This is a genomic window from Acidocella sp. MX-AZ03, assembly GCF_027626035.1.
GTDB lineage: Bacteria > Pseudomonadota > Alphaproteobacteria > Acetobacterales > Acetobacteraceae > Acidocella > Acidocella facilis.
The window spans coordinates 3,251,222-3,364,194 of the sequence record NZ_CP110774.1; the positions used below are offsets into that span (position 1 = coordinate 3,251,222).

General features: G+C 58.6%; 109 protein-coding genes, 3 tRNA genes, 3 rRNA genes and 17 pseudogenes (2 of these 132 running past the window's edge). 65 read left to right on the top strand and 67 right to left on the bottom strand.

Annotation, left to right across the window (positions count from 1 at the left end):
• The 10 genes from clpB to GT370_RS18005 all read left to right on the top strand — a co-directional run.
• On the top strand, window positions 1-266 hold the 3' portion of the coding sequence (gene clpB, locus GT370_RS17960; protein ID WP_008495247.1) for an ATP-dependent chaperone ClpB. It extends 2,314 nt beyond the left edge of the window; only the last 266 of its 2,580 coding nucleotides appear in the window; its start codon lies beyond the left edge, outside the window; it ends in the stop codon at window positions 264-266.
• A 41-nt stretch (window positions 267-307) separates the two neighbouring features.
• Window positions 308-898 carry a cysteine hydrolase family protein gene (locus GT370_RS17965; protein WP_008495248.1) on the top strand — a complete coding sequence of 197 codons (591 nt, stop codon included), beginning with the start codon at window positions 308-310 and terminating at the stop codon, window positions 896-898.
• A 529-nt stretch (window positions 899-1,427) separates the two neighbouring features.
• Window positions 1,428-2,912: ribosomal RNA gene (locus tag GT370_RS17970) — 16S ribosomal RNA — on the top strand.
• A 198-nt stretch (window positions 2,913-3,110) separates the two neighbouring features.
• A tRNA-Ile gene (locus GT370_RS17975) sits at window positions 3,111-3,187 on the top strand.
• 93 nt (window positions 3,188-3,280) lie between these two features.
• A tRNA-Ala gene (locus GT370_RS17980) sits at window positions 3,281-3,356 on the top strand.
• Window positions 3,357-3,870: 514 nt separating this feature from the next.
• Window positions 3,871-6,603, top strand: a 23S ribosomal RNA gene (locus tag GT370_RS17985).
• Between the two features lie 119 nt (window positions 6,604-6,722).
• Window positions 6,723-6,837: ribosomal RNA gene (gene rrf / locus GT370_RS17990) — 5S ribosomal RNA — on the top strand.
• Together the 16S, 23S and 5S rRNA genes with 3 tRNA genes alongside form the textbook arrangement of a ribosomal RNA operon.
• Window positions 6,838-6,907: 70 nt before the next feature.
• Window positions 6,908-6,984, top strand: a tRNA-Met gene (locus tag GT370_RS17995).
• A 171-nt stretch (window positions 6,985-7,155) separates the two neighbouring features.
• A complete protein-coding gene (locus tag GT370_RS18000) occupies window positions 7,156-7,920 on the top strand; it encodes a hypothetical protein (protein WP_270183493.1) in 765 nt (254 codons plus the stop codon).
• Window positions 7,863-8,501 carry a site-specific integrase gene (locus tag GT370_RS18005; RefSeq protein ID WP_270183494.1) on the top strand — a complete coding sequence of 213 codons (639 nt, stop codon included), beginning with the start codon at window positions 7,863-7,865 and terminating at the stop codon, window positions 8,499-8,501. Before GT370_RS18000 ends, GT370_RS18005 begins: the two co-directional genes overlap by 58 nt.
• A gap of 174 nt (window positions 8,502-8,675) precedes the next feature.
• Here the strand turns inward: GT370_RS18005 and GT370_RS21030 are convergent, their stop codons facing one another.
• Both GT370_RS21030 and GT370_RS18015 read right to left on the bottom strand, forming a co-directional pair.
• Window positions 8,676-9,125, bottom strand: coding sequence for a DUF4113 domain-containing protein (locus tag GT370_RS21030; protein ID WP_083878804.1), 450 nt, complete (start codon window positions 9,123-9,125; stop codon window positions 8,676-8,678).
• Entirely contained in the window at window positions 9,046-9,312 is a 267-nt protein-coding gene (locus tag GT370_RS18015; RefSeq protein ID WP_168118432.1) for a hypothetical protein, read from the bottom strand. Before GT370_RS18015 ends, GT370_RS21030 begins: the two co-directional genes overlap by 80 nt.
• A gap of 68 nt (window positions 9,313-9,380) precedes the next feature.
• Between GT370_RS18015 and GT370_RS18020 the strand changes: the two genes are divergently transcribed.
• The 5 genes and pseudogenes from GT370_RS18020 (at window position 9,381) to GT370_RS18040 (ending at window position 12,976) form a co-directional block, all read left to right on the top strand.
• On the top strand, window positions 9,381-9,686 hold the full coding sequence (locus GT370_RS18020) for a tyrosine-type recombinase/integrase (RefSeq protein WP_442865458.1): 306 nt from the start codon (window positions 9,381-9,383) through the stop codon (window positions 9,684-9,686).
• Window positions 9,687-10,033: 347 nt separating this feature from the next.
• A pseudogene (locus tag GT370_RS18025) lies at window positions 10,034-10,464 on the top strand (DJ-1/PfpI family protein); the annotation flags it as partial.
• A gap of 9 nt (window positions 10,465-10,473) precedes the next feature.
• On the top strand, window positions 10,474-10,743 hold the full coding sequence (locus tag GT370_RS18030) for a hypothetical protein (protein WP_270184444.1): 270 nt from the start codon (window positions 10,474-10,476) through the stop codon (window positions 10,741-10,743).
• Window positions 10,744-10,800: 57 nt separating this feature from the next.
• The gene (locus GT370_RS18035; RefSeq protein WP_008495253.1) at window positions 10,801-11,766 is read left to right on the top strand and encodes an NAD-dependent epimerase/dehydratase family protein; all 966 of its coding nucleotides are present in this window, start codon (window positions 10,801-10,803) and stop codon (window positions 11,764-11,766) included.
• 263 nt (window positions 11,767-12,029) lie between these two features.
• A pseudogene (locus GT370_RS18040) lies at window positions 12,030-12,976 on the top strand (GlxA family transcriptional regulator).
• A 76-nt stretch (window positions 12,977-13,052) separates the two neighbouring features.
• On the opposite strand, the gene GT370_RS18045 reads toward GT370_RS18040, so the two are convergent.
• Window positions 13,053-13,859, bottom strand: a complete 807-nt coding sequence (locus tag GT370_RS18045; RefSeq protein ID WP_008495255.1) for a DJ-1/PfpI family protein — start codon at window positions 13,857-13,859, stop codon at window positions 13,053-13,055.
• Between the two features lie 243 nt (window positions 13,860-14,102).
• Between GT370_RS18045 and GT370_RS18050 the strand changes: the two genes are divergently transcribed.
• The 8 genes and pseudogenes from GT370_RS18050 (at window position 14,103) to GT370_RS18085 (ending at window position 22,808) form a co-directional block, all read left to right on the top strand.
• Window positions 14,103-14,849 carry an SDR family oxidoreductase gene (locus GT370_RS18050; protein ID WP_008495256.1) on the top strand — a complete coding sequence of 249 codons (747 nt, stop codon included), beginning with the start codon at window positions 14,103-14,105 and terminating at the stop codon, window positions 14,847-14,849.
• 87 nt (window positions 14,850-14,936) lie between these two features.
• Complete coding sequence (locus tag GT370_RS18055) at window positions 14,937-15,374, top strand: YybH family protein (RefSeq protein ID WP_168118447.1); 438 nt, start codon at window positions 14,937-14,939, stop codon at window positions 15,372-15,374.
• Between the two features lie 355 nt (window positions 15,375-15,729).
• Window positions 15,730-16,808 (top strand): annotated as a pseudogene (locus GT370_RS18060) (IS5 family transposase).
• An 880-nt stretch (window positions 16,809-17,688) separates the two neighbouring features.
• Window positions 17,689-18,905, top strand: a pseudogene (locus GT370_RS18065) (DUF932 domain-containing protein).
• A gap of 174 nt (window positions 18,906-19,079) precedes the next feature.
• Window positions 19,080-21,247: pseudogene (locus GT370_RS18070) on the top strand (ParB/RepB/Spo0J family partition protein).
• 107 nt (window positions 21,248-21,354) lie between these two features.
• Window positions 21,355-21,852 (top strand): DUF6878 family protein, encoded by a 498-nt coding sequence (locus tag GT370_RS18075; RefSeq protein WP_039885430.1) that lies wholly within the window; start codon window positions 21,355-21,357, stop codon window positions 21,850-21,852.
• A gap of 10 nt (window positions 21,853-21,862) precedes the next feature.
• Complete coding sequence (locus GT370_RS18080; protein WP_008495261.1) at window positions 21,863-22,228, top strand: DUF6915 family protein; 366 nt, start codon at window positions 21,863-21,865, stop codon at window positions 22,226-22,228.
• Window positions 22,229-22,304: 76 nt separating this feature from the next.
• Window positions 22,305-22,808 carry a hypothetical protein gene (locus tag GT370_RS18085; RefSeq protein WP_008495262.1) on the top strand — a complete coding sequence of 168 codons (504 nt, stop codon included), beginning with the start codon at window positions 22,305-22,307 and terminating at the stop codon, window positions 22,806-22,808.
• Between the two features lie 94 nt (window positions 22,809-22,902).
• On the opposite strand, the gene GT370_RS18090 is transcribed toward GT370_RS18085, so the two are convergent.
• Both GT370_RS18090 and GT370_RS18095 read right to left on the bottom strand, forming a co-directional pair.
• Window positions 22,903-23,328 carry a type II toxin-antitoxin system VapC family toxin gene (locus tag GT370_RS18090; RefSeq protein ID WP_008495263.1) on the bottom strand — a complete coding sequence of 142 codons (426 nt, stop codon included), beginning with the start codon at window positions 23,326-23,328 and terminating at the stop codon, window positions 22,903-22,905.
• Window positions 23,325-23,567: a type II toxin-antitoxin system Phd/YefM family antitoxin gene (locus GT370_RS18095; protein WP_008495264.1), complete on the bottom strand. Its 243-nt coding sequence runs from the start codon at window positions 23,565-23,567 to the stop codon at window positions 23,325-23,327. The genes GT370_RS18090 and GT370_RS18095 overlap by 4 nt, the downstream gene beginning before the upstream one ends.
• Before the next feature lie 221 nt (window positions 23,568-23,788).
• Here GT370_RS18095 and GT370_RS18100 point away from each other — a divergent pair.
• Window positions 23,789-23,966: pseudogene (locus GT370_RS18100) on the top strand (DNA primase); the annotation flags it as partial.
• A 100-nt stretch (window positions 23,967-24,066) separates the two neighbouring features.
• Here GT370_RS18100 and GT370_RS18105 read toward each other — a convergent pair.
• Genes GT370_RS18105 through GT370_RS18115 form a run of 4 tightly spaced genes read right to left on the bottom strand, consistent with a single transcriptional unit; the run spans window position 24,067 to window position 27,251 of the window.
• Entirely contained in the window at window positions 24,067-25,080 is a 1,014-nt protein-coding gene (locus GT370_RS18105; RefSeq protein ID WP_008495808.1) for a tyrosine-type recombinase/integrase, read from the bottom strand.
• Window positions 25,055-26,005 carry a tyrosine-type recombinase/integrase gene (locus GT370_RS18110; protein WP_008495807.1) on the bottom strand — a complete coding sequence of 317 codons (951 nt, stop codon included), beginning with the start codon at window positions 26,003-26,005 and terminating at the stop codon, window positions 25,055-25,057. The genes GT370_RS18105 and GT370_RS18110 overlap by 26 nt, the downstream gene beginning before the upstream one ends.
• Window positions 26,002-26,238: a tyrosine-type recombinase/integrase gene (locus tag GT370_RS21685; protein ID WP_442865538.1), complete on the bottom strand. Its 237-nt coding sequence runs from the start codon at window positions 26,236-26,238 to the stop codon at window positions 26,002-26,004. The genes GT370_RS18110 and GT370_RS21685 overlap by 4 nt, the downstream gene beginning before the upstream one ends.
• The gene (locus GT370_RS18115; RefSeq protein WP_270183040.1) at window positions 26,136-27,251 is read right to left on the bottom strand and encodes a tyrosine-type recombinase/integrase; all 1,116 of its coding nucleotides are present in this window, start codon (window positions 27,249-27,251) and stop codon (window positions 26,136-26,138) included. Before GT370_RS18115 ends, GT370_RS21685 begins: the two co-directional genes overlap by 103 nt.
• Window positions 27,252-27,447: 196 nt before the next feature.
• Between GT370_RS18115 and GT370_RS18120 the strand changes: the two genes are divergently transcribed.
• Together GT370_RS18120 and GT370_RS18125 are read left to right on the top strand one after the other, a co-directional pair.
• Window positions 27,448-28,401: a DUF7146 domain-containing protein gene (locus GT370_RS18120; RefSeq protein ID WP_270183495.1), complete on the top strand. Its 954-nt coding sequence runs from the start codon at window positions 27,448-27,450 to the stop codon at window positions 28,399-28,401.
• Between the two features lie 404 nt (window positions 28,402-28,805).
• Window positions 28,806-29,744, top strand: coding sequence for a DUF2493 domain-containing protein (locus tag GT370_RS18125; protein WP_039885774.1), 939 nt, complete (start codon window positions 28,806-28,808; stop codon window positions 29,742-29,744).
• Between the two features lie 99 nt (window positions 29,745-29,843).
• Here the strand turns inward: GT370_RS18125 and GT370_RS18130 are convergent, their stop codons facing one another.
• The gene (locus tag GT370_RS18130; protein ID WP_083878906.1) at window positions 29,844-30,077 is read right to left on the bottom strand and encodes a GDCCVxC domain-containing (seleno)protein; all 234 of its coding nucleotides are present in this window, start codon (window positions 30,075-30,077) and stop codon (window positions 29,844-29,846) included.
• Between the two features lie 466 nt (window positions 30,078-30,543).
• Here GT370_RS18130 and GT370_RS18135 point away from each other — a divergent pair, with 466 nt between their 5' ends.
• Both GT370_RS18135 and GT370_RS18140 read left to right on the top strand, forming a co-directional pair.
• Entirely contained in the window at window positions 30,544-30,954 is a 411-nt protein-coding gene (locus GT370_RS18135; RefSeq protein ID WP_442865459.1) for a MerR family transcriptional regulator, read from the top strand.
• Between the two features lie 609 nt (window positions 30,955-31,563).
• Entirely contained in the window at window positions 31,564-31,887 is a 324-nt protein-coding gene (locus GT370_RS18140; protein ID WP_008495803.1) for a DUF736 domain-containing protein, read from the top strand.
• A gap of 428 nt (window positions 31,888-32,315) precedes the next feature.
• On the opposite strand, the gene GT370_RS18145 is transcribed toward GT370_RS18140, so the two are convergent.
• From GT370_RS18145 to GT370_RS18160, 5 genes and pseudogenes are all read right to left on the bottom strand, one after another.
• Entirely contained in the window at window positions 32,316-34,232 is a 1,917-nt protein-coding gene (locus GT370_RS18145; protein ID WP_008495804.1) for an ATP-dependent helicase, read from the bottom strand.
• Window positions 34,232-34,573: a hypothetical protein gene (locus GT370_RS18150; protein ID WP_270183496.1), complete on the bottom strand. Its 342-nt coding sequence runs from the start codon at window positions 34,571-34,573 to the stop codon at window positions 34,232-34,234. Before GT370_RS18150 ends, GT370_RS18145 begins: the two co-directional genes overlap by 1 nt.
• Window positions 34,574-34,642: 69 nt before the next feature.
• A pseudogene (locus tag GT370_RS21690) lies at window positions 34,643-34,729 on the bottom strand (hypothetical protein); the annotation flags it as partial.
• Between the two features lie 65 nt (window positions 34,730-34,794).
• Window positions 34,795-35,232, bottom strand: a pseudogene (locus GT370_RS18155) (ATP-dependent nuclease); the annotation flags it as partial.
• A gap of 176 nt (window positions 35,233-35,408) precedes the next feature.
• Window positions 35,409-36,488, bottom strand: a complete 1,080-nt coding sequence (locus tag GT370_RS18160) for an IS5 family transposase (protein WP_083878918.1) — start codon at window positions 36,486-36,488, stop codon at window positions 35,409-35,411.
• 254 nt (window positions 36,489-36,742) lie between these two features.
• Here GT370_RS18160 and GT370_RS18165 point away from each other — a divergent pair, with 254 nt between their 5' ends.
• The 3 genes from GT370_RS18165 (at window position 36,743) to istB (GT370_RS18175) (ending at window position 39,866) form a co-directional block, all read left to right on the top strand.
• A complete protein-coding gene (locus GT370_RS18165) occupies window positions 36,743-37,462 on the top strand; it encodes an ATP-binding protein (RefSeq protein ID WP_270183498.1) in 720 nt (239 codons plus the stop codon).
• Between the two features lie 90 nt (window positions 37,463-37,552).
• Complete coding sequence (gene istA / locus GT370_RS18170; protein WP_270183499.1) at window positions 37,553-39,082, top strand: IS21 family transposase; 1,530 nt, start codon at window positions 37,553-37,555, stop codon at window positions 39,080-39,082.
• The gene (istB, locus tag GT370_RS18175; protein WP_270183500.1) at window positions 39,072-39,866 is read left to right on the top strand and encodes an IS21-like element helper ATPase IstB; all 795 of its coding nucleotides are present in this window, start codon (window positions 39,072-39,074) and stop codon (window positions 39,864-39,866) included. Before istA (GT370_RS18170) ends, istB (GT370_RS18175) begins: the two co-directional genes overlap by 11 nt.
• A 194-nt stretch (window positions 39,867-40,060) precedes the next feature.
• Here the strand turns inward: istB (GT370_RS18175) and GT370_RS18180 are convergent, their stop codons facing one another.
• Window positions 40,061-40,903, bottom strand: coding sequence for a hypothetical protein (locus GT370_RS18180; RefSeq protein WP_008495819.1), 843 nt, complete (start codon window positions 40,901-40,903; stop codon window positions 40,061-40,063).
• A gap of 397 nt (window positions 40,904-41,300) precedes the next feature.
• Window positions 41,301-41,768: a hypothetical protein gene (locus tag GT370_RS18185; protein ID WP_270183501.1), complete on the bottom strand. Its 468-nt coding sequence runs from the start codon at window positions 41,766-41,768 to the stop codon at window positions 41,301-41,303.
• Between the two features lie 360 nt (window positions 41,769-42,128).
• Between GT370_RS18185 and GT370_RS18190 the strand changes: the two genes are divergently transcribed.
• The gene (locus GT370_RS18190) at window positions 42,129-43,208 is read left to right on the top strand and encodes an IS5 family transposase (protein ID WP_083878918.1); all 1,080 of its coding nucleotides are present in this window, start codon (window positions 42,129-42,131) and stop codon (window positions 43,206-43,208) included.
• A gap of 318 nt (window positions 43,209-43,526) precedes the next feature.
• Here the strand turns inward: GT370_RS18190 and GT370_RS18195 are convergent, their stop codons facing one another.
• The 8 genes from GT370_RS18195 to GT370_RS18230 form a co-directional block, all read right to left on the bottom strand.
• Window positions 43,527-43,778: a hypothetical protein gene (locus GT370_RS18195; protein WP_270183502.1), complete on the bottom strand. Its 252-nt coding sequence runs from the start codon at window positions 43,776-43,778 to the stop codon at window positions 43,527-43,529.
• A gap of 398 nt (window positions 43,779-44,176) precedes the next feature.
• On the bottom strand, window positions 44,177-44,824 hold the full coding sequence (locus GT370_RS18200) for a UPF0149 family protein (RefSeq protein ID WP_144052887.1): 648 nt from the start codon (window positions 44,822-44,824) through the stop codon (window positions 44,177-44,179).
• Window positions 44,779-46,326 carry an IS66 family transposase gene (gene tnpC / locus GT370_RS18205; protein WP_008495811.1) on the bottom strand — a complete coding sequence of 516 codons (1,548 nt, stop codon included), beginning with the start codon at window positions 46,324-46,326 and terminating at the stop codon, window positions 44,779-44,781. Before tnpC ends, GT370_RS18200 begins: the two co-directional genes overlap by 46 nt.
• 41 nt (window positions 46,327-46,367) lie before the next feature.
• Window positions 46,368-46,757: an IS66 family insertion sequence element accessory protein TnpB gene (tnpB, locus tag GT370_RS18210; protein ID WP_144052888.1), complete on the bottom strand. Its 390-nt coding sequence runs from the start codon at window positions 46,755-46,757 to the stop codon at window positions 46,368-46,370.
• On the bottom strand, window positions 46,754-47,194 hold the full coding sequence (tnpA, locus tag GT370_RS18215) for an IS66-like element accessory protein TnpA (protein ID WP_083878915.1): 441 nt from the start codon (window positions 47,192-47,194) through the stop codon (window positions 46,754-46,756). The genes tnpB and tnpA overlap by 4 nt, the downstream gene beginning before the upstream one ends.
• A gap of 416 nt (window positions 47,195-47,610) precedes the next feature.
• The gene (locus GT370_RS18220; RefSeq protein WP_270183503.1) at window positions 47,611-47,982 is read right to left on the bottom strand and encodes a hypothetical protein; all 372 of its coding nucleotides are present in this window, start codon (window positions 47,980-47,982) and stop codon (window positions 47,611-47,613) included.
• A 74-nt stretch (window positions 47,983-48,056) separates the two neighbouring features.
• Complete coding sequence (locus GT370_RS18225; protein ID WP_270183504.1) at window positions 48,057-48,341, bottom strand: hypothetical protein; 285 nt, start codon at window positions 48,339-48,341, stop codon at window positions 48,057-48,059.
• A 12-nt stretch (window positions 48,342-48,353) separates the two neighbouring features.
• On the bottom strand, window positions 48,354-49,829 hold the full coding sequence (locus GT370_RS18230) for a hypothetical protein (protein WP_144052875.1): 1,476 nt from the start codon (window positions 49,827-49,829) through the stop codon (window positions 48,354-48,356).
• A 421-nt stretch (window positions 49,830-50,250) separates the two neighbouring features.
• On the opposite strand from GT370_RS18230, the gene GT370_RS18235 reads away from it, so the two are divergent.
• Window positions 50,251-50,460: a hypothetical protein gene (locus GT370_RS18235; RefSeq protein ID WP_144052876.1), complete on the top strand. Its 210-nt coding sequence runs from the start codon at window positions 50,251-50,253 to the stop codon at window positions 50,458-50,460.
• Between the two features lie 158 nt (window positions 50,461-50,618).
• On the opposite strand, the gene GT370_RS18240 is transcribed toward GT370_RS18235, so the two are convergent.
• The 9 genes and pseudogenes from GT370_RS18240 to GT370_RS18280 all read right to left on the bottom strand — a co-directional run bounded on the left by GT370_RS18240 (window position 50,619) and on the right by GT370_RS18280 (window position 59,723).
• Window positions 50,619-51,536, bottom strand: a complete 918-nt coding sequence (locus GT370_RS18240) for a polyprenyl synthetase family protein (protein ID WP_442865460.1) — start codon at window positions 51,534-51,536, stop codon at window positions 50,619-50,621.
• 91 nt (window positions 51,537-51,627) lie between these two features.
• Complete coding sequence (istB, locus tag GT370_RS18245) at window positions 51,628-52,422, bottom strand: IS21-like element helper ATPase IstB (RefSeq protein ID WP_270183505.1); 795 nt, start codon at window positions 52,420-52,422, stop codon at window positions 51,628-51,630.
• Window positions 52,412-53,941 (bottom strand): IS21 family transposase, encoded by a 1,530-nt coding sequence (gene istA / locus GT370_RS18250; RefSeq protein ID WP_270183506.1) that lies wholly within the window; start codon window positions 53,939-53,941, stop codon window positions 52,412-52,414. The genes istB (GT370_RS18245) and istA (GT370_RS18250) overlap by 11 nt, the downstream gene beginning before the upstream one ends.
• A gap of 185 nt (window positions 53,942-54,126) precedes the next feature.
• Window positions 54,127-54,444, bottom strand: coding sequence for a hypothetical protein (locus GT370_RS18255; protein ID WP_270183507.1), 318 nt, complete (start codon window positions 54,442-54,444; stop codon window positions 54,127-54,129).
• 741 nt (window positions 54,445-55,185) lie between these two features.
• Window positions 55,186-56,536 (bottom strand): annotated as a pseudogene (locus GT370_RS18260) (IS3 family transposase).
• A 508-nt stretch (window positions 56,537-57,044) separates the two neighbouring features.
• On the bottom strand, window positions 57,045-57,827 hold the full coding sequence (locus GT370_RS18265; protein ID WP_008495749.1) for a GIY-YIG nuclease family protein: 783 nt from the start codon (window positions 57,825-57,827) through the stop codon (window positions 57,045-57,047).
• Window positions 57,824-58,981, bottom strand: a complete 1,158-nt coding sequence (locus tag GT370_RS18270) for a DNA cytosine methyltransferase (RefSeq protein WP_008495751.1) — start codon at window positions 58,979-58,981, stop codon at window positions 57,824-57,826. The genes GT370_RS18265 and GT370_RS18270 overlap by 4 nt, the downstream gene beginning before the upstream one ends.
• A complete protein-coding gene (locus GT370_RS18275) occupies window positions 58,978-59,415 on the bottom strand; it encodes a very short patch repair endonuclease (RefSeq protein WP_270183508.1) in 438 nt (145 codons plus the stop codon). The genes GT370_RS18270 and GT370_RS18275 overlap by 4 nt, the downstream gene beginning before the upstream one ends.
• On the bottom strand, window positions 59,412-59,723 hold the full coding sequence (locus tag GT370_RS18280; protein WP_008495753.1) for a HigA family addiction module antitoxin: 312 nt from the start codon (window positions 59,721-59,723) through the stop codon (window positions 59,412-59,414). Before GT370_RS18280 ends, GT370_RS18275 begins: the two co-directional genes overlap by 4 nt.
• Before the next feature lie 111 nt (window positions 59,724-59,834).
• Between GT370_RS18280 and GT370_RS18285 the strand changes: the two genes are divergently transcribed.
• Window positions 59,835-60,482 (top strand): hypothetical protein, encoded by a 648-nt coding sequence (locus tag GT370_RS18285; protein WP_008495754.1) that lies wholly within the window; start codon window positions 59,835-59,837, stop codon window positions 60,480-60,482.
• A 105-nt stretch (window positions 60,483-60,587) separates the two neighbouring features.
• On the opposite strand, the pseudogene GT370_RS18290 reads toward GT370_RS18285, so the two are convergent.
• Window positions 60,588-61,187, bottom strand: a pseudogene (locus tag GT370_RS18290) (transposase); the annotation flags it as partial.
• A gap of 159 nt (window positions 61,188-61,346) precedes the next feature.
• A complete protein-coding gene (locus tag GT370_RS18295; RefSeq protein ID WP_270183509.1) occupies window positions 61,347-61,808 on the bottom strand; it encodes a hypothetical protein in 462 nt (153 codons plus the stop codon).
• Window positions 61,809-62,041: 233 nt separating this feature from the next.
• On the opposite strand from GT370_RS18295, the pseudogene GT370_RS18300 reads away from it, so the two are divergent.
• Window positions 62,042-62,781, top strand: a pseudogene (locus GT370_RS18300) (IS5 family transposase).
• A gap of 21 nt (window positions 62,782-62,802) precedes the next feature.
• Here GT370_RS18300 and GT370_RS18305 read toward each other — a convergent pair.
• The 5 genes from GT370_RS18305 to GT370_RS18325 form a co-directional block, all read right to left on the bottom strand.
• Window positions 62,803-63,246, bottom strand: coding sequence for a hypothetical protein (locus GT370_RS18305; RefSeq protein WP_008495829.1), 444 nt, complete (start codon window positions 63,244-63,246; stop codon window positions 62,803-62,805).
• A gap of 22 nt (window positions 63,247-63,268) precedes the next feature.
• Window positions 63,269-63,901 (bottom strand): hypothetical protein, encoded by a 633-nt coding sequence (locus GT370_RS18310; protein WP_270183510.1) that lies wholly within the window; start codon window positions 63,899-63,901, stop codon window positions 63,269-63,271.
• Complete coding sequence (locus GT370_RS18315; protein WP_270183511.1) at window positions 63,901-64,800, bottom strand: DUF4123 domain-containing protein; 900 nt, start codon at window positions 64,798-64,800, stop codon at window positions 63,901-63,903. The genes GT370_RS18310 and GT370_RS18315 overlap by 1 nt, the downstream gene beginning before the upstream one ends.
• Window position 64,801: 1 nt before the next feature.
• Window positions 64,802-65,209, bottom strand: coding sequence for a PAAR domain-containing protein (locus tag GT370_RS18320; RefSeq protein ID WP_081822299.1), 408 nt, complete (start codon window positions 65,207-65,209; stop codon window positions 64,802-64,804).
• Window positions 65,210-65,554: 345 nt separating this feature from the next.
• A complete protein-coding gene (locus tag GT370_RS18325) occupies window positions 65,555-66,826 on the bottom strand; it encodes a dihydroorotate dehydrogenase (RefSeq protein ID WP_270183512.1) in 1,272 nt (423 codons plus the stop codon).
• A gap of 226 nt (window positions 66,827-67,052) precedes the next feature.
• On the opposite strand from GT370_RS18325, the gene GT370_RS18330 reads away from it, so the two are divergent.
• Together GT370_RS18330 and GT370_RS18335 are read left to right on the top strand one after the other, a co-directional pair.
• Window positions 67,053-67,175 carry an iron-containing alcohol dehydrogenase gene (locus GT370_RS18330; RefSeq protein WP_008495758.1) on the top strand — a complete coding sequence of 41 codons (123 nt, stop codon included), beginning with the start codon at window positions 67,053-67,055 and terminating at the stop codon, window positions 67,173-67,175.
• Between the two features lie 44 nt (window positions 67,176-67,219).
• On the top strand, window positions 67,220-68,290 hold the full coding sequence (locus GT370_RS18335) for an enoyl-CoA hydratase/isomerase family protein (RefSeq protein WP_008495759.1): 1,071 nt from the start codon (window positions 67,220-67,222) through the stop codon (window positions 68,288-68,290).
• 7 nt (window positions 68,291-68,297) lie between these two features.
• Here GT370_RS18335 and GT370_RS18340 read toward each other — a convergent pair whose 3' ends face one another.
• Complete coding sequence (locus GT370_RS18340) at window positions 68,298-68,759, bottom strand: acyl-CoA thioesterase (RefSeq protein WP_008495760.1); 462 nt, start codon at window positions 68,757-68,759, stop codon at window positions 68,298-68,300.
• Between the two features lie 306 nt (window positions 68,760-69,065).
• On the opposite strand from GT370_RS18340, the gene GT370_RS18345 reads away from it, so the two are divergent.
• The gene (locus GT370_RS18345; RefSeq protein ID WP_083878918.1) at window positions 69,066-70,145 is read left to right on the top strand and encodes an IS5 family transposase; all 1,080 of its coding nucleotides are present in this window, start codon (window positions 69,066-69,068) and stop codon (window positions 70,143-70,145) included.
• Between the two features lie 121 nt (window positions 70,146-70,266).
• Here the strand turns inward: GT370_RS18345 and GT370_RS18350 are convergent, their stop codons facing one another.
• The 4 genes from GT370_RS18350 to GT370_RS18365 all read right to left on the bottom strand — a co-directional run bounded on the left by GT370_RS18350 (window position 70,267) and on the right by GT370_RS18365 (window position 74,121).
• The gene (locus GT370_RS18350; protein ID WP_270183513.1) at window positions 70,267-70,791 is read right to left on the bottom strand and encodes an NAD(P)H-dependent oxidoreductase; all 525 of its coding nucleotides are present in this window, start codon (window positions 70,789-70,791) and stop codon (window positions 70,267-70,269) included.
• Window positions 70,792-70,811: 20 nt separating this feature from the next.
• Window positions 70,812-72,167 (bottom strand): carbohydrate porin, encoded by a 1,356-nt coding sequence (locus GT370_RS18355; protein ID WP_008495762.1) that lies wholly within the window; start codon window positions 72,165-72,167, stop codon window positions 70,812-70,814.
• A gap of 105 nt (window positions 72,168-72,272) precedes the next feature.
• Window positions 72,273-73,187: a hypothetical protein gene (locus GT370_RS18360; RefSeq protein ID WP_008495763.1), complete on the bottom strand. Its 915-nt coding sequence runs from the start codon at window positions 73,185-73,187 to the stop codon at window positions 72,273-72,275.
• Window positions 73,188-73,338: 151 nt separating this feature from the next.
• Complete coding sequence (locus tag GT370_RS18365; RefSeq protein WP_008495765.1) at window positions 73,339-74,121, bottom strand: IclR family transcriptional regulator; 783 nt, start codon at window positions 74,119-74,121, stop codon at window positions 73,339-73,341.
• A gap of 210 nt (window positions 74,122-74,331) precedes the next feature.
• Here GT370_RS18365 and GT370_RS18370 point away from each other — a divergent pair, with 210 nt between their 5' ends.
• The 5 genes from GT370_RS18370 to GT370_RS18390 all read left to right on the top strand — a co-directional run bounded on the left by GT370_RS18370 (window position 74,332) and on the right by GT370_RS18390 (window position 78,519).
• Window positions 74,332-75,153, top strand: coding sequence for an HpcH/HpaI aldolase family protein (locus tag GT370_RS18370; protein ID WP_008495766.1), 822 nt, complete (start codon window positions 74,332-74,334; stop codon window positions 75,151-75,153).
• 74 nt (window positions 75,154-75,227) lie between these two features.
• Complete coding sequence (locus GT370_RS18375; RefSeq protein WP_270183514.1) at window positions 75,228-75,932, top strand: MFS transporter; 705 nt, start codon at window positions 75,228-75,230, stop codon at window positions 75,930-75,932.
• Entirely contained in the window at window positions 75,887-76,582 is a 696-nt protein-coding gene (locus tag GT370_RS18380) for an MFS transporter (RefSeq protein ID WP_333490097.1), read from the top strand. Before GT370_RS18375 ends, GT370_RS18380 begins: the two co-directional genes overlap by 46 nt.
• Window positions 76,583-76,614: 32 nt before the next feature.
• The gene (locus GT370_RS18385) at window positions 76,615-77,547 is read left to right on the top strand and encodes a 3-keto-5-aminohexanoate cleavage protein (RefSeq protein WP_008495768.1); all 933 of its coding nucleotides are present in this window, start codon (window positions 76,615-76,617) and stop codon (window positions 77,545-77,547) included.
• 39 nt (window positions 77,548-77,586) lie between these two features.
• A complete protein-coding gene (locus tag GT370_RS18390) occupies window positions 77,587-78,519 on the top strand; it encodes a DUF6282 family protein (protein ID WP_008495769.1) in 933 nt (310 codons plus the stop codon).
• A gap of 447 nt (window positions 78,520-78,966) precedes the next feature.
• Here GT370_RS18390 and GT370_RS18395 read toward each other — a convergent pair.
• The 7 genes and pseudogenes from GT370_RS18395 to GT370_RS18425 all read right to left on the bottom strand — a co-directional run.
• A pseudogene (locus tag GT370_RS18395) lies at window positions 78,967-79,742 on the bottom strand (IS701 family transposase); the annotation flags it as partial.
• Window positions 79,743-80,093: 351 nt separating this feature from the next.
• Window positions 80,094-80,888 (bottom strand): IS21-like element helper ATPase IstB, encoded by a 795-nt coding sequence (gene istB, locus GT370_RS18400; protein WP_008495843.1) that lies wholly within the window; start codon window positions 80,886-80,888, stop codon window positions 80,094-80,096.
• Window positions 80,878-81,423, bottom strand: a pseudogene (locus tag GT370_RS18405) (Mu transposase domain-containing protein); the annotation flags it as partial. The pseudogene GT370_RS18405 and the gene istB (GT370_RS18400), both read right to left, overlap by 11 nt.
• A gap of 35 nt (window positions 81,424-81,458) precedes the next feature.
• A complete protein-coding gene (locus tag GT370_RS18410) occupies window positions 81,459-82,250 on the bottom strand; it encodes a hypothetical protein (RefSeq protein ID WP_270183516.1) in 792 nt (263 codons plus the stop codon).
• Window positions 82,222-82,635: a hypothetical protein gene (locus GT370_RS18415; protein ID WP_270183517.1), complete on the bottom strand. Its 414-nt coding sequence runs from the start codon at window positions 82,633-82,635 to the stop codon at window positions 82,222-82,224. The genes GT370_RS18410 and GT370_RS18415 overlap by 29 nt, the downstream gene beginning before the upstream one ends.
• Before the next feature lie 119 nt (window positions 82,636-82,754).
• On the bottom strand, window positions 82,755-83,159 hold the full coding sequence (locus tag GT370_RS18420; RefSeq protein ID WP_270183518.1) for a hypothetical protein: 405 nt from the start codon (window positions 83,157-83,159) through the stop codon (window positions 82,755-82,757).
• 153 nt (window positions 83,160-83,312) lie between these two features.
• Complete coding sequence (locus GT370_RS18425; RefSeq protein WP_270183519.1) at window positions 83,313-83,570, bottom strand: hypothetical protein; 258 nt, start codon at window positions 83,568-83,570, stop codon at window positions 83,313-83,315.
• A 555-nt stretch (window positions 83,571-84,125) separates the two neighbouring features.
• On the opposite strand from GT370_RS18425, the gene GT370_RS18430 reads away from it, so the two are divergent.
• From GT370_RS18430 to GT370_RS18485, 12 genes and pseudogenes are all read left to right on the top strand, one after another.
• Window positions 84,126-84,815: a response regulator transcription factor gene (locus tag GT370_RS18430; protein WP_008495821.1), complete on the top strand. Its 690-nt coding sequence runs from the start codon at window positions 84,126-84,128 to the stop codon at window positions 84,813-84,815.
• Entirely contained in the window at window positions 84,781-85,698 is a 918-nt protein-coding gene (locus GT370_RS18435) for a HAMP domain-containing protein (protein WP_270183520.1), read from the top strand. Before GT370_RS18430 ends, GT370_RS18435 begins: the two co-directional genes overlap by 35 nt.
• A 65-nt stretch (window positions 85,699-85,763) precedes the next feature.
• A pseudogene (locus GT370_RS18440) lies at window positions 85,764-86,842 on the top strand (IS5 family transposase).
• 212 nt (window positions 86,843-87,054) lie between these two features.
• A complete protein-coding gene (locus GT370_RS18445; protein ID WP_083878918.1) occupies window positions 87,055-88,134 on the top strand; it encodes an IS5 family transposase in 1,080 nt (359 codons plus the stop codon).
• Window positions 88,135-88,458: 324 nt separating this feature from the next.
• Entirely contained in the window at window positions 88,459-88,806 is a 348-nt protein-coding gene (locus tag GT370_RS18450) for a sensor histidine kinase (RefSeq protein ID WP_168118472.1), read from the top strand.
• Between the two features lie 421 nt (window positions 88,807-89,227).
• Entirely contained in the window at window positions 89,228-89,908 is a 681-nt protein-coding gene (locus GT370_RS18455; RefSeq protein WP_270183521.1) for a MotA/TolQ/ExbB proton channel family protein, read from the top strand.
• Window positions 89,909-89,923: 15 nt separating this feature from the next.
• Entirely contained in the window at window positions 89,924-90,325 is a 402-nt protein-coding gene (locus GT370_RS18460) for an ExbD/TolR family protein (RefSeq protein ID WP_008495860.1), read from the top strand.
• The gene (locus tag GT370_RS18465) at window positions 90,322-91,035 is read left to right on the top strand and encodes an energy transducer TonB (protein ID WP_270183522.1); all 714 of its coding nucleotides are present in this window, start codon (window positions 90,322-90,324) and stop codon (window positions 91,033-91,035) included. The genes GT370_RS18460 and GT370_RS18465 overlap by 4 nt, the downstream gene beginning before the upstream one ends.
• 229 nt (window positions 91,036-91,264) lie before the next feature.
• A complete protein-coding gene (locus GT370_RS18470; protein ID WP_270183523.1) occupies window positions 91,265-91,597 on the top strand; it encodes a TonB-dependent receptor plug domain-containing protein in 333 nt (110 codons plus the stop codon).
• The gene (locus GT370_RS18475) at window positions 91,594-92,310 is read left to right on the top strand and encodes a hypothetical protein (protein WP_270183524.1); all 717 of its coding nucleotides are present in this window, start codon (window positions 91,594-91,596) and stop codon (window positions 92,308-92,310) included. Before GT370_RS18470 ends, GT370_RS18475 begins: the two co-directional genes overlap by 4 nt.
• Window positions 92,307-92,945, top strand: a complete 639-nt coding sequence (locus GT370_RS18480; RefSeq protein WP_270183525.1) for a hypothetical protein — start codon at window positions 92,307-92,309, stop codon at window positions 92,943-92,945. Before GT370_RS18475 ends, GT370_RS18480 begins: the two co-directional genes overlap by 4 nt.
• Window positions 92,936-93,733, top strand: coding sequence for a TonB-dependent receptor domain-containing protein (locus tag GT370_RS18485; protein ID WP_270183526.1), 798 nt, complete (start codon window positions 92,936-92,938; stop codon window positions 93,731-93,733). The genes GT370_RS18480 and GT370_RS18485 overlap by 10 nt, the downstream gene beginning before the upstream one ends.
• A gap of 195 nt (window positions 93,734-93,928) precedes the next feature.
• On the opposite strand, the gene GT370_RS18490 is transcribed toward GT370_RS18485, so the two are convergent.
• The 4 genes from GT370_RS18490 to GT370_RS18505 form a co-directional block, all read right to left on the bottom strand.
• Complete coding sequence (locus tag GT370_RS18490; protein ID WP_008495791.1) at window positions 93,929-94,240, bottom strand: PepSY domain-containing protein; 312 nt, start codon at window positions 94,238-94,240, stop codon at window positions 93,929-93,931.
• 86 nt (window positions 94,241-94,326) lie between these two features.
• Window positions 94,327-95,388 carry a sensor histidine kinase gene (locus tag GT370_RS18495; RefSeq protein WP_270183527.1) on the bottom strand — a complete coding sequence of 354 codons (1,062 nt, stop codon included), beginning with the start codon at window positions 95,386-95,388 and terminating at the stop codon, window positions 94,327-94,329.
• Between the two features lie 23 nt (window positions 95,389-95,411).
• A complete protein-coding gene (locus GT370_RS18500) occupies window positions 95,412-95,639 on the bottom strand; it encodes a hypothetical protein (protein WP_270183528.1) in 228 nt (75 codons plus the stop codon).
• Window positions 95,636-96,292: a response regulator gene (locus tag GT370_RS18505; protein WP_008495793.1), complete on the bottom strand. Its 657-nt coding sequence runs from the start codon at window positions 96,290-96,292 to the stop codon at window positions 95,636-95,638. The genes GT370_RS18500 and GT370_RS18505 overlap by 4 nt, the downstream gene beginning before the upstream one ends.
• A 175-nt stretch (window positions 96,293-96,467) precedes the next feature.
• Here GT370_RS18505 and GT370_RS18510 point away from each other — a divergent pair, with 175 nt between their 5' ends.
• From GT370_RS18510 to GT370_RS18520, 3 genes and pseudogenes are all read left to right on the top strand, one after another.
• Window positions 96,468-96,881 carry an MbcA/ParS/Xre antitoxin family protein gene (locus GT370_RS18510; protein WP_008495794.1) on the top strand — a complete coding sequence of 138 codons (414 nt, stop codon included), beginning with the start codon at window positions 96,468-96,470 and terminating at the stop codon, window positions 96,879-96,881.
• The gene (locus tag GT370_RS18515; RefSeq protein ID WP_008495795.1) at window positions 96,878-97,597 is read left to right on the top strand and encodes an RES family NAD+ phosphorylase; all 720 of its coding nucleotides are present in this window, start codon (window positions 96,878-96,880) and stop codon (window positions 97,595-97,597) included. The genes GT370_RS18510 and GT370_RS18515 overlap by 4 nt, the downstream gene beginning before the upstream one ends.
• A 135-nt stretch (window positions 97,598-97,732) precedes the next feature.
• A pseudogene (locus tag GT370_RS18520) lies at window positions 97,733-98,819 on the top strand (IS3 family transposase).
• Between the two features lie 144 nt (window positions 98,820-98,963).
• Here the strand turns inward: GT370_RS18520 and GT370_RS18525 are convergent.
• From GT370_RS18525 to GT370_RS18535, 3 genes are all read right to left on the bottom strand, one after another.
• Window positions 98,964-100,568 carry a hypothetical protein gene (locus GT370_RS18525; protein ID WP_270183530.1) on the bottom strand — a complete coding sequence of 535 codons (1,605 nt, stop codon included), beginning with the start codon at window positions 100,566-100,568 and terminating at the stop codon, window positions 98,964-98,966.
• Between the two features lie 1,225 nt (window positions 100,569-101,793).
• The gene (locus GT370_RS18530; RefSeq protein ID WP_270183531.1) at window positions 101,794-102,408 is read right to left on the bottom strand and encodes a hypothetical protein; all 615 of its coding nucleotides are present in this window, start codon (window positions 102,406-102,408) and stop codon (window positions 101,794-101,796) included.
• The gene (locus GT370_RS18535) at window positions 102,405-102,584 is read right to left on the bottom strand and encodes a hypothetical protein (protein ID WP_270183532.1); all 180 of its coding nucleotides are present in this window, start codon (window positions 102,582-102,584) and stop codon (window positions 102,405-102,407) included. Before GT370_RS18535 ends, GT370_RS18530 begins: the two co-directional genes overlap by 4 nt.
• A 271-nt stretch (window positions 102,585-102,855) precedes the next feature.
• On the opposite strand from GT370_RS18535, the gene GT370_RS18540 reads away from it, so the two are divergent.
• The gene (locus GT370_RS18540; RefSeq protein WP_270183533.1) at window positions 102,856-103,023 is read left to right on the top strand and encodes a type II toxin-antitoxin system TacA family antitoxin; all 168 of its coding nucleotides are present in this window, start codon (window positions 102,856-102,858) and stop codon (window positions 103,021-103,023) included.
• Between the two features lie 41 nt (window positions 103,024-103,064).
• A complete protein-coding gene (locus GT370_RS18545) occupies window positions 103,065-103,583 on the top strand; it encodes a GNAT family N-acetyltransferase (protein ID WP_039885796.1) in 519 nt (172 codons plus the stop codon).
• Between the two features lie 55 nt (window positions 103,584-103,638).
• On the opposite strand, the gene GT370_RS18550 is transcribed toward GT370_RS18545, so the two are convergent.
• The 4 genes from GT370_RS18550 to GT370_RS18565 all read right to left on the bottom strand — a co-directional run bounded on the left by GT370_RS18550 (window position 103,639) and on the right by GT370_RS18565 (window position 105,678).
• On the bottom strand, window positions 103,639-104,343 hold the full coding sequence (locus GT370_RS18550; protein WP_270183534.1) for a hypothetical protein: 705 nt from the start codon (window positions 104,341-104,343) through the stop codon (window positions 103,639-103,641).
• Window positions 104,331-104,744, bottom strand: coding sequence for a hypothetical protein (locus tag GT370_RS18555; RefSeq protein ID WP_270183517.1), 414 nt, complete (start codon window positions 104,742-104,744; stop codon window positions 104,331-104,333). The genes GT370_RS18550 and GT370_RS18555 overlap by 13 nt, the downstream gene beginning before the upstream one ends.
• A gap of 119 nt (window positions 104,745-104,863) precedes the next feature.
• On the bottom strand, window positions 104,864-105,268 hold the full coding sequence (locus GT370_RS18560) for a hypothetical protein (RefSeq protein WP_270183518.1): 405 nt from the start codon (window positions 105,266-105,268) through the stop codon (window positions 104,864-104,866).
• Between the two features lie 152 nt (window positions 105,269-105,420).
• A complete protein-coding gene (locus tag GT370_RS18565; protein ID WP_270183519.1) occupies window positions 105,421-105,678 on the bottom strand; it encodes a hypothetical protein in 258 nt (85 codons plus the stop codon).
• Between the two features lie 493 nt (window positions 105,679-106,171).
• On the opposite strand from GT370_RS18565, the gene GT370_RS18570 reads away from it, so the two are divergent.
• From GT370_RS18570 to GT370_RS18585, 4 genes and pseudogenes are all read left to right on the top strand, one after another.
• Window positions 106,172-107,005, top strand: a complete 834-nt coding sequence (locus GT370_RS18570) for an IclR family transcriptional regulator (RefSeq protein WP_008495269.1) — start codon at window positions 106,172-106,174, stop codon at window positions 107,003-107,005.
• A 281-nt stretch (window positions 107,006-107,286) separates the two neighbouring features.
• Window positions 107,287-108,551 (top strand): annotated as a pseudogene (locus tag GT370_RS18575) (MFS transporter).
• A gap of 57 nt (window positions 108,552-108,608) precedes the next feature.
• A complete protein-coding gene (locus GT370_RS18580) occupies window positions 108,609-109,541 on the top strand; it encodes a carbohydrate porin (RefSeq protein ID WP_270183535.1) in 933 nt (310 codons plus the stop codon).
• Window positions 109,541-109,999, top strand: coding sequence for a carbohydrate porin (locus GT370_RS18585; RefSeq protein WP_270184426.1), 459 nt, complete (start codon window positions 109,541-109,543; stop codon window positions 109,997-109,999). The genes GT370_RS18580 and GT370_RS18585 overlap by 1 nt, the downstream gene beginning before the upstream one ends.
• Before the next feature lie 11 nt (window positions 110,000-110,010).
• On the opposite strand, the gene GT370_RS18590 is transcribed toward GT370_RS18585, so the two are convergent.
• Window positions 110,011-111,051: a LacI family DNA-binding transcriptional regulator gene (locus tag GT370_RS18590; RefSeq protein WP_008495272.1), complete on the bottom strand. Its 1,041-nt coding sequence runs from the start codon at window positions 111,049-111,051 to the stop codon at window positions 110,011-110,013.
• A gap of 169 nt (window positions 111,052-111,220) precedes the next feature.
• Between GT370_RS18590 and GT370_RS18595 the strand changes: the two genes are divergently transcribed.
• Complete coding sequence (locus tag GT370_RS18595; protein WP_008495273.1) at window positions 111,221-112,183, top strand: dihydrodipicolinate synthase family protein; 963 nt, start codon at window positions 111,221-111,223, stop codon at window positions 112,181-112,183.
• A gap of 141 nt (window positions 112,184-112,324) precedes the next feature.
• Here GT370_RS18595 and GT370_RS18600 read toward each other — a convergent pair.
• Window positions 112,325-112,898, bottom strand: a pseudogene (locus GT370_RS18600) (transposase); the annotation flags it as partial.
• Between the two features lie 45 nt (window positions 112,899-112,943).
• Window positions 112,944-112,973, bottom strand: the end of a protein-coding gene (locus GT370_RS18605) for an IS630 family transposase (RefSeq protein ID WP_270183536.1). 528 nt of this gene lie beyond the right edge of the window; only the last 30 of its 558 coding nucleotides appear in the window; its start codon lies off the right edge, out of view; it ends in the stop codon at window positions 112,944-112,946.

Here is a 112,973-nt window from a genome sequence, read left to right on the forward strand (position 1 = left end):
CGATCCAGCTGAAACGGCTGGAGGCGCTGCTGGCGGAGCGCAATATCCGGCTGGAGCTGGACCAGTCCGCGCGGGATTGGCTGGCCGAGGCGGGGTATGACCCGGTCTACGGTGCGCGACCGCTGAAGCGCGTGATCCAACGCAACCTGCAGAACCCGCTGGCCGGGCTGATCCTGGAAGGGGCGGTGAAGGATGGAGAGAGCGTGAAAGTGTCCGGCTCGCCGGATGGTTTAGTGATCGGCGGTCATCTCGCCGAAGCGGCTTAAGTGCTAGGCTCCCCGGAAGGTTATATTTCCGGGGAGTTTTTATGTCCGACACCGCGCTGCTCGTCATTGACGTTCAAAATATTTACGCCATGCCCGACTCGCCGCTCTGCGTGCCGGGCATCCAGGCGTCGCTGAGTCGGATCAACCAGCTGATCGAGGCATTCGGCGCGGCCGGCAAGCCGGTGATCTATGTACGCCATGTTCACCGCGCGGACGGGCGCGACGCTGGGCGGATGTTTGATTTCGGCGGTACAGCTGAGCCGGTAAGTTTCGTCGAAGATACACCCGAGGCCGATTATGTGGACGGGTTGAAGCAGTTGCCGGCGGCGCTGCATATCACCAAGCACCGCTATTCATGCTTCGAGGGCACCGCGCTGGAGGTAATTCTGCGCAGTCTGAACGCCGGCCGCGTGGCGATCTGTGGTTATATGACCAATTTCTGCTGTGAAACCACGGCCCGTGCCGCGCATGACAAGGATTACTTCGTGGATTTCATCGCCGATGCGACGGGGGCGCCGGACCTCGGGGCGGATTATCGCCAGGAGGCGATCATTCAGGCGGTGACCGCGACGCTGGGGGCGGGCTTTGCCCGGATTTTCACGACGCAGGACTATCTCCAAGCCATGCGTTGAACGCATAGCTATTTTTTTGAAAGATTTTCCGGGATTTATACCCCGGGTCGAGAGGGAGGTGAGGGAAAGCCTGGGATTTTCCCGGTTTTCTGGGCTGATGAATGTGCGTTGACAGTTGCGGTGTGTCGGCGTTAGAAGCCCCTCCACCGACGGGCGCTGCGGACTTGATCTGAGGCGCTTGGACGGGTAGATTGGATGGCCTTGCTACGAACCTTTTGGTTCGCAGGTTGAGATTTTCCTCTCTAGCTCTTTGACAATTGCATAGGCTGGGAAGGGATACGCTGGTGGCGTTTCTGGGGATTGGTTTACTGATCTCTGCTGGGTGATTTGGTTCATCTGGGTGATGATATGAGGGGCGGGATTAAGTTTCTGTTTTTGCCTCTGTCGTTATGGAAGCGTGGCTGGAGTATTTCTTTTGAAATTACGTACAGAAACGCTTCGAATATTCTTGGTCTTTGACTGAGAGACGACATGTTTGAGCAGGGCTTTTTTCATTTATATTTAGTGCCGGTTAGGCGCTGGGTAGGATGAACTTGAGAGTTTGATCCTGGCTCAGAGCGAACGCTGGCGGCATGCTTAACACATGCAAGTCGCGCGGTCAGCAATGGCAGCGGCGGACGGGTGAGTAACACGTAGGAATCTATCCCAGGGTGGGGGACAACAGCGGGAAACTGCTGCTAATACCGCATGATACCTGAGGGTCAAAGGCGCAAGTCGCCTTGGGAGGAGCCTGCGTCTGATTAGCTTGTTGGTGGGGTAAAGGCCTACCAAGGCGACGATCAGTAGCTGGTCTGAGAGGATGATCAGCCACATTGGGACTGAGACACGGCCCAAACTCCTACGGGAGGCAGCAGTGGGGAATATTGGACAATGGGCGCAAGCCTGATCCAGCAATGCCGCGTGTGTGAAGAAGGTCTTCGGATTGTAAAGCACTTTTGGCAGGGACGATGATGACGGTACCTGCAGAATAAGCCCCGGCTAACTTCGTGCCAGCAGCCGCGGTAATACGAAGGGGGCTAGCGTTGCTCGGAATGACTGGGCGTAAAGGGCGCGTAGGCGGCATGTACAGTCAGAAGTGAAATTCCTGGGCTCAACCTGGGGACTGCTTTTGATACGTGCAAGCTAGAGTGAGGAAGAGGGTTGTGGAATTTCCAGTGTAGAGGTGAAATTCGTAGATATTGGAAAGAACACCGGTGGCGAAGGCGGCAACCTGGTCCTTAACTGACGCTGAGGCGCGAAAGCGTGGGGAGCAAACAGGATTAGATACCCTGGTAGTCCACGCTGTAAACGATGTGTGCTGGATGTTGGGGAACTTAGTTTCTCAGTGTCGTAGCTAACGCGATAAGCACACCGCCTGGGGAGTACGGCCGCAAGGTTGAAACTCAAAGGAATTGACGGGGGCCCGCACAAGCGGTGGAGCATGTGGTTTAATTCGAAGCAACGCGCAGAACCTTACCAGGATTTGACATGGGGAGGACCGGTACAGAGATGTACTTTTCCCGCAAGGGACCTTCCGCACAGGTGCTGCATGGCTGTCGTCAGCTCGTGTCGTGAGATGTTGGGTTAAGTCCCGCAACGAGCGCAACCCTTGCCTTTAGTTGCCATCATTTAGTTGGGCACTCTAGAGGAACTGCCGGTGACAAGCCGGAGGAAGGTGGGGATGACGTCAAGTCCTCATGGCCCTTATGTCCTGGGCTACACACGTGCTACAATGGTGGTGACAGTGGGAAGCTAGGTAGTGATACCGTGCTGATCTCTAAAAGCCATCTCAGTTCAGATTGTACTCTGCAACTCGAGTACATGAAGGTGGAATCGCTAGTAATCGTGGATCAGCATGCCACGGTGAATACGTTCCCGGGCCTTGTACACACCGCCCGTCACACCATGGGATTTGGTTTGACCTTAAGTAGGTGCGCTAACCGCAAGGAGGTAGCCTACCACGGTCGGGTCAGAGACTGGGGTGAAGTCGTAACAAGGTAGCCGTAGGGGAACCTGCGGCTGGATCACCTCCTTTCAAGGATATGATCCTGAGCATTGGTTGGCTTTGGCTGACTGATTTGGGATTTTCCTGAAAAAAAGACCTGGATCGGATGATCTAGGCAACACATCCTGTCCGGATGTTGTCATGAAGCGCCATCAACGTATCCCTTTCCTGTAACAGCGGCGATGTCGGCCTTTGGGTCGATATCAACCGATGCGGACTTTAGATCTCGGGCTAGTAGCTCAGTTGGTTAGAGCACACGCTTGATAAGCGTGGGGTCGGAGGTTCAAGTCCTCCCTGGCCCACCATGATTGGTGGTGGTGTTCGTGAGGATGCCATGCCTGCCGATGACGAAGCAGCTTGCTGCGAAGTCTGAATCGGCCAGGCCAGTTTAACTTGCTGGGGATGTAGCTCAATTGGTAGAGCACCTGCTTTGCAAGCAGGGGGTCGTCGGTTCGATTCCGTCCATCTCCACCAGATTTTGGTTGGTTTTGGGTGTAGGGCCTTGAGTGGCCTTGCGCGGATGTCTGTTACAGGTAAGCACGAGTTTCGAGCTGATTTACCTTGTTCCTGAAAAGGTCAAGGCGAAGAGGCTTGGATGTTTGTTCCCAGCTGCAATGTCGGGAACGAATTTGTTCTTTGTCATGGTGAATAGGTTTTGGTGCATCTGGATGCGCGCATTGGTTTTTGGGGCTTTGGCCTTGAGGATCGGTCCGGGCTTCTTGTGTTGGGTTGTCTGACCCGTGGACGGTGAAAGCCGGAAGCGAGACACAAGATGGTTCGAGTGTTCAGTGCATGTGTGATCTCATCTGCCTAACAGTCAAACGCTGTTGGACGTTGGGTTTGCTCGATGAAGCGATTTTGGTTTTTGCCGTACCTAGCGGTGGAGCTGAAAGAGCGGAGGGTGAGCCGGAACGCCGATGGATGGTTCCTGTTTATGGTGGGTAGCGCGTTATTGTGTGTTCAATGCGATGACGTGTGGTGAGAACGAATTGAACGACAAAAGGGCATTCGGTGGATGCCTTGGCACCAGGAGGCGATGAAGGACGTGGCACGCTGCGTAAAGCTTTGGGGAACCGCGAGCAGGTTTTGATCCAAAGATATCCGAATGGGGAAACCCCTCCGCAAGGAGATCTCTATCTGAATACATAGGGTAGAGAGGCAAACCCGGGGAACTGAAACATCTCAGTACCTGGAGGAAAAGACATCAATTGAGATTCCGCTAGTAGTGGCGAGCGAACGCGGAGCAGGCCAGTGCCTCAAATGACGTTAGCAGAACGGTCTGGAAAGTCCGGCAATATGGGTGATAGCCCCGTATGCGAAGACAACATTTGAGGACTTGAGTAAGGCGGGGCACGTGAAACCCTGTCTGAACATGGGGGGACCATCCTCCAAGCCTAAATACTCCCTGGTGACCGATAGTGAACAAGTACCGTGAGGGAAAGGTGAAAAGCACCCCGACAAGGGGAGTGAAATAGACCTGAAACCGGATGCCTACAAGCAGTCGGAGCACCTTTTGGTGTGACGGCGTACCTTTTGTATAATGGGTCAGCGAGTTTCTGTTCGCGGCAAGCTTAAGTCGTTAGACGTAGGCGCAGCGAAAGCGAGTCTGAATAGGGCATTCAGTCGCGGGCAGAAGACCCGAAACCAAGTGATCTAGCCATGGCCAGGCTGAAGGTGGGGTAACACCCACTGGAGGGCCGAACCCACGCCTGTTGAAAAAGTCGGGGATGAGCTGTGGCTAGGGGTGAAAGGCCAATCAAACTTGGAGATAGCTGGTTCTCCGCGAAATCTATTGAGGTAGATCGTCGTATGTATGCCCTGGGGGTAGAGCACTGGATGGGCTAGGGGGTCCCAAAGACTTACCAAACCTAACCAAACTCCGAATACCCAGGAGACTTGTACGGCAGACAGACGGTGGGTGCTAAGGTCCATCGTCGAGAGGGAAACAGCCCAGACCACCAGCTAAGGTCCCCAAATTATGGCTAAGTGGGAAAGGATGTGGGAATTCCAAAACAACCAGGAGGTTGGCTTAGAAGCAGCCATCCTTTAAAGAAAGCGTAATAGCTCACTGGTCTAATAGAAATCCTGCGCCGAAAATGTAACGGGGCTCAAGCCATATACCGAAGCTGTGGGCGTGATTTATCACGCGGTAGCGGAGCGTTCTGTAGGCCTGCGAAGGGATACGGGTGACCGGTCCTGGAGGTATCAGAAGTGCGAATGCTGACATGAGTAGCGACAAACAGTGTGAGAAACACTGTCGCCGTAAGTCCAAGGGTTCCTGCGCAAGGTTAATCCGCGCAGGGTGAGCCGGCTCCTAAGGCGAGGGCGAAAGCCGTAGTCGATGGGAAACAGGTGAATATTCCTGTGCCTGCTAGAAGTGACGAATGCGAGATGTTGTCAGGTCTTATTGGATTGATCTGGCTTTTTAAGCATTCCAGGAAATAGCTCTAGCATATAGACCGTACCCTAAACCGACACAGGTGGACTGGTAGAGTATACCAAGGCGCTTGAGAGAACTATGCTGAAGGAACTAGGCAAATTACTCGCGTAACTTCGGGATAAGCGAGACCCAATTGTGGGCAACCATGATTGGGTGGCACAAAAGAGGGGGTAGCGACTGTTTAGTAAAAACACAGGGCTGTGCGAAGTCGAGAGACGACGTATACGGTCTGACGCCTGCCCGGTGCCGGAAGGTTAAGAGGAGGTGTGCAAGCACTGAATTGAAGCCCCGGTAAACGGCGGCCGTAACTATAACGGTCCTAAGGTAGCGAAATTCCTTGTCGGGTAAGTTCCGACCTGCACGAATGGCGTAACGACTTCCCCACTGTCTCCAGCGTAGGCTCAGCGAAATTGAATTCCCCGTGAAGATGCGGGGTACCCGCGGTCAGACGGAAAGACCCTATGAACCTTTACTGCAACTTTGCAGTGGTATTAGGAGAGTGCTGTGTAGGATAGGCGGGAGGCATTGAACCCGAGGCGCTAGCTTCGGTGGAGCCAACCTTGAAATACCGCCCTGAACTCTTCTGATATCTAACCGAATCCCGTTATCCGGGATCGGGACCCTGCATGGTGGGCAGTTTGACTGGGGCGGTCGCCTCCCAAAAAGTAACGGAGGCGCGCGATGGTGGGCTCAAGCCGGTCGGACATCGGCTGTTGAGTGCAATGGCATAAGCCCGCCTGACTGCGAGAGTGACAGCTCGAGCAGAGACGAAAGTCGGCCATAGTGATCCGGTGGTTCCGCATGGAAGGGCCATCGCTCAACGGATAAAAGGTACTCTAGGGATAACAGGCTGATCTCCCCCAAGAGTCCACATCGACGGGGAGGTTTGGCACCTCGATGTCGGCTCATCACATCCTGGGGCTGGAGCAGGTCCCAAGGGTTCGGCTGTTCGCCGATTAAAGTGGTACGTGAGCTGGGTTTAGAACGTCGTGAGACAGTTCGGTCCCTATCTGCCGTGGGTGTTGGAGGCTTGAGAGGATCTGTCCCTAGTACGAGAGGACCGGGATGGACGTACCTCTGGTGTACCGGTTGTCGCGCCAGCGGCATAGCCGGGTAGCTAAGTACGGAAAAGATAACCGCTGAAAGCATCTAAGCGGGAAACTTACCTCAAAACTAGGCCTCCCTGAGGGTCGTGGTAGACCACCACGTTAATAGGCCGGGTGTGGAAGCGCAGTAATGTGCGAAGCTAACCGGTACTAATCACCCGATAGAGTTCAACATCGTCTCACCAACCCCATAAGCAGCAATCATCCATCCGGACGATACGCTGATATGAAAAGCAAACGAGATCACACACACCAAAACCTCAACCAGACAGCATATATTGATAGGCTGGACGACCTGGTGGCTCTGGCGGGGAGCCTACACCCGATCCCATCCCGAACTCGGACGTGAAAATCCCCAGCGCCAATGGTACTGTGTCTTAAGGCACGGGAGAGTAGGTCGCCGCCAGGTCTTCCAGCCTATCAATACAAAAATAAAAAAACCGCCCAAGGGACACCAAGGGCGGTTTTTTACTCGGTGACGCGGGGTGGAGCAGCCCGGTAGCTCGTCAGGCTCATAACCTGAAGGTCCCTGGTTCAAATCCAGGTCCCGCAACCAGAAAATCCAACGAAAACAGAGTATTAAAGCCGCCGAAAGGCGGCTTTTTGCTGCCCAATGCACTAGGGCATCGTTAGGGTAATTTAACTCGAAATTCTGAACCTGATAGCCTATGGTCGAAACCGAGCCATTGATCCTCAACCAAAGCGCAATCCGCGCAAAGGGGGCGTCATGTCGACGGTCGATCTGCTGGGCGGGAAGGTCCAAATTTATCAGCGCGGCAACAGCCGGTTCTGGCAGGCCAGGGCCTCGGTGGGTGGTAAGCAGCGCCAGTTCTCCACCAAACAGGAATTCCAGGATCTGGCCGCCAAGGCTGCCGAAGGCTGGTACTTCAAGCTGCACGGCCAGAGCCAGGCTGGCGTGCTGAATGACCGCCCGACTTTCAAAAAAGCGGCCGATCAGTTCCTCAGGGAATACGGCGTTATCACAGAAGGTGAGCGGTCCCAGAAATGGACCGAGAGCCACGGCATTCGGTTGCGGGTGCATCTGGTGCCGTTCTTTGGTGCCTTGCCGCTCGACAAGGTCTCGCCCGGCAAGGTTCAGGAATACCGGGTGCACCGGATGACGACCTATGCCGCACCGAACCCGCAATCGAAGAGCCAGCACAGGCCGAAGGCCAAGCCGCCGGCGCGCAGCACCCTCCATGATGAGGTGGTAACCCTGCGCATGGTCCTGAAAACTGCCATCCGCCATGGCTGGCTGGAGCATTTGCCGGACCTGACCCCGCCCTATCGTACCAGGGTAAAATCACGCATCGGCCTTGGTTCAGCCCTGAGGAATACAAGCAGCTGTACGAAGCGGCGCGGGCCAATGCGAAAGCGCCAGAGCGGGCGCATTACAGATGGAATGCCGAACAGGTCTACGATTTTGTGCTGTTCATGGCCAATACCGGGCTGCGGCCGGATGAAGCGTTTAATCTGCAGCACCGGGATGTGACGATTGCGAATGATGAAGCGGGTAAGACGGATATTCTGGAAATTGAGGTGCGCGGTAAGCGTGGTGTGGGGCATTGCAAAAGCATGCCGGGCGCCGTGCGGGTGTATGAGCGGCTGCTGGCGCGGGCCAAGCCCGTGCAGGGTGAGTCACGCCGCGAGCGGCAGTTGCGGCGCAAAGCCGGTAGCGCAGCACCCGTGGTGCCGGAACTGGAATACCCGAAGCCGACGGACCTCGTGTTCCCGGGTAATCACATCAAGCTGTTCAATAATCTGCTGGAGCGCGCGGGGCTGAAGATTGACCGCGATGGTAAGGCCCGGACCGCGTATAGTTTGCGCCATACCTATATCTGCATGCGGCTGATGGAGGGTGCCGATATTTATCAGGTGGCGAAAAATTGCCGCACCAGCGTCGAGATGATCGAGAAGCATTATGCCATCCACCTGAAGAACACGCTCGATGCCGCTGCGATCAACGTCGTGCGCAAGAAGACCGCGAAGGGAAGGCCGAAAGCCACTGTCGGAAATAGTGCGCGTGATAGCGGTGTGGGTAGAGCCAAGGTGCTCGGTGAGGATGCCGATTAGAGGCGGTCGAACCGTCGCAAAAAATGCTGCATATGACTCCGCTTTTTGAAAGCCGGGCGCAGGCTTGGCTGAAAAGCGATCCGCTTGGCGGATCGCCCAAAAAGCGCACCCCTTGCGGGTGCGCAATCTGGGGCTTGGCCCCGCTTAAATATGGTCAGCTGTTCATCGATGTTCTCAAAACGCCTTTGCCACCAGCATCTCCTCAGCGCGGGTCGTGTAGCGCGGGGAATGGCGGGCCTGGCGGCTGGCCCAAGTCATCGTTGTGCCGGTTGCGGCAGTGCGTAACATGCCACGGCCGAAGCGGGCGTTTACAGCATCAATGGCCGCCATGGCGCGGGCGGATTTGGCAGCATCGCGCGTGGCGAACATTTGCACTTGCTGGCGGGCCGGGGTGAGGTTGGCCAGCATTACGCCTGCCTTGAAATAACGGTGGCCGGGTCGCCAGCAGACGCGCAGCAGGCGCATGGTCTCACTGAGCAGCGCCAGCGTGTCAGAGGTGGGCTCAATTTGCGCAGCACGGCTCGCACTATACCAGGCATCGCCATTATGCGGGTTGGTTACGAAGCCGTTGCGCCGTATGCTGCTGTTTGGCGTGAACGCCGCAGTCAACCTCGAGCACCGCATCAATCCAGGCAATATGCGGCCCAAGCTTCGGCGAAACCGGCCATTCCCGCCGACGGTAGCCCGGTGGTGCCGAATACTGCAGCATCTCGGAAATCGTGTTCCGCTGAACCCCAAACTGCCGCGCAACCTCGCGGTGGTTCAGGCCATCAACCATCACAGCACGCCGGACGGCACCATAAAGTTCCACTCTAAACATCCTTCCAGCCAATCAATGCCAGTAAGGGCATCAATCGGCCTAGCAGGACCGGTACACTTTTGCGCCGCCATAGCAGCCGCAAATCAGCCGGTTCAGTGGTACACTTTGCCGCCGCTATTTCTACTGCCGCAAAGGCCGCACAGATCAGCAAACATGTCAGCCCACACACGCTGCGGTACAGTTTTGCCACCCACCTGCTCGAAGATGGCGTCGACATCCGCGTCATCCAGGTGCTGCTTGGCCACACCAAGCTCGAGAACACCGCGCTCTACACCGAGGTAGCGGCACGAACGGTCCGGGCCGTTATCTCACCGTTCGATAAAGTCATAGCGCTGATGGAGTCGCCGGCGGCACCCGGCCCCTGAGCGGATCATGCGTACCTCACTCGATGTCGCCGCTCTCCTCCCGAAAAAGAAATGTCGAGTGAAACAGTGGAATTCGGCGCCGAGCCGTTCTCAAAACTGGCCATTTTTGCGGGGCGAGCAAGCTGGTAGTTCTTGTCGGAGGCGCCGCCGGTTCGAGCACTCTGTAAATCGAAGTGGCGCTTTATAAGGGTTATATGTCCTTTGAGGTATTACGCGCCGGATCCATATGAACGTCATCGTTTTCCATTTCGGTGAAGGAAGACGCTATCGATCATAAATCACGCGAGACGGTATCCGTTGTATTGTCGTGCCTCAATTGTTGATGTCTTTGCAACGAGGAAAAGGATATGCAGGCGATTACTGCGAATAGGCACTTAAAAATTGGCGGTCTGATCTTTCCAAATTTGGACCAATGTGACTTCACGGGCCCATTTGAAGCACTGTCGCGCATTCCAAACTCGACGTTCTACACATTGTGGAAGGACAAAAATATTGTTCGGGATATGCAGGGAATGCAGCTGGTGCCCGACACCTCCTTCGAAGATGCACCACAACTCGATGTGCTGCTCATTCCCGGGGGTATGGCCAGGAAGAAGCCGCCGCAGATGAGGAAGTTCTTACATTTATCCGCAAGCAATCTAGTCATGCCCTATATGTTTACTCGGTGTGTACCGGGGCTCTCATCTGCGGTGCTGCCGGCTTGTTGCATGGCAAAAAAGCAACGACACATTGGACAGCGATGGAAGTGCTGCCGTTGTATGGCGCTATTCCAAGCGCTGATCGCGTCGTGATCGACGGCAATTACGTGAGCGCCGGAGGCGTTACTTCAGGCATTGACGGCTCTCTTATCTTGGCCGCACTTCTTCGCGGAGATCAGGTTGCAAAAGAACTCCAGCTCTACATGGCCTACGACCCCCAACCACCGTTTGACTCAGGCTCTCCTACGAAGGCATCTGCTGATGTCTTGATTACCGTCAGTGCGCGAGCGCGGGAAATTACTGAACGACGCTTTGCTAGCGCCCGCAAGTACGCGGAGCGAGCATTAGGTCCTATGTAAAATCCGCAGCAGGGCCATGAGATCCATCCTCAACGTTCGAACGGAAGGTGAGCCTTGATGAAGATTCTTGTCACCGGCGGCACGGGGTTTCTCGGCAGCCGCCTGATTGCTAAGCTCGCGCAGGCCGGCCATGAGGTATTCGCCATGACGCGCTCAGTCGTATCGCACGACGCGCTGCGTGCATCGGGCGCGGTGCCAGTGGACGCCGATCTGGAAAGCACGACGCCTCTCTCGTTGCCGGTGGTTGACGCCGTCGTGCACGCGGCCGCCCTGTTTCGGTTTTCCGGCCCCCGTGAACCCTATTTTCGGACCAATGTGGACGGCACAGCCGCGTTGCTTGCGGCTGCTGAGAGGGCAGGTGCAACACGCTTCATCTTCATCAGCGCCGCCGGAATCATTATGGATGAAGCTGGGCGCCCTACGAATGGCACCGATGAAAGCGCGCCGACATTCCCGAACCATTTTTCCGCCTATCTCGCCAGCAAGGCGCAGGCCGAGGCGCTTGTTCTGGCCGCCAACAGACCCGATTTTTGCACGATCGCGCTTCGCCCTTCGGCGATATGGGGCCCCGGTGATCCATTCAGCCGCGAACTTCCCAGGGCGATAAAATCTGGGCAGTTCGCCTTCATCGACCGGGGCGAATACGCTTTTTCGACCTGCTACGTGGACAATGTGATTGAAGCCATCGAAATCGCACTCCAATCCGAAATGGGCGGGCGGGCCTTCTTCATCGCTGATCGGGAACAACAGACATTCCGCGCATTCATCGCGTCGCTAGCGGACGTGCAGGGCTTGTCGATCGATGAACTGCGCTCCATGCCCTATTGGCTCGCATCTGCCATTGGCCGGGTCATGGATGCGGTTTGGAGGCTCATGCGGCGAGAGGACGATCCGCCGATCTCTCGTTCAATGATGCGCATGATCGGTCGGGGATTCAGCATCGATGATACCGCCGCGCGCCGGGAGTTGGGCTACGTCGGGCGGATATCGCGTGCCGACGGCCTGCGTGGATATAAGGTTTAAGCCGATTCTAAGGATTTTGACGAATGCCGCCGGTGGTGCGGCCGCATTCGTCCAAGTCGTCCCGCTTCTTCATGATGTGCTGCGCCTTACGCTGATTGGTTTGGCTAACCTTGTGAGGAAGTTGCGCCGCACGCCTTGTAGTCGCAGCACTATGTCCTGATCGGCGTCTGCTTGACGCCGAGGAGCGCGCATTTTTCCCGGTTTACACCAAAGTCACAAAGAAAGCGGTGGCCAATAAAGCAAATTTCCCTTAGATTAAGACAATGCACCAAATCGGCCTTTTCGTTTGCCCTAACCACCAGACTCTCGATCTCGCGGGCCGTTGGCTGCATTTGAAAAGGCGAACGGCTTCGTTGAAGGCAACCCCTATCGCTTGGCGGTGATTTCCGAGTTTGGAGGCACTGTCGTTGGAAGCGCAGGCGTTCCCATTCAGACACAGCCTTTTCGTAGCATGACGTTCGATACGGTAATCTTCGTCGGCGGCGGCATCGGACCTTTTCAAGAACCTGGTGTCATCGCGGCGGCAAAGGACCTCGCTGCGCGAGCTGCCCGCGTGGCGAGTGTTTGCACAGGCGCGTTCTTGCTTGCCGAGGCCGGGCTTCTAGATGGCCGCCGCGCAACCACCCACTGGCGTCTCGCACCAGAACTCCAGCAGCGATATCCTCTGGTCAGAGTCGAGGCGGACCGCATCTTCATCTCCGACAACAACATCTGGACTTCGGCAGGGATCTCGGCGGGCATCGACTTAGCGCTGGCGCTGATCGAAATCGACTTCGGAACCGAAATTGCGCGCGAGGTTGCGCGTGAGCTTGTCGTGCCCTATCGCCGCTCCGGCGGCCAGTCGCAGTTTTCAGCCATGTCGCAGATGGAACCTGACTCGGACCGTATCCGCATGGCGCTCGCGTTCGCGTGCGTTCATCTGGTAGAGCCGCTGCCGATCGAGAGGTTGGCGGAAGCAGCTAGACTGAGTGTCCGTCAATTTGGGCGGGCTTTCCGGCGCGAGACCGGCGAGACGCCGGCCAAGGCAGTGGAACGTTTACGTGTCGAGGCGGCAAGCATCAGGTTACGAAGCGGGGCCGAGCCGATCGAGCAGATCGCGAAAGCCGTAGGCTTCACCGATCCGGAACGGATGCGCCGGGCGTTCGTCAAGTTGCACGGCCATCCGCCACAAGCAATTCGGCGCGCCAAGCGTCAAGAGAATGCCGTTTAGCTGATGGCGTATCCCCCTCGGCGGCCCCGAGGGGGATACGCGACCCGAATATTCTGGGCCGTGTGCCCGCCCCGTTCTAAAGAATCGGTTGCATCAGGCCGTACTCCGAGCCGGGCAGCATTTTGTAGACCGCGTCGCGAACTTTCGGTGGCGCATCAGACGGGTTCCCGGCATGGAATGGAGGTTGCGGGTCATACTGGACGAGCAGTTGCGCCTCTTGTGCAGCCTCGGCGCCCCGGAGTGCAGCCGCTATCGTTAAACCGAAATCGATGCCGGCGGTGACACCACCGCCGCTCATGAAGCGGCCGTCCGTTACGATGCGTGCAGGATCAGGGATTGCTCCGTATTTCTTGAGATCGTTCAGGAACGCCCAATGGCACGCGCTGCGCTTCCCTTTCAGCACGCCCGAGGCGGCCAGGATAATTGACCCCGTGCAGACCGACGTGACGTATTGCGCGGTCTCAGACAGCCGGCTGACGTGCGCAAGTATCTCTGGTTTCATCATCGCTGAGAGATTGAGACCGCCAGGAACGCAAATCACATCCACTTTGTCTACATCAGCGAGCTTCTCAGTCGGTCCAAAGACGACACCGTTCTCCAGCGTGACAAGACCACCAGCCGGGCTTGCGAACCGCACCTTCACGTTAGGCAGGAGCGTGAGAATTTCATGGGGCCCGGCAAAATCCAGAAGTGTTCCGTTGGGGTATATCGCGAACAGAAAGTCGATAGGCTTTCCAGCTTCACCGCTCGCGGATGCGTGCGCTCCTCCCGGAATAAGGCTGGCTGCGGCGAGCGCCACACCGCCCATAAGTATCGCCTGCCGCCGCGAACGGCCTTCCTCACTCAGTTTTTCCTTGGTTGATTCATCAAAAACTCTAGACATATCGGGTCTCCTATCCTGTCCCGCGAAGCGGGCTGGTTGCTGGGCACCTGGATGCTTAGCGTCTCGCCCATATTTCCTAAAGGACATATTTCCCTTATTTTACGCCATCAGAGGCTGGGTGCAGATAATGTCCTGTTTTAAGGGAAATACGTCCTTTGAGACAAGCTATAAATCACTAAATTAGAGCCGAATGATGGGCGCGCCTGCAGCCATCTATTGCACATTGTGTATGAGGAGTTCGGTATGCGACTTTCAGGAAAAACAGCACTTATCACTGGCGGCACGAGTGGCATCGGCCTTGCCACCGCAAAGCTCTTCTTAAAGGAGGGCGCCCGCGTTATCGTTACCGGCCGCAACGAATCTCGTTTCGATGATGTCAGAGCAGAACTTGGCGACGGGGTCCTCATCGTTGCGGCTGATGTTCGATCTATTGAGGCCATGCAAGCGGTCACTGCTCAAGCGCAGCAGGCATTTGGTGGACTCGACATTCTCTTTGCGAACGCCGGCTACGTCATCCCAACGCCGCTCCAATCGATTGACGGGCATCAGTATGAAACAATCATGGACGTAAGCGTCAGAGGGGCCGTGTTCACGATGCAGGCCGCGTTGCCTGTACTTCGGGAAGGCGCATCAGTTGTCTTAACAACTTCGTTTATCAATCAAACAGGCAAGCATGGACTGTCGCTGGTCGCCGCCGCTAAGGCCGCAGTCCGCTCGCTCGCGCGCAGTTGGTCCTTTGAACTGCTCGACCGTAAAATCCGCGTTAACGCGGTCGCCCCCGGGGGTATCGAAACGCCGCTGCTGGGCAAGCTCGGCTTGTCCGAAGCCGAGGTGGAGAATTTCAAAGTTCAGTTCGCCTCGACCGTGCCCCTCGGGCGAATGGGCCGAGCCGAGGAGGTCGCTGCCGCGGTCCTCTACCTCGCAAGCGATGAGTCCCGATACGTCCTCGGGACAGAGCTGGTGGTCGATGGCGGCTGCTCGCAGCTCTGAAACCAGAAGCCAGTTCCACGACAAACTCTAATCATTGGAATAGCTATGACAAAGACAAAGCCTATCTCGTACCTCCTGGGGGTCTTAATGGCCTTCGCTCTTCAATGTGTTTCAGCCTTTGCGGCCACCATACGTTCGCCAGACGAAGCTGCTGTGAAGGCTGTGACCGAACAGTTTGCCGCTGACCTTGCCAAGGGTGATCTCAAGGCAATCTCTCTTCTTTATACCGATGACGCCAAAGTCCTGCCGCCCAACGCAACAGCGATTTCCGGCCGGGCTGCAATCCTCGCTTATTTCGAGAAGAACCTGCGGCCGGATCTCGTGGCGCGCGCCAAGTTCGACCATTACGAGATCTATGGTGGTGACGACGCTGCGGCCAGCATCTCCGAACTGAAGATGTACAATGGCAAAGGCGACATCATTGAACGTGGCAGGCAGACCATCGTCTTGATCAAACAAGGCGGAGAATGGAAGATCCATCGCGACATGTGGTCTGATGATACTCCAGCCAAGGTTTGCAACTGACTACGAAGGCGGGTTGGCGGTGACGTCTTGTCCGATCGCTTTGAGTTGATCAACTGGGTGGAAAATATAACCGCTTGTTGGAGCCGAACTGCGGTGTTTCGTTCGCCTTTTGCATGAATAGCGGGGGAGTGACCTGTCTTCCTGGAAGCATCGTCGGAAAGCGTTCAAGAAGTAATCGGTCCCGCTGCGCAGTAGCCTTTCGATCCCCAAATCACTCCTCAGCCATGGTGGCCAAATGGAGGAAGTGATGGGACATTCAGAATTTAATACTGGCTTTAACAGTTTGCTGAAAAACTCCTGGCGGCCGGGATTATGATGTGATTCACTTTGGCTGGCAGGTTTTGTGAGGCGTGGGGTGCGGGGTTCTTTTCGAGATCAGGGCGGGATGTTTTCGTATGTTTCACCAGAAACACGGGTTCCGGCGACCCATCCGTTGCGAGCGATCCGTGCTTTGGTGCGGGATGTTCTGCATGAGATGAGCCGCAGCTTTGCCTGGCTGTATTCCAGGGAAGGCCGGCCCTCGGTGCCGCCTGAACAATTGCTGAGCGCGCTGCTGATCCAGGTGCTGTACGGGATTCGCTCGGAACGGCAGTTGATGGAGCAACTGGATTATAATCTCCTGTACCGCTGGTTTGTGGGCTTATCCCGGATGATCCGGTCTGGAACCCGACCACGTTTAGCAAGAACCGCGAGCGCCTGCAGAACGGCGATATATTCCAGAAATTCATGAGCCGGCTGCTGAACCACCCGCGGGTGACGCCGCTACTATCGGATGAGCATTTCTCGGTGGACGGCACGCTGATCGAGGCGTGGGCGTCGCAGAAGAGCTTCCGGCCGAAGGATGGCAGCGACGATGATGGTTCGGATTTCCACGGTCAGAAGCGTAAGAACGATACCCATGCCAGCACCACCGACCCGGAAAGCCGGCTGTACCGCAAGGCCGCTGGGCGGGAGGCAAAGCTTTCGTATATGGGGCACGCGCTGATGGACAACCGGCACGGCTTGGCGGTGGGTGGCCGAGTGACCCAGGCCACAGGCACGGCTGAGCGTGAAGCCTCGGAAGCGATGTTGAAAGCCAAAGCCAAGTCGGCCGCCGGGCGGATCACCGTAGGCGAAGACAAGGCTTACGATACCGCCGATCATGTCGCCAATCTGCGCGACGCCGGCGTGACACCGCATGTCACACAAAACAACGGTGAGACCAAAACCGGCAGGCACCGCCGCAGCGCGATTGACGGACGCACCACGCGCCATCCCGGTTATGCGATGTCGCAGACCCGCCGGGCGATGATCGAGTGCATATTCGGCTGGGGCAAGCAGCACGGCACGATGCGCAAGACCAAGCTGCGCGGCGTTGCGCGGGTCGCCGGCACCTTCATGCTCAACCTGATCGCCTATAATCTGGTACGCATTCCAAAAATGGTGGCAATATAAGGGACGAGTCTGTCCGCTGGACGAAAAAAGTCCAGAAACCGGCAAGAAACTTCAATCACTTGAACCAAAATCCAGGCCCCAAAGCTAAATCAGAAAAAATAAAACCAAGTTTCGGGGTTTTTCAGCAAACTGTTAAAGATCAACGTCCGTGGAATGCAGGCCGTAGGCCCGGCGCCAAACGCGCGTTGAAGCCGCAGCAGGTGCGGGCGATCCGGTTCTGGCTTGATCATCAACGGCGCGGGGCGACCGGGCGCTGCTTGATTTTTCCATCGACATCAAGCTGCGGGGCTGTGATGTGGTAAAAATCAAGATCGGTAAAATCGCAAGCGGTGGACGAGTTAATTCCGCTCAATCGTTGTCCAGCAGAAAACCGGACGTCCTGTGCAATTTAAGTTGCCCGAACCCGCCCACGCCAGCTTGCTCGCCTGGCTGATGCAACGGGGTGGAATGCTAGACGATTTCGTCTTTCCGAGCCATACGGACCAAGTTCTCAATCATCTACAAGAAGACCGGTAATCTGCGGGCCGTCCAGATATTGCTGGACTACACAAAAATCGAGAGTACCGTAAGATATCTCGGCGTCGATGTTGAAAATGCGTTGGCCCTCGCGGAGCATACAGAAGTGTGAGCAGGATGACTATCGAATGCTCCGGAATCTATGGCCGCTTTATGCGCTCAAGTAGCAGAAAGCGGCCAGGCCGTTTCCGGCCCAAACTAGCCGAAACCAGAATGTCTTGAAATAATTTTAATCTTCTGGAAGGAGGGCAGGCAGACAGCCACGGCGCCGATGCAGGCTTGAGAGTCAGAGCTTGGCTGGAGTTTTTCATGATGGGTTTGGGTTCGGGAGAGTGTCTTCCGGCGCCTGTCATGGAGAAGTGCCATGGATATCAATGCAACTGCCGCGGTTGCGGCTGTGGGGTCCGATGCTGGCCGGGCTGGGGCGGCGGGTTTTAAGGTGGATGTTAGCCGGGGTGAGCGGCTGGGGCGGGTGTCGTCGGAATGGTTTTCGCGGCCTGATGATGAGCGGTTTTTGTCGTTGCCCGAGTTGTATGAAGCCGTGCGCGCGCGGGCTGACCGGGCCGAGGCGCGTAACGTGGAGAGCCGGGCGATCCGGGTGGAAGCTCGGCGCGATGATGGTGAGCGCCTGGCGTTGATTGTGCCAGGGCAGGAACGGCCGGTGGCGCCGACGCATTGGAGTTTTGGCCAGCTTTGCGGGCTGGTGGGGGTACCGGCGGGTATCTGCGGGATCTGCCCGCCCCGCTGGCCGGGATCAATCTGCAGCACGGCCTGCTCAACCACCGGGCTGAACTGGTCAAAACCCTGGAGAGTGATGACGGGCGGGTGGAGCTGCGCGCCGTTACTGGGCCGGATTACGGGCGCATTTGGGACCATGAGCTGGTTTCGGCGGTGATGCGGATTGCCGGCAACGGCGCGGGGGATACCAATTGGAAGGTGCCCGGCGTGCTGGATTGGGCGACCATGACGCACAACCCGTATGTGGATGTGACGAAGGAGACCACCACACTCTACGCCAGTGACAGGGATGTGTTTTTGTTTCTCGTGGATGATACGCACCCGATCGAGGCCGGGCGCCTGCCGAACGGCGAGCCGGATCTGTTCTTTCGAGGCTTCTATTGCTGGAATTCCGAGGTGGGCTCGAAGACTTTGGGCATTGCCTCGTTTTATTTGCGGGCGGTGTGTGCCAACCGGAACATCTGGGGTGCGGAGGATTTCCAGGAGATCAGCATCCGGCATAGCAAATTCGCGACCCAGCGCTTTGCGCATGAGGCAGCACCAGCACTGCGGCGCTTTGCCAATTCCTCGCCTGCTCTGTTTGTCGCGGGCATTAAAGCGGCGCGGGAGCAGATTGTGGCGCGCCAGGATGATGAGCGCGAGAGTTTTTTGCGCAAGCGCGGTTTCAGCAAAGGCGAGACGGCGAAGATTATTTCCTCCGTGCTGGAGGAGGAAGGTCATCCGCCGGAGTCCGTGTTTGATTTCGTGCAGGGCATCACCGCGCTGGCGCGCTCGCGCCCGCACCAGGATTCCCGGTTGGATTTGGAGGGCAAAGCCAAGCTACTGCTGGAACGGGTAAGCTGATCGGCTGATCACCGGGGGCTGGTTTGCCGTTGATGTTTGTTATGCCGTGGGCCGTTATCGGTCCACGGCTTTTTTTGTGGCGCGGCAATCAGAGGGAGAGAGCGGCGGAAAAATCTGTGATGGGTTTGCAGGTCAGGAGAGTGGCTCCGGGCCGCCCGTCATGGAGTTTGTCTCATGAGTAAAACAACCAATAAAACTATCCAGAAAATCACGCTGAGCGCCTCGCGCGATATTCCGTTTGATAGACTGGTGCTGTCACAATCGAATGTACGGCGGGTGAAGGCAGGTGTCTCGATTGAGGAACTGGCGGCGGATATCGCCCGGCGCACGCTGCTGCAGAGCATCACGGTGCGGCCAGTGCTGGATGAAGCGGGTGCCGAGACCGGTATGTTCGAGATCCCCGCCGGCGGGCGGCGCTACCGGGCGCTGGAATTGCTGGTGCGGCAAAAGCGGTTGGCCAAGACCGCGCCCATCCCGTGTGTCGTGCGCACCGACGGCATCGCCGAGGAAGACAGCCTGGCAGAGAATGTGCAGCGGGCACCTTTGCATCCGCTGGATCAGTTCCGGGCGTTTCAGGCACTGCGCGAGAAGGGGCAGAGCGAGGAGGAGATTGCGGCGGTGTTTTTTGTCGCGGTCTCGGTGGTGAAGCAGCGGCTGCGCCTGGCCGCCGTTTCGCCCCGGCTGCTGGAGGTTTATGCCGAGGATGAGATGAACCTCGACCAGCTGATGGCTTTCTCGGTCAGCCCCGACCATCAGCGCCAGGAGCAGGTATGGGAGGCGCTGCAGCGCTCCTACAACAAAGAGCCCTACCAGATCCGCCGGATGCTGACAGAAGGGGCGGTGCGCGCCAGTGACAAGCGGGCGCAATATGCCGGTGAGGATTATATCGCAGCCGGTGGGGCGGTGATGCGCGATCTGTTTCAGCAGGATGATGGCGGCTGGCTGCAGGATGCTGGGCTGCTGGCGCGCGTGGTGGCGGAGAAGCTCGAGCGCGATGCCGATACGATCCGGGCCGAGGGCTGGAAATGGGTCGAGATGGCACCTGAATTTCCATACGGCCACAGCAATGGTTTGCGGCGCATTCCGGGCGCGCGCCGTCCGCTCACCGATGAGGAGATTGCCCAGGTTGAGGCGTTACGGGCCGAGGCTGAGCAACTCGAGGAAGAAGCCGCCGAGGCGGATGAGGTCTCCGATGATGCCGATGGCCGCCTCGCGGAAATCGAGGTGGAGATTGACGCGCTGACCCAACGCCCGCCGGTGTACGATCCTGCCGAGATGGCCATGGCGGGGGTATTTGTCAGCATCGACGGCACTGGCGTGCTGCGGGTGGAACGCGGCTATGTTCGACCTGAGGATGAGCCGGCGGTGGTTGAGGAAGCCGATGAGGCAGACTTGGCGGGTGAGGGCAGGGCACAGGGGCAGGACGGATACAATGATGCCGATGGCAGCGATCCCGGCCGCGCGGATTCCAGAGTCATCGCCGCCCATATTGGCGGCGGGCGGAGCCAGAAGCCGAGCCCGAGGAGGAAGATGGGCTGAAGCCGCTGCCCGACCGGCTGCTGACCGAGCTGACCGCCTATCGCACGCTGGCGCTGCGCGGGGCGCTGGGCCTTGAGCCCGGCATTGCTTACCTCGTCCTGCTGCACGCGCTGTGCCTGAAACTGTTCTACCGCTATGGGGCGGAATCCTGCCTGGAGATCGAGGCGAAGAGCGTGATGTTTGTCGCCCAGGCGCCGGGCCTGGCTGACACGCCCTTGGCGGCACGGGTTGATACGCGGCATGAGGCTTGGGCGGCGCAATTGCCCGAAGATTGTGCCGAGCTGTGGGATGCGCTGATCGGCTTCGACAGTGACAGCCGCGAGGCCTTGTTCGCGCATTGCGTGGCGCTGACGCTGAACGCCACGCATGATGCCTACAACCGCCGCCCCCGTGCGCTGGCGCATGCGGGACGGCTGGCGGAAATTCTGGCGCTTGATTTGGCCGCTGCGGGCTGGGCGCCGAATGTGGACAATTATCTCGGACGGGTGACCAAAGCGCGTATTCTGGAAGCGGTGCGAGAGGCCAAGGGCGAGCAGGCGGCACAACGGCTGGAAGGACTTAAGAAGGACGCCATGGCCGAGGCCGCCGCGCAGGCGCTGGCGGACTCCGGCTGGCTACCCGAGGCGTTGCGCACGAAAGGCGTGGAGACCATGACGATGCCGGCAGATTCTGCGGCGGTGCCCAAGCATGGTACCGCCGCCGCTGTTAGCGCGGATGTGACCGGCGAGGAGGTCGAGGCGGTCGATCTTCCATCCGCCGAAGACGTAGAACAGCTCGAGCCGCACGACATCGCGGCTGAGTGATTGCCACAACCCCGAGGCGGCCAAAAAGCCACCTCGGGTCTCTTCCCTCATCCAACCTCAATTCCAACCCGGCTCCGTGCCGGATTTTGCATTTCTGGAGACAGATCATGTCGGACAATCACAATTCAGCACCTGGTCAGCAACCGCTTGCCAGTCCCGATGCGTTTTTAGCCTCGTGGCAACAAAGAGAACGCGCGTATCGCGCGCGTGCGAGCGCCCTACTCGAGGGCAACAAGAAGGTGCTGTTCGCCATTCTGGTGGAGCATGGCATCACCGCCGTGATCGTGAATTTCGACGGCTATGGCGATAGCGGCCAGATCGAGGACATCACGGCCCAGGGCGGCGATGGTATCGTTGAACTGCCGGATGAGCGGCTCGAGATTTTCTGTGCAGCCTGGGATAGCCCGGACATCGAACGCCAGACCCATACGGTGCGCGAAGCCATCGAGGCGCTGTCCTATGATTTTCTGGCGCAGACGCATTGCGGCTGGGAGAACAATGACGGCGCCCATGGCGATTTTACCTTCGACGTGACGGCGAACAGCATCACGCTCGATTATAATGAGCGCTATACCGCTTCCGAAAATTATTCCCATGAATTTTGAGGAGGCGGCAATGGCACATCCTTACCATCACGCTTTATCCTCCACAAAAAAATGGGGCGGGACGGCGGAAGATTTTTTGGACCTGCATTCCTGGTTCGATGAATCGAGACTCATAACAGCAGACTTTCGGCATCGGGCGCTTCGCCATCACGCCGAGGGCATCTTCATGGCGGAGAGATTTTTTGGCCCCGTCATCACGATCTCGACAGGGCGCATCGTACCTGTGCGCCTGATCGGCGAACAGCATGTCCGGGAAGATCTCGGCTTCATACCGGGCTTCGCGGATTGGATCAAAGCGATCCACCCCGAACCCTGGATGGGCCGGGCCGTGGCGCTGCATAGACTGCACGATCCTTTTGCAATCGATGCCGCCTGAGCATCGCGTTTCAACAATCATATCTTTCAACCCAGAACCCGGCCCCGTGCCGGGTTTTGCAGTTCTGGAGGCCAACATGGCGGATTATTATTCACCGACTATGATACCGGAGATTATCCCGAACGCGGACATGACGAAGTTGGAGTTGTTGTTGCTCTCGCATATGTTCGATGCGGAGTTGGATGGCGACGGAACCTATTTCCATTCCTGGCAAGGTCCGTCGGATCTGATCTGGGTTGATCGCGCCGAACTCAAAACGGCGCCGGACGCGGCCCGTGGCAGTGACAGCCAGGTGTGGGGCTACGTGGAGGAGAAATTCAAAAACGCTACATCGGATGAGGACTCCGTTGAACTGGATATGAGCGGCGTGTCGTGGGAGGTCATTCTTCAGGACATCGTGCGGCGTTCCGCCAAGCTGCGTTATATCACCATGACGACGGCGTTTACTTGTTCAAAAATGCGCGCCGATGGGTTTGGCGGCATGGCGCTGTTCATCACCGCCAATGCCATCAAAGCCTGCTCGACCACGGAGTTTCTGTCGGATTGTCTTGCCGACATCGCCGGGCAGGCGGGCGGGTAGCCCGATGCTCGGGCCAATCCACGGAAAGCTGAGAACCACGACCAATGCGGATGGGCCGGACCCGGCAGCGGGACGGCCCATTTTGCATGGGCGATTACAGCAACATCGTTTTCACACCCAGTGCTGCGCTGGCCTCGCCGAGGCGGCGGTCGAGTGTGCAGAGCGTGGCGCCGTGATCCGCGCAGATGGCGAGATGCAGGGCGTCGCCCGCGCGTAAGCCCAGCGTGTATTGATCCGAGAAACGGGCGGCGGTGCGGAATTGCAGCCCGCTGATGAGCAGATGCAAAAAGCTTTCAGCCGCCAGTTGCGCGAACATGGCCAGGGCATCGGCACGGTGCGTTGGTTGCAACTGGCCGGTGCGCAGCTTGATCGATAAGGCCGAGGAGAATTCCGTTATCACCCAGTCACTGATGGCAAGCTCTCCGGCCTGCTGGGCTGCCAGCCAGGCCTGCATGCGCTCGGTCTCGGCTTCATTCGTCAGGGCGGCAACCAGGAGCGAAGTGTCGAGATAGAGGCTCAATAACGCGCCTCGTCGCGCATTTGCCGTACCGTCTCGCGCGCGGGTTCAGCCTGTTTTGGCATGGCGGCGGTCACGGCTTGCAGGGCACCGAGACAGACCGGCTTGCGCGGTGTGTTGGCGGAGACGATCTGCGCCACCGGCTTGCCACGGCGGGTGATTCCCACGGCCTCTCCGGCGGCGGCGCGTTCGACCAGCTCGCTTAGATGCGCCTTGGCGTCGGCGAGGCTGACATTGCCCATGGGGCGCTCCTGACCAATTAGATGGTCACTTATACCATAGACTTTGGCCGAATGGAAGATTTGCGAGGGAATGCCGCCCGCACACTTCCGATTCGGAAGATAGCGCGTGAGCCGGGCCGAGCGATAGGCTCCGCTGTTCGGCAGCTTGATGGGCTGGTGCCCCGGTTGGTGGAAACTCTTTGGTAATGGAGGAGAAAGCGATGCCCAAGCGTGATTTTTCCATGCCGGTAGCCGAGCTGGCGCAGATGCTGGCGCGCCGAGCCGAAGCGGTGTGCCGGCATTATCTGCCCGCCGGGCGGCGTGAGGGCCGTTATTGGCTGGTGGGGATGTTCATAATACGCCGGGCGGTCTTTGTTTGTCCGCCTCACGGGCGGCGGAACGGGCAAGGGGCGGCGGGGCGCTGGCAGGAATATGTTGCTTAGCGTGTTATGTTGCGGAATTCCGGACCATGCCTTTTGGCCTGACATGACCTCAGATCGCCGCAACATAATCTCCTGCGTCACAAGGATTTGAGGAAGGCCATGAGGTCTTTATCGTTTTTCCATGACCGGCCGAGTTGAGGCTGCCCCACCTCGCAGAGTGCCACAGCTTGGGCTTTGAGTGTTATGTCGATCTCTGCATAGATATTGGTGGTGCTGATCGAGACATGGCCGAGCCAGGCGCGGACGGTATTGATGTCGACGCCGGCAAGGACGAGGTGGCAGGCTGTCGTATGCCGGATCACATGCGGGGTTATCGTTCTACCAGCTAACGCCGGCACCCGGGCGGCACAACGTTCGATCAGCCGATAGACGCCAAAGCGCGTGAAAGGCGTTCCAAGCCTGCTCACGAAGACCGCATTTTCGGCCGCGCGGCCGAGCACTCGTTGGGCCAGCACGGCTTTTGTCTCCGGCCAAAGCGGGCACTGGCGTGTCTTGCCACCTTTTCCATGCAAGGTGACCAGATCATGCCCCCTGTTGCCGTGCTCAAGCTGTAGATCACGCACCTTCAATTGCGTGGCCTCGGAGACGCGCGCCCCGGTATTGTAAAGAAAGAGCAGCAGCGCATATTCGTCACGCCCCCTCGGCGTCTTCCGGTCAGGCACGGCGAGCATGGCCTCCATTTCTGGCCTAGCCAACCAGCCGACCGGCTGCTGCATGGATTTTTTGGATGCGATGGCCCGGATATGGCCGCACCATTCGATATGGGCTGGGTCCCGGCTGCCGATGAAACGGGCAAACGCCCTGATGGCGGCAAGGCGCTGGTTACGGGTCCGGGCGGAACATCCCCGGTCCTCCTCCAGATGTGCCAGGAACTGCAGCACATGCTGGGTTGAGAGATCGCGCACAGCCAGCCGGTCCACGGGCTTGCGCAATTTGCGGCTGATGAACGGTAGCAGCAAAGAGAATGTATCCCGATAGCTGGAGCGCGTGTTCCGCGCCAGGTTGCGCTCGGTGACGATATGTTCGGACAGGAAGCGCCGCAGCCATGGGCCGAGGGTTACGAGATCATGCATCCTGGCCTCCATGCGCATAGCATGCAAATCGCAATGATGCCTGCTGCAGCAGCTCCGGTGTCATCGTCAGGTAGATTTTGGTGCCTTCTAGATCGGCATGGCCGAGATAGGTGGACAGTACGGGCAGCAATCTCTGCACATCCGCGCCCTGTCGATACCATGCTGTGAGGCTGTGGACCGCGAAACTGTGCCGGAAATCATGCAGCCTGGGGAACAGCCGGCCACCCGCTCTGCCATGGACACCGGTGATGCGCCGTAAGGCATCGAATGCCGCCTGAACGGTGCTGCTTGCAAGCCGCGTTCCGTCCCGATTTGCGAGCAGGAAGGATTCCTCATCTGACGCTGCCACGCCAGGGCGGCGCAGAGACATATAATCCGCCAATATTGACGCCAGGTGTGGTCCGAGCGGAACCAGCCGGCTTTTATAAAACTTGGTGGCACGTATTGTCAGGACGGCTGCTGGCAGTTCGACATCCGCCAGCGTGAGACTCATCGCTTCGCCGGCGCGCAACCCGGCGCCATACAACAGCAGCAAAAGCATCCGGAATGTATCGGCATCCAGCTGCACTGCACCCGCGCGGCTGGCTTCTATGGTGTCGCGGTCGAACAGCCTCCGCAGTTCGTCACGCGCATAAATATGCGGCGGCGTCCGGGTTGGCGGCCTCGGCTCGTTGTCCGGCATTGGTGAGGCGCTTGCATGGCCGCGGCCGATCGCATGACGCCAAAATCCGGCCAGCGCGTGATATTTGTTCTCACGCAGCCGCGTCAGCTGCCCATTGCCAGTCAAAAAAGAAAGGATATGCGCCGTGGTGACAGCATCGCATGCGGCATCGCCGTCGGCATATCTCAGAAAGCGACGCAGGATGCTTGCGCTGCCGATGAACTTCGCACCATGCGCCTGCCGGAGGGCAATGTATTGTTCGATGGCTTCTCGCAGTGTCATGCCAACCCCTCCAAATCGAGAGCCGCCACCTCGCGTAGCGCAGCGAGGTTGACCTTGGCGTAAATTGCCGTGGAGGATGGATCCCGGTGCCCCAGAAAATCCCCGATTACCTTCATCGATATGCCCTGGTCTAGGAGATGCTGGGCTGCGGCGTGCCGCAGCGCATGGGGCCTCGCCGCCCGGCGATAATGCCAATATTTGCGAGGCGACTGGCGACGATCCCGCTCAGGGATTTTCTGTCGAGCGGCCGTATCGGCGCACATGATGTGAAGAAGAGGCTGCGCCCGAAGCCGGTTGGCCGGGCATTCCGCACGTAGCTCAGAATGGCCTGGCCGACGCTTTGCGTCAGCGGCCACAAATGGGTCCGGCCAGGCTTCGGGCAGCGCACACGGAGCCGCTCATTCTCCCAATCCAGATCGTCCAGTTGCAGGCCGGCGACTTCTCCCGCCCTCAGTCCGTAAGCGATAAACAGCATCAGAACCGCGCGGTCGCGTTTGTCGACCGGACGGTCGCCCTGGACCGAAGCCAGCAGACGCAAGACATCCTCGCGCGGCAAACCCTTCGGTATCGTCTCATCGGCCATGAACCCCGGTACCATGATGCCCGCGGCTAATCCCGACCGACACCAGCCGCGCGCTTCGGCAAATATAAAGAATGCCTTCAGACGCTGGGCGTAATCATGTATCGTCCGGCGGTTCCAACATCCGCGTTTGCGCTCCGCCATAATGGCGGCATCTACGTCCACCATCCGAAGGATGCTCAGCGTGATGCCGCGCTCCGCCAGCCAGATAAAGAAATGATCGGCGGCCCGGCGGTAGCTTTGAATTGTTGCCTCGGACAAACCGCGTTCTGCGCGCAGCCACCCTTCAAAAATGGTAGCTTCGGCATGGTGCGGGTGGCAGGAGGTCACGGGTTCATCGAGCCATCCCAGGAAACGGAGCCACTGTATCCCGAAGCTTACGAACCGCTCGTACACTTTGAGCGAGGCCGCCCGCTTACATCTACGTTCCTTCGGCCGTGCCCAGATTGCGGCTGCAGCCTCGACTTGCAGAACGGTCACCGTGCTGCCTTCCTGCAGATCCAACAGCCGGATCAGGCTCAGTTGAGCATTGGCAGCCCTGCGCAAGGTGCTCCGGCGAGCCCCGAGCCTTTGGAGACATCGCAGATAATGGGCTCGCTGCTCGGCGAGCGGCGCCGTCTGATATTTTTTGACGAATGCCGGAATGACAAAGAGTTCTTCAAACATGGTCGTGTCTCCTTGATGGTGGAGACGCAATCATGCCGATCTGGCGCCGTTGGGAAATTATGTTGACTGCCGGTTAGCCAGTTGGCGGGCCGGCTACCAATGACGGGCACTCCGCAACATAATACGCTAAGCAACATATTCCTGCTTATGTGCAGTTACACATAAGCAGGATGCCGCCGAGGGCACGCATGGCGATTTGCTGGACTTGATCCGGGAGCGTCGCGGCCTGACGGAATTCCGGGATGTGGCTGAGGAGGCAAGGCGGTTTTTGGGACTGGCTGGCGATGGTCATGCTGCGGGCGACAAACACCGTAGCTGCCACCTCCAGGGCCACGTGCCGAGTTTACGGGGTGCTTGTGCTGTTCCCGAGCCGCAGGCGGATGATAGCGCTGATCCCGCCTCTGATGCCACCAATGCCCAACGCGCCGCCAAGCGGTTGTTCGGCAACGCGCAGCCCCTCTCGGGCACGCTTGGGCAAACCTATCTGCACCGGCGCGGTATCACGGCGGCGGCACTGACCGGCATAGGCGCGTTGCGCTTCCATCCGCGCTGTTTCTACCGCGCGACACCCGATGCTCGGCCGGAACCCTGGCCGGCACTGATCGCGGCGGTCACCAATCTCGATGGCACCATCACTGGTATTCAGCGCACCTGGCTTGATCCTGACGGGTTTGAGCCCCTCGATCCTATCCAGTTGGGTAAGGCGCCACTGGTAACTCCACGCCGGGCGCTGGGGCTGCTGCTGGGCCATGCGGCGCGGTTTGGCGCCACCACCCCAGGGCTGGAAGGCGAACCGGTGAACGGCTTGCTTGTGGCGGGCGAGGGCATCGAAACCGTGCTGTCGTTGCGCTGTGTGCTGTCCGCCATCCCTATGGCGGCCGCACTCTCAGCCGTGCATCTTGCAGCCCTCATGCTCCCTGCTGGGCTGCGCCGGCTCTATATCGCCCGCGATGCTGATCCGGCCGGTGACCGCGCCGTGGCAGGTTTGACCCAACGCGCAATTGCCGCCGGGGTCGAGGCGATCACGCTCTCGCCCCGGCATGGCGATTTCAACGATGACCTCCGCGAACTTGGCCTCGCGGAATTGCGGGCAAACTTGCGGGTGCAACTGGCGCCGGAGGATGCTGTGCGCTTCGTGGCGACACCTTGAGATTTTACCTGGCGGATTGGCAGGTGATGGCCCGCCAACGCCGGGATCATCGCCGCCGCTGGGTACGGCATCCCCTTCCCGCCGGGTGGCCGCGCCAGCGGCCTTCCGAGAGGGCGCTCTGTGCCGTGGGCGGCGGCGGCCCGCAATGGCGGCGGGGCCGCTATTTTCCGCCGCCCAGGGGAATGATCGACAACACTGATTGTGATGAGCCAAACCCGGGGCTTTGCATCGCGAAGCAAAATAGCGGCCCCGCCGCCATCCTCCGCTTCGCTACGGCCTCAAGGCCCACCCCATTGCGCAGGCGCAATGGGGACCCCGGGTGGGTGCGGGCCGCCGCCGCCCACGGCCTGGATCGCCATGGAAGGCCGCGATGGGCGCGGGCTTCCGGCAAACAGGAGCATTCCATGACCCGCGATTATGACGATACCGGCTATGAGCCACCGCACGCATCCTCACCCACCGCGCATATTCTCAACGAGTTGCAACTTTATGGCTACCATCCTGGCCAGGAAGAGCCCGACCCGCGGCCCTTGCCAGAAGCGCCGCTGATTGCAGGCGCTGTCGCCGACATCTTTGATGCCTTTGTCGCTACCTTGAGTGACACCCGCCTGGAGCCTGACCTGGAGGAACTGCTCTGGGCCACGGTCAATTTGTTCCACCGCGCAGGTGGGCGGATCGAGCGGCAGCTCGACGATAACGAGCAGGCGCAGAAACGCAGCCAGAAGGAGCAGGACGGCTCGGAGATACGCTCCGTCGAACTTGAACGGCTGACGGCGGAGGGGCAGACATTGCTGGAGCGGCGTGATTGCCTGGAATTCTTCCGCGATCAGGCCGCCGAGCAGTTTGAACGCCATACACGCAACGCCTGGCGCCCACGCTCAGGCTCAATGGTCAACCACCGGGCGCTGACCGCGTCCCTCATCGATAGCCGGGATTTTATTGCCGCCAAGCGCCAGGCACAGATTGCTCCGTTGCTACCCTGCGGCCCCAAAATCGCCTTCACCGGCGGGATGGAATGCAATGACCACATCCTGATCTGGGACAAGCTCGACAAAGCACACGCCAAGCACCCGGATATGGTGCTGCTGCATGGCGGCAGCCCGAAGGGTGCCGAGCGCATTGCCGCCGCCTGGGCCGATGCGCGCAAGGTCACGCAGATTGCCTACCGCCCCGACTGGACAAGGCACGCCAAGGCCGCCCCGTTCCGGCGCAATGACGCGCTGCTGGATGCATTGCCGATTGGCGTGATGGCGTTTCCCGGCACCGGCATCCAGGAGAACCTCGCCGACAAGGCCAAGAAGCTCGGCATTCCGGTGTGGAGCTTTGGGAATGGGGGCGGATAGCCTCAACCTATCCCATTCCATCCATGGTTATCATGATGGTCATTGCCACGATCGTCACGGCGGTGACCATCGGGATGCGTCAGGCGAGCCTGGGTGGCATCAAGCTGGAGTGCAGCACCCGCCTTTACCGTCAGCTGCCTGGATGGGCGGGCAGGGCACCGTGCCGAAGGAGCAGAACACGCAGCAATCGCCATGGTTGGGGCGCAGCAGTACGCCACAGCCTTTGCATTCATAGAAATACTGGCAGGCATCGGTCGGCATTGTTTCGGTCGCCTGGAAGCCGCAATTCGGACAGGTGAGCGTTGATTCCAGAATCACAGATGTTTCACGCATAGAGATAGCCGATCGTCAGCAGGGCGAACCCGGCCAGCAGCGCGACCAGCGTCATGCCGCGCATGGCCGGTTTGGCGCACAGCCCGCCAGGGGCGCAGGCGTCAGCAACCGCCCGTCGGCGCCAAAACAGCGCGGCACCTCCCGCAAGGCAGATGGCCCCGGCTACGAGTAGTGAGCCCCTGTGCGGGCGGCCAGGGAGGCGATACCGAACAGCCAGGCGGAGCCGATTCCCATTGTCGCCAGCAGGAAAGGCAAACCGCAGCAGGAGGCGACCCCGAATGCCGCCGCAAAGCCGCTTAAAGTGAGCAAGGTGGCCCCTGTATCGCGAAGGGGCGGGCGGCAGTGGCCGGGCTTGGTTCGTTCAAATTTGGCGGCATGCGGGTGATCTCCTGATTGCGCCGATAAGGGCTACCCGCTCTCCTAACATCTGTAGTAACTACAGACTCAAGGGCTGATGGAGATTGCCGTGCGCCAAGTGATGCAAGATGCCATGCCGATCGGGGAATTCGCGCGGCGTACGGGCTGTGCGATCGAGACGATCCGCTTCTATGAGAAAATCGCCATCCTGCCGAAGCCGCGCCGGCGGGGCCGTTACCGGCTGTACGAGACCGCCGATATCGGCCGCCTTGTGTTCGTGCGGCGCGCGCGGGAGCTGGGGTTTACGCTGGAGGAGGTGCGGCAATTGCTGCGCCTGTCAGGTGCCGGGGCTGACGCATGCGCAGATGTGCGGGAGCTTGCCGCCGCGCATTTGAAAGATGTGCGGGCGCGGATTGCTGATTTGCGGGCCATGGAGCGCGTGCTGGCGGATGCGGTGAAGCGCTGCGATGCGGGAACCGATGCCGCCTGCCCGCTGATTGAGACGCTCACCGCGGCATGATGCTCGCCCGCGCGGCATCACCGGCGGGGTTTGTCGCGGTGTGTATCCGGTTTTTCGTATCGAATGAACGCAAAAGTCGTTGCCCTCGCGCGGCATTATCGTGGATTGGCAGGGTCGGGTGTGCATCTCGACTCATCGCTTGGCCAGAATGATCGCTCCACGGCAAAACGCATGACCATGTGCCGACCAATCCGCTTGTCCATTGATGCGAGGGCAGGGGCAGTGGTGACGCAGCCGGTTATACGCGGCATGATGGCGCAACTGCGTCTGCAAGACAGGTCTCGTGCATCCACCATGGATGATGCCGCTTTGATGAGAACCTCGAGTGTCGCCAAACATCTCCTGAATGCCTGTCCCAAGCCGCGCCACGCGGCCTCTCATTGGCTGATCTGACCGAAGGACGATCGCCTTCCTGCAATGGCGGCCTCCGGCTTTTTTCCCCGGCAGCGATGCTGCCTCCTCGCGGACGCTGCGCTCAAAAAAAGCCAGACCCCGCCATCCTTCGCTTTGCTACGGCCGAACACGGTGCAGGCCGATCGTGCCCCCGGTCAATAGATCGCCATCGAGGCTGCGATGGTCGCGGGCTCGAAACAGCACAGGAGATTTGACATGGCTACCATCGGAACCTTCAAGAAAGCCGGCAATGAAATCCACGGCGAGATTGTGACCTTGAGCGTACAGACGAAGAATGTCCGCATCGTGCCTGAAACCAACCGCAGCAACGACAACGCACCTAGCCATCGTATATTCTGCGGCAGGGCGGAGCTGGGTGCTGGATGGTCAAAACGTTCCGCCGAGGGACGCGATTATATCTCGGTCAAGCTGGATGACCCGAGCTTCAGCGCGCCGATCTACGCCAACCTCTTCGACGATGAAAGCGGCGATGGTTACACACTCATCTGGTCCCGTAGCCGTAAGCAAAACGGGGAGTAACAAACGTGATGAACCCCGCCCGGCGATGCCGGGCGGGGTTTGTTATGTAAATTGGTGGGAACTTTTGGGAAATGTCGATATCGGGAGGAAAAAATTTCGAAACAACAAACGCAGCTTTTTGAAAAAAGCTGCACCAAAAACTTTTGAATAATCAGAGAGGGTTGGCTATGTTGGAGCTGCCTTCTGACAGAGTTTACGAATATTCGCGCCCATTATCAGTCGTAAATGATTTATCTATTCGCGGCGATTCAAAAAATAGCTGCTTTCTTATTGACATCTGCGATTCGTCGGCTCCCATCAATGATTTCGATTATAGGCAGGATAGGCCGAAAGTAGACTGTCTCCTTTGGGATTAACAGCGCGGATAGACGAAACATGCGATTGTTCAGCGACACAAAATTGATGGATATTGGCTTCTGAGTGGCGCCTCAAATAAGCTGCATTTCACGAAGGAACCTGGATGGGGTTTTTGCCCAGCCGCTGACCCTACGAGAGTAAGTTAACGTCAGAGTTTCTTGCGAACGCGTAATTGCGACGAAACAGTTCCGGCGCTCTTCCTGCATATCGCGGCTGTCATCTCCCTTCTTGATTGCAGCCCAACTCGGCAACTGGTCCTCGACTAAGCCCATGACGTAGACGTGGTGGAATTCCATGCCCTTAGCGGAATGGATCGTATAGCAGGGGATACCATTCATCGGCGGCGGCGGCGACTTTGAGCGCAGGTCGAATTCCTGCAACAGCAGATGCAATGTCACTTCTGGGCGCCCGTATTGGGCGCACACATCTCCCACGAGGTCATGCCAGGTCGCCTTCTCTTCGTGGTATTCGTTAAATACGCCATCCGGGTCAGGTTTCGTGTCCGGTAACCCGTCTAGCCAAGCGAACGCATCCTTAAGGAACGCCCAGAAGTCCAGGCGATCAACGAGCTTGCTGATCAGGTCTTTGACGAGGATACGAGCATCAGAGGACAGCCCTTCCCGTGCCAGCACGACATCCGCCCAGCCGCGAAGATAATTTCCATCTCCCGCGCTGGCATGCGCGACGACATCGCTAGCGGCGATGTTGATACCTTCCAAAGAATAGAAACTCTTACAGACCCGGCTAAGCTGCTCGCGGCTGCTTGGGGCGTTCGCGAGCCGCAGAATGGCATGAAGCCATCGAAGCGATGCGCTTTCAAATTCTGTTTTCCGTATCGCAAGAAATCCTGGTAGGCCACTGGCTGTCAGAGCTTCGACAGCGAGATCGAGCAGCTTGCGCGTTCGCGCCAGTATCACACAACGCGAACGGGCCGGCGCCGGCCGGGCAGCAATATCGGAAGCAATCCACACAATTTCTTCATCCACCATATCGAATTGACGCACGCGTATCATGTCACCAGAAACCGTAGTCTTGTGAGCTACAAGTGCCATTTTCTCGGACGAACGACTGAAATTATGCGCAATTAGTTTGTTGGCCAATTCCACAACCGCCGGTGGGCAACGATAATTTTGCGGCAGCTGCAGCAGCTGCATGTCGAACTCGCAACGCAGTGCCCAAAGCCTCTCAGGGCTGGCGCCATTCCACTGGTAAATAATCTGGTCGTCGTCGGCGACAACAAACAAATTTTTTGTCGTCGGATTAACCAGCAGCTGCAATATCTTCGCCTGCGTCAGGTTAGTATCCTGAAATTCATCGACGCAGATATAGGCATAAACACGTTGAATCTGCCGTTGAACGCCGCTCCTTGAACGAAAGAGATTGAGCGCCTCTGCGATCAAGCCTGCGAAATCCAACGTGTTGTTAGCAATCATGAGCGATCGGTATTTCGCGTATATCGCAGCCAGCGTTTCAGGCTCATCCAGCGAGCCACGCGACAGTGCATCCGCCGCCATATCCGGTGCGATGTCATTCTCAATCAACCGATTCACGAGGGGCAGCAGTCTTTCGCCGGTGACGTTCAACCGCGATTGCGATAGGTCCACATCAGAAATCGCCTCATCTAGCAGGGAGTGGCGATCCGTATCCTGCGAAAGAAGCGTAAAATCCGGCCTTAGACCGAGGTGGTGACCGTGCTGGCGTAGAATGTCGGCTGCAAACGAATGAAAGGTAGTGAGCTGCGTGCGTTCGCTCGCATCGGGCACGAGAATCTCGATCCGTTCCCGCATCTCTGCGGCGGCCTTATTGGTGAACGTCAGGCCGAGGATTTTGAAATGTCTACCGGGAGAAGATTCGATCAACCGGGCAATACGGAAAGTCAGGACACGCGTTTTTCCGGACCCAGGGCCAGCAAGCACCAGAAGCGGACCCTCCTGCCACTGGACTGCGGCAAGCTGGTTTTCGTTGAGCGTGTGGAGATTGAGCGCCATCAGCCGTTGCTCCGCGCAAGGGTTTGAGTCTGGCCAATTATGTTGGACAAAAGAGTGGGAACGCCGGCTTTTCCCTGCTTCGCCATCTCATCGACCACAGCCAGCGCGTTTCGTGGCTTAGCATTCTTACTCTGCGCGTCGGTGACTTGTTTCCAATACAACGACGTTCCCTTGGTTGCTTTCACCTGTGACGATTTCTGCGAAGCAACACTGGCCTCATAGATCGACCCGAACCCTTCAATGCAGAGAAATACTTCCATGTCACCATGATCGAGAACCTTAATATGATCGGATGCAGGCCGGCCGTCGAGCTGGGACTTTGCCGACGTTTCATAGCTCAAGCCAGCTTGATCATTATCAGCCACCACAAACCATGCAATTCCGAGTTGATCAGCCAATTTAATAATTTTCTCAACCCCGACCTGAGAAAACTCGATGCACGAAATTCCCTCGGCGTCCAAGTCGCAGCCCAGGATTCGAGCGCATTCCGGCAGCAAAGTGCCTTCTGTCTCGCCTTCGACAAGCAGCCAGCAGCGGGAAAATAGTAAGCTTCCCGCGACAATCTGACTTGGTAATCGAGCTTGCGGAGCTCTTCCTTTGTGAAGACGCCTTCGCCGATCTGATGGACACGGATTTCACCGTTTCGGCGAGATAGCCGCCGAATCTTGGTGAGCGGTACTCCGGCAAGCAGATCGCCCGAGTGGGTCGTGATGATCTTTTGGCCCGATAGCGTCTGCAGCATCGTACCTACTGCTTTCGCGGCAGACGGGTGCAGATGAGCCTCCGGCTCTTCCAGCGCCAGTAATGGTTCGGCATGTTCACCGTATGACGATTCCAACCGGCTTTGCAGGAATGCGTCGAATAGGCAGATCACTGCAAGGCTTTGTGCGCCGTTGCCGTGACGGGTAATCGGAATGCGCGCGCCGGACTTTGAAGAAAGGCTAATTTGTGTCCTTGAGAGTATATCAAAGATTTTGGTCGGCAGGGCCTCGATCGTCACTGGCTCCCCGCCCCCAGGGGGATCAAATCAGCGGCTTTCTTTAGCAGTTTGCTGAAAAACCCCGAAACTTGGTTTTATTTTTTCTGATTTAGCTTTGGGGCCTGGATTTTGGTTCAAGTGATTGAAGTTTCTTGCCGGTTTCTGGACTTTTTTCGTCCAGCGGACAGACTCGTCCCTTATATTGCCACCATTTTTGGAATGCGTACCAGATTATAGGCGATCAGGTTGAGCATGAAGGTGCCGGCGACCCGCGCAACGCCGCGCAGCTTGGTCTTGCGCATCGTGCCGTGCTGCTTGCCCCAGCCGAATATGCACTCGATCATCGCCCGGCGGGTCTGCGACATCGCATAACCGGGATGGCGCGTGGTGCGTCCGTCAATCGCGCTGCGGCGGTGCCTGCCGGTTTTGGTCTCACCGTTGTTTTGTGTGACATGCGGTGTCACGCCGGCGTCGCGCAGATTGGCGACATGATCGGCGGTATCGTAAGCCTTGTCTTCGCCTACGGTGATCCGCCCGGCGGCCGACTTGGCTTTGGCTTTCAACATCGCTTCCGAGGCTTCACGCTCAGCCGTGCCTGTGGCCTGGGTCACTCGGCCACCCACCGCCAAGCCGTGCCGGTTGTCCATCAGCGCGTGCCCCATATACGAAAGCTTTGCCTCCCGCCCAGCGGCCTTGCGGTACAGCCGGCTTTCCGGGTCGGTGGTGCTGGCATGGGTATCGTTCTTACGCTTCTGACCGTGGAAATCCGAACCATCATCGTCGCTGCCATCCTTCGGCCGGAAGCTCTTCTGCGACGCCCACGCCTCGATCAGCGTGCCGTCCACCGAGAAATGCTCATCCGATAGTAGCGGCGTCACCCGCGGGTGGTTCAGCAGCCGGCTCATGAATTTCTGGAATATATCGCCGTTCTGCAGGCGCTCGCGGTTCTTGCTAAACGTGGTCGGGTTCCAGACCGGATCATCCGGGGATAAGCCCACAAACCAGCGGTACAGGAGATTATAATCCAGTTGCTCCATCAACTGCCGTTCCGAGCGAATCCCGTACAGCACCTGGATCAGCAGCGCGCTCAGCAATTGTTCAGGCGGCACCGAGGGCCGGCCTTCCCTGGAATACAGCCAGGCAAAGCTGCGGCTCATCTCATGCAGAACATCCCGCACCAAAGCACGGATCGCTCGCAACGGATGGGTCGCCGGAACCCGTGTTTCTGGTGAAACATACGAAAACATCCCGCCCTGATCTCGAAAAGAACCCCGCACCCCACGCCTCACAAAACCTGCCAGCCAAAGTGAATCACATCATAATCCCGGCCGCCAGGAGTTTTTCAGCAAACTGCTAAAAGCGAGACCATCGGGAAACGAGGTCCAAGCTTTATTGAACCAGCTTCGAGGCGCGCGCGGAATCGACGCCAGTCTTTTGAACAAGCAAGTCTGCTCAATGGTGAGCTGAGCACGAACGAAACCGAGACCGTACCGATTTCAACGACGACCATTCCTGCATGGAGGCCGCCTCAATGACGAAACCCACTGCTGATCAGGCAGAGGCCAGCCCCACCAAACGGTTCTTCGTGTCGATGCTCACGCGCGACATCAACCTCGCCGATGCGATCCTCGACCTTCTCGACAACTGCCTCGATGGTGCGCTCCGGCTCGCGGACGGCGGCAATGTCGATTACGCACAGCATTTCGTGAAGATCGAACTCGCTGCCGATCACTTCTCGATCGAAGACAATTGCGGCGGTATCCCGCGCGACGTCGCCAAGAACTACGCCTTCAAGATGGGCCGCGAGCCCGATGACGACCGTGACTCCGAGACCGAGACTATCGGCATGTATGGCGTCGGCATGAAGCGTGCCATCTTCAAGATGGGGCGCGAGGCGCTGGTGCGGACCCGCTACGGCGACGACACCTTCGAGGTGCCGATCACTTCGGCTTGGCTCGACGCCAAGGGATGGGAGCCTCTCCCCATCAACGAACCGACCGAGGCCGACGAAAAGCTCGCCGAACCCGGCACCGTGATCCGCGTGCATGAATTGTATGAGGGCGTTTCCCGGCACTTCGCCAACGAGTCGTTCGAGAACGAGGTCCGCACCGCCATCTCCGAACACTTCACCATGTTCCTCCAATGGGGTCTCAAGGTCGATCTCAACGGCAAACCCGTGGAGCCGGTGCTCGTCGAGGTGCTGGTGTCGGAGCGCGATGACGGCCCGGTGTTGATTTCCGCTGAGATCTGACCCTGGAAGGCCGGATTTTTCCACTGAGATTTGACCCATGTTTGACTGTTTCCCCGTCTGGAACTGGCGGGGGCGAACGGAGTGTTGGACATGGCATTTTTGAGCATTATCCGCCGGTGGCATAAGCGTGAGCATGTGCCGATCCGGGAGATTTCCCGGCGGCTTGGGGTGTCGCGGAACACGATCCGCAAATATCTTCGATCTGATCTGGTGGAACCGAGATTTCAGGTGCCGGATCGGCCGAGCAAGCTGGACCCGTACGCGGAGAAGCTGGCGGCATGGCTGCGACGTGAGGCGAGCCGGCCGCGCAAGCAGCGGCGGACGGTGAAGCAGCTGTACGGCGACCTTGTCAGCCTTGGCTATGACGGTTCCTACAACCGTGTATCGGCCTTTGCCCGGGCCTGGAAGGAGGAGTGCCAGCGTCTGCAGCAGACCGCCGGGCGTGGCACTTTCGTGCCGTTGGCGTTTGCGCCAGGCGAAGCGTTCCAGTTCGATTGGAGCGAGGATTTCGCGGTCATCGGGGGTGTCCGCCTGAAGCTGCAGGTGGCGCATACCAAGCTGTCATACAGCCGCGCCTTCATCATCCGAGCCTATCTGCTGCAGACACATGAGATGCTGTTTGACGCGCATACCCACGCCTTCCGGGCGCTTGGCGGTGTGCCGCGGCGCGGCATTTACGACAATATGAGCACTGCCGTGGACAAGGTCGGCCGCGGCAAGGAGCGCAGCGTCAATCTGCGTTTCCAGGCGATGACCAGCCATTATCTTTTTGAACCTGATTTCTGCAATCGTGCGGCAGGTTGGGAGAAGGGGCAGGTTGAGAAGAACGTCCAGGATGCCCGGCATCGGCTGTGGCAGTCCATGCCGCCCTTCGAGACCCTCGACGCCCTCAATGATTGGCTGGAGCAGCGCTGCCGGGAGCTGTGGGCGCAAACCGCGCATGGTGGCGAGCCGGGAACGATCGCCGATGTCTGGGCGAGCGAGGTCGAGAGCCTCATGCCGATGGGGCGGCCGTTCGATGGGTTCGTGGAACACACCAAGCGGGTCTCCTCGACCTGCCTGATCCATTTTGAGCGTAACCGCTACAGCGTACCGGCCTCTTTCGCCAACCGGCCGGTCAGCCTGCGGGTCTATCCCAACAGGCTGGTGGTGGCGGCGCAAGGGCAGATCATCTGCGAACATCCGCGCATCATCGACCGGACGCATAATGGCCCGGGGCGCACCATCTATGACTGGCGGCATTATCTGGCGGTGATCCAGCGCAAGCCGGGCGCCTTGCGTAACGGCGCGCCCTTCCTGGAATTGCCCGACGCCTTCAAACAGCTGCAACAGCCTCTTCTGCGCCGCCCCGGCGGTGACCGGGAGATGGTGGAGATCCTGGCCCTGGTGCTGCACCATGACGAGCAGGCGGTGCTGGCGGCGGTGGAACTGGCTCTGGAGGATGGCGTGCCGGCCAAGACGCATATCCTCAACCGGCTCCACCGGCTGATCGACGGCACACCCGCCACCCCGCCAGCGGTAACCGCGCCGCAGGCGCTGAGCTTGGCCAATGAGCCCAGGGCCGATGTCGAACGCTACGACAGCTTGCGCCAAACCAAGGAGACCCGCCATGCGTCATGATCCCGCCGCCGGCGCGCTTGTCATCATGCTGCGCAGCCTGAAGATGCACGGCATGGCACAAGCGGTCGACGAACTGGCGCAGCAGGGCGCGCCAGCCTTCGAGGCCGCCATCCCGGTGCTCTCTCAACTGCTGAAGGCCGAGACCGCCGAGCGCGAGGTCCGCTCCATGGCTTACCAGATCAAGGCGGCGCGCTTCCCGGCCTACCGCGACCTCGCCGGCTTCGACTTCGCCAGCAGCGAGGTCAATGAGGCCCTGGTCAGGCAGTTGCATCGCTGCGACTTCATCGAGCCCGCGGACAATGTTGTGCTCGTCGGCGGGCCGGGCACCGGCAAGACCCACATCGCCACCGCACTCGGCGTGCAGGCCGTCGAGCATCACAAAAAGCGTGTCCGCTTCTTCTCAACCGTCGAACTGGTCAACGCCCTGGAACAGGAAAAAGCCCAGGGGCGGAGCGGCCAGATCGCCGGCCGCCTGATCCATGCCGATCTCGTTATCCTCGATGAGCTCGGCTATCTGCCCTTCAGCGCCTCGGGCGGGGCCTTGCTGTTCCACCTGCTCAGCAGGCTCTACGAGCGTACCAGCGTCGTTATCACCACTAATCTGAGCTTCAGCGAATGGTCCGCCGTCTTCGGCGACGCCAAGATGACCACCGCCCTCCTCGATCGCCTCACCCACCACTGCCACATCCTCGAGACCGGCAATGACAGCTTCAGGTTCAAGCACAGCTCGGTGCAGAAAAACCAAAAACGAAAGGAGAAAAATCAGGCCTTGACCCCATCTTGAAACCCAAACCATAACCAAGAGGCGGGTCAATTCTCGGTGGAATTCCAGGGTCAGATCTCAGCGGAAATCAACAGACATTATCAGATATAGAGATCCAGGGTTGATTATCCTGCTTATTTTATCCACCCAAGGGAACTCCAGTCTGCAAGTTATTCTTGCTTCCTTACGGACCACAACACCTCCGCTCAGACGCTTTACCCGCCTTCCGCCTTTTCCGATGTGTTCGCCGTTGCACCACTGGCCTGCTCCGGCGCAGACAAGAGAAATTGCTCCGGCTTATGCGTGTCATGCATCGAAGCTAACCCTGTACGCGCCCATCGCTCGTAATCTATTGCCGCATGCCAGGCATCACTAGGTGCCGACACGGCTTCCAAAAGCGCTGTAACAACCGCAAGCGCTGTTGCGACCTTCTTCAATCGTCCGGCCTTTAGCGCGCCTTGGGCCACAACTTTTGTCGCCGTTGCTGTTACAATCATCTGTCGAGATAGACCTTCATGGCCAAAAAACTCAAAATATTTCAGAATGAACTCGACTCTTTGGTATCCTTCCAATAATGCCTGCTTTTCCCAGACTTTTAGATCACCACTCTCTGCAATCTCAGTCAGGGCCTCCCGGACAGACAATATCGCGGTTTCGCGTTCCTCATCTGATAGTCTCTTGAGCGGGATATAATTTCGCATAGCGAAACTGAACATGCGAAATGCAGTTGCATCCTCTGCTTTTATCGAATTGGCCAAGGCATCCTTCCATGCAGAACCAAGCTTTGGCAGACTTAAAACGTCAGAAAGCCGGTGAATTGCTGCCGTCACAAGGTCTTTTATGTCCTTCGTAATTTCCGGCCCCGTAAATTCGTTTACATGAATCGCTAGTTTTGCCAACCTGTTCCTGACTATCGCCAGAAGCTCCATAATTTCCGCCGACTCTGGTCGCAAATTGGTGCCGTTGGCCAAGGCCATCCAGACCGGCGGAGGGGAGTTGGGGTTATGATTCGGTGGCGCAAAGTTCCGAAGATGGTCGATCAGTTCAGCAATCTCCATAGCGGGATCTGTTATTGTGACGGACATATTTACCTTGTTCTAGTTTAAGATTAGCTGGGACTTTAGTGACGGACAGTATTTCTCTGAGCTTAGTCCCACTATTCCGAGGTCGGAAGGTAGGGGGCTCAATCATGGCAGAGTCCCGGACCGGGCTCTAGCGAACGTAGTGCGGGCAATGCCCGCCATCAGCGTGTTAACGTTTTTTTTGTAAAACAAACTCTGGAATGGACGGCGGGCGTTGTCCGCCCTTTCATCGCGTGTCCACTTTCGGTCACGCCGAAAATTGGCCGGAACAGCGACAATGGGCGCGTTCTTTCCGGCTAATATTTTAGACAACCTGAGCCGGCAGCGGACAGAGCTCTTTCAGCTAAAATATATGATAACAGCCATTGTCTTCCTAAGGTGTCGGAATGTCGAAGGCCAACACCGCCAGGTGAAGTTCACGCGACTCGTCGCCGTTCTGACGGAAAATATATCGGAACGATGTCTCCTCTGAAGGCGGTAGGGCACGCTTGAAGTTTTGGTGTTTCTCGGTGATCTCGCGGATTGTAGATAGGACCTCGGAAAAATTTTTGTTTCTATTAAAGATGATGACAGCAGCTTTGGTATCACGCCAAGTTAAGTAAGATAGCAGTTGGTCGATGGTCTCCATATAGCCTTTCTGGCCGTGCCAGAACTTGCATTCACCGATAAAGACGTTTTTCTCTCCAGACCGGATCAATATATCGGTCTTACCAGCCGCATTAAAGGTCTCTCCGGTTGCTGACTCATAATGGCCATTCAGATGCACCAGGATGTTGTCGCGAAGCGCTTCTTCGCCCAGCTTGGAGAAGGTTGAGGGATTGCGCTCGAATACAACGGCCACCTTCCCAATGATGTTAAGTATATGATCAAATTCAGCTGCATCAAGAGCAGGTTCGGGCTTAAACGTTTGCTTTGGTAACGGGGTGGAGCGAGGCTTATCTTTCGGCGGACTTCGGGAGCCGCATAAGTTAGCGCGTCGTCCGCACGACGCTTCATCGGCAAACCAATGCTTGCCACGACATTATTCTGAGCCATGAGTCGCTGTTTTCTATCCACTAAAGCCTGCCGCGCAAAAGAGGGCAGTCTCTGATTCCAGGCATCGAAATCTCGGCGTAACCATCCTAGCAGTTTGCTGAAAAACTCCTGGCGGCCGGGATTATGATGTGATTCACTTTGGCTGGCAGGTTTTGTGAGGCGTGGGGTGCGGGGTTCTTTTCGAGATCAGGGCGGGATGTTTTCGTATGTTTCACCAGAAACACGGGTTCCGGCGACCCATCCGTTGCGAGCGATCCGTGCTTTGGTGCGGGATGTTCTGCATGAGATGAGCCGCAGCTTTGCCTGGCTGTATTCCAGGGAAGGCCGGCCCTCGGTGCCGCCTGAACAATTGCTGAGCGCGCTGCTGATCCAGGTGCTGTACGGGATTCGCTCGGAACGGCAGTTGATGGAGCAACTGGATTATAATCTCCTGTACCGCTGGTTTGTGGGCTTATCCCCGGATGATCCGGTCTGGAACCCGACCACGTTTAGCAAGAACCGCGAGCGCCTGCAGAACGGCGATATATTCCAGAAATTCATGAGCCGGCTGCTGAACCACCCGCGGGTGACGCCGCTACTATCGGATGAGCATTTCTCGGTGGACGGCACGCTGATCGAGGCGTGGGCGTCGCAGAAGAGCTTCCGGCCGAAGGATGGCAGCGACGATGATGGTTCGGATTTCCACGGTCAGAAGCGTAAGAACGATACCCATGCCAGCACCACCGACCCGGAAAGCCGGCTGTACCGCAAGGCCGCTGGGCGGGAGGCAAAGCTTTCGTATATGGGGCACGCGCTGATGGACAACCGGCACGGCTTGGCGGTGGGTGGCCGAGTGACCCAGGCCACAGGCACGGCTGAGCGTGAAGCCTCGGAAGCGATGTTGAAAGCCAAAGCCAAGTCGGCCGCCGGGCGGATCACCGTAGGCGAAGACAAGGCTTACGATACCGCCGATCATGTCGCCAATCTGCGCGACGCCGGCGTGACACCGCATGTCACACAAAACAACGGTGAGACCAAAACCGGCAGGCACCGCCGCAGCGCGATTGACGGACGCACCACGCGCCATCCCGGTTATGCGATGTCGCAGACCCGCCGGGCGATGATCGAGTGCATATTCGGCTGGGGCAAGCAGCACGGCACGATGCGCAAGACCAAGCTGCGCGGCGTTGCGCGGGTCGCCGGCACCTTCATGCTCAACCTGATCGCCTATAATCTGGTACGCATTCCAAAAATGGTGGCAATATAAGGGACGAGTCTGTCCGCTGGACGAAAAAAGTCCAGAAACCGGCAAGAAACTTCAATCACTTGAACCAAAATCCAGGCCCCAAAGCTAAATCAGAAAAAATAAAACCAAGTTTCGGGGTTTTTCAGCAAACTGCTAGATGCTCGTCTATGGCAGTGATGAGCCGGTTTATCTCAGTCTTGATGCGTTCACCGTTAAGATCCACGTCTGCAAAATGGACGTAAACGTTACCATTCCTCACGGAAATTCGAGGCGGACTCATTGTAAACGTCGATGCTCGAACGTGAAAGAGATCAGGATCGCCGGAATGTGGGACAGCGATCACCACTTCATGACCGGGACTTGCTGCTTACCTCGCCCGCCAGGGTAGCCATAGTCAAAACGGTGACTGACGTCGATCTGAGTTTCGCCCTGTCGCTCGATATAAGCGTCATCGGCGTTCAACGCAGGAACATGAAGCGTATATTTTTCGATCAAGTAGGCGAGCAAGTCATCTTCTGGAGTGGCAAGCACCTGGTTAGCCGGAAATTTCTTGACTTCCTGTCGAACGAGGTCTTCATAGCCGTGGATCATAGCGAAGCTATCGCCTTGATCTCCCATTAAGAAAATGTCGCTACTCCCTTGCATCCTCATAATAAAACTCTCCCTGAGACGCGTGCGTTGCCCATAAATCGTCGGCTACACTGTTTACGTGAATAGACCAAAATAAGGCGCAAGCGGAAGGTCTACTGCTTGCCGCTATAAGACGTTCGCTCGTAACCGTTCCGCGTCGCTTACTTAGCCGGGCGACGCGAATGGCTGCATTCGAGAAGACGTTTGGTCTCAGGGAACGACGATAATGGGCGCGTTCTTTCCGTCGAATATTTTGGACGATTGGGGTCGAGAACTGCCCGGCGGCTTTGAAGTAACCAGGCTTCACTAGCGGACATTCGTTCGTAACCGATGTGAGCCCCCACGGGCTATGCTGTGATCTACCGTGAGGCTTCGGCGACGCGCTGTGGCATCCAGAATTCTCTGATTGCGGGGATAACGAGCGGGATGTCGTGGTAGGCGGTTTTGAGGTAGTCTTTTGTATTGATGCCGTTTGGCGGTGGGTTGATTGGCGCGCCGATCTGGTCGGCACAATAGAGCATGATCGGTAACATGAGGCCGCATTCGATACCGCGTGCCTCGCGCAGCGGCGCCCAGGCGCTCCATCGCAGCTTCATGGCATGGGCAAATCCCAGGCACCATGGTCCGGCGAATACGACGCCGGCGTCGGTGCGTTGGAAGATTGGTGCGTATGTTTGTGGCGCGGTCGAGAGGGTTTCGCTGATGGCGTTATGCCTGGCGACGATCGCCATAATGGCCTTGAGTGTTTTGCTATGCGCGGTGGCGATATTGCCCTTGGGTCCAAGCAGATCAAAGAACCATTCATCTGGGGAGATCGAGGAGGGACCAACGACAATGGCGGCGAGATAGCCGTCGAGCATCGAGACGCCATCGATGACGCGGTTCTGTTTCTCCAGCCAGGCGTCGAGCATTTCCATATCCATCGCACTGTCAGCCTGCGCGGTTCGGGTGCCAGCCTGCCTCATGCCGCAATGGCCTTTTGGGTCTGCGCCGCCTTCCAGTTCCACGGCAATAATTCGCCCAACGCATTTGCCTTCGTCGTGCCCGAGACCATCCGCTCCAGCACATCGGTGAGATAGGTCTGCGGATCGAGATCGTGCAATTTTGCCGTGTTGATGAGAGAGGCCAATATCGCCCAGCTCTCACCGCCGCCGGCGCTGCCGGCGAAGAGAGAATTTTTTCTGCCCAAGGCAATGGGCCTGATGCTGCGCTCAACGATGTTGCTGTCCACCTCCACCCGGCCATCGTTCAGGAACACGCACAGCCCGGCCCAATGACCCAGCGTGTAGCGGATCGCCTTGGCCAGCGTGGATTTGGCCGAAGTTTCCGCCAGCCTGTCGAGCAGCCAAGGCTTGAACGTCTCGAACAGCGGCAGGGTTTCCGCCTGGCGCACGGCCACGCGTGCTTCGGGGCTGGTGCCGCGGATACGCTTCTCGATGCGGTAGATTTCAGCAATGCGCAGCAACGCTTCGGCGGCGACCGGACAATCCGTTGCCTTATGCACCTCAAAAAACTTTCGCCGTGCATGTGCCAGGCAAAAAGCCAGCGTCACAGGGCCGCCGGCACGGCCGCGCCGGGTCAACCGATTATATCCGGCATAGCCGTCAACCTGCAGCACGCAAGCTTTGCCCGCGAGATGTTCCTCGACATGCTGACCTTTGCGATCCTCTGCATATAAATACACCACCGCCGGCGGCAGTGCTCCGCCCCAGGGGCGGTCATCGATCGCATAGGCCCAGATCCTTGCGATGCGCGTTCGTTTGCGGGTGCGATCCTGAACCGGCAAGGGCGTGTCATCGCAGAATAGTTTTGGCGCGCTCAAAACGATGGCGCTCAGCAATTCATGCAATGGCTTGCACCACCAAGCCAGCCGGGCGACCCAATGCACCAAAGTCGAGCGGTCGAGCATGATCCCCTGGCCGGCCAGCATCTGCGCCTGCCGGTTCAGCGGCATGTGCCAGGCGAATTTCATCACCGCCACATGCACGAGCAGCGCCGGGGTCGGCAGCCCGCCATCGACCGGTCGCGGCGGCGCCTTGGCCTGCACCACTGCCCCTTCACAAGAGCGGCAGCCATAGCGCGGCCGGTGAATGCGTTTTACGCGTAACACTGCCGGAACCACGTCGAGCATTTCGCTGACATCCTCGCCGATCACATGCAGCTTGCCCTGACAGCAAGGGCAAGCCTTGCGCTCCGGCTCGATCGTGATGTCCACCCGCGGCAGATGCACCGGCAGCCCGCCAATATTGCGCGCCGCCTTTCGCTGCGGCGGCCGGTTTGCGTTCGCCGGCGTTGGCGGTTTGGCGAGTTCCACCGGCGTGCCGGAAAGGTCATCCAAAGCGAGCGGTAACTGGGCCTCGGGCTCAACTTGTTTCTCGGATCGTGCACCAAACAAGGCCCGCTTCAAAGCCGCCACAACGGCCCGGAGGTTCTCGTTCTCCGCCCGCAGGGCTGTATTCAATGCCAGCAGATGCGCTGGATCATGCGGGGAATGTTGGTCATCCGACATGCACGCAAGCTACCAAACAGGCCCGCTGTGCCGCCAGCAAATTACAGCAATTTCTGCGAATTTTCCGCCGGGATCGAGGGCCTCACCAGCGCCGGAGAGCGTGCTGCAATCTGCGTCCAATCCATGCCAGCAAACAGCAGGCGTATCTGCGCGGGGCTCAGTGTGACGGCCCCGTCCTGCACCGGCGGCCAGGTAAATCCGCCTGCCTCCAATCGTTTGGTCACCAGGCAAAGCCCCGTGCCATCCCAAAGCAGCAGTTTAAGCCGGTCCGCGCGCTTGGCCCGGAACACGAAGACATCGCCCGCAAATGGATCGGCCGCCAAAACTTGCGCCACCAGGGCAACAAGACCATCCATGCCTTTACGAAAGTCGACCGGCTTGGACGCCACCATCACCCTTAACCCCGGCCGGGCCGGAATGCCCAGGATCATCGGGCTGGCCCGATCAGACCAAGCACCTGCCGCAAAACAGCCTGGTCAACCGCGCCTTCCACCCGGATCCGGGTACGCCCGATCTCTATCTCAATCGATCCCACGGCTTGATCCCGGGCCGAGGGCGGTCCAGCCGGTTCAGCCATAGGGCAACCAGCCACATCATCCACAATGCGCAACGGAACAAAATCCCCCGCCATCGCCAAATCATTCATCGCCTGGCGACGCCATGTCCAAAGTAAGCCCCGGCTCACCCCATAACGGCGCGCAACCTGCGTAACCACGGCACCAGGCGCAGCACTCGCGGCAAGAATCTCCGCCTTCTCCTCCCGCGTCCAATCCCGCCGCCGACGCCGCCCGGTGATCAGCTCAACACGATGGTAGCCATTGTCCTCATGACTGTGCTGATGTCTGGCTTTAGGACCGTCATTATCCACAATATCGCCCCACACAAATTCAGGGGCATACTGTCCAGTAAATCAAACCGCGCCGCGAGGTGGCGGACTCGCATCGGTTACATTCGTTCGGATCAGCTGAGAAGAACTGGAATGACGCCAAAATTATGGGCAGGACACCGTTTGGCACGTTTCGGTCATATGTTCTTGCTCGGATCGCCGCTCATCCTGTCGACATGGCGCATGCAAACCCTCCCCGCCGGCATCAATCCCCTCCTCGGCAACAACCAAAGAGGCGAACTTAAACTCAGCCAGCGAGGATGACCTCACCCCCGTCTACCCGGGCGAGAATATCCCGGAATCGGGGGCGAAGATTTGTCGGAACTTCCCGGGTCACTTCTCAGTGGAAATCAACAGTCAGGCTTCCAAAAGTCTTGTCAAATAGGAGCTGGCGAGACTTATGTTTTCGTTACGTTGGTTTTCACCAGATCACGAACGAGCGTGAAATCCGGCGCTTCTGGTCCCAGCCCAGGGTTAGGGGCTGCTAAGGGTGGTTTTTGTGCCACGTAAGGACGCCAGTTTTCAAATAGTGGGAGCTGCAAATGGTCTGATTGTCGTCTGAAGCGGCGCAGATCGGGATGTGGTGGAAAAACCTCTTTTAACCTGTTGGCGTGCATCAAAGCCAACCTCAGAGGGTGAATGCCTTTTGGCACAGTCAGCGGAGGAATAATTTGACCGGATCGAATTCCCTTAGCGACTTCTTCCAGATCAGCGACAAGTTGCGTTTCATCTGGTGTCAGCGGATCTCCAAAGAGATGAATATCAGCCACCAGATCGTCGATCTGCGACGCGATAACCGGGAAATGCCGAGGCTTAAGCAAGCCGGGGCCTTGCAGGATACGCTTTAGCTCCCCAAGGCTTTGGCGATCTCCTTGGTATCGTCCACTTCGCAGGAACCGACGACGTAGCAGAGTGTGCCGATCCAGCTCTTATGAACGGGAACAGGCAAGCGCTGCGCGTCGACCTCCTGTTTGAGCCAGCGGAGCTGATAGACCACACGGCCATGGGCAGTGTCATTCGAGGCGGGGTAATCCTTGAAGGCGTCGAGCAGGAAGGCGATGCGGTCCATCGCATCTGCATATTCTTCTTCGATGCCAGGGCCGATGATCTCAAGGGTGATGGGGATCATGGAAATGTTCCTCTATTTACCAAAGCTGACCGCTGACGGCGGCAATGAAACTTGAGAGCCGCCGCCAGTCATGAGCAGCTTTCCTTCATCCACGCCACCCGCTCCATTATCGAGATTGAACAATTCCGAGGCGGAATTGATCTGTGACGTGACGCCTGTTGTTGGTGCCGTGACCTGCCCTTGGAATACTGTTTGGGCCATATTGTAGCATGGCAAAGCCAGATATTGCTTGACCCCGGCTGCGTTTGTCACGTTCAAATTTTCATCAACATATCCTTGATTGATCAACTGGTTCATGCCGTTCTGATCCAGAATATAGGGACTAGGTGTATCAGGATTGTAGCCAAGATTCTGGAGTTTGTAGATGTTATCGCCTACAGAATAGTCTTTGGTGCCAAAGTTGGAACCGCTATTCAAAACTTGGTCGATCTTGTCGTCATCCCATGCTGGGTTTCCACTTGAATCGAGCTGGTCTTGTAATTGTTCTTTCGCAAGTTCCTGATCAGCGGTCGGGTTGTTCTGGTCATAAATGCTGTCCGGTGTAAATTGATTATTGACACGTGGATAGGTAACGCCATCACTCCCTCTGTTGTAGCGTTGCATGATATCGTCGGTCGAGCCGCGCGCCGGTTTATTCGACGGCTCGGTCTTGGTGGGTTTCTTTGGCTTTTTCCCGCTATCGACCTTAACCTTTTCAACAAGCTTAGCCAGGAACAGCACCCCAAGCGTAATCAAAGCATCCGCTGCTTTTTGTGCTGCATGGTCGATATCAGGCTGGCTCTGCGCCCTTCCGGCCTGGATCACCGCCTTGGTAAACTCATACCCAGCCACCAGCCCGGCCCAACCATACATGGCATAGGCCAAGGCGGCGATGATCGCATCGGCCACCGCGTCCGCGATGGGAATTGCTTGGATGGCTAATCCTGCCGCCAGAAATTCAACCATAATGGCGAGGTTCTGCGGCGTGAGAAAGGCATTGAACTGTTCCCTCGCCGCCGGCCCCAGATGGCCCGGTATGGCCTCGAACATCGCTTCGATCTTGTGCTTGGCGGTCCATTGCGCAACGGGCAGCGTTGCCGGAGGCGAGGAGAGAGAAGCCGCCGGGGCCGAGATTGCCCCGCCTAGCATCCACTCATCCTGAAGCCAGAATGCCGCGAGCGCGGTGCTTTGCACCTCGCCCCGTAGCCAGTCCAGTATTTGTTGGTCAGTCAGGCGGTTGGCGCCACCGCCCAGCAAGCTGTTGTAGAAATCCTTAATTTGAGCGGCGATATGCCAATCTAGTTGAATGAGTTTTTCGAGTTCATAAGCTCCCGCGCCACGGCTAGGATGCCATTCCCAATAGATTTGAAACCTTCGCATGTCGAAGGACTCATGGTTTTGCGGGAGAATCAGCAACGTCCCGGTGTGCAACCGGATCGTCAGAAACGGATGCGGCGGGAAATGGTTGAGAGCTTTTCTTCTCTGATCTTGCCCGGCATATGCGCTCATGACGAAAACGTACCATGAGCGCAACCCATTGCTCAATCCATAACAACCCTGGATTACATCAAAGTCGTATAACTTGTAAATTGTCGATCGGCTGCGGCGAGCTGCAACCCATTGTTTTTCCTTTGATTCGTTTGTCGTGCGGTTTTGCTGCAGAAGCCGTCTGACACACGACAAAATTAGCGACACTTACGTGCTGCTTTTGGGAGGCCGGCTTCTTTCGGGGATAGGACCCAGCCCCGCGAATGATCAACCTGGGCGCGTTCTTTCTGTCTAATATTTTGGACGGGCTGAGCCGGATGCGGTGCACGAAAGAAAGCTGCCGTTGGCGGTCGATGGTCTCATCGGCAGACGACCCTATATGGCTATTTAGCACTGCCAGCACTAAAACTATGAGCAGACATTCTCTGTGGGGAGTTGGTCATTGCAAATATCTTTCGCTCTGGAAAACGCACCAGATGAAGAAACCCGCTTTGCTTTAGATAACGGCTTAGACGACTTCAATGCAGAACGCGTAGGTTTAGATAATGCCGATGATCTCTGGGTAGTGGCGCGCAGTGCCGAAAATGCGGTTTTGGGTGGTCTAAAAGCTAAAACAGTTTTGGTGCGCCAGGTCGGCTCAGCGCCCAATTAAGCCATTGATGATCGGAAAACCCACACCAGAAAGCGGACGTCGCCAATGGGGTACAGACAATCCGGTCCATCAGTCACGAGGCCGCAACTACCCAAACAGACTATAGTGCACAAAGGGAATGCAAAGCGGTTGGGGCGGACAATACTTTGCTAGAGGCTTCAGCTTCTTCGTGTGATTGTGAAGCGCACAAGAGCCCGGAGGATTTCCGCACGATCTCCGAAGCTCTCCAAATGACTGATCGCCTTTCCCGAAAAGTGTTTGGCTTCGGCTTTCGCTTGTTCGAGGCCCAAAATGCTAACTGTAGTGGCTTTACCCTGCGCAGCATCCTTACCAGCAGTCTTACCCAAGGTGGCAGTATCCGAATTCACATCAAGTATATCATCATAGATCCGGAATGCAGTGCCCAGATCGCGACCATAATTGGCAATAGCGAGCCTTTGCGAAGCATTGGCGCGACCGAGAATGGCCCCAGCCTCGGCGGCATACTGGATGAGACGGCCGGTCTTGAGTGCTTGGAGACGCATGATTTCCGAGACGGAGAGCGCTTTACCCTCGGATTCGATGTCGATCATCTGCCCGCCAACCATGCCGCACATGCCCGACGCCGCAGCCAGAGCCAGCACCAACTCGCAGCGCACATCAGTATCGGCATCAGTATCTGCTTCAACTAACACCTCAAACGCCCGTGTCAGCAGCGCGTTACCAGCTAGAATAGCTGTGGCTTCATCAAACTTCTTGTGGCAACTGGGCTGCCCGCGGCGCAGATCATCATCGTCCATAGCGGGTAGATCGTCATGCACCAGCGAGTAAGCGTGCAACATTTCCACCGAAGCCGCTACGCGCGCTGCGCAAATCCGGTCGGCGGAGAACAAGTTGGCGACCTCCACCACCAGCAGCGCGCGTATCCGTTTGCCGCCATTCAGGACCGCGTATCGCATGGCCTCGACCAGTCTGGCTTCCACACTTTCCGGCACGGGCAACAGAGCGTCGAGCTGGCCCTCCACGACGTGAGAAATACCCGCCAGTGCTTCCGCCAAAACATCCGATTCAGCTATAGGGGCAAGCGCCATATTCATCCTCTTTCTCGGTATGAGTGTTGATTTCCGCTGAGATCTGACCCTGGAATTCCACCGAGAATTGACCTGCCTCTTGGTTATGGTTTGGGTTTCAAGATGGGGTCAAGGCCTGATTTTTCTCCTTTCGTTTTTGGTTTTTCTGCACCGAGCTGTGCTTGAACCTGAAGCTGTCATTGCCGGTCTCGAGGATGTGGCAGTGGTGGGTGAGGCGATCGAGGAGGGCGGTGGTCATCTTGGCGTCGCCGAAGACGGCGGACCATTCGCTGAAGCTCAGATTAGTGGTGATAACGACGCTGGTACGCTCGTAGAGCCTGCTGAGCAGGTGGAACAGCAAGGCCCCGCCCGAGGCGCTGAAGGGCAGATAGCCGAGCTCATCGAGGATAACGAGATCGGCATGGATCAGGCGGCCGGCGATCTGGCCGCTCCGCCCCTGGGCTTTTTCCTGTTCCAGGGCGTTGACCAGTTCGACGGTTGAGAAGAGGCGGACACGCTTTTTGTGATGCTCGACGGCCTGCACGCCGAGTGCGGTGGCGATGTGGGTCTTGCCGGTGCCCGGCCCGCCGACGAGCACAACATTGTCCGCGGGCTCGATGAAGTCGCAGCGATGCAACTGCCTGACCAGGGCCTCGTTGACCTCGCTGCTGGCGAAGTCGAAGCCGGCGAGGTCGCGGTAGGCCGGGAAGCGCGCCGCCTTGAGCTGGTAAGCCATGGAGCGGACCTCGCGCTCGGCGGTCTCGGCCTTCAGCAGTTGAGAGAGCACCGGGATGGCGGCCTCGAAGGCTGGCGCGCCCTGCTGCGCCAGTTCGTCGACCGCTTGTGCCATGCCGTGCATCTTCAGGCTGCGCAGCATGATGACAAGCGCGCCGGCGGCGGGATCATGACGCATGGCGGGTCTCCTTGGGTTGGCGCAAGCTGTCGTAGCGTTCGACATCGGCCCTGGGCTCATTGGCCAAGCTCAGCGCCTGCGGCGCGGTTACCGCTGGCGGGGTGGCGGGTGTGCCGTCGATCAGCCGGTGGAGCCGGTTGAGGATATGCGTCTTGGCCGGCACGCCATCCTCCAGAGCCAGTTCCACCGCCGCCAGCACCGCCTGCTCATCATGGTGCAGCACCAGGGCCAGGATCTCCACCATCTCCCGGTCACCGCCGGGGCGGCGCAGAAGAGGCTGTTGCAGCTGTTTGAAGGCGTCGGGCAATTCCAGGAAGGGCGCGCCGTTACGCAAGGCGCCCGGCTTGCGCTGGATCACCGCCAGATAATGCCGCCAGTCATAGATGGTGCGCCCCGGGCCATTATGCGTCCGGTCGATGATGCGCGGATGTTCGCAGATGATCTGCCCTTGCGCCGCCACCACCAGCCTGTTGGGATAGACCCGCAGGCTGACCGGCCGGTTGGCGAAAGAGGCCGGTACGCTGTAGCGGTTACGCTCAAAATGGATCAGGCAGGTCGAGGAGACCCGCTTGGTGTGTTCCACGAACCCATCGAACGGCCGCCCCATCGGCATGAGGCTCTCGACCTCGCTCGCCCAGACATCGGCAATACTCCCCGGCTCGCCACCATGCGCGGTTTGCGCCCACAACTCCCGGCAGCGCTGCTCCAGCCAATCATTGAGGGCGTCGAGGGTCTCGAAGGGCGGCATGGACTGCCACAGCCGGTGGCGGGCATCCTGGACGTTCTTCTCAACCTGCCCCTTCTCCCAACCTGCCGCACGATTGCAGAAATCAGGTTCAAAAAGATAATGGCTGGTCATCGCCTGGAAACGCAGATTGACGCTGCGCTCCTTGCCGCGGCCGACCTTGTCCACGGCAGTGCTCATATTGTCGTAAATGCCGCGCCGCGGCACACCGCCAAGCGCCCGGAAGGCGTGGGTATGCGCGTCAAACAGCATCTCATGTGTCTGCAGCAGATAGGCTCGGATGATGAAGGCGCGGCTGTATGACAGCTTGGTATGCGCCACCTGCAGCTTCAGGCGGACACCCCCGATGACCGCGAAATCCTCGCTCCAATCGAACTGGAACGCTTCGCCTGGCGCAAACGCCAACGGCACGAAAGTGCCACGCCCGGCGGTCTGCTGCAGACGCTGGCACTCCTCCTTCCAGGCCCGGGCAAAGGCCGATACACGGTTGTAGGAACCGTCATAGCCAAGGCTGACAAGGTCGCCGTACAGCTGCTTCACCGTCCGCCGCTGCTTGCGCGGCCGGCTCGCCTCACGTCGCAGCCATGCCGCCAGCTTCTCCGCGTACGGGTCCAGCTTGCTCGGCCGATCCGGCACCTGAAATCTCGGTTCCACCAGATCAGATCGAAGATATTTGCGGATCGTGTTCCGCGACACCCCAAGCCGCCGGGAAATCTCCCGGATCGGCACATGCTCACGCTTATGCCACCGGCGGATAATGCTCAAAAATGCCATGTCCAACACTCCGTTCGCCCCCGCCAGTTCCAGACGGGGAAACAGTCAAACATGGGTCAAATCTCAATGGAAAAATCCGGCCTTCCAGGGTCAGATCTCAGCGGAAATCAACAGTCTGGGAGAAATTGAGCGCACCGCCTGCTTCCTCTGCGGCAACTCTTACCTAAACGTGGCCTTTGAGAGCCTCAAGTCTGCCCATCTTTTTCGACGACAACAAACCCGACGGGTTTCTCAGTCTCGACCGTGAACCAGAACGTACCGATCTTCCTTTGGTTTTTGAAGGAAAGGCTGAATAGTCTAGCCTCACCGGGCATTTCGTTTAAGCTTTTTACAAAATCCGCGCACCCATAAAGATCTTTGTTCTTTTTTATGGAATTAGCCAGCCGGGAAGTCCACGTACCGATTATATCGGAACGCTTTACAGTTCGCTCGCGCGACAACTTCCCTCCAATTGGCGGGTTGTAAGGCTCCGTCTCTGGAGAGCGAAGAAATTCCTCCGCCACTCCAAAATCCTTGGACCGCGGAAGGGTTCGAATACCGTTCAAGATGTCTTGTTTTGTCAAACTCATGGCCCTATCACCGTTGCTCCAGACCTGGCCCCCTGTAATAATATCTCGTTTTCGCCGAAAGCATCCGGCGACCATACCCATGACCAAGTTGCACCTGGGGGCGGCGCACCAGTCGGTAGTTGAAGAACGACACCACCGTCTCCCGCGCGCGATGCAGCAAGACCGGGATCAGTTGTCCATGAGGTATATGGACTTTGTGCCTGTACGAAGGGATCATCGCCAAACATATTGTGCTCTTCGGGTGTAATCGTCCCATTCACGTCCCCAGGAACAATATCCCCATTCGAATAGCTTTCAAAGTTTGGATGATCAGAGCTTACACCTCGGTAGAGAAAGCTTCCTCCGTCGGCTGCATCCTCTGCGGCAAATAATCACCGCTAGTTGACGAGCTTTGCTGCTCGTTGCCTGCACAGTTCTATAATTGCGGCAACATCGATACCTTTTTCTGACACTTCATGGCCAATATGGTCCCTAGCCACAACCTCATAAACTCCAGCAGAGACTTCATCTATCTCGAAGGTCCAATTAGGAAGATCGGGGTATGTTTTTCTAGTCATGGCGTAATCTCCGAAAGGTATCCTTGGTCAAGCAGGTCTCCCTGTCCGTCGTCGAATGCTTTGAGACAGTTGGCTGCCTGATTTAAGAGATGGTTTGGCTCACCTTCTGGGTTAAAGTTTAAGCTGCTATTTGATTATGCCGCAAGCGCCTGGCCTGGATGGTTTGGCGTTTTATTTGTTGGCGCTGCTGTAGGATTTCCGCTGCCCGTCCATGATAGACGTCGGCCGGCGTAACGTTGCCCAGGCTCTCATGGTATCTGCAGTTATTGTAATGCTCGATGAAGGCGGCGATCTGGCGTTCGAGGTCGCCGGGCAGGTTATAGTTTTCGAGCAGGATGCGATTTTTCAAAGTCTGATGCCAGCGCTCAATTTTACCTTGAGTTTGTGGATGGCAAGGTGCACCACGAATATGTTCGATATTTCGCCGTCCCAGCCATTTAGCAAGGTCGCCTGCGATATAACAAGGCCCGTTATCTGAGAGCAGGCGCGGCTTGTGCTGGACCTTGGCTGAGGCATAGCCTGAGGCTTCGAGAGCGAGGTTTAACGTATCGGTAACATCCTCGGCCTGCATGGTGGTACACAGCTTCCAGGCGATGACGTAACAGGAATAATCGTCGAGGATGGTTGAGAGATACATCCACCCCCAGCCGATGACTTTCAAATATGTAAAGTCTGTCTGCCAAAGTTGGTTGGGGCAGTGGTTTTGACTTTGAATTCATCAGCCGCTTTAACGATGATGAAGGCCGGCGAGTTAATCAGATCATGCGCCTTGAGCAGGCGATAGACGGATGCCTCGGAGACAAAATAGCTGTTGGTGTCGGTAAACGTCACGGCCAGTTCGCGAGGGCTCAGCGTTGGCCGTTCCAGGGCCAATTCGACGATCTGCTTGCGCGTGTCATCGTCAATGCGGTTCCACACGCGGTCTGGTTTTGAGGGGCGGTCGTGCAATGCCTCGGGGCCACCGGCGCGATAAAGCTCATACCAGCGATAAAATGTCGGACGGGGAATGCCGAGATGGTCCAGCGTCTGGCGCACCGGCAGATGCGATTGCTCGACGAGGCGGATGATCTCCAGCTTCTCAGGAGCGCGATACCTCATTCTTGGCAGCCCCCAGCCCCGATCATGCTTTTTTTGAGCAGGCGCAGCTCAAGGGCCTGCTCAGCCACCACCTCTTTGAGGGCCTGAGCCTCGTGGCGCAGCGCCTTCACCTCGCCCGAACTGGCTTCCCGCGCCGTGTCCCCCGCCAGACGGCGCTTGCCGGCTTCGAGAAAGTCTTTCGACCAGGAATAATACATGCTCTCGGCAATACCCTCACGCCGACACAGCTCGGCAATGCTGTACTCGCCGCGCAGGCCCTCCAATACGATGCGGATCTTGTCCTCCGCCGAATAATGCCGCCGTGTCGCCCGGCGGATGTCGCGCACAACCGCCTCGGCGGAAGGCTTGGAAGTCGAGGATTTCTGGCTCATCTACGCTCCTTCGTCGTTACGATGAGCCAGAAATCCTCCCTTATTCAAGATGCCAGTTCTGTCTCATGGGCGCTGACGGGGGACATATAGGAATAGGCCCAAGATGGGTCGGAATGTTCGGAGCCAGCAAAGGAGATACTTTTGGATGAGAAAGACCCGGAACGAGGGACGATTCTGATATTTCCTTCTCGTTTCTGCAGCCAACTACATGTCTATCAGGTGCTCTAAAAAAGTGATTCTTTAATTTGGCGGGAACAACGCGAGCTAAACAAATCTCATCGGGGCAATAATACCTAAGAGAAGGCTGTCGGTGAGCAAACACGGCTGAAGTCTTCCCATCCAACTCCCAACACAGAGCTGCCGTCATCAACTCATCGTTCATTCTCACCGTGTCCTGATACAGATGCTGTTCACTGACCTAATCACTCCGCAACCCCCAGCAAGTTTGGGTCCTCGACCATATATAGGCCGAGAACGGCGAGCCACTCAGCCCAGCGCTCCCCTGAAGTCAGGAACGAGCCAGGACCGTCGCCTGCGGGTATGTATTGGTATTCTCCTTGTACAAGATTAAAAGTGCGGACAAAGCCGTCGCTTGCCAGCCCGGTGGAAGCTGGCGCACCAATTCCTCGATCAGCCTCCGCGCCGTCATCGGCCCGGGCGAGATGGTGACCTTCGTGTCCAGCAGGTCCGCATGCGGGACCCGCGACCGCGCCTGCGTCTCGAAGCGAAACGTATACGGCAGAAGGGTCTTCAACTTCGCGACGACCGCCGCCGCCGTGTGCTGGCCGGAGAAGTCCTCGCCCAGCTCGCAATCGATGTCGATCGGGAATTCCTGGTCGAATTCGCCGGGCTTGGAGTAGTCGCGGTTCCGCCCCGGGTCATTGGCGCCGAACCCGCTTCCGTTCCACTTGGTGCCCTTCACGCCGCCATAATGCTTGATGAGCTGGGTCTCCAGGTCCATGGCCGTGAAGACGAAGATGCGGATCGCCTTGAATGTCACCCGCGCCGGATCAAGCCCCTTGCGATGGTGAATCTTGCGGGAGTGCCTGGCCAGGCGCTGATGCAGCCCTGATTCCGCGTCTGTCTTGCCGATGTAGACCAGCTCACCATCGAGGAATAGTTGGTAGACGCCTTGGACCTCGGGCACCGCCCGGAGGCTTTCCGCGCTGAGCGGCGCGGCACCCATGCCATCCAGCGCCCGCACCAAATGGTCCAGCAAGGCGCCCGGCAGATCGAACTCGAAATCCTTGTATCCCGGCGCCACGGGCGCGACTTCCTCGAACGGGCTCACGCGCGCGCCCTCAGCAGGCTGGCGACGTTCTCGCCGATCACCTTCGCCATGAGCACCGGCACGGCGTTGCCGATCTGGCGCATGCTCTCGGTCCAAGAGCCGTGGAAGACGAAATCGTCGGGGAATGTCTGAAGCCGCGCGCTCTCGCGCACGGTGAAGTAGCGCACCGTGCCGTCCGACCGCGCCAGCATGTTCTCGCCGCCGGGCACGCCATGCACCCCGGCCTTCAAGGTCTTGGCCGGCTCGTCGTATGGGCTGCCGGTGTGGCCGGCATAGGACCGCGCGCCGGCCTGGAAATTGTGATTGGGCACCTTGCCCGCCGCCTTCCGGTTCTCCGGGTCGGGAAGATCGGCGATCGCGTCGCGCACCGTGCGCCAGGCGGCGGTGGCGGGCTTCTCCTTGAGGGCCTTGGCGCGCGGCGTCAGGCGATCGGACAAAACCCTCTCCCGGCGCGCCACCTGGTGCCTGTCCCAATAATCGCCGTGCAGCTGGTCCCAGAGCAGCGCCTCCAGGGAATGCGTCTGGTCCGGAAAGCTCCACGAGACATGGAGATCATCCCTGAACCCGACGAAGACGACACGCTCGCGCTTCTGCGGCACCCCGTGGTTGGCAGCGTTCAAGACGCGTGTCACCACCTGATAGTGCAGACCGCTTCTGCGCCCGCGCGTGTGGTGCTTCTCCAGGCGGGCGAGATGATCCGCCCAATCCTCATTCGCCTTAGCCTTCAGCTCCGGATGCTCCAACTGCAGGCGGATGTACTCGAAATAATTCCTGAAGGCGGCGCGCGTCAGGCCCTTCACGTTCTCGAACACGAAGGCCTTGGGGCGCGCCTCGCGCACGGCGCGGATCGCCTCGGGAAACATGTCGCGCAAGTCCCCGTGCGCCTTGTGCTTTCCCCCCAGGGAGAAGGGTTGGCAGGGCGGACCGCCCGAGACCAGATCGACCTTGCCCTCAAGCTCCGTGAAGAGCACGTCGCGCACGTCCCCCTCGACCAGCGGCCAATCGCGCACCAAGCCCTGACCGCGGGCCTGGTTCTCGCGCAGGGTGTCGCAGGCGTTGTTGTCCCATTCGATGACGCGCTCCGGGTGGAAGCCCGCCTCGTGAAGACCCATGCCTAGGCCGCCGGCACCGGCGAAAAGCTCAATCGACCTCATGCCTCCAGAAACTCCCTGATTCTCGCCTCCAAGGAGGCTTTTGATTTCGTCTGGCACTCCCAGATTGTGAGCACCTTCCAGCCCTTGCCCTCAAGCTCCCCCACCACCCGCAGGTCTCTGGCGCGGTTGCCCTCCAGCTTCGGCAGCCAAAAATCCGCGCGCGAGCGCGGAAGCCGGGCGAGCTTGCAATCCGGGTCATCATGCCGGTGCCAGAAGCAGCCGTGCACGAAGATGATCTTGCGGCGCGGGCGGAAGACCAGATCGGGATGGCCGAGCAGATCAGCGGCGTGCAGGCGGTACCTGTAGCCCATGCCGTGAACGAGGCGCCGGACCAGCAACTCCGGCAGAGTGTCCTTGTTGCGCACCAACGCCATCCGCGCGCTTCGCTCGGCGGGCGTCAGCGTGTCCGGAGATGATTTTTGGGCCCCCATCATAACAGGTTCGGCTGTTGCTGCGGCGGCTGCTTAGGCCGGAAGGCGGAAACGCGGAGATCGGCCGCGCGCGACCGCGTGAGGGCGATGTCGTGCTGGGTCTGCATCATCAGCAGACGGTCCAGCGGGGTGCCGAACGCTTTCTCGAAGCGCAGCGCCATGTCCGGCGTCAGGGATGCGCGGCCGTTCAGCACCGCCGAAAGGGCCTGGCGGGTCACGCCGAGCACATCGGCGGCCTCGCCGACCGTGAGGCCGTGGCGGTCCACAACCTCGACGCGCAAGAATTGACCTGGATGCACCGCCGCGTTCATGCCAAAGCTCCTAGCACCCGCCCTCGACTTTACGTCAAGTGGAAAGCGACACTTTCCACCTGCATATCATACGCCAGATCGGCACCGCCGCATCATGAAATCCTCATCACGATGGAGTACAAGAGCCACATGGGCGTTCAACTCTACATCCTGGACCGTCGGCCGGCCTCACTGGTCATCGCCGGCACCCGCCACCAGATCGGCACCTTGCGCCGCTCGTGGAAGCTCACCGAGATCGACGCCGAACGCGCGGCGGAAATTTCCGCCGCCGAAGAGAACCTCAAGGACAGCGCCGCACCCGCAGCCGCCATGGTCGCCGATGTGGTGGACATGCACCCGCTGGAGGCTCCAGATCGGCCCGTCGCCGCCCACGTGGTCATTGGCTGGGAAGCCAACCGACACACAGTGACGGACATGGCCTGGGATTTCCTGCCGGTCCTGGGCTTCGCCGTGCGCGCGCCGAGTTCAGATGGTTTCGTGCTCCACGAGGAACGAGATGGCGGTCTCGCGCAGATGACCCTTGCGCGGGCGGTGGAGTTGTCCATCCTGGACAAGGAGGGCCGGTTGCAGCGGCACGGGCAGCCTGCCATCGCCAAATGCCTTGGTGTGAGGCCATTCATCCAGGCTCACGCCATCGCCGAATGCGAACTGGTCGACGGAAGAAGCACCGAGCTGGTCACGGAACTCAGATCCGACAACCTTCCTTCCCCGAGCTGGTACGTCGGGAAGCTTCCATCTCAAACGAAGATATTCCCCTAGCAGGCCGCTGCAAAACGCTATGAGATAGCTTTCTTTTCTCTGTTTTGAGCCTATGGTTTGGTGGTGCTGGTCAGGTTGAGGCTTGGTTTTATTCTGTTCTGCGGATCAGGCGGGCTGTTGGCTGAGTAGTTTTGGCAGTCTGATGAGGTTGTAGGCTGCGGCGAAGAAGCTGAAGATGGCGGTGGTTCTGGCGATGCCTTTGACCTTGAACCTGGTCAGTCCGGCGCTGGATTTGGCCCAGCCGAAGACCTCCTCGATGCGTTTTCGGCATCGCAGGCTGATCTCGTAGCCTGAATGGCGCGTGGTGCGGCCGTCGATGGCGCTCTTGCGCCGTGTGCCTGTTTTATAGACCGTGCCGTTGACGGCGATATGCGGTGTCACCTTGCGGGCGCGCAATTCACCGATGAAGTCCGCAACATCGTAGGCTTTATCGGCCCCCAGCGTGATGCGCCTGTTGCCGGCACGGCGGTCCAGCATGGTCAGGGCAGCCTCGCGCTCGGCGGTGCCGGTGGCGTGGGTGAGGGTACTGTCCACGACCAGGCCGTTACGGTTCTCCATCAGCACATGCCCCATATAGCACAACCTTGCTGGCTGGCCTTGGCTCTTGCGGTACAGCCTGGCATCCGGGTCAGTGGTTGAGGCATGGGTCTCGTTCGAGCGCGTCTCGCTGCGGAACAGCTGATGCTCTTCTCCGCTTCTTTCAGGCTCACTAATTTGCGGCGTCATTCTGCATAAAGTCACTGGACGCGGAATGGCTGCCTTGCCCAGCTTTTGTCGGACAGGAGCTATTCCGCTTTTGCTCCTGAACACGGTTGGCATTGCTCTCGGCGGCCAGGCGACCGCTTGCTGCTGTCGATGTAACAGTCAGAAGTCCGTGAAGGGCTTGCACTTCACCAAAATCCGCTCCAGCTCTTCACGCGAATACGCCCATATTGTCTTGTCACTTTCGTCTAAATCGAGAAGATCGAACGCAATGCCAAATTTGGGGGAAAAGATCCCATAGCCGTCATCGGTCTTCAGATCTTTGTCATTGCGACCGATTTCCTCCAGGAAAAAACTGGGGAGAGTATGAAAATAATCCATTCCGCAAACAAATACAGCCTCGGTTCGCCAGCCAAAGCCACTATCAATGAGGCTGTCATTTTTGAATCCAAAAATCGGTGTTTCAAGGCCAGGAAAATAAGCGTTAAAATATTCGGACCACCGTTCGATTTTGCTTTCGTACGGACAGAGTGCACGTTCCGCCTGTAGAGAATTCATGCCGAATTTAATGACGTGATGTCCGTCTTGATAAACTCCTTCATCTGGAGAAATTGTCCACTTCATCAGTTTTCCTTTCGGTCAGTTCAGGGGCGGTTTTGGTTGATCTGGTTTTGTAGGCACTCCACGTAACGCTGCATTTCTTTTATGGCTTCATCATATTTTTGCGGGTCACCGGATTTAGAACGCCTTTCAAAACTCTTGCGCGACGCGAAACGGCTGGTTCATAGAGGGGAATGTCCTCTGTTCTGATTCCCGAAGGCCTCTGGCCGACCTTTGAATAGCTGCTTCCGTCGCCCATGGCCAAGCCCCGCGGTGGCCGGCCCCGCATTTCCGATAGGGCCGCGCTCAGCGGCATTCTGTTTGTCTTGCGCAGCGGTATCGCGTGGGAGGATTTGCCGCCGGAGCTTGGCTGCGGCTAGGGTGTCACCTGTTGGCGGCGTCTGCGCGACTGGCAGGAGGCGGGTGTCTGGGAGCGGCTGCACCATGAGGTGCTGCGCCGTCTGCTTGGCGCGAACAGGATAGATTTCGGCCGGGTCTGCCTGGATTCATCCTCGATTCCGGCAAAAAAAGGGGCTCTGCCACGGGCCCAAATCCAACGGATCGCGGCAAGCCGGGGACGAAACGGCATCTTGTGACCGACCGGCTCGGCATTCCTCTCGCAGTGAAACTGACCGGCGCAAATGTCCACGACAGCACCATGCTCGAACCAATGCTCGATGCCATGCCCGCGATTCGCGGCAGGCCGGGCCGTCCCCTTCAACGGCCAAAGAAGCTCCACGCCGACAAAGGCTATGATTATCCACGCTGCCGAAAGGCGTGCCGCCGGCGTAGCATCTTGCCCCGCATCGCGCGAAAAGGCGTCGAGAGCAAGGAAAAGCTCGGGCGCCATCGCTGGCTTGTCGAACGGGCATTCGCCTGGCTCAATCGCTTCCGCCGGCTGACAATCCGCTACGAGCGCCGCCAAGACATCCATCTCGCCCTCACAAAATTGGCTTGCTCATTGATATGCCTGCGAGCTTTACATCAGAGGTTTTGAAAGGCGTTCTAAAATGGACAATCAAAACTGCCTGACGCCAAACTTCTTGATCATTGACTCCATCTCCATCCGTGAAAAAGCACCGATGACTTTGTCGCTTTCCTCAAGACCAATTCGATCAAACGCTATTCCATATTTGGGGGACAAAAAAGAATTTTCTATATCGATCCAAAGCTCTGAATCTTGCTTTCGAATCTCCTCTAAAAATATTTCCGGATTAGCATGGAAATAATCTAATCCACCGACGTAAACGGCTTCCGTTCTCCACCCGAAGTCCATATGAACAAGGGCATCACTCCGAAAATTCAACGTAGGATATTCGATCTCTTTGAAAGAGCAAGACAGAATTCCAGAAGGCCTTTCGGTCTTTTTCCTGAAGCTGCCGCATATCGTCTCAATGTCCGATACGCTCATTCCAAATTGGATCTTACCGGCTCCTCTATACGGATCGATTATCCACTGCATCTTCAATTCCTTCTGTTTTAAATTAAGATTTTTTCTTGTCGATTTGATTTTGCAGGCATTCTGCATAATCTTGCATTTCCTTCAACGCTTGGTCATATTTTTCGGGTTCTCCAGATTCGGCGGCAATTTTTTTGACATCCTCAATATCCATTTTGGCTGCATCCAGAAGCTTTCCTTCCCTGACCAATTGCGCCTGCTTGGCTCTATAGAGTTTCGCGTCTTCGCCCGAGCCATTGCTCATCGTATCTTTGTGGTCCTCCGGTTCCATCTGAATTGCCGGTCCATCATCCCGCGCTGGCCCACCTCCTGCCTCGTTGGCCTGAGCGGCTGGCATATGATGAGAATCCAGCCCATCACCTTTGGGCCCCTTGGTCTCCCCGTGAGCACCTCCATGGTATTTTCCTTGGCCAGTCCCCTTGCGCAAATGCGCGCAGGGGTCTTCATTGCATTCAACGCAAGGCTCCGAAGCGTCGGATGTCTTGAGCTGCTCGTCAGCCTTCTCATTGGCGTTATGAATGGCCTGGCCCAGCTTTGCCGCCCCGTAGCCAAGCGCCGTTCCAACGACCGCACCAACAACGATACCGGCCGCAATCCCAATCGGCCCACCAACTGCACCGATTTCTCCGCCCGCTTCAGCACCTGCAAACGTGCTCATCAGGAACGCCCCTCGCGCGACAGGATATAGGCCATGGCCTGCATCATTGATTTTATAGCCTCGTCCGGGCCGCCCGCGCCTTGCGCGAGTGCAGTCTGCAGTTCGGGCTTGCTGCTCAATTGCCCCTTGGTCAACAGCATCAGATAGGCGAAGCGCCCCAGCCCCGCCTCCGTTTTCAACCCCCAGGCGCGGCCCTGCGCCTCGCTCCGCGCCACGAAGCCCAGCAGCCCGGCCTCGTCCATGTCCCTGGTCTGCTCCGGTGCGGCATCGCGCAGATAGGAGGCTATGGCCCGGTGCGAGCGCGCCGTCATCGCCCCGGAGAGGGCCTGCATCTGCGCCTCGCTCAGCACCAGCCGCCCGTGCGCGGGCGCCGGCCAGTCCGCCCGGCGCTTGGCCTGCAACGCCCCTTCCGGCGCCGCGATCGCCAGCGCCGCCGCCGGGCCGAACAGCCGGGCGCGCTGTGCTGGGGTCAGCACCGGCAGGATCATCGCCAGCACGCCCGGGTCCCAATGGCGGAACATCACCGTCCGCTGCGCCGTGGCGAACGGGTCCGGCGCAGCATCTTGGGCTGGCGGCGGGGCCGGAATCTCCACCAGGTTCAGCGTGCGCAGATGCCGGTAGAAGGCGGGCTCGTCCGGTTCCTCTACCCGCCAGAACACGGCCGCACCCTCGATGCCCTCGGTGCGCAGCAGGTTGCGCAGCCGCCGCTCGTTCAGCAGCGCTAGGTGCGGGCCGGCGCGCACGACCCCGGCATTGCCGCGATATTCTAGGAACAGCGCGCGCGCTGCCACGTCCACCTGCCGCAGCAGGGCGGGGAGGTCATCGTACTTCGCGCCATCCAGCACGGCGAAGACTGGGCGCGGCCATTCCACCAGAATGTCGGCAAGACCGGCCGCCATGCTACCCCATGCTCATGAAGGGCGCGCCCGCCGCCGCGGCCTGGCGCGGGCAGGGCGGGGCAGCCGGCCCGGCGCCCACCGCCCCGGCATTGCCGCCGCCACCGCTGCCGCCGCTCTCGCCGATCAGCACCGTGAAGCAGCCCAGCGCGATGACGCCGCCATGTGACATCTGGTCGCCCATCCGCGCCGCCGGCATGCCGCCGATCAGCACTGTGGAGGAGCCCATCGCCACCGTATCCGGCGGGCCGACGCACACCGCCATGTCGGAGACGCGCGCTGCGGGAAGGCCCCCGACCAGCACGGTCGGGCAGCCGGGACCGGAGACGGGCCCGCCGACATGCGGCACGGGGCCGTTGCTGGCCGGGCAGGTGTGCATGTCCGTCAATCGCGCCGCTGGCTTCCCGGCCATTCATTCGCCCCTCGATAGAACCAAGCGCAACCTAGGCGGGCTGTTGGCGCGCGTAAATAACGCCATTCATTACGAGGTGATCATTTGTCGGCCACTTGCGGCACCCGGACTTCCGGCGCGTCCGCGACGAGGTGCGACGCCTGGCCAAAATTCCAACCTGCATCGGTTGGGGGCCACCAAGACCATCGCCAAGTTGGCGAATAGGCTGGCCAAGGAGCGGCCTTCAATGGAGGGGGGCTTTGAGCTTCGCAGTGCTGGGGGATGTCTTTTATGCCGATACCCCAATCGAAACAGTTTGGGGCATCGGCGGTTAGTCTGCGCTGAAGCTGAAGTGGCTTGGTGTCGCTACCATCGCGGATTTTGTCGCTCTCGACGCCCAGAAGGTGAGGGACGCCCTGACTCAGCTAAAACAGCTTGCTGGCGTGACGTCTTACGGTCTGAGTGAAAATGTTGGTTAAGGGCTTTAGTTCCGGCATAAGGTATGGTTTGCGGCGTTGGCGCGTGGGCCACCATGGCGACGACGCCTTGATCATGGGGGGGCGGCAAGATGCGGAGTGCTTCTCTAGCGGATAACAAAATCCTGCCAATGATCGGTGCGAAGTTCCATCTCATGAAAGCTGCGCCGTCTGTCGGCGGCGCGGCCGATAAGGTCGCGCGCGGCAATCCCCTTCGCGTCCAGATAGGCATCGAGTTGCTCCAACGCCTGCGTGAGCACCCCGGCCCGCGCAGCATCACGGATGAGGCCATGCCAACGGCGCTGGCGCCGGCCAGCATCACCCGAGCCGCGTCCCGTCCGTCGCGTACGCCGTTGATCCCGATTAACGGCGCTTCGACCCCGAGGTGCTGGCGGGTGAGTGCCAGCCATTGGCAAGTCAGAGGCAAGTTCCAGTAGCCGCCAACGCCCAGTGAAGTCCCGAGCAGCGGTGCCATGCTGTCCAGGTCCGGGATCAGCCCGAGAAGCCGCCCGGCCATAACCACGGATTGCGCGCCGGCGTCAAATGCGGCTTCGGCGAGGGCGGGTACCCGTTCGCTCTGCCCAGTTAGCTTGATCCATAGGGGAAGACTGACCGTCTCGCGCATCGCCCTCACGATCTCGCCGACGCGCGCCGGGTCAAGCTCCGTTGCCACCGCCTGCTGCGCCGCTTGGCTGCCATAGGGCGTGCCGATATTGAATTCCAGCACCCTTAGCCCCGCCTGCTCTATCTGCCGGGCCATGGCCAGCGCCGGTTCCAGTTGGCTCAGCACAAGGCTTGGCACCAGAAGCGCACTGCGTGCACGGGCCTCACGGTCCAGATGTACCACCTCGTCTAGCCATTCGGCAAAGCCAAGCGGGCTCAAGCCTGAGCGCGTCGCCAGTGTCACCTCCGGCGGCGCGCTCGCGTCCCATTTCACCGGATTCCAGCCGCTATCAATCGCCAAATATTCAGCGCGCTGCAACTGATCCTTCGCCGCAGATGATTCATTGGTGGATTTGACGACGACTGCCCCGGCGCCGGCGGCAAGCGCGGCCCGCACGCCATCGGCCTCGATCATATGTTCCGCTGCAGCCGCGATGATCGGGTTTTTCAGCTCCAGCGCGCCAATCGTCACCGCTAGTCGGTCGGCCCTATGCAGCATCAATTTCTCCTTCCCGTACCGGCAACGGCCGGTGCACGCATTGTGGTTTGACGAAGAGGCTATTATGTTCTTATAGTCAGATCAAATATATTTTTTGTTCTTGTGTGCAAAACACTCAACGCCTGATGTGAACGGGCTTGACGCGGGGTGATGCAATGGCCGGCGCAGTGCCAATGTCGGGTGACTCGGGCAGCGATGTTTGCGGATTGAGAAAAGGGAAGAAAAAATGCCCAGGATCCTGCTGCCGCTGATAGCCGGGCAGGCGCTGACGTCCGGCTCGCCGGGCAATAATCCCCGCATCCCGGACGTGCAGGAGATTGAGTCCCTCTATCAGGAGGCCGGGGCCTGACCGCCCTGGCCGATTAAATCTAAGCTCAAGCAAGGAGGCCAGGAATGTCGGATGTCGAGGTCATGCCGGATGTTGCTCTGCAGATCGAGGGGCGGCTCGGGATCATCACCCTCAACCGCCCGAAAGCGCTCAACGCCCTCACCGTCGAGATGGCCGAATTCCTGGGCGCCACTCTGGCGGACTGGGCGGTCAACCCAGCGGTGCAGGCGGTGCTTATCCGTGGCGCCGGGGAGCGCGCCTTCTGCGCCGGCGGCGATGTCCGGGCCCTGGGCACCATCGCGGCGCCGGAGGGGCGGCGTGCTGCGGCCCGGCGCTTCTTCCAGGCGGAATACGGGCTCAACTACCGGATCAACCAGTTTCCCAAACCCTATGTCGCGCTGATCAACGGCGTGGCCATGGGCGGGGGCATGGGCCTGTCCATCCATGGCTCGCATCGAGTGGTTAGCGAGACGCTGCGCATGGCCATGCCGGAGACGGTGCTCGGGCTGTTCCCGGATGTCGGCGCCACCTGGTTCCTCAGTAACACCCTCGGGGCGCTGGGGCGTTATCTGGCGCTGGTTGGCCCGCATCTAGATGCTGCCGACGCGCTCGCTGTGGGCCTTGCCACACACCACGTCCCAGCCGCTGATTTTCCGGCCCTCACCGCCGCCCTTGCCGCCGCGCCACAACTCGACAAGGCCGCCGTGGACGATATCATCGCCGCCCACGCCAGGCCCGCCGAAGGCGGCACGCTGGCTGCGCATTCGGAAATCGATTCAGTGTTTGGCAAGGATGATCTGAATGCTGTCCTCGCCAGCCTCGATGCCAAGGCGCCCACTTCCGCCTGGGCCGAGCAGGCACAGGCAACCTTGCGCCGCGCCGCGCCAACCAGCCTGCTTGTCACTTGGCGGAGGATGTTGGACGGGCCGGGCCAGTCAATCGGTCGGGTACTGGAAGACGATTATCGTCTGGGCGTACGCATGGCCGGCGCGCATGATTTCGCCGAGGGCGTGCGCGCCATCCTGGTCGACAAGGACCAGCAGCCGCGCTGGCAGCCGGCAGACCTCGGCGACGTCACCGCCGCGCAGATCGACGCGCTGTTCGCCCCGATGGCAGATGGGTTGCGCCTGACCTGAACCGGCGCTAGGTGCTGGATGGGCCGCGCAGCCCGTCCAAGAAGGCCCGGCAGGCAGGCGGGATCGGCGCCGGGCGCCGGGTGACCGCATCCACATACACATGCACGAACTGCCCGTTCGCCGCACAGTCCGCAGAGCCGGCAGCAAACACGCCGATCTCGTAGCGAATGCTTGTGGTGCCCAGATGCGCCACTCGCACACCGACCTCGATAAGCTCGGGAAAGGACAGCGACCGACGGTAGGTGCATTGTGTTTCCACCACTAGGGCGATCACCGGGCCTTCCTTTGGATCGAGCAGCTCGGCCTCGAGCATCAGGCCATTCACCGCCGTATCAAAGAACGAGTAATATACGACATTGTTAATATGTCCGTATACGTCGTTATCCATCCAGCGTGAGCTGATGCTGACGAACCGGGTAAAATGCTGCCTTTGCGGGGCAGGGGCGCCACGGGCTGAATCGGCTTCCATCTCTTCTCCTTCGCGCGATCGTGCCGGGGCTAGCCCTGCGAGCGCCAGTCCCGCGTTGCCTCCAGTTTCCGCGCGGCGGGCGGTGCGGTATCCTGTATCGCATTCATTGCGGCACAGACCTGGCCGCGCCACTGTCGTAGATATTCTGCGCGGACCGCCGCCTCTACCCGTGGAGCGGCATAGGAGACAAACGGCGCATGGGTGTGAAACCCCATATAGCCGAGGACTAGCAGTTTGCTGAAAAACTCCTGGCGGCCGGGATTATGATGTGATTCACTTTGGCTGGCAGGTTTTGTGAGGCGTGGGGTGCGGGGTTCTTTTCGAGATCAGGGCGGGATGTTTTCGTATGTTTCACCAGAAACACGGGTTCCGGCGACCCATCCGTTGCGAGCGATCCGTGCTTTGGTGCGGGATGTTCTGCATGAGATGAGCCGCAGCTTTGCCTGGCTGTATTCCAGGGAAGGCCGGCCCTCGGTGCCGCCTGAACAATTGCTGAGCGCGCTGCTGATCCAGGTGCTGTACGGGATTCGCTCGGAACGGCAGTTGATGGAGCAACTGGATTATAATCTCCTGTACCGCTGGTTTGTGGGCTTATCCCCGGATGATCCGGTCTGGAACCCGACCACGTTTAGCAAGAACCGCGAGCGCCTGCAGAACGGCGATATATTCCAGAAATTCATGAGCCGGCTGCTGAACCACCCGCGGGTGACGCCGCTACTATCGGATGAGCATTTCTCGGTGGACGGCACGCTGATCGAGGCGTGGGCGTCGCAGAAGAGCTTCCGGCCGAAGGATGGCAGCGACGATGATGGTTCGGATTTCCACGGTCAGAAGCGTAAGAACGATACCCATGCCAGCACCACCGACCCGGAAAGCCGGCTGTACCGCAAGGCCGCTGGGCGGGAGGCAAAGCTTTCGTATATGGGGCACGCGCTGATGGACAACCGGCACGGCTTGGCGGTGGGTGGCCGAGTGACCCAGGCCACAGGCACGGCTGAGCGTGAAGCCTCGGAAGCGATGTTGAAAGCCAAAGCCAAGTCGGCCGCCGGGCGGATCACCGTAGGCGAAGACAAGGCTTACGATACCGCCGATCATGTCGCCAATCTGCGCGACGCCGGCGTGACACCGCATGTCACACAAAACAACGGTGAGACCAAAACCGGCAGGCACCGCCGCAGCGCGATTGACGGACGCACCACGCGCCATCCCGGTTATGCGATGTCGCAGACCCGCCGGGCGATGATCGAGTGCATATTCGGCTGGGGCAAGCAGCACGGCACGATGCGCAAGACCAAGCTGCGCGGCGTTGCGCGGGTCGCCGGCACCTTCATGCTCAACCTGATCGCCTATAATCTGGTACGCATTCCAAAAATGGTGGCAATATAAGGGACGAGTCTGTCCGCTGGACGAAAAAAGTCCAGAAACCGGCAAGAAACTTCAATCACTTGAACCAAAATCCAGGCCCCAAAGCTAAATCAGAAAAAATAAAACCAAGTTTCGGGGTTTTTCAGCAAACTGCTAGATGCTGGATCGGCCGCAGTACCAGATCGATCTCGCCGTAACCACCGGCGGCGGAGAAGCGCGCGGCGGTGCCGCCGGTGGTCACGCCCAGCAGCGCATGCTTGCCCTTGAACAGCCCTGACTCGAACCGCGCCCCATCGACATAGGCAAATCCGTAGGCAAGGACACGGTCGATCCAACCTTTCAGGATCGCCGGTACCCCGCCCCACCATAGCGGAAATTGCAGGATCAGCAGATCCGCCTGCAACAACCGCTCCTGCTCGCGCCGCAGATCCGCGGCAAACCCACCGCCTCGTGCCGCATGCAACTGCTCGGCTTGGTAATGGAAAATGCCAGGATCGGCGATGTTTTGGAAATCTCTCCGTCCGGCGACAGGGTTGAAGCGTTGCGTATAGAGATCCGAAACCTCGACGCTGTGGCCCGCCGCCTGTAAAGCGGCAACGGCCTCTATGGTGAGCGCGGCGTTGAAGGATTGCGGCTCCGGGTGGGCATGAACAATCAAGGCACGCATGTCGGTGGTCCTTTACCTGCTCAAGGGCGCGGTGCCGGCAGGCCCAGCATGTGGTCGAGTGAGACCACTAGGAAGGCGCTGACGACAAACCCATTCCGTGGCGCGATCCGCGTCTTCGGGATATAGTACGTGTCCTGGTTTACCACGTACTGCGCTGTTGGCTCGAACATGATCCCTGGTGCGACCTGCAGCGTATAGCTGGCCTCGAAGGCATATTCATTGCGCGGCTGCGGGCTGGCATTGCCGCCAGCGAGAATGCGGGCTTCGGTCTCCGAGTGCGCATAATCCGCGCCGAGCTGCAGATAATGAATCCGCATGCCGAAATGATCGAGCGGCCGGCCGGGAATCACCCCGGTGAAGATCCCGCCCAACCAGGCTTCCACATCAAAATTCTGCCCGCCATTCATCGGCGCGAACAATCCCCAGGTGATAGCAAAATTCTTCGGCTGAGCGCCGAAAGCAGGCAATTTCTTCCCCACCCACACCACCTGTCGCCCTTCGGCGAACACGCCGACCGGATCCGGTTCGGCGTCCTTGGCGTCCTTGGTATAAACCTGCACCAGCCGGCCGTTAGCTGAGAGATACGGGTTGGTGTGCGGTGTTGTATCGCCCCACAGCCCGAACTCGTAATGCGCGGGCAGAGCGGCGGTGGCGAAAGTCGTGGTGTATCCGGCTTCACCGACGCCCAGCGTGCCGGTGTCATGATTGGTGCTGAAATGCAGCCCGTTGGTGTTGAGGTTGTATGTATTATCCTCGAACCCGCCGGCCTGCACATACCAGGCGGGCGTCACCTGAAACCGCGCCAGGCCGCCCCAAGTGGCATAACGCAACGGCATCAGCGGCGTGTCGCCGGCGATCAGCGCTGGTTCGCAATCGAACGGATTGTCGCAATTCTGCGTCCAGAAATAGCGCAGTACATTGGTCCGTCCGGCCTCGGCACTGAACCGGCCAATCTTCTGCTCATAGGTCAGCATGTTGAGCACGATGGGTTCATGATATTTCAGGTAATTGATCGTGCCCAATATGCCGCCATCATTGGTCAGCATATGGGAGTTGCTGCGTAGACCATAGATCGTCGTCGCCTCGTGGATCGTGCCGCCCTTCAGCCCGATCATCTTGCCAAGATCGAAATCCGCATTGATCCCGAACAGCCCGAGATTCCCGGTCTGGTTCTCGATGATACCGCTGCCGGGATTGGCGATGAAATCATCGACAAAGGTAAGGTTGATGCGGATGCCATGCTGGTCGAGCGTCTTAGCCGCCTGTTTGAGCGGCGGAATGTCGATCAAGGTAGGCTGCGGTGGGGGAGGGGGCGGTGTGGTCGCCAGGCTCTCACTGAACGGCACGGTGCTGGCCAGCGCGTGCGCGGCGGGCAAGGCACAAAAAAGGACTGACATCCTCACGAAGCGAAAGGACATTGTTGCTCCCAGTTGTTATTTTTATCGTGTTGATTGTTTGACTTGGACGTCTGGCTGGCCGCTTCAGCCGGGAAGCGGATACTCCTCCGCATTCAGTACCCATCCGGGCTGCTTGGAGAAATCCATGCGTGGTCCGCAGAAAATATCAACCAGCTGGTTGATGCCGGCCCCCCGCGCCTCGGTGGTATGAATGGCCGGCGCCGGGATCACGGCGAGGGAGGGCGTCGCGCAGACCTCGTGCTCATCACCCCGCCACTGCGTCATGTCCGTGGTCCATGGCCAGCGAAGGTGATGGGTGAAGGTCCCGGCCAGCGCCAGCGAGCCCTGCTCGAAATCGTCGTGGTGATGCGGCGACATTTTCTGCGGATCGCGCGGCCCGTCATTCGGGTCAAGAAAATTTACCATGAAGGTCGTGCAGCGAAAAATCCGGCCGAAGCGCCCTGGAGTCGGCGGAACATCCAGACTGTAGGCGCGGATCTTAAAACCGCTCGGCGGCGCCGGCCAGGGGACCAGCGGCGCCACTCGTGGATTGGGAGGATCGTAATGCGTGTTGTTGGCGCATTTTTCCAGTAGCTCCTTGGCCCTGGTAGTGAACAGCCGGACGATGCGCCCCGGCGTGCGCATCACGATCTCGCTTTCCCCCGGTGGCACGATGATCAAGGAGAACCCATTCACCGGCACACGCTCATCCCGGGTGACGATCTCCGCCCGGCTCTCGGCATCTGGCAGCAGCACGATATACTCATCCGCCTGCTTGGTCCGCTTCAACAGCGCGCCGGTCTCGGCCCCAGCGCCCAACTCGGCATAGGCAAGAATGAAATTCTGCCCGCGCGCAAACCATTGCTTGAAACTCGGCGTCTGCTCAACTGCCGGCTGCTCGTAGAACTTGACGTAGCTGGCTGAAGAAAAGCTGCCGGGCTTGATCGCTGGCACTGTCGCTTGTGCCATGCCGGATCTCGGATCGCTGTTATCGTACATTTTCCCTCCAAGTTATTTCGAGGCGCGGTGCAGCGATTTGTTTGATCGCGTAGGTGTCTTTCACACCGCCTCATTGGCGTTGGAGGAGGTTTATGGTGTTCTGATCATAAGATCAATATATTTTTTTGTTCTGTTTATAGGAACATCGCTGTCAGCCGTGATAGCCCAGAAGCTGGGAAATCGCCGCCGCGGAGCCGGTCAGCGCGGCAATCTGCTCATCTGTCGGCGCCGGCTGGATATGCTGTACTGAATCCACAATGGCGAGGCTGCCGACTAGAGTGCCGGCGCCATCGCGAATGGGGGCGGCCAAGGTGTTGATACCCGTTAGCGCCTCGTTCGGCGCCACCGCCCAGCCGCGCTGCTGGATCAATGCCAGCTCCGCGCGTAAAGATTCGGGATTGGTATTGGTCGCCGCGGTCATGATGTTGAGCGGTGCCGCCAGCACCCGCTCGCGCAACGCCGGCCCGGCGAAGGTCAGAGAGATCTTCCCTTGTGCGCTGCAATGAAACGGCAGGATCGAACCAGGCTTGACGCTGATCTCGATCGCCGATTTGCCGGCGATCGTCGCCAGCACGCGATTTCCTTCTATATCCAGCTGCGAGATTACCACCGAATAGCCCAGCTTCTCGCGCAGACCCTGCATGATGCCACGGCTGATCTGCGCCAGGTCGAACGACTCCGCGATCCGTCGGCCAAGCAGGATCAGCCGCGCGCCGATCGTGTATTTTTCCGATGTCTCCAGCTGGACCACATAGCCCTGCGCCACGAGCGTCTGCAGATGCCGGTGCACGCGGCTCTTCGAGGTGCCGAAGCTCTCGGCCAGCGCGGTCACGCCGACACCACTGCCCTGCTGCGCAAGACGTTCGAGAATCTGCAGACTCAGCGAGACCGCCTGAACACCATCATTGTTCGTCTGTCCGGTAATGCGCGGCATAATTCCTCCACAATAATCTCAAACAAATCAGCCTGTTAGGCCAAGCCAGCTGCGGTATGTCGTCCACAAACATGCCCCGCCGTGCACCAACGCCGCCAAAACGCGCTTGACAATCGACGCCAACGTGAACATGTTCTTGTCAATAGACCAATCGTTCTGATCAACAGAACAACGAGATCGTCCAAAAGTCAATCTCCAAAGGAGACTCTCTTGCCAACTTCCAGCTCGCAGGACCAGACCAGCACGCCGGCCATCATGGAATTTCGCACGCGCCTGGCGCAGCGCGACCTGCTCACCGGGACCTTCATTAAGACCCCGACCGGCCATGCCATCGAGATATTTGGTGCACTCGGCTATGATTTTGTGGTCATTGACGAGGAGCATTCTCCGTTTGACCGTGGGTCCATCGACCAGGCTATCCTTGCCGCCCGTGCCTCCAGCACCGCCGCTTTCGTGCGCATCGCATCGCCCTCGGCCTCCAACATTCTGTCAGTGCTGGACAGCGGCGCCACCGGCATCCTGGCACCTCATGTCGCCACCGCCGCCCGCGCCCGGGAGATAGCCGCGGCTTCCCGCTACCAGGGCGGCAAGCGCGGCTTCTCCGGCTCACCGCGCGCTGGCGGGTATGGCGCGGTGCCGATGTGGGCGCATGTCGAAGCCCAGGACCAGCTGGTCACGGTCATCGCGCAGATCGAGGATCCGGAAGCGCTCGACGAAATCGACGCCATCGCCGCCACGGACGGCATCGACGCGCTGTTTCTCGGACGTGGGGATCTCTCGGTCGCCATGGGGGCGACGTCGCCAGACGCCGAAGAGGTAAAGCAGGCTTGCGCCAAAGTTATCGAGGCGGCAGGCAAAGTCGGTAAGCCGGTGGCGGCCTTCGTCGGCAGTGCGCGCGAAGCCGAGGCGCTGCACCGGCTCGGCGTCACCGCCTTCATCATGTCATCCGACCAGGGGCTGATGCGCGACGCCGCCAAAGCCGCCCTCGCTGGGATGCACGAAATCGGCCTGCCCATGGCGCGCAGCGCCTAGCAGAGGCTGGCCGCATGACCGGCTATCCAGAAAGGGCCGGGTAAAATCAAAAATACAAAGAAGCGGAGGAAACAATGTCGAGTGCCAAGAGCTATCTGACGGCAGACGAACGGAAAATATTCTACAGCTCCGCCGGCGGGTGGGGGCTTGATGCGATGGATATTTGCATCTTCAGTCTCGTCATCCCTAGCCTGCTAGCCGCCTTTGCCATTGGCCGTGGTAATGTCGGCATTCTTGCCACCGCGGCGCTGATTTCCTCCGCCTTCGGCGGCTGGCTCGGCGGGATCATCTCCGACAGGGTCGGCCGCCTCGTTGTGCTACGCTGGACCATCGCCTGGTTCTCAATCGCCACCATCATCTGCGGCCTAGTACATGGTTACACCACTTTTCTGATCTTCCGCATCCTACAAGGCTTCGGCTTCGGCGGTGAGTGGGCCGTCGGCGCGGTACTGATGGGTGAGATCATCCGCAGCGAACTGCGTGGCAAGGTCGTCGGCGCGGTGCAAAGCGCTTATGCCATCGGCTGGGCTGTTGCATTGCTTCTGTTCTCCTCCGTGTTCAGCCTGTTTTCCGGTCCGGACGCGTGGCGCTATTTGTTCGTTATCGCCGGCCTGCTTGGCTTCCCGCTGTTCGTGATGCGGATGCGTATGAAGCTGCCGGCCGATTATCTGGCGCGCATGGACATCGCCCGCCGCGCCCACCAACAGGCGTCCGTTTCGACCAGCCTCTGGATATTTTCCGCGGCCCGTATTTCTCCCGCACTGCCATCGCCTCGCTGATGTGCCTTGGCATCCAGGGCGGCGGCTACAGCCTAACCGTGTGGCTGCCGACCTTCTTGCAGCAAACACGCCATCTCTCGGTTCTCCACACCACCGGCTATCTGAGCGTGTATGTCGCCGGTTCCTTCTGCGGCTACCTCGGCGCCGCGTACTTGAGCGATCTCATCGGCCGGCGGATAAAAATTATGTTGTTCGCGGCTGGCGCCCTGGTCATCGTGGTCAGTTACCTAAGCCTGCCAATTACCAACGGCATGATGATGCTCCTCGGCTTTCCGCTCGGATTTTTCATGCTGGGCATCTATAGCGGCCTGGGGCCGCTGCTGACGGAGCTCTACCCCACACGCCTGCGCGGTGCCGGCCAGGGCTTCTGCTATAATTTCGGGCGGGGGATTGGCGCAGTGCTGCCGGCGGTGGTTGGCTTCCTTAGCCTGACCCTTGGGCTGGCTCACTCCATCGTCGCTTTCTCCGGCGCCTGCTACGTGCTGGTCTGCCTGTGTGCCTTCCTGCTGCCGGAAACCACCGCGTTGAAACTTGAGACCCGAGAACAGGAGGACCAGCTGTTCCTGGACGGGCGCCGCCGTACCGCGGGTGAGCACATGCCTCCCCGGGAGACCGCAGATACATCCCGCATCTCTTCGCCCAAAATCTAAAACTTCTTCCTAACAAAGGTTAGTCGATAGCCATGAAGCGTGCCGATAAAGTCATCATCACTTGCGCGATCACCGGCAGCATCCACACGCCGTCAATGTCCCCGCATTTGCCGATCACGCCGGACCAGATCGCCGCCGAAGCGATTGCCGCGGCCCAGGCTGGGGCGGCGATGATCCATCTGCATGCGCGCGATCCGCTAACCGGCCAGCCCGACCAGACGCCGCGGCGATACATGGAGTTCCTGCCGCGGATCAAGCAGCAGACGGATGCGATCATCAACATCACCACGGGTGGCGGTCTCGGCATGTCGCTGGAGGAACGGCTGGCTCCGGCGCTGGAGGCAAAGCCGGAGGTGGCCTCGATGAACATGGGCTCCCTCAACTTCAATATCTCCGGTGCGGCCGGTCGGATCACGCAGTTCCAGCATGAATGGGAGCGCCCCTATCTCGAAGGCACCAAGGATTTCATCCTCTCTAATACCTTCGGGCAGATCGAGCATGGCATCCGTTCGCTCGGCGATAACGGCACGCGCTTTGAATTTGAGTGCTATGACCTCGGCCATCTCTATAATTTGGCACATTTCGTTGATCGCGGCATCGTCAAGCCGCCTTTCTTCGTGCAGGGCATTTTCGGTATCCTCGGCGGCATGGGGCCGGATCTAGAAAACCTCATGCATGTCCGCGCCACCGCCGACCGGCTGTTCGGCGACGATTACTACCTCTCCGTCTTGGGGGCGGGGCGCCACCAGATGCGCTTTGCCACGCTGAACGCCATCGCCGGCGGCAATGTCCGCGTCGGGCTGGAGGACAGCCTGTTCGCCGGACGGGGCAAGCTTGCCGTCTCTAATGCCGAGCAGGTGCAGAAAATCCGCAATATCCTGACTGAGCTCAGCCTCGAGATCGCCACCCCGGCGGAGGCACGGGCGATGATGGATACCAAGGGCGGACACAACGTCAATTTCTAACAGCGGCTCGGCCAACCAAGTCGCGAGAGTGAGGAAAAAATGGACCACAACATAAATCTAAATACCGACATTGAGCAGCGGATCACCAACCTTCTGAAGGGTGCCGTTGACACACATGTGCACAGCGGTCCTTCCATCGCCGCGCGCGGGCTTGATCATCTGGAACTGGTCCGCGACGCTTCGGCCGCCGGCATCGCTGCAGTGGTCACCAAGGATCATGACTATGCCGGCGTTGCCACGGCACGGCTGATCACCGATAATTTCCCCGAGCTGAAGACGAAGATATTCTCCTCCATCGTGCTCAACAATGTTGTCGGAGGGCTCAATCCCTACGCTGTCGAGCACACCGCTGCGATGGGAGGCAGGATCGTCTGGTTGCCGACTTTGGCGGCGGAAAACCATTTGGCCTGGGAGAAGAATTCCAGCTTTGTCCACCCGGCTGCGACCACCAAGATGCGCCACGCCACGGCTGTGCCAGTGCTTACCCCGGACAAAAAAGTTCGCGACGATTTAAAACAGATCCTCGATATCGTGGCCCGTAATGACATGGTGTTGGCCAGCGGCCATTTACATGTCAGCGAGACTTGGCTGATCTTTGAGGAGGCGAAGCGGCGCGGCGTTACGCGATTGGTCTTTACCCATCCGGAGGACATTGTCGGCGCCTCGCTGAACGACGTGAAGGGCATTGCCGCCATGGGCGCGTTCATCGAGCATTCGCTGGCAATGTTCCTGCCTGGCAGCAAGTTCAAGACGAAGACTGAGGAGGATTTGCGCCAGCAGATCGAGGCCGGTGGCGTTGAGCAGACGATCCTATGCTCGGACCTCGGCCAGCTCGGCTCGATGAGCCCGCTGGATGGCTTCCGCTACGGCATCAAAACCTGCATTGAACTTGGCTACAACGATGACCAGATTCGTCTCATGGTATCGACCAACGCGGCACGGCTGCTCGATCTGCAAGTCGAGACTGTGTAATTCTATCCAGTAGTATTTCTATGAGGTTGCCAGCGTTCGCGTTCAACACCGCTCCGGCGTTGGAGATGAATTAGCGGAAGTCGGCGCCTCGGTGAGCCAAGGCTGAGCCAGATTTGGCTTTGGTGCTGCACTGGTAACCTACATAGCTTCACGCCAGCTGCGGTAGCTGTCGCCGAGGCGCTGCAGCAGCCAGCAATAACGGGAGACAGCGTTGGATCGCGCCGGCCAAGTTGATTCGACAGTTTGATAAGCGCTGATGCCTTTCGGCTGAGCATCGAGGAATTAGCACTGCTTGCCCCTTTGCTAGCCGAAGACATCGGAACGAACGTATCAAACCGCAATTGAGATTGTCTGCCCCCCCCCGCATTTGTATTGATAATGACGGGTGCAATGTCGTCGGGCCTCCATGCCCAAGTCTATGGCCAAGCACAAAATTCAGGACAGTCCCCAGTCATGCAACCGCGGCCCCTTGGTTCCGGCTCCAGCGGACAGACGCTTCCAGTCGGACGCTCAAGCGCCTCGGCAATGCCCTTGGCTGTAGCGGCGATGCGTCGGGGTTTGTCCCACGACCGGAAGACATGAGCCGCATCAACCCCAAGCACATACCCCTTGGTAGCCCGCCGCAAATCACGCTTGATATCGCCGACACCGTAGACGGTATCGGCCGCGACCCAACGGAACGGCACACCACTCGTGATGGCGCGCGCAATCATCCGAGCCGCAAGTTGCCGCTTGGTTGCAAAGCCGGTGTCGCTTGGCACATGTGCCGCCTTGCACCGGACCGAGTCGTCGGTCCAAGCCTTCGGCAAATAGAGTGCCCGATCGATAAAGGCATAGCCCTTGGGCGATACATAGGCCGCAAACACGCCGATCTGGCAATTCGTGATCTTGCCCGCGGATCCCGTGTACTGCCGCGCCACCCCACAGGATGCCTTGCCCTGCTTGAGAAAGCCAGTTTCATCGATCACCAGCACCGCATCATCGTCTGCCAGATGTTCGACGACATACTCGCGCACAAGATCACGCAGCGCATCCGCATCCCAGCGGTCCCGCCCAAGAAGTTCCTGCTGCCGCCAAGGGCCAGGATCGCCAGCAGCCTCCGCGCGCATCCATCCCGTCTTGCGCCGTTCCTCGCTCAGCAACCCATCCAGAAACAACGCAGCATTCACCGCCGAACGCTCCTGCGCGAACACAGGTCGCATTCGTCCTTTCACATCGCGCAGTGATTACGCCCACAACTCGAGCGTCGTCTCAATCGATGCAAAACGCGTCCATGACTGTCGAATCATGGTTGCCCATTGATTCGGACTTACAGACGTTTCGCAAGATAAAAATCACGACTGTAATGCTAGGTGGCTGATAACAGTTGAATTTAAGCATCCTAATTGCAGACTCTAGACAGAGAGTAGCAAGTCAAGTTGGTTGCTGGGTCCCGCAACCACCAATACCGAACTCATGAACAAGTCAGGAACGCCCTCAGTGCTACGCGCAGAGGACGTTGTGTTGATTTCCGCTGAGATCTGACCCTGGAATTCCACCGAGAATTGACCCGCCTCTTGGTTATGGTTTGGGTTTCAAGATGGGGTCAAGGCCTGATTTTTCTCCTTTCGTTTTTGGTTTTTCTGCACCGAGCTGTGCTTGAACCTGAAGCTGTCATTGCCGGTCTCGAGGATGTGGCAGTGGTGGGTGAGGCGATCGAGGAGGGCGGTGGTCATCTTGGCGTCGCCGAAGACGGCGGACCATTCGCTGAAGCTCAGATTAGTGGTGATAACGACGCTGGTACGCTCGTAGAGCCTGCTGAGCAGGTGGAACAGCAAGGCCCCGCCCGAGGCGCTGAAGGGCAGATAGCCGAGCTCATCGAGGATAACGAGATCGGCATGGATCAGGCGGCCGGTGATCTGGCCGCTCCGCCCCTGGGCTTTTTCCTGTTCCAGGGCGTTGACCAGTTCGACGGTTGAGAAGAAGCGGACACGCTTTTTGTGATGCTCGACGGCCTGCACGCCGAGTGCGGTGGCGATGTGGGTCTTGCCGGTGCCCGGCCCGCCGACGAGCACAACATTGTCCGCGGGCTCGATGAAGTCGCAGCGATGCAACTGCCTGACCAGGGCCTCATTGACCTCGCTGCTGGCGAAGTCGAAGCCGGCGAGGTCGCGGTAGGCCGGGAAGCGCGCCGCCTTGAGCTGGTAAGCCATGGAGCGGACCTCGCGCTCGGCGGTCTCGGCCTTCAGCAGTTGAGAGAGCACCGGGATGGCGGCCTCGAAGGCTGGCGCGCCCTGCTGCGCCAGTTCGTCGACCGCTTGTGCCATGCCGTGCATCTTCAGGCTGCGCAGCATGATGACAAGCGCGCCGGCGGCGGGATCATGACGCATGGCGGGTCTCCTTGGTTTGGCGCAAGCTGTCGTAGCGTTCGACATCGGCCCTGGGCTCATTGGCCAAGCTCAGCGCCTGCGGCGCGGTTACCGCTGGCGGGGTGGCGGGTGTGCCGTCGATCAGCCGGTGGAGCCGGTTGAGGATATGCGTCTTGGCCGGCACGCCATCCTCCAGAGCCAGTTCCACCGCCGCCAGCACCGCCTGCTCGTCATGGTGCAGCACCAGGGCCAGGATCTCCACCATCTCCCGGTCACCGCCGGGGCGGCGCAGAAGAGGCTGTTGCAGCTGTTTGAAGGCATCGGGCAATTCCAGGAAGGGCGCGCCGTTGCGCAAGGCGCCCGGCTTGCGCTGGATCACCGCCAGATAATGCCGCCAGTCATAGATGGTGCGCCCGGGGCCATTATGCGTCCGGTCGATGATGCGCGGATGCTCGCAGATGATCTGCCCTTGCGCCGCCACCACCAGCCTGTTGGGATAGACCCGCAGGCTGACCGGCCGGTTGGCGAAAGAGGCCGGTACGCTGTAGCGGTTACGGCGTCAGGCTTGGCAGTTACCATTATACCCCTCTCTCATGCAGTTAAGCGTCGTTTTGCCCGGTCCCAGGCTCTTTTCTTGGCTTCGCCTGGACGGTCCCGTCCAGGCTCTTGGCTGGATGCCGCAGGTAGGGCGGTAGGGTTCGGATCTGTCCAGACCGGCATGAAACAATAATGCCGCCCGTCGGCATCCTGCTGAAGGCTCTTGCGGCAGGTCGCCATGGCGACGGCACCGTCATTATCCTGCATCAGCTGGCCCCAGGCGATGGCCTCGGCCGGCCCGGCCTTCATGGCAACCGAGATCAGATGTGAGGCGACCTCCCCCTGAAACCGCCCGGCATTCAGCCCGGCAGCGTAGGTGAAGAGGCAGGGGATGGCACCCAGCGCCAGCACCGCGACCGCCCAGATCCCGAGGGTTTTGTATTTCAAAGTCTTGCCGTGCTGATACACGGCATAGCGCACATTATCCGCGAGCTTGGGCGTCAGCTGCTCGACAATGCCGGCCTGTTTGGTTTGCAACACCGCCTCGGCTTGCTGGACGGCCAGCGCCGTCTTCTTGAGGGTGTCATGGTATTCGCGGTCCAGCCGGTCGCTGGCATCGTGGAAATAGCGCACGGCCTGGTTATGCAGGCGCCATTGCAAGCGCAGCGAGGAGGACAGGACCTTAATCAGCGGCAATAACGGGTCGTTTTTGAGCCCGGTGACCTGAATGAGCCGCTCCAGCTCCTCCTGCATCTGGGCGATCTCGCGGCCAAGGATTTCGCTGTAGCGCCGCAGGTCGAACTCTTCCCGGGCTCGTTCATGGCAGCCATGAGCTGATCCCCGCAAAATTGCTGTCCATGGCCTCCAGCCATAGCCTGACCCGGGCCCGGTCGAACGGCCCGAGCGGCGTGTCGGCCCGGCCGGTCTTACCCGCGACGGCATCATGGAATTTCAGCCGGCGGATTTCCACCTGTTGGGCGGCGAAGAGTTTCGGCATGAATACCGGCACGGCCCCCTCACCAATCGCCTGACGGACGACGCTATGCCGCAAAATGCGCGCGAAGCCTGTATCGCGGGTCTCGCCGACATCCATCATGGCCTCGTTCAAAATGATGGACGAGGCAGTCGGCTTGAACCCCAGCCGCTGCAAGGTGGCCAAGGGTGATAAATCCTCTTCTTGCGGCCCCACCGTATGGAACAGCACCACCGCGAAGCTCTGGGCTTCGAACAAGGCGACCAGGTCGGGTAATTCGACAGCGAGGCGGCGCAGCGTGGTATCGCCGCCGCCCAGATCGACCAGCGCCGATATTTTCTGAGCCAGGCTATGCTGTAACAGGCGATCCAGCCATTTCAGGGACAGGCTGGGGTCGGCGGTCTCCGGGGGCGGGCCACTTTGTCGATATAGCGGGAGAAGGTGTCGTTGGTCGTGTCCAGATCCGCCATTAGCAGAGGCGTGCCGTTCATCAGGGTTTTCTCGGCCAGCCAGCGTATGCCGGTGGTCTTGCCGGTTTTGCCTCGCCCCACCCAGAAAATGACTTTGTGCCGCCCGCTTAAATCGATGCCGGTCAAAGGCGTTGGGCTGGCAGCGGGTACCGCCGGGCTGGCAGCGGTGCCCAACTCCATCTCCGGTGGGGCGGCGTCTTCATCCGGCCTGAAGGTAAATTCCGGCGGTGTGGTACCTGAGGTGGGTGCACGTCCGCCCGTCGCATTGGGAAAGCGCAGCAATTCCGGCGTGTTGTCTTTGGGTTCAGGCATCGTTTGGCTCCATTCTGGGGAAAGGATGGCTGGGGCTTATGGCGGCGATTTTTTACCGAGCAGGCGCGCCATGACCTCGTCATAGGTTGAGAGGGGCGGCCGGATGAGGGGCTTTGCCGGTTCAGCCGGTGGCGGTCTTGCGCTGGTAGCCTTTCAGGGGCGGCGGGCGCGATAGACCTCGCTTTGCAGCCAGTCGGCATCCCACGCTTTGCCGGTGCTGTAGGTGATGCCAGCCAGCGTCATCGCGCGTGCGATTGCAGCCCAGGACCAGTCGCCATGCACAAGCTCCAACAACATGCCGTAATGTTGGCGCAGCCAGGGCCGCACGACATCGCTCTGTCGCCAGAGCGGGCGGAGCATTTCCGCCAAGCTTTCGATCTCGGCCTCGGTGTGAATGCGTTTGCGCGACATGAACACGGGCTTTCAAAAATAGCGGCATGGAGTTTCACTATTTTTGACTAAGCGCGCAATCTTCCGAATCGGAATCTTGACAAGCGCTGAGCTTGTGTCCCAGCCCAATCCAAAGCCTTTTCCTGTGCTGATTCCTATGCTTGTTCCTGATCTCAAAACTGAGCTCAATTCTAATCTCATTCCCAAGCTCAATCCTGATCTCTAATCTCGTAGGTCCCGTGTGGTAGTATCTTATGCGGCTACAACAGACCAAGGAATGCTAGCGCATGCGGATATAGCGATGCCAAGAGGCATAAATAGCTTTCTTAATCTCGATTTAATTGGTTATCACCGACGATGCCGCGAGGGCATTTTAATATTAGTCGAAGGTGGTTTTTAAGCTCGATAATATATTTGCGCTGGCTAAGATAAGTTCGTTAGCCTAATCCTAGCGTATCGATGGATACCAGTTATACTGGCCCGCCTGAAACCAACCGCTGCCGTAGAAAATGCAATGCGCATTGTTATAAAAAGATCACTTGCGAACATATAAGCGGACGTTAAAGCTAAGTCCGGATGACCGGCTTTAAAATCCTGCTTATAGAAGATGACCACCAGGCCGCCGCGCTTGTTTGCCAGGCTCTCACCCTTAAGGCGCATCAGGTGACGACGGTTGCCACAGCAAATGACGGTCTGTTACGGGCGAGCGTTGACCCCTGGGACTTGCTGATTGTCGACCGGATGTTGCCGGGATATGATGGCCTAAAGCTTGTGCAGGCCCTGCGCAAGACCCGTGTCGAGGTGCCAGTGCTGTTTCTCACCGCGCTCGATGGCATTGACGATAGGGTAGAAGGGCTGCGTGCCGGTGGCGACGATTATTTGATAAAGCCATTTGCATTTGCAGAACTCTGCGCACGCGTTGAAGCTCTGATTCGCCGCTGCCCAGCACCATCTAGGCGCTCCATTCTGTCGTACACCGATCTATGGCTCGACCGCCGCAAGCACATTGCCACACGTGCCGGTTGGGAAATTTCTCTAACCCAGATCGAATTCAAAATTCTTGAGGCTTTGTTGCTCAACCAGGGGAAAATAACGACATACAAAATGCTACTCGAAAAAGTCTGGGATTATGATTTTGACCCCGGAACCAGCGTTGTCGCGAGTCACGTATCGCGCTTGCGCGTCAAGATCGAATCGGATTTTTCCGTGAAGATATTGCATACGCTACGCGGTGTCGGATATCGATTGGGTGTCGATGCAAATTGAACAAAGTCCTGGAAGCGCGCGGCAGGCGCGATCGCCAAGCCTAATCCGTACAACCAGTTTCAGGCTTGCCGCTTGCGGCGCAATTTTAGCCTCCCTTGGCGCCGGACTTGTTTTTTTGGTCATCTATTATGGAACTGCCGGCGCGATGGTCCGCACTCTGGATCGCCAAATCGGTAATGAAGCAGCGGAAATTGTCGATCCCGGAGAAATCTTACGTACGGCGGTTGCGATGGAAGCTGTACGCGAGGCGCAAAGTGAGGTGGTACACGGCACCTTTGTCACATTGATCGACCCTCAGGGGCATGTCGTTGCGACAAATCTCGCCGATCCTTCACGCATGCAAGGTTGGAGTTGGCATAATCTTATCGTTATGCATCCAGCATCTCACATCATGACGACACGAAATCTGGGAATTCGGTTGGCAGATGGTGGCTTGCTGGTGGTTGGCGAAGACGCGACCGCCCTTGTAGAGCTGAGGCAACGTCTGGTTCGAAGCTTTTTTATTGGTTTTAGTATTCTGCTGGCGCTCGGGTTGGGGGCCGGAATCGTGTTGGGTCAGAACGCGGTTTCGCGTATAAAGGATATCAACGCGACACTCGAATCAATCATGGGAGGCGATTTTAGTCGAAGATTGACGAGGTCCAGCTACAGAAACGAACTTGATGATCTGGCTGTAAGCGTCAATCTTATGCTGGATCGGATTGAATTCCTCATGGAAAATCTGAGACAGGTTGGAAATGAGATCGCACATGATTTACGCTCCCCGCTCGCTCGTTTGCGTGAGGGGTTGGAACTCGCGCAACTTGGCAATGATGAGACATTGTCCCGTAGCGTAATCCCCTGGGCGATTTCAGAAACTGATTCGATTCTAGCAGTTTGCTGAAAAACTCCTGGCGGCCGGGATTATGATGTGATTCACTTTGGCTGGCAGGTTTTGTGAGGCGTGGGGTGCGGGGTTCTTTTCGAGATCAGGGCGGGATGTTTTCGTATGTTTCACCAGAAACACGGGTTCCGGCGACCCATCCGTTGCGAGCGATCCGTGCTTTGGTGCGGGATGTTCTGCATGAGATGAGCCGCAGCTTTGCCTGGCTGTATTCCAGGGAAGGCCGGCCCTCGGTGCCGCCTGAACAATTGCTGAGCGCGCTGCTGATCCAGGTGCTGTACGGGATTCGCTCGGAACGGCAGTTGATGGAGCAACTGGATTATAATCTCCTGTACCGCTGGTTTGTGGGCTTATCCCGGATGATCCGGTCTGGAACCCGACCACGTTTAGCAAGAACCGCGAGCGCCTGCAGAACGGCGATATATTCCAGAAATTCATGAGCCGGCTGCTGAACCACCCGCGGGTGACGCCGCTACTATCGGATGAGCATTTCTCGGTGGACGGCACGCTGATCGAGGCGTGGGCGTCGCAGAAGAGCTTCCGGCCGAAGGATGGCAGCGACGATGATGGTTCGGATTTCCACGGTCAGAAGCGTAAGAACGATACCCATGCCAGCACCACCGACCCGGAAAGCCGGCTGTACCGCAAGGCCGCTGGGCGGGAGGCAAAGCTTTCGTATATGGGGCACGCGCTGATGGACAACCGGCACGGCTTGGCGGTGGGTGGCCGAGTGACCCAGGCCACAGGCACGGCTGAGCGTGAAGCCTCGGAAGCGATGTTGAAAGCCAAAGCCAAGTCGGCCGCCGGGCGGATCACCGTAGGCGAAGACAAGGCTTACGATACCGCCGATCATGTCGCCAATCTGCGCGACGCCGGCGTGACACCGCATGTCACACAAAACAACGGTGAGACCAAAACCGGCAGGCACCGCCGCAGCGCGATTGACGGACGCACCACGCGCCATCCCGGTTATGCGATGTCGCAGACCCGCCGGGCGATGATCGAGTGCATATTCGGCTGGGGCAAGCAGCACGGCACGATGCGCAAGACCAAGCTGCGCGGCGTTGCGCGGGTCGCCGGCACCTTCATGCTCAACCTGATCGCCTATAATCTGGTACGCATTCCAAAAATGGTGGCAATATAAGGGACGAGTCTGTCCGCTGGACGAAAAAAGTCCAGAAACCGGCAAGAAACTTCAATCACTTGAACCAAAATCCAGGCCCCAAAGCTAAATCAGAAAAAATAAAACCAAGTTTCGGGGTTTTTCAGCAAACTGCTAGCAGTTTGCTGAAAAACTCCTGGCGGCCGGGATTATGATGTGATTCACTTTGGCTGGCAGGTTTTGTGAGGCGTGGGGTGCGGGGTTCTTTTCGAGATCAGGGCGGGATGTTTTCGTATGTTTCACCAGAAACACGGGTTCCGGCGACCCATCCGTTGCGAGCGATCCGTGCTTTGGTGCGGGATGTTCTGCATGAGATGAGCCGCAGCTTTGCCTGGCTGTATTCCAGGGAAGGCCGGCCCTCGGTGCCGCCTGAACAATTGCTGAGCGCGCTGCTGATCCAGGTGCTGTACGGGATTCGCTCGGAACGGCAGTTGATGGAGCAACTGGATTATAATCTCCTGTACCGCTGGTTTGTGGGCTTATCCCCGGATGATCCGGTCTGGAACCCGACCACGTTTAGCAAGAACCGCGAGCGCCTGCAGAACGGCGATATATTCCAGAAATTCATGAGCCGGCTGCTGAACCACCCGCGGGTGACGCCGCTACTATCGGATGAGCATTTCTCGGTGGACGGCACGCTGATCGAGGCGTGGGCGTCGCAGAAGAGCTTCCGGCCGAAGGATGGCAGCGACGATGATGGTTCGGATTTCCACGGTCAGAAGCGTAAGAACGATACCCATGCCAGCACCACCGACCCGGAAAGCCGGCTGTACCGCAAGGCCGCTGGGCGGGAGGCAAAGCTTTCGTATATGGGGCACGCGCTGATGGACAACCGGCACGGCTTGGCGGTGGGTGGCCGAGTGACCCAGGCCACAGGCACGGCTGAGCGTGAAGCCTCGGAAGCGATGTTGAAAGCCAAAGCCAAGTCGGCCGCCGGGCGGATCACCGTAGGCGAAGACAAGGCTTACGATACCGCCGATCATGTCGCCAATCTGCGCGACGCCGGCGTGACACCGCATGTCACACAAAACAACGGTGAGACCAAAACCGGCAGGCACCGCCGCAGCGCGATTGACGGACGCACCACGCGCCATCCCGGTTATGCGATGTCGCAGACCCGCCGGGCGATGATCGAGTGCATATTCGGCTGGGGCAAGCAGCACGGCACGATGCGCAAGACCAAGCTGCGCGGCGTTGCGCGGGTCGCCGGCACCTTCATGCTCAACCTGATCGCCTATAATCTGGTACGCATTCCAAAAATGGTGGCAATATAAGGGACGAGTCTGTCCGCTGGACGAAAAAAGTCCAGAAACCGGCAAGAAACTTCAATCACTTGAACCAAAATCCAGGCCCCAAAGCTAAATCAGAAAAAATAAAACCAAGTTTCGGGGTTTTTCAGCAAACTGCTAGAGATTTTTTCAGCACTTTTACGGCTGGCGCAGATTGAAAGCGGGGCGCGTCGGAAGGCATTTTCTTGGATTGATCTTTCCTATCTTCTGGGCTCTCTGATCGACACCTTCGCGCCCGCGGTCGACGAGTCTGGCCGGACGCTCATATTCAACATTCAGTCGGAACTCAGCTTATACGGTGATGTCGTCTTGCTGAACCAGCTTTTTGGCAATCTGATCTTGAATGCGATAAAACATACGCCGCCGGGATGCCTTATCCATATATCTGCGACTCGCGCGGCGCAAAACGTCGCGATAGCCATCGCCGACAATGGACTAGGCATACCAAGCCACTTACATGGCATGGCGCTTCGGCGTTTCGGACGGATCGATATAGCCCGTACGGCGCCCGGCGCTGGTCTGGGCTTACCGATCGCGGTGGCTATCGCCGAGCTTCACGGCGGTAAATTAACGCTGAAAGACGCAAATCCTGGACTTCAAGTGGAGATTATACTTCCACAGAACCGCGCCCCGCGAACGGAAATATCAAAATACTGAGACGAAGTCGAAGATATTAGTAAAATATTGAATTTTTTGTATAGCCTTTGCATCATTAACGGATTGTATAATTATCGGCGCAGGATCATCAATCTGCAATCAAACCATCATCAAAGATGAACACATATTTCGTTACAAGCCGGCCCCGGAGTGTACAGACTGATATTATAGAGGCCGAGATGATGAGCAAAGCGAGTTTGAGCGGGAACATAGAATAATGTTATTACGCCAGTCTAACGCAGAGATGTTTTAGTTAAAATCTATAATTTTCTCTATTTCCGGTAGATGGATCTCTTGCACGCCACAAGCGGCAAGCCGTTTTGCCGTGCGCTAGTGGCGGCGTGCTGGTCCGCCTTGAGACAATTCCTGTGGCGTTCAACGCTACGGTTTGGCCACTCTCAGCTAATTGAGGAGCTGTAATTTGTCCGTCAAATACATTGTTTATCTCGCCAACTATTCGGATGGGATTCTCTATCTGATGGCGGTGCTGCTGCTGCTGGCGCTGGCGGTGATTCTGGACCGCTTCTGGTTCCTGCGCAGCACCATTCTGCGTGGCGAGAGCGTCATCCGCGCCACCGCGCAGGAGACGGCCTTGCGTCAGGGCGAGTTGGTGGCGCTGCGCAACCGCGCCGGCAAGCTGCCGGAAGCCGCGCTGCTGGATACCGCCTTGCGCCATGCCGGCATGGTCAATGCCGAGGCGCTGAACAGCCGGCTCGATGAGGCGGTGATGCTGATCGCCCCCGGCCTGGACCGCCGGCTCTGGCTGCTGGATACCATCATCACCCTGGCGCCGCTGATGGGGCTGTTTGGCACCATCATCGGCATGTTCCATGCCTTCAACGTGCTGGCCGCGCCCGGCCATGCCCCGGCGGAAGTCACCGGCGGCGTGGCGGATGCGCTGGTTGCCACCGCCTTTGGCCTGTTCATCGCCATGTTGGGGCTGGCGGCGTTCAATGCGCTCTCCAACCAGGTGCGGCTGGTCGTGCATCAGCTTGATTCGCTGAAGGTGCTGATCGTCAACCGCATGGACGGCGCCCCGGTGGTGCAAGCCGGCAAGACCGGTGCTGGCGCCAGCACCGCCGCCAAGTTCGCCACGGCCTGAGCGGAACCCCCCACCATGCGCTATTTCGAACGCCGCAAGGCGCGCATCGAGATCATCCCGATGATCGATGTGATGCTGTTCCTGCTTGTGTTTTTCATCATCGTGACGATGCAGATGATCCCCGATGCCGGGGTTTCGATGCAGCTGCCCAACGCCGCCCAGACGCAGCAATTGCCGCATCCGAAATTCATCGTGAATGTGATGGCGGATGGCACCATCAAGGTGAAGGACCAGGTGATGAGCGCCGACCAGCTCAGCGCCATGTTCGCTGGCGATGGCGCCCCGGACAAGACGGAAGTCACCATCGCCGCTGACAAGGCCAGCGCCTTCCAGCATTTCATGACGGTGATCGACGCCGCCAAGAAGGCCGGGGTGACCGATATCGGCATCGCCGCGCAGCCGCAGGCGGCGCAATGATGGCTGGCATGTCCGGTGAATGGGGCGGGGAGGGGCATTCCAATCGCCGCTTCCTGCTGGCGATCGGCGCCGGGCTGCTGCTCGAGGCCGGGGCGCTGGGGCTGTTGCTGCCGGCCATGCAGCATCAGCAACCGCCGCCGGCCAAGCAGCCAGCGGTGGTGAAGGTGACCATCCAGGCCGCCCCGCCGCCCGCGCCCAAGCCGCCGCCGCCGGTGCCGACCCCCGCGCCGCCCCCGCCGCCGCCCAAGCCGGTGCCGGCCCCCAGCGTGCCCAAGCCGCCGCCGCCGCGCCCGGTGCATCACGTGGTGCCGCATCACGTGGCGCCGCCACAGCCGCGCCCGCAGCCGGCGCCACCGCCGCAGCCGGTGACGCCGCCGGCGCCGCCGGCCCCCGCCTTGCCGCCCGCCCCGTCCCAGGGTGAGGTGGACGCCTTCCGCCTGGCGATGCGCAATGCCGTTCAGGGGGTGGCCAACCGCGTCTATCCGCAGGCCGCGCAGATGGCGCGTGAAGGCGGCACGCCCGAGATCACCTTCACCTATCGCAACGGTGTGGTGAGCGACATCGCCCTGGCACATTCCAGCGGCTTTCCGCTGCTCGACCAGGCGGCCCTGCAGGCCGCCCGCATCGCGCATTATCCAGCTCCGCCGCCGGGCTTCGCAGGACGTAGCTACGACGTCACCGTCGAAGTGATTTTTGAGATGACGTCGTAGGATATGAATCCCGACTGACCGCTGTCGATATCCAAAACCCGTGAAATTGGAGACGCATTATGTACGGCTTGAGACGCTCTCGCGTGATTTTTCTTTTTGCCTCAACGGCACTATCGGCGTTGCCACTCGCACGGGCAAGTGCCCAATCGAGCGCGCCAACCTCTCCCATTAACCTTGATCTTGGGACCGTGACCGCAACGGCTCTAATTATACCAATAGCGGTGCAGCCGTGGCGCCGAGCTCAACGGGCTCTCAAAAGCAAGCGGTTAAGGAACAGAAATTAGCCCCGAACATTATTTATGTGCAACCTGAATCCGTGATGCAGAAGCTTCCGGATTCAAACGTTGCTGAAAACCTGAAGCATGTTCCTGGCATTAGCACCGCGACTGATTCCGGATTCAGCCGCTACGTGATGGTACGCGGCTTGTCAGAGGATTTGAATTCTACGCGCTATGCAGGGCTTGAGCTTCCCGGCACCAATACCAATGCCAGCCCGACCGGCGGCGGCCGCGCCGTGGCGTTGGACTTTTTACCCCCCGGCATTATCGGGGGGCGAAAGTGATACCAACCCTCACTCCCGATATCGCCGCCACCGGTCTTGGTGGTGTGATCGATTTGCTGCCGCCGAGCATGCCCGCGGATAAAGATACCATGCTTGATATAAATGCCGGCGGCGGCACAACGCTCTTGCAGCACAATGCCATGGGTCAGGTTAGCGTTACCGCCGGAAAGCGCTTCGCCATTCCAGGGTTGAAGTTCGAAAATGCCAAGCCGTTCACGGTGCTTGGGAGCTTCGGGTATATTAATACTTCCCCGGGTATTTTCGATATGGAAGAGGGGTATACGAACGGCACCACCACTGCGGGCATGCCGGCTCAGATTAATAATCTTCAGCTGCGCCGATATAACAACCAGCGCATCTCGAAGGGGTATACTGGCGAGATCGATTTCGATCCGAACCCGCAAACGCATCTCTACGTGCTCGGTATGTTCTCGTCCATGAATGAGACCATTCAAAAAGACGAACTTTACCTTCAAAATCTCGATGCGTCCTCTGTCGATAATGGCAACAACAACTTCACGGCGACAGGCGCTAATCTGAACAAATATTATGAGAACAGCTCCGAAACCGACGGCATGACAGTGCTCAAGGCGGGCGGCAATTTCATGGTCGCCAACCTGGTGAACGTGACTTTCCACAGCGGCTATGCCGAGGGTTCGATCGTTTCAACCATGATTTTGTCTCGAATTTTGGCAGCAACGATCAGAATTTGACAATCGATTACGATACCAGTAACCGGAATTTCCGGTCGTACAGCATCGCAACTGCGTCCGGTGCGGCGTATGATCCCACCAACCCAAATAATTACAGCTTCAGCGATTTAACCAATCTTCCGATCAGCGCCACAGACAGGATTTATGACAACGGCGCCTCTTTCGCGGTGCCGACCAGCTTCCTCAATACCCTCGGCTCGTTCAAAGTTGGCGCGGATTTCAGCCTGCGCTCGCGCAACAGCATGGCCTCCACCATTTCCTATACGCCGGTGAATGGCGGCTATTCGCTGGCCAGCGTTACGGGCGGCATGTCCAACCTAACGACCTATGGCCGCTATCCGCTCGGCCCAAATCTGAATTACGGTCAGCTCTTTGGTCAAGGCTACACGACCTCGGCCGATCCGATTTCTGCCGCGCAATCCTACCAGCATGATCGTGAGAATATATATGCGGGTTTCGCGCAAGAAGATTTGCAATGGAACAAGCTTGAGGTTCTTGCGGGCCTCCGGTTCGAGGCGACAGATGCCGCATATTCCGGCTACGCTTCCACCACTGATGCTAACGGCAATACCACGATCGGGGGCAGATTACGAAGCCCCAGAATTACAACAACATCTTCCCGACAGTGCAGCTGAAATATGATTTCACGCCAGAGTTGCAGGGGCGCTTTGCCTATTCGACAGGTATCGCCCGTCCCGGCTTCCAGCAAGTCAGCCCGGCGATTTCCACGACCGCGAACGCAGCCCTGGGCAGTGGCAGTGGGTCCTTGATCTCGACCGGCAACCCGAATTTGAAGCCGCAAACCGGCCGGACATTCGATGTCGCGCTGGCCTATTACACGCATAATGACGGCGTTTATATGGTTGATGGCTTCCTCAAAAATATCGACAATTATATCATTGCGACCAACTATAATGCGAACGGCAACACCTATCAGACGTTCAAGAATATCAGCGGCGCCCAGGTGCGCGGCGTCCAGCTCGAGGCCATTCAGCGTTTCTATTTCCTGCCACATCCGCTCGATGGTCTGGGGATCGATGCCAATCTGACCTACGTGGATGGCACGGGTAAAATCTTCCCCGGTCAGGGGCGTTCCATCCTGCCAGAGACCTATCCGCTGACCGCCAATATCGCCGAAACTTATAAAAAAGGCCCGTTCGATTTCGAGATCAGCGAAAACTACACTTCACGCAATCTCTTCGCCGCCGGCAGCAGCCCGGGGAGCAGCACTTACACCCAGCCGACTTTCATGCTGGATGTAAGCGCGTCTTATCAGCTGACTCCGCACTGGACCTTCTATGCCCAAGGTGCCAACCTGACCAATTACCGCCTATATATCACGCAGGGCTCCAACAGATTTTATCCCATTCAGCGCGAATATTACGGGCAACGTATTCTGTTCGGCGTACATTATCGTCTTTGACGTCCGCGACGATATTGCCGCGGGACCGCAGGCTTTCATCGCGGCATGATTATCGAAGTTGATGCGTTAGCCCCGTCGCCGTGGGGGTGACGCATCGATAAACCACCAGCCTCGCGATCCTCATGGTTGGCGAGACTGGTGGTCATCCATTTATCCTCCGGGCGGGAGCGCCGCTCGCCCGGGTATCAGTTTGCCCTAATCCGCGTTGGCCCCCTCCACGCTGTTCTCAAGAACGGCACCGGTCACGGCATCTACCCCGACCTCATTCGTTTTCGCGCCGGATTTGATGTCGAATGAGTAGCGCAAGCCGCTGCCACCAGCTTCCTTCTCCAGCTCTTCATCCGCGATTTTGCCAGGCTGCGCCTTCAGAGCGATGTTTCGCGCCGCTTCGAGGCTGATCTTGGCGCCTCCTGAGAGGTTTTCGCCTGTGTAGGCTAGAGCCGGCGCCGCTAAACCGGCGAGGATCGCCAGAGCGCCCAGAGTACGGGCAGGATACGCAAATTTCATCGTCAAACTCCATAGTTCATCTACGTTCGGCGCCGGCCACGCCGGGCGCCTTGACTCTGGTTTAGCGGTGCAGACTTAGCTGAAACTTAGGCCCAACTGCCCGGCATCGTCACCGTCGCCATAACACCGCGGACAGCGTCGGTGCGGTTTGTGACCTCCAGCCCAAAGCCATGGCGCTCAGCTATGCGGCGGGCGATGGCGAGCCCTAGCCCTGTGCCCTCCGCCACCTCCGGCGTGGCGCGAAAGAAGCGTTCGAAAATCCGCGCTTGCGCGCCTTCGGGAAGGCCAGGACCGTTATCGCGCACTTCGGCGCAGCCGCCGGCCTGGCTTCGGCGCAAGGAAATGTCCACGGTTCCGCCGGCCTGCGTGTAAGTAACGGCGTTTTCGATTAAATTGCCGAAGAGCGTGCGCACGTCGTCCTCGGCGCCAGTCACCAGGAATCGGGGCGGGATGGTCGCGCTCAGCTCGATGTGTTTGCGCGCGGCGAGTGCAGCGTGATCCGCAACGCAATCAAGCAGAAGCCGTGCGGCATCGAAACGGGTGGCGGGCAGCGCCGGCGGTTCGTCGAGCCGGGCCAGGCGCAGGAGCCGGTCGGTCAGCTGCGCGCTGCGGCGCGCCCCCGCTGCGAGAGCGGCCAGGCGCGGTAAAGCGAGCGGTGCCCCGGCGACGAGATTATCGATCTCGATCTGCATCGCGGCGATCGGCGTGCGCAGCGTGTGCGCGGCATCGGCCAGGAAGCGCTTCTGCGCGGAAAGCGCGGCCTGAAGCCTGACGATGAGACCGTTCATGCTGGTGATCAGCGGCGTCAATTCTTGAGGGATGCCATGCAGCGGCAAGGGCTCGGTAGCCATGGTGCCGCGTGTGGCGAGGTCCGCGGCCAAGAGGTCGAGCCGTCGCAAAGTGCGATGCAGGGTGAGCCAGACCAGCAGCCAGGAGAAAGGGATCAGCAGCGCCGCCGGCAAGGCCGCGCCGATAGCGGCATTGCTGGCGATTTCGTCGCGGACGATCTCACGCTGCGCGACCGCCACGGTGCGGTCCACGCCGCGCAATACATAGACCCGCCAGGCTTCGCCGCCGATCCGCGCCGTGGAAAAGCCAGCCTGGCGCGGAGGTGACGTAAACATGCCGGGTATGGTTTGATGCAGCATGCTTCCCTGCGCATTCCAGATTGTCACGGCAAAGCGGTCCTCGGCATCCTGGTCGGGTGCTGGGGCGCGTTGGCGGTGCCGGGGCCGCGCCCGGCGTTCAAAGCGATCTGGCGAAGTTGCCCGTCCAGAAAATCCGCGGTCTCGCTCTTGCTATACAGATACGCCGCGCCCGCCGCGATGAGCCCGGCCCCCACCAGCAGGAAGGTGACCCACACCAAAGCGGTTCGGCGCAATGAGAGGGCGGGGCTCATTTTTCCACCATCCAGCCAGCGCCGCGTATGTTCAGAATGACCTGCTTTCCGAATTTACGCCGGATGGAATGGATTAATACCTCCACGGCATTACTTTCCACCTCGTCGCCCCAGCCATAGAGGCGCTCCTCAATCTCGGCGCGGGATAAAATCCGTCCCGGCCGGCTCATCAGCGCCTGCATCAGCGCGTATTCCCGCGCGGAAAGGCGCTCGGTGCGGCCGCCATAGGAAAATTCGTGGCTTGCCATGTCAAGCGCCGCCTCGCTGGTTTCCAGCCGCGCGGTTACCCGCCCGGCGTGGCGGCGGATCAGGGCCCGGATGCGCGCGAGCAACTCAGGCACTGCAAACGGCTTCACCAGATAATCATCTGCCCCAAGATCCAACCCAGCGACGCGGCTCTCCACCGCATCGCGGGCGGTGATCACCAGCACAGGCGTTTCCACCCCTTTCTGCCGCGCGGCTTTTAGCACGCTCAGCCCGTCCAGGCCCGGCAGGCCGAGATCAAGCAAGGCGATGGCATAGGCATTGTCGCGCAATGCCGCCTCCGCCGTCACCCCGTCACGGACCCAGTCCACCATCATGCCCGCTGATTTCAAGGCGGCGAGCAAACCCGCGCCGATCAGCGCATCATCCTCGATCAGCAATACCCGCATATGACCAGCTTGGGCGAAGGGGCCGAGCCAAACAAGAGGCTATACGCGAACGCGCGAGCGGATCCAAATTTTAGGAGAATTGAATGGTAGTGCATGGCTAAGCGCGGCCGCCCAGTATGGTTATTGCCATATGGCAATACATGGCGTATATATAGCCACATGACAGGAGCTTCCCATGTCTGTGCTTAGCCAGATCACCGTTGCGCCGAAGCCCTTTTCACCTGACCCGATCACCGATGAAGAGGCAGGCGCCATGTTCCGTGCGGCATTGAACCTTTTCCGCCTATGGGGGGTGACAGACGACCAGGCCGCGATCATCCTCGACTTGCCGCGCCGTACCTTTGCCCGTTGGAAAGCTGGCGAGCTTGGCCGGATTGGCCGTGACGGCAAGGCCAGGCTCTCCAACCTCATGGGGATCCACAAAGCCTTGCGGATCATTTTCAAGGAGCCGGCGCGCGGCTATGGCTGGATCAAAGCCCCGAATGCGGCTTTTGGCGGCCGCTCGGCTTTGGAGGTCATGCTCCAGGGTGAACTAACCGACCTCATGCGTGTGCGGCATTATCTGGATGCGGAGCGTGGCGGCTGGTGATCGACCCGTCGATCGTCCCCATCTCGCCGGTTCATTGGGTTGGTGCCAGGCGGATCATCCGCAGCCTGTATCCGCCTGTCGATTTGTTCGAAGATATTGCCGATCCAGAAGATTGGCCCTTGTTGATCGCCGCGGAGCAGAAGACCAATCCGCGCCTCATGGAAACGATCGGCGCACTTGATCTGGTGCCGGTGTCGCGGCGCGTTTCCGGGCCGGGAGCGAGTTATCTCATGGCCCCGTTCACGCATGTCAGCCCTGAGCGGCCGAGCCGGTTCAGCACAGGGGCTTATGGCGTGCTGTACGCCGCGCGGACATATGAGACGGCCCTGCTTGAAACCATTCACCACCACGCACGCTTCATGGCACAGACCGGACAACCGTCTGGCTGGACATCGCAGTTTCGGGAGCTTGTGCTGGATATCCAGGCCTCGCTGCATGATCTGCGGGGCGGGCCCGCCGCGCTCATGCCCGTATTGGACCCAGATGATTACACCATGGCGCAACAATTGGCAGCGGCCTTGCGGGGCCGTGGATCTGAGGGGCTGGTTTACCCCAGCAGGCGCGATCCTGACGGTGTTTGCGTGGGGCTGTTTTACCCGGATCTAGTCTCGCCGCCCGTGCAAGGGCGCCATCTTGATTATCACTGGGATGGGGCCCGCGTTGATCTGATCCGCGATGCAGGGACGGGAGGGGTTTTTCGGGTGAAGGAATGCTGAAGAGGGCGGAAGCAAACAAGGGCCACACATGTTCACGGGCATTTTGCGAAGCGACATCCTTCAGCCGGTAATCCCCCTGAAATTAAGGGGCTTGATAAGTAGAATTTTCTCGGCAGATTACACGAGGAGATTTGTATGAAGACGTCGAGATATAGCGAGCCCCAGATCCTTGCGATTTTGCGCCAGGCGGAGGGCGGTGTTCCGGTTTCGGAACTGTGCCGCGAACATGGGATGAGCGATGCCTCCTTTTACAAATGGCGTGCCAAATATGGCGGGATGGATGCCTCGATGGTGTCGCAGATGAAGGCGATTGAGGACGAGAACCGGCGTTTGAAGAAGATGTTTGCGGAATTGAGCATGCAGAATGAGCTGCTCAAGGAGGCTTTGGGAAAAAAGTAGCGCGGCCATCTAAACGCCGCGAGATGGCCGAGGTGGCGGTGGCGAGGCGGGGGTGAGCATCGCGCTGGCCTGCCGGACGTTTGGCGTGAGCGAGACCTGTTATCGCTATGCGCCAAAACTGGTTGGCGAGAACGAGGAGATCGCTGATCTGCTCGTGGGGTTAACGAATGCCAAGCGCAATTGGGGTTTTGGCCTGTGCTTTTTGTATTTACGCAATGTGCAGGGCCGGCCATGGAACCATAAACTCGTCTATCGCATCTACCGGGAGCTGGAGCTGAACCTGCGGATCAAGCCTCGCAAACGGCTGCACCGGGACAAGCCTGATGCATTGGCTGTGCCTGAGGCGCCGAACGTCTCATGGTCGATGGATTTCATGGCGGATCGCTTGGAGGATGGCCGCGCATTCCGGCTGTTGAACGTGCTCGACGACTTCAATCGTGAAGGTTTAGGCATAGAAGTTGATTTCTCGTTGCCGGCTGAGCGTGTAATCCGCAGCCTGAACCGGATCATCGAATGGCGCGGCAAGCCTGGGAGCATTCGTGTTGATAACGGCCCCGAATATATCAGCGGAAAGCTGCTCGCATGGGCTGAGAAGTTGAAGATCAGCATCCGCCATATTCAGCCGGGTAAGCCCCAGCAGAATGCCTATGTCGAGCGCTATAACAGGACCGTGCGGCATGAGTGGCTCGACCAGCACATCATTGAAAGTATCGAGGAGGCGCAACACCACGCCACAAAATGGCTCTGGACTTATAACAACGAGCGCCCCAACATGGGCTTCGGTGGGATCACGCCCGCTCAGAAACTGAAACTCGCCGCCTGAATTCTACGAACAGGCCCCGTTAAAAACGGAGGGATTACCAGGCCGCGCAACGAAAATGTTGCGCCCACAGCGGGCACGCGGACAATTGTACGGCTTTTCCCAAAAGCAGACTTCCGCCCCAGCCCCCACCCGCCGATAGAGACTTTATCGGGAGAGAGAATCAGGAGTGAACCAGTAAGGGGTTTTGTCGGTCCATATTGAATGGGGATAAAGCGTCTGCAGCTGAGTGTAAGCCGACTGAGAATCATCCCCCCAATTTGGACCCAAATGGCAGCCATAGCGCGTAGATCGTACCGCAAGATGCAGCGTCTCCGGCAGAGCATTGTCCATGCCAAGCAAACGCGTAAACCAGTATGATTGCTTGGCCCATTTAACGGCGTGTTCGGTTAGTGCCTCGGGGCCGCTTTGGGTAGCTGCAAGCTGCGCGAGCTCCTTGTAGTCGATATTGCCGAACAGAGGGTCGCCTTTGATTAGAGAGAGAGATTGCGCGACAGCGTAATCATAATCAGCGTCTGTATTTTGGTTGCCTTGGGGTGGCGCGAAAGTGCCCGTTGGCCAATAAACATATCCACCGGATAAGTTACGGTAGTCATAGTCGAAACCAACTTGATTATCTTGAACAGGGTTAACAAAGAACGTCCCAGCCACATCCAGTTCGGTGCGCGGGATATCGAACGAGCACCACCAATTACCATCATTATGGTCGTAAGGGTCGATGGCTGTTAGATCGGGCGTGTTACGGAGAGTTAGTTGACCATTTGAATACTGATCCATCCATTGCGGATGTGGGCTCAGACCTGGAAAATGCAGCAGCATTTTTAGAGTCAGATGCTTGCGCGTTCGCATTGTCCAGGAAGCCTCGATATTATCGATATCGGTATCAAGTTCCGGAAAATTATCTCTCACCTCGGGCATGAGCGCAAAAAACTCCGGCCAACGACCCAGCATGTAGAGGCGTATCCACCCCGCTCCTAGCAGCGTCCGGCGTTGGGGTCCATTAAGACCCGGAAAGCGGCTCAACTTGATAAGTTCGTCAGCGGGTAACAAGTCAAAGGCTGCGGCGTCTTCTAAATGGCCGACGTTACTAGTGTAGTATTGGTCGTCTGAAATCGATACCTCATCGGCCATGAATTCCGGCCAGCTCTGGGCGAGCATCAATCTTAGTCCAGGGTCAACCTCGCGAGTTTCAAATGTTCCATGCTGAAATCCAAAAAACGTGACTCCTTGGTTGCGAAAGACGGATTTGACTTGCGAAAGCCAAGCCCGAGCCCCACTCAAATCTTGATGTGACACGTAATAACGAATCCCACCATTGACGATAAATGCGTAAAAGTCACCGTTTCGGCGACCCGGCGTGGAGGAAAGCAACTTATCTGGCAGGGCAGGGGCTGTTGGTGTTAGCCCCGATTGCATGAGAGCGATCGCTGCGCCGGGCTGGCCGTTCATCAGCAAAATACGCACCTGCTGCTCAAAAAGCGCTGCATCCAGGCTGGAAAGAGCGGACGGCACATTCCAGCTCTCTGCGTTAAGAACTGGATCACTTGCATAACTTGGCAAGATATCGCGGGCGTTTTGCAGCAGCGCGACGTCGGACGGATTAGTTGTGCGGATAGCCAAGGCATAGGCCCAAAGTGGGTTTTTCGTAGCGAGCCACTCCTCACGGGCGTGCTGGGTTAGTCCAGGGTAGGCGGCCTCTACATCTGGTGGCAGCTTGGCGCCCGAAGCCTCGAAGCCCGGAAAGGCAACCATCTGGGAGGCATGCCATGAGCCCAGTTTTGTGGCTGGGTGTAGGAAGTGGGCTGGGCAATTGTCCAAGCCAAATCAGCAAATGGATTATTGACTCGTATCTGATCCATGACAGTGCGTGATGTAATGCGGGTTAGCACCAGCATATCGTCGCTTGCATTCTGTTGAAGAGTAGTAAGTTCCGGTTCCTGGCAAACCAGGTCATGCGGGGCAGTCAACAGATGCGATATTTCCGCCAAGCGCGCTGCAAGAAGTCTAGCGTCGGGTTGCTGCCAAGCCAGAGTGCCCGTTAAATCGTAGGTAGCACTGTAGAATTCCTGCATTGCGGGGTTGCTCAGTAGGGCAGCGATGCGCTGGAAACCGCCCGCATAATTTCCGTTGCTCAAGGCGGCCCGGGCCGCAGAGTATGCGGCCGCGGCGTGATATGGCGACGTCTGATCTGCAGCGACTTTGTCAAATGACGCGATCGCGGCATCGTAGTTGTCCGCGTGGAAGGCCGCTGCCCCTTGCTGATATTGGGCAGTTTGGGCTGGTGAGGCTGGTGTCAGTGGAACAAATGTCTTCGTCTGTAGGTATAAGTACGGGTCCACTGGTTGGTCCACGGGATTCTGCCCCCAGCTTCCGTCTGGCGCCGCTTTTGCAGCCGCAAGCATGGCGTTTGCATCAAACCAGGGAGGGTTACTGATCTGCGCATTGGACCAATGAATGTTAAGGAAGCTGCCCCAACTAGACGCAGGTACGCCAGGAATAGGATATGAAGCATAATAGGGAAGCTCGTTCTGCCCGCAGGGTGGTGCCGCAGTAGCTGGTAATGCAGTCAACACAAAACTGAGAGTTCCGCCTGCTATAATCACCGCGCTTCTGACAAGCCTGGGGAATTCGCGCGTCACTTTGTTCGGAATTATGGATGAAGCGCATATGGCCACAGAAACGAATGAAATTCGGAACATTTTTACCTATCATTCAACGTGCGTGGCGATTTGAGCCAACGTATCGCGGCGCACCGATTCTAGCAACGATTGCAGGAAAGTGGTCAAGGAAGGATTCCGGTGTATTGGCCGATGAATGCCCAACGCGCCTCGGAGTGGCCGCTGTCATTTTTCGACAGTCAGAGGGCGAACGGCATCGGGGAATGGCCGCTTTGACCCATCACGAACCGGAAACAGCCAGTCCGCTATCGGCCCCCTTTAGCCCACAACCGGCCTGCCGATTGCTCCTGTGGCCGAGCTCAATGCCGTGTAGGTGGCTGCAAATGCCGGTCCGTTTCCAGCGTGAAGGCAACTGCCCATAAGGGCGTTTTGGTGAAGACCGATCGTTTCGCGAAGCCTTCGCCAACCTCATGCTCGGCCAACAAGCCGGCCCAGCATAAGGGCCGCAGGACATGAAGATAGAAGGTGGAAGCCAGCCGGTAATGTGCGGTCCAAATATCGGTTTCCGTGCCACCGAACAGCACGGTAAACAGCCGCTCCTCGCTCACCGCATGGTCCGCCTCGATATTAATGACATTCAGGAAGACGTCCCAGTTGCCGATCATGACATCACCGAAGCGGGTATATTGGCGATGATCGAGACCATAGAGCAGCGTGGTGGCCAAGCATCCCCATAATTCGCCGGGTTTGTCCCGTAAGCGCTTGGCATTGGCCGTCAGTCGCAAAGTGCCATTGTCGTGCCTCGCGAGCCTGGCGGCGAGCAAGACGTCATGCAACACGGTCAGAGGCGGAAAGTCCGCCTCGTTCAAGACCTTGTTGACGACGTAGAGTTCCTTCGCGGTGTAACGTGGCCATGCGAAAGCTTCGGCCGCCCATTGCACAAAATATCGTTTCAGGGCTTTGGCGGGCGTCAAGCCGATTGGCCGTGCTGGTCGACATAGTCGAAGGTCAGCAGCGCCGCCTTGAGGATCGGCGCATACGCCAGCGCAGGTTCATCGCCAGGGATCGGCTTGAAAGGGACCATGCGGGAAGTTTGAGCGATGCGCATTGGGCTGCCAAGATCGGCGTCAGGCTTGGCAGCGGGCAACATACCCCCTCTCATTTGGTTAAGTCTTGCTCTTGCCGGCCAAAGCCTCTTTCCGAAGACCGCGCCGTTTAGCTGGGGACAGTTAGATAAAATGTATTGACGTTGTATGTACGTTGTGCGATTGTCCACGCCTGCAATAGAGATAAGATATGGCCCAGCCAGCCCCTGCCGGTCCGGCCCGTAAGGACGATGTCATTCAGATCCGAGCCTCGGCTGAGACCAAGGCAATCCTGACCCGCGCCGCGGCGCTGCGGGGCAGAAGCTGTCGGAATTCATGCTGGACAGCGCCCGCCGCCAGGCCGAGGACACGATCCTGGATCAGCGTGTGTTCTTCCTGGCGCCCGATGCGCATGAGGCGTTTCTGGCGATGCTGGATGCGCCGGCACAGGACGTGGCGGAACTGCGGGCGCGGCTGACCAAGCCGCCAGTCTGGGACCGTTAATGGCCAAAACTGGCGGGAAGAGGGCAGTTGAGGCCAAGCCAGTGAGACGTCGGTTGTTGCCGCCGGAACGCCTGACCGCAGCACACGATGTCTCAGGCTTCCAGAATGGCCGCCACCCGTCCTTGGACGAATGGCTGCGGGACCGGGCATTGGTCAGTGAGGGGCTATCAGCGAGAACCTATGTTGTACGCGCTGGCGAGCCGCCACATCTCGTCGTCGGCTATTATGCGATCACCACGGCCATGGAGCAGCGCTTGTCCCTGCCCAGCGCCAAGCTGCGGCGCGGAATGCCCGAGCAGATACCGCTGATGCTAATCGGCCGCTTGGCGGTGGACCAGCGTTACCATGGCATTGGCCTGGGCACCGACTTATTGGCGGATGCATTGAAGCGTTGCCTCGCCGTGTCCGAGGTGGCGGGCGTCAGGGCGGTGGTCACCCACGCGATCGATGAGACCGCCATGGCGTTCTATCGGCGGCACGGCTTTTTGGCCTCGCCGTTGGGCGAGAAGGTGCTGATGATGCCGATTGAGACCATCCGCGCCGTGTTCGCCGATCAGTGAAATAGGCCAGGGTGGTTTCCTTTCTCTCGGCGTAGCCTGGATGGTTCCGTCCACGCTATTGGCCGGACGCCATGGGTAGGGCGGTAGGGTTCGGATCTGTCCAGACCGGCATGAAACAATAATGCCGCCCGTCGGCATCCTGCTGAAGGCTCTTGCGGCAGGTCGCCATGGCGACGGCACCGTCATTATCCTGCATCAGCTGGCCCCAGGCGATGGCCTCGGCCGGCCCGGCCTTCATGGCAACCGAGATCAGATGTGAGGCGACCTCCCCCTGAAACCGCCCGGCATTCAGCCCGGCAGCGTAGGTGAAGAGGCAGGGGATGGCACCCAGCGCCAGCACCGCGACCGCCCAGATCCCGAGGGTTTTGTATTTCAAAGTCTTGCCGTGCTGATACACGGCATAGCGCACATTATCCGCGAGCTTGGGCGTCAGCTGCTCGACAATGCCGGCCTGTTTGGTTTGCAACACCGCCTCGGCTTGCTGGACGGCCAGCGCCGTCTTCTTGAGGGTGTCATGGTATTCGCGGTCCAGCCGGTCGCTGGCATCGTGGAAATAGCGCACGGCCTGGTTATGCAGGCGCCATTGCAAGCGCAGCGAGGAGGACAGGACCTTAATCAGCGGCAATAACGGGTCGTTTTTGAGCCCGGTGACCTGAATGAGCCGCTCCAGCTCCTCCTGCATCTGGGCGATCTCGCGGCCAAGGATTTCGCTGTAGCGCCGCAGGTCGAACTCTTCCCGGGGCTCGTTCATGGCAGCCATGAGCTGATCCCCGCAAAATTGCTGTCCATGGCCTCCAGCCATAGCCTGACCCGGGCCCGGTCGAACGGCCCGAGCGGCGTGTCGGCCCGGCCGGTCTTACCCGCGACGGCATCATGGAATTTCAGCCGGCGGATTTCCACCTGTTGGGCGGCGAAGAGTTTCGGCATGAATACCGGCACGGCCCCCTCACCAATCGCCTGACGGACGACGCTATGCCGCAAAATGCGCGCGAAGCCTGTATCGCGGGTCTCGCCGACATCCATCATGGCCTCGTTCAAAATGATGGACGAGGCAGTCGGCTTGAACCCCAGCCGCTGCAAGGTGGCCAAGGGTGATAAATCCTCTTCTTGCGGCCCCACCGTATGGAACAGCACCACCGCGAAGCTCTGGGCTTCGAACAAGGCGACCAGGTCGGGTAATTCGACAGCGAGGCGGCGCAGCGTGGTATCGCCGCCGCCCAGATCGACCAGCGCCGATATTTTCTGAGCCAGGCTATGCTGTAACAGGCGATCCAGCCATTTCAGGGACAGGCTGGGGTCGGCGGTCTCCGGGGGCGGGCCACTTTGTCGATATAGCGGGAGAAGGTGTCGTTGGTCGTGTCCAGATCCGCCATTAGCAGAGGCGTGCCGTTCATCAGGGTTTTCTCGGCCAGCCAGCGTATGCCGGTGGTCTTGCCGGTTTTGCCTCGCCCCACCCAGAAAATGACTTTGTGCCGCCCGCTTAAATCGATGCCGGTCAAAGGCGTTGGGCTGGCAGCGGGTACCGCCGGGCTGGCAGCGGTGCCCAACTCCATCTCCGGTGGGGCGGCGTCTTCATCCGGCCTGAAGGTAAATTCCGGCGGTGTGGTACCTGAGGTGGGTGCACGTCCGCCCGTCGCATTGGGAAAGCGCAGCAATTCCGGCGTGTTGTCTTTGGGTTCAGGCATCGTTTGGCTCCATTCTGGGAAAGGATGGCTGGGGCTTATGGCGGCGATTTTTTACCGAGCAGGCGCGCCATGACCTCGTCATAGGTTGAGAGGGGCGGCCGGATGAGGGGCTTTGCCGGTTCAGCCGGTGGCGGTCTTGCGCTGGTAGCCTTTCAGGGGCGGCGGGCGCGATAGACCTCGCTTTGCAGCCAGTCGGCATCCCACGCTTTGCCGGTGCTGTAGGTGATGCCAGCCAGCGTCATCGCGCGTGCGATTGCAGCCCAGGACCAGTCGCCATGCACAAGCTCCAACAACATGCCGTAATGTTGGCGCAGCCAGGGCCGCACGACATCGCTCTGTCGCCAGAGCGGGCGGAGCATTTCCGCCAAGCTTTCGATCTCGGCCTCGGTGTGAATGCGTTTGCGCGACATGAACACGGGCTTTCAAAAATAGCGGCATGGAGTTTCACTATTTTTGACTAAGCGCGCAATCTTCCGAATCGGAATCTTGACAAGCGCTGAGCTTGTGTCCCAGCCCAATCCAAAGCCTTTTCCTGTGCTGATTCCTATGCTTGTTCCTGATCTCAAAACTGAGCTCAATTCCAATCTTATCCCCACGCTCAATCCTGATCTCTAATCTCGCAGGTCCTGTGTGGTAATATCTTATGCGGCTACAACAGACCAAGGAATGCTAGCGCATGCGGATAAGTGGGGCAGCAGATCACACGGCTGATAGCTATGTAAGTGACGTGACCAAGCTCCAATTTTGTCCCTCGGTAGATATGCGGTAGGCAAGTACCTTTGCAGAGCCTGTTTCCGAGGTTACAAAATTTTCTTGACTTCCTCTGGGCACTAATTTTAAACCTGATCGATTTACAAAAAAATTTTTCGCTATCCGAAAATTGGCGAAGAGGAAGGTCCCAAGGTGTCCAGGCGGCAAGCAGGTGAGGGTGATATCGCGGAGCAGGCTCAAGCCGCGAAGAGCGTTGTGCAGTCTCTGGCAAAGGGCTTCCGCGTGCTTGAGGCGTTTACAGACGAATATGAGGACCTGACGCTCAGCGAAATAGCAGAGCTTACCGGGCTGGACGCTGGAACCACTTTCCGTTTGCTGAACACCTTGGTAGCACTGGGCTATATCCGGCGCGACGCGCGCACGCGCCGGTTTTCGCTGACGCTGAAGATTCTGGATCTGGGCTTTCATGCAATCGGCCGTCGGGACATACGCGCCATCGCCCGTCCGGTTCTGCGCAGGCTGGTGGCGAATGTTGGTGAGGCAGTGAGCCTCGCGGTGTTGGAAGGTACTGATGTGCTCTATATCGAGCGCGTGCGTGCCGGTTTGGTACGGCTTGGCGTTGATATCAGAATTGGCACGACCATTCCCGCGCACATCAGCGTGATCGGGCAGTGCATTTTGGCTTTCTTACCAGAAACGGAGTTTGCGGTATACGCTACCGCAAGCCGTACTGTGCGGCACTCATTTCGTGACCAGAGAACTGTTGAAGATGTCGCGCCCATATTGGCCATCGTTCGGGAGCGGGGGTATCTGCTCGGCCCGTCGACGTTGACCGAGGGCCTTAGCCTGCTTGCCATACCGGTTCTGGACAATGATGGTTTGCCGATTGGGGCCATAAGCATTGCCGCACCGATGACACGCCATCCGCTCGAGGTGCTGGAGACAGCGCTTGGCGCTGCCAAACAAGCCGCACATGAAATTGCCCGCTCGCTAGAGGCGGACGGCAGTATCGGATCTTCGCCTTGAGACGCGACGGATAAATGAACGCGCGGCAAGAAGGGAGGCGCCTGTTACTCTTCATCCATACTTGATGGGTAGGAAAATCTAGCCAGACGCCTGAAATATTTAACAAGATACGGCAACACCACGATCCTATTAGGCCGTGGCGGGAGGAGTTTTGTCCAATGATGAGAATGCGCGAAGCGGCGATTCACGAAGCAGGTTCGGCCAGTGCCGCGATGCTGTTGGCCCGGCTGGAGCGGTTACCGGTATCCAGGCCTCTGCTCTGGGCGCGCGGCATCGTCGGTATGGCCACATTTTTTGATGGCTATACAACACTTGCAATTGCTTATGCGCTGCCAATCTTGGCCCATAGTTGGCATTTGGAGAAGAGCACCACCGCGCTGATCATCTCTTCCGGCTATTTTGGCCAGCTCATTGGTGCGCTGCTGTTCGGGTGGCTGGCTGAGCGCGTCGGCCGCCTGCCCGTGCTCATTGTCACGATCGCAATTTTCGCGGTGATGAGCTGCGCTTGCATCTTCGCTTGGAACGCACAATCGCTGATTTGGTTCCGTTTTCTGCAAGGCATCGGTACGGGCGGGAGGTGCCGGTGGCCAGCGCCTATGTGAACGAGTTCATCGGCGCGCGGGGACGCGGACGCTTTTTCCTGCTCTATGAATTGTTGTTTCTGGTTGGCCTCGTTTTTTCCGGCCTCATTGGATATGCGCTGGTTCCAACTTTCGGCTGGAAGGCGATGTTCATTGTCGGTGTCGTTCCTGTCCTGCTGGTAGCTCCGCTTAGTTTCAGTTTGCCCGAAAGCCCTCGTTGGCTTCTGGAGCATGGAAAAACCAAGCGGGCCGAGGCGGTCATCGAGAAGCTAGAACAAAGCGTCATGAAACGTGGCGGGGCTTTGGATGTGCCTGTGCCTCACAAGCCTGCCCCGGCAGGAACGCGCAGTGGTAGTTGGCGCGAGTTGTTCAGCCCGCTTTATGCACCGCGTACATTACTGCTCTGGGTACTATGGTTCGGCGTGTACGCCATCAATAACGGTCTCGTGACTTGGTTGCCTACTCTCTATCACATGGTTTTTGGTGTCACGGTTGGGCATGCTATAGGGCTTGGATTTGCTATGACGGGCGTTGCCGTTTGCGCCGCCTTCGTTTGCGCGTTGGCCATCGACAAAGTCGGCCGCCGCCGCTGGTATGGCACGGCGTTGATCGTTGGCGCAGCGGCGCTGTTCTGCCTGTGGGGAACAGGGGCTACCACGGTGCAGACCGTGTTTATCTTCGCCACGATCTGCTACGCCACGCTGCAAACCGTCACTTATTCGCTCTATCTTTACTCGGCCGAACTTTATCCGACCCGCCTGCGCGCCATTGGCGCCGGTTTTGGTAGTGCCTGGCTGCGGCTTGGGTCAATGGTGGGGCCGTGGATCATTGGTGCTGTCGCCACACGCGGTTCCATTGCCCCGGTTTTTCTGGCATTCGCCATCATCGCCTCGGTCACCGGAGCAATCTGTCTGCGCTGGGCACCGGAAACCAGCGGCAAGCGGTTAGAGGACATTTCTCCGTAGAGACAAACCTTTTAACAAACCGGGCCACAAAATCAGGTCCATAGGGAGAGACTAAAAATGAAATCGTCTAATTTGTTGAAGCTCACGGCCATACTGGCCTGGGCACCGGCTAGCTTTGCCGTAGCTCAACCCGCGATGCAGATTGTTTCAACGCCGAATGCCCTCGCCACACCGCACGTGAAACTGCCAACAGCCAAAGGTCCCTTGGCGCCAGAAGGAAAGCTGCTTGCCGAACATGGTATTTATCTGCGGGCAACCGGCGTGGATGAAGCAGCGGCAAACGTAACCGGCGGGCAGAAGCAAGGCGCGGCCAATAGCTTCGCCGTTGCATTCGGCGGTGATCTGGATCTTGGTCAGCTCATGGGGTGGGATGGTGGATCGGTGCACGTCACCTTCAACAAATCGGTCGGCGAGTCGCTTGCCGCAGGCTACACAGAGAATCAGGTCAGTTTTCAGTCCAAGTATAAAACATACCATAATGCGCGTTTGGCAGAGCTGACCTTCGAGCAGAAACTATTCAATGACAAGCTGGATGTTTCGGGCGGGCGAGTTTCCGCGCTCAGCTATTTCAATACTTCTAAAATCTATTGTAATTTCGAGAATAATGCGTTCTGTTTCAATCCGGCCGTCGTGCCGATCACAGACAAAGGTTTGTCCTTCTATCCATACGGCACTTGGGGTGGACGGGTTAAGCTCTCTCCTTCGCCTTGGTTCTATGTGCAGGCTGGTGCCTTCCAGTCGGACCCGGCGCTAATTCCGACGGACGGATTTGAATGGTCCTCCAACCATGCCACCGGCATTGAGACTGCGGCCGAGATAGGCATTCAGTCGCCATCCTGGACTGATCCTTACGCGTTTCATCTTAGAGCCGGCGGTTACAATAATGGTGCGCCGGTGTCTGACCCTTATCTCAACATCCATGGGCTCTCTTTGGTTAAATCCAAAGGCAAGGCGCTAACGCATGAGGGGGGCAAAGCGCGTTTTATGTGATGGGGGATGTGGATGTCGCGCATCTTAATCTGTCCGGAACCCGAAATGTTACATTTTTTGGCGGGACGCTTATAGCGAACCGGGATTATCTGACCTTTACCAGCCAGACTTTATTTGGCGTGCTGGTCACCGGTCCCTTCGCCAGCCGGCCGACCGACACGCTCGGCCTTGCCGGCACATATCTGACCTTGGGGTCACAGGAGGTCGATTATCTGCGTGCCGCGCGGGCGGCGGCGCACGGCAGCGGTGGTGTTGCCAATCATGAGGAGATTTTTGAGCTCAATTACGGTTTCAACCTCTACCGCGGCATCCGGCTGAACCCGAACGTTCAGGTGGTGTTGAATCCCGATAATATTCTTGAGCCTTCAGCTAAACATGCTAGCCGTGACATTCTGGCCTTTGGCGTAAGGTTGACAATTAATCCGGGCATGCTGCTTGGCATGCCGACATGGCAATAAGCGCGCAGCGCTTAAATCCCCAGGACCGCGCCGAAAGGCGCGGTCGATTTGCGAGGGATGAGGGTGGGCGCAAACAACCTTACCCGGTCCTGTTCCGATTCTGGGCCCCGCAAGAGCAAATCCAGTGCTGCCAGGGCAATCTGCTCGAACGGCACGCGCAGACTGGTCAGGGGGGTTGGCAGATGGCCGACAAGGGGGATGTCGTTGTAACCGACCAGCGAGATATCGCCAGGTACCGACAGCCCCAGCTGAGCCAGAGCGGAGAGCGCACCGACAGCGATATTATCTTCAACGGCAAATATCGCACTAGGGCGCGTGGCACGATCCATCAAACGCAGGGTCGCCTCTACACCGGACTCGATGCCGAAACCGGCTTCCACCGTCCAGGCCGCGCTTGGCTCGATGGCCGCCTCGCGCAGGGCCTGCAAGTAACCGGTGGCCCGTCCCCTCACGCTGGAGGCGTAATGCGGGCCGGAGATCAACCCGATGCGCCGATGGCCGAGGTCGAGCAGGTGGCGCGTGGCGAGATAGCCGCCCAGCACATCATCACCCACGGCGGACAGGCTTTGCCCATCCGTACGCAGCGCCAGCACATAGGCGACGCCGCGTTTCGTAAGCTCGGCGGGAAAGTCATCGTCGTTGCGAGCGGTGGCCAATACAAGGCCGTCCACACCGCGGCTCAGCAGCGTGTCCGCCGCTGCCCGTACACCGGCCGGCGTTTCGTCGGTGGTGGCCACAATGGCGAATTGGCCGCTCCTCTGGCAGGCTTTCGACAGGGCCTCATACAATATAGCCATGGCCATATCGGTGAGGCGTGGAACAATCACCCCCACCGTTCCCGTATGGCCACGCCGCAGATTGGCGGCGGAGATATCGCGCACATAGCCAAGTTCGGCGGCAACCTGGCGTACGCGCCGGGCGGTGTCGCTATCCGACTGCGGCAAACGTTCGTCCAGAATGCGGGACACGGTGGATTTGGAAACACCGGCCGCGGCGGCGACGCCATGCAGCGTCACGCGGCCATGGGGGAACTTTGGGGTTGCCTCCGTCATTTTGCCTTTTCTCTTTCGCCTAAAGCTGACGCGGCTCAGAGCTGCCGCCGCGTCCTAAATGCCGTAACGCGGCGCTTGACTCCAGCCCTGTTCCGCAATTATATGGGAACGTTCCCGCAAACGATCCTATACAACGGCGAACGCCAAGTCCACCAATAAGGAGACCGTCATGAACCATTATGATCCGAAATCCGTGAAGCTCGTTGGCGGCAAGCCCGTCATGGACCTGCGCGGCCTCAGCCCTGCCCCGGTCACTGCCTTCAACACCGATGGCGCTGTCGACTGGAAAGCCAATGCCGAACTCGCGAAATGGCTTGTTTCTGTTGAAGGGGTGAAGAGCCTCGTCTGTCTTGGCCATGCCGGCGAAGGCACGTTCCTCACCCAGGACGAGCAGGTAAAGCTTATCGAGACACTGACAGAAGCCGTGAATGGCGAAGTTCCCATCATTGCCGGTATCACCTGCGAGGGCACGGAAGTCGCCGCCCAGGAGGCGAAGCGCGCGGCCAAGGCTGGCGCTACCGGGGCGCTGGTCTATCCCTCTCACGGCTGGCTGCGCTTTGGTTATCAGGATGGCGCCCCGCAGGATCGCTATAAGGCGATTCACGAGGCGTCCGGCCTGCAATGCATTCTGTTCCAGTACCCGGATGTGACCAAGGCCACCTATAACCTCAAGACGCAGCTTGAAATCGCCGCACAGCCGGGCGTGGTTGCCACCAAGAATGGCGTGCGCAACATGAAGCGCTGGGACACCGAAATCCCTGTTTTGCGCAATGAATTTCCGGAACTGCAGATTCTTACCTGCCATGATGAGTATTTGCTGCACACGATGTTTGACGTGGACGGCGCACTGGTCGGCTACGGCAACGTGGCGCCCGAGTTGCTCGTGCAGTTCATCACGGCGGGCAAGGCGAAGGACTACGTCAAGGCGCGTGAAATCCACGACAGGCTGTTGCCGGTGACCAAGACCATCTATCACCGCGGCTCGCATATGGAAGGCACCGTGGCGCTGAAGCTGGCGCTGGTCGCCCGTGGCATTCTCAAGAATGCAACCGTCCGCTCACCGTTGCTGGACCTGTCCAAGGAAGCCGATGATGAAATCAGGGCGGCGCTGAAATCCTCCGGGATCATCTGACCAGATGAGCATATAGTCACCTGCCAATCGAGCCGCACAGGAAAAGGCGGCTCGATTTTGTCTTTATCCTTGAGGATCTCGGCCCCGAGGCTTGCTTACCCGGCGGCTCAGGTCATTTGCGTTCTTAATGGCGCGGAGAAGGCCGGGTCGGCGCTTGTAGCCGATCTGTGCCTTGATCCCCGCCAGCTTGGTCAACCGGGCAACGCGGTTTGGGCAACAGGTCTCGCCGTGATCCAGCAGGTCATCGTGCAGCTTGCGATAGCCATAGACTTTGCCGCTATCGTTCCAGGCTTGTCGGATCAGCTCCGTCTGCCGAGCATCTTCCCGAGCCCGCTGGCTCAGCGGGCTCTTCTGCCAAGCATAGTAGCCTCTGGGCTGCACGGCGAGGCACCGGCACATTGCACACACGCCGAAGCGATCGCGATGCTCGGCAATGAACGCGTATCTCACTTTGCATCTCGAGCGAAATACGCCGTGGCTTTTTTAGGATGTCACGCTCCTCGGTCACCTGGGCCAGCTCTCGCTTCAGCTGGCGGATCTCGGCATCCTTGCCGGCATCGCCAGACCCCACCTTCGCCAGCTGCCGCTTCCAGGCGTAGAGCGAATGTTGACTGACGCCAAGCCGCTGCGAAACCTCCGCTACCGGATACCCTCGTTCGGTGATCTGAGCCACCGCATCACGCTTGAACTCATCGCTGAAATTGGGCTTCCCCATCATCGCCTCCAGTCCTCAAAATTAGGATCGAAGGCGTCCATAAATCTAGGGGCTATTCATCCATGTGGCTTCGAC

Bases quoted from the DNA above. Each gene is read 5' to 3' on its own strand.
- GT370_RS17965 (WP_008495248.1), top strand. From the start codon at position 308: ATGTCCGACACCGCGCTGCTCGTCATTGACGTTCAAAATATTTACGCC.
- GT370_RS18000 (WP_270183493.1), top strand. From the start codon at position 7,156: ATGTCGACGGTCGATCTGCTGGGCGGGAAGGTCCAAATTTATCAGCGC.
- GT370_RS18005 (WP_270183494.1), top strand. From the start codon at position 7,863: ATGGCCAATACCGGGCTGCGGCCGGATGAAGCGTTTAATCTGCAGCAC.
- GT370_RS21030 (WP_083878804.1), bottom strand. From the start codon at position 9,125: ATGCGGTGCTCGAGGTTGACTGCGGCGTTCACGCCAAACAGCAGCATA.
- GT370_RS18035 (WP_008495253.1), top strand. From the start codon at position 10,801: ATGAAGATTCTTGTCACCGGCGGCACGGGGTTTCTCGGCAGCCGCCTG.
- GT370_RS18045 (WP_008495255.1), bottom strand. From the start codon at position 13,859: ATGTCTAGAGTTTTTGATGAATCAACCAAGGAAAAACTGAGTGAGGAA.
- GT370_RS18050 (WP_008495256.1), top strand. From the start codon at position 14,103: ATGCGACTTTCAGGAAAAACAGCACTTATCACTGGCGGCACGAGTGGC.
- GT370_RS18055 (WP_168118447.1), top strand. From the start codon at position 14,937: ATGGCCTTCGCTCTTCAATGTGTTTCAGCCTTTGCGGCCACCATACGT.
- GT370_RS18075 (WP_039885430.1), top strand. From the start codon at position 21,355: ATGTCGGACAATCACAATTCAGCACCTGGTCAGCAACCGCTTGCCAGT.
- GT370_RS18080 (WP_008495261.1), top strand. From the start codon at position 21,863: ATGGCACATCCTTACCATCACGCTTTATCCTCCACAAAAAAATGGGGC.
- GT370_RS18085 (WP_008495262.1), top strand. From the start codon at position 22,305: ATGGCGGATTATTATTCACCGACTATGATACCGGAGATTATCCCGAAC.
- GT370_RS18095 (WP_008495264.1), bottom strand. From the start codon at position 23,567: ATGGGCAATGTCAGCCTCGCCGACGCCAAGGCGCATCTAAGCGAGCTG.
- GT370_RS18105 (WP_008495808.1), bottom strand. From the start codon at position 25,080: ATGCGCATGGAGGCCAGGATGCATGATCTCGTAACCCTCGGCCCATGG.
- GT370_RS18110 (WP_008495807.1), bottom strand. From the start codon at position 26,005: ATGACACTGCGAGAAGCCATCGAACAATACATTGCCCTCCGGCAGGCG.
- GT370_RS18115 (WP_270183040.1), bottom strand. From the start codon at position 27,251: ATGTTTGAAGAACTCTTTGTCATTCCGGCATTCGTCAAAAAATATCAG.
- GT370_RS18125 (WP_039885774.1), top strand. From the start codon at position 28,806: ATGACCCGCGATTATGACGATACCGGCTATGAGCCACCGCACGCATCC.
- GT370_RS18130 (WP_083878906.1), bottom strand. From the start codon at position 30,077: ATGCGTGAAACATCTGTGATTCTGGAATCAACGCTCACCTGTCCGAAT.
- GT370_RS18140 (WP_008495803.1), top strand. From the start codon at position 31,564: ATGGCTACCATCGGAACCTTCAAGAAAGCCGGCAATGAAATCCACGGC.
- GT370_RS18145 (WP_008495804.1), bottom strand. From the start codon at position 34,232: ATGGCGCTCAATCTCCACACGCTCAACGAAAACCAGCTTGCCGCAGTC.
- GT370_RS18165 (WP_270183498.1), top strand. From the start codon at position 36,743: ATGACGAAACCCACTGCTGATCAGGCAGAGGCCAGCCCCACCAAACGG.
- istA (WP_270183499.1), top strand. From the start codon at position 37,553: ATGGCATTTTTGAGCATTATCCGCCGGTGGCATAAGCGTGAGCATGTG.
- istB (WP_270183500.1), top strand. From the start codon at position 39,072: ATGCGTCATGATCCCGCCGCCGGCGCGCTTGTCATCATGCTGCGCAGC.
- GT370_RS18180 (WP_008495819.1), bottom strand. From the start codon at position 40,903: ATGGAGATTGCTGAACTGATCGACCATCTTCGGAACTTTGCGCCACCG.
- GT370_RS18195 (WP_270183502.1), bottom strand. From the start codon at position 43,778: ATGATCCACGGCTATGAAGACCTCGTTCGACAGGAAGTCAAGAAATTT.
- tnpC (WP_008495811.1), bottom strand. From the start codon at position 46,326: ATGTCGGATGACCAACATTCCCCGCATGATCCAGCGCATCTGCTGGCA.
- tnpB (WP_144052888.1), bottom strand. From the start codon at position 46,757: ATGATCCTGGGCATTCCGGCCCGGCCGGGGTTAAGGGTGATGGTGGCG.
- GT370_RS18225 (WP_270183504.1), bottom strand. From the start codon at position 48,341: ATGATCCCCATCACCCTTGAGATCATCGGCCCTGGCATCGAAGAAGAA.
- GT370_RS18230 (WP_144052875.1), bottom strand. From the start codon at position 49,829: ATGAGCGCATATGCCGGGCAAGATCAGAGAAGAAAAGCTCTCAACCAT.
- GT370_RS18240 (WP_442865460.1), bottom strand. From the start codon at position 51,536: ATGAATATGGCGCTTGCCCCTATAGCTGAATCGGATGTTTTGGCGGAA.
- istB (WP_270183505.1), bottom strand. From the start codon at position 52,422: ATGCGTCATGATCCCGCCGCCGGCGCGCTTGTCATCATGCTGCGCAGC.
- istA (WP_270183506.1), bottom strand. From the start codon at position 53,941: ATGGCATTTTTGAGCATTATCCGCCGGTGGCATAAGCGTGAGCATGTG.
- GT370_RS18270 (WP_008495751.1), bottom strand. From the start codon at position 58,981: ATGAGGTCGATTGAGCTTTTCGCCGGTGCCGGCGGCCTAGGCATGGGT.
- GT370_RS18275 (WP_270183508.1), bottom strand. From the start codon at position 59,415: ATGATGGGGGCCCAAAAATCATCTCCGGACACGCTGACGCCCGCCGAG.
- GT370_RS18280 (WP_008495753.1), bottom strand. From the start codon at position 59,723: ATGAACGCGGCGGTGCATCCAGGTCAATTCTTGCGCGTCGAGGTTGTG.
- GT370_RS18285 (WP_008495754.1), top strand. From the start codon at position 59,835: ATGGAGTACAAGAGCCACATGGGCGTTCAACTCTACATCCTGGACCGT.
- GT370_RS18295 (WP_270183509.1), bottom strand. From the start codon at position 61,808: ATGAAGTGGACAATTTCTCCAGATGAAGGAGTTTATCAAGACGGACAT.
- GT370_RS18305 (WP_008495829.1), bottom strand. From the start codon at position 63,246: ATGCAGTGGATAATCGATCCGTATAGAGGAGCCGGTAAGATCCAATTT.
- GT370_RS18310 (WP_270183510.1), bottom strand. From the start codon at position 63,901: ATGAGCACGTTTGCAGGTGCTGAAGCGGGCGGAGAAATCGGTGCAGTT.
- GT370_RS18315 (WP_270183511.1), bottom strand. From the start codon at position 64,800: ATGGCGGCCGGTCTTGCCGACATTCTGGTGGAATGGCCGCGCCCAGTC.
- GT370_RS18320 (WP_081822299.1), bottom strand. From the start codon at position 65,209: ATGGCCGGGAAGCCAGCGGCGCGATTGACGGACATGCACACCTGCCCG.
- GT370_RS18325 (WP_270183512.1), bottom strand. From the start codon at position 66,826: ATGCTGCATAGGGCCGACCGACTAGCGGTGACGATTGGCGCGCTGGAG.
- GT370_RS18330 (WP_008495758.1), top strand. From the start codon at position 67,053: ATGCCCAGGATCCTGCTGCCGCTGATAGCCGGGCAGGCGCTGACGTCC.
- GT370_RS18335 (WP_008495759.1), top strand. From the start codon at position 67,220: ATGTCGGATGTCGAGGTCATGCCGGATGTTGCTCTGCAGATCGAGGGG.
- GT370_RS18340 (WP_008495760.1), bottom strand. From the start codon at position 68,759: ATGGAAGCCGATTCAGCCCGTGGCGCCCCTGCCCCGCAAAGGCAGCAT.
- GT370_RS18350 (WP_270183513.1), bottom strand. From the start codon at position 70,791: ATGCGTGCCTTGATTGTTCATGCCCACCCGGAGCCGCAATCCTTCAAC.
- GT370_RS18360 (WP_008495763.1), bottom strand. From the start codon at position 73,187: ATGTACGATAACAGCGATCCGAGATCCGGCATGGCACAAGCGACAGTG.
- GT370_RS18365 (WP_008495765.1), bottom strand. From the start codon at position 74,121: ATGCCGCGCATTACCGGACAGACGAACAATGATGGTGTTCAGGCGGTC.
- GT370_RS18375 (WP_270183514.1), top strand. From the start codon at position 75,228: ATGTCGAGTGCCAAGAGCTATCTGACGGCAGACGAACGGAAAATATTC.
- GT370_RS18385 (WP_008495768.1), top strand. From the start codon at position 76,615: ATGAAGCGTGCCGATAAAGTCATCATCACTTGCGCGATCACCGGCAGC.
- GT370_RS18390 (WP_008495769.1), top strand. From the start codon at position 77,587: ATGGACCACAACATAAATCTAAATACCGACATTGAGCAGCGGATCACC.
- istB (WP_008495843.1), bottom strand. From the start codon at position 80,888: ATGCGTCATGATCCCGCCGCCGGCGCGCTTGTCATCATGCTGCGCAGC.
- GT370_RS18420 (WP_270183518.1), bottom strand. From the start codon at position 83,159: ATGCCTGAACCCAAAGACAACACGCCGGAATTGCTGCGCTTTCCCAAT.
- GT370_RS18425 (WP_270183519.1), bottom strand. From the start codon at position 83,570: ATGTCGCGCAAACGCATTCACACCGAGGCCGAGATCGAAAGCTTGGCG.
- GT370_RS18430 (WP_008495821.1), top strand. From the start codon at position 84,126: ATGACCGGCTTTAAAATCCTGCTTATAGAAGATGACCACCAGGCCGCC.
- GT370_RS18460 (WP_008495860.1), top strand. From the start codon at position 89,924: ATGCGCTATTTCGAACGCCGCAAGGCGCGCATCGAGATCATCCCGATG.
- GT370_RS18465 (WP_270183522.1), top strand. From the start codon at position 90,322: ATGATGGCTGGCATGTCCGGTGAATGGGGCGGGGAGGGGCATTCCAAT.
- GT370_RS18490 (WP_008495791.1), bottom strand. From the start codon at position 94,240: ATGAAATTTGCGTATCCTGCCCGTACTCTGGGCGCTCTGGCGATCCTC.
- GT370_RS18495 (WP_270183527.1), bottom strand. From the start codon at position 95,388: ATGCTGCATCAAACCATACCCGGCATGTTTACGTCACCTCCGCGCCAG.
- GT370_RS18500 (WP_270183528.1), bottom strand. From the start codon at position 95,639: ATGAGCCCCGCCCTCTCATTGCGCCGAACCGCTTTGGTGTGGGTCACC.
- GT370_RS18505 (WP_008495793.1), bottom strand. From the start codon at position 96,292: ATGCGGGTATTGCTGATCGAGGATGATGCGCTGATCGGCGCGGGTTTG.
- GT370_RS18510 (WP_008495794.1), top strand. From the start codon at position 96,468: ATGTCTGTGCTTAGCCAGATCACCGTTGCGCCGAAGCCCTTTTCACCT.
- GT370_RS18525 (WP_270183530.1), bottom strand. From the start codon at position 100,568: ATGGTTGCCTTTCCGGGCTTCGAGGCTTCGGGCGCCAAGCTGCCACCA.
- GT370_RS18535 (WP_270183532.1), bottom strand. From the start codon at position 102,584: ATGTTGCCCGCTGCCAAGCCTGACGCCGATCTTGGCAGCCCAATGCGC.
- GT370_RS18540 (WP_270183533.1), top strand. From the start codon at position 102,856: ATGCTGGACAGCGCCCGCCGCCAGGCCGAGGACACGATCCTGGATCAG.
- GT370_RS18550 (WP_270183534.1), bottom strand. From the start codon at position 104,343: ATGGCTGCCATGAACGAGCCCCGGGAAGAGTTCGACCTGCGGCGCTAC.
- GT370_RS18560 (WP_270183518.1), bottom strand. From the start codon at position 105,268: ATGCCTGAACCCAAAGACAACACGCCGGAATTGCTGCGCTTTCCCAAT.
- GT370_RS18565 (WP_270183519.1), bottom strand. From the start codon at position 105,678: ATGTCGCGCAAACGCATTCACACCGAGGCCGAGATCGAAAGCTTGGCG.
- GT370_RS18580 (WP_270183535.1), top strand. From the start codon at position 108,609: ATGAAATCGTCTAATTTGTTGAAGCTCACGGCCATACTGGCCTGGGCA.
- GT370_RS18585 (WP_270184426.1), top strand. From the start codon at position 109,541: ATGGGGGATGTGGATGTCGCGCATCTTAATCTGTCCGGAACCCGAAAT.
- GT370_RS18590 (WP_008495272.1), bottom strand. From the start codon at position 111,051: ATGACGGAGGCAACCCCAAAGTTCCCCCATGGCCGCGTGACGCTGCAT.
- GT370_RS18595 (WP_008495273.1), top strand. From the start codon at position 111,221: ATGAACCATTATGATCCGAAATCCGTGAAGCTCGTTGGCGGCAAGCCC.